The sequence below is a fragment of the Priestia iocasae genome (assembly GCF_016909075.1).
Lineage (GTDB): Bacteria > Bacillota > Bacilli > Bacillales > Bacillaceae_H > Priestia > Priestia iocasae.
Map to the genome: position 1 here is coordinate 230686 of NZ_JAFBFC010000001.1, position 115343 is coordinate 346028.

Consider the following 115343-nt stretch of genomic DNA (forward strand, 5'->3'; position numbering starts at 1 on the left):
GCTTGCACGCAGAGCGAGAGGAACTCCTCGTATCGCTAATCGCTTGCTTCGTCGTGTGCGTGACTTCGCTCAAGTGAAAGGCGATGGACGAATTACAGAAGCGTTAGCAAGCGAATCACTTGAAATGTTACAAGTTGACCGTTTAGGGCTTGATCATATTGACCATAAATTATTAAGAGGAATTATTGAAAAATTTAGAGGAGGGCCAGTTGGCTTAGATACCATTGCAGCGACCATTGGTGAAGAGTCACATACAATTGAAGATGTGTATGAGCCATATCTTCTACAAATTGGCTTTTTACAGCGAACACCAAGAGGACGAATTGTCACACATGCTGTGTACGAGCATTTTCAAATGGAGGTGCCTGAGCGGTGAGCGATCTTCCTAAAATGATGATGGTGATGGGAGCACTTCTTTTAATCGTTGGTTTCTTTTTGCAATTCATTGGAAAGCTCCCGGGAGATATTGTATTTAAAAAAGGAAATACAACGTTTTATTTTCCAATTGTCACATCCATTGTTATTAGTGTCATTCTCTCTCTGATTTTCTTGGTCATTGGACGATTTAAGTAGAATGGTAACCGTTTAAGATTGATTGAAGTACAAGGTTTAAGACTCTTGTAAAATCACTGCCCTGCGGAAGCGAGCAATTTAGAGAAGAAATCTTGTGAAAGAATAACGAAGTTTACAAAAACAGCTAATAGAAAAGATTATAGAAACAGGTGAAAGATATGAAAGTAGATTTATTTGATTTTCATTTGCCAGAGGAGCTTATTGCACAAACGCCTCTTGAACAGCGAGATGCTTCTAGGCTAATGGTGTTAAACAAAGAAACAGGAGACATTGACCACCGCTCTTTCCACGATGTGCTCTCTTATTTGAAAGCAGGAGATTGTCTCGTATTAAATAACACACGTGTGTTACCTGCTCGTCTATTTGGAGAGAAAGAAGATACAGGAGCAAACATTGAAGTTCTTCTTTTGAAACAAATGGAAGGTGATAATTGGGAAACACTTGTGAAGCCAGCTAAACGTGTTAAAGAAGGCACGGTTGTTTCATTTGGTGACGGACGCTTAAAAGCAACATGTGTAGGGACGAGTGATCAAGGTGGAAGATTGCTTGAATTCACTTATGATGGTATCTTTTATGAGGTGCTAGATTCATTGGGGGAAATGCCGTTACCTCCTTACATTAAAGAGCGTTTAGATGACCGTGAACGTTATCAAACAGTGTTTGCTCGTGAGCAAGGCTCGGCTGCTGCACCAACGGCAGGTCTACACTTTACAGAAGAGATTCTAGAAGAGTTAAAACAAAAGGGTGTTCATATTGCCTTTCTTACGTTACATGTTGGATTAGGAACATTCCGACCAGTTAGCGCAGAGACGGTAGATGAGCATGATATGCATGCTGAATTTTATCAGTTAAGCGAAGGCACGGCACAGCTTTTAAATGAAGTTCGTGCAAATGGAGGTCGAATTGTTTCAGTCGGCACAACATCTACACGAACATTAGAAACAATCGCTTCAGAAAACGATGGGAAATTTGTTGCAGCCTCTGGATGGACTAATATTTTTATTTTCCCAGGCTATGAGTTCAAAGCCATTGATGGAATGATCACAAACTTCCATCTTCCAAAATCTACACTGATCATGCTTGTCAGCGCTTTGGCAGGTAGAGAGCATGTACTCCATGCATATAACACCGCTGTTAAAGAAAAATATCGTTTCTTTAGCTTTGGTGATGCAATGTTAATTATTTAGGTTACGAGAAAGGACAAGAGTGAATGACTGCAATTCGTTATGAATTAATTAAAACTTGTAAACAAACAGGAGCGCGTCTTGGTATTGTACATACGCCTCATGGATCATTTGAAACACCAATTTTTATGCCAGTTGGAACGTTGGCAACAGTAAAAACAATGTCTCCAGAAGATTTAAAAGCAATGGGAGCAGGAATCATCTTAAGTAACACGTATCATTTATGGTTACGTCCAGGTCATGAAATTGTACAGAAAGCAGGAGGCCTTCATAAATTTATGAACTGGGACCGTCCAATTTTAACGGATTCAGGTGGTTTCCAAGTATTTAGTCTTAGTGATTTCCGTCGTATTGAAGAAGAGGGCGTTCATTTTCGCAATCATTTAAATGGAGATAAGCTGTTTTTATCACCTGAAAAAGCAATGGACATCCAAAATGCATTAGGTTCTGACATTATGATGGCTTTTGATGAATGTCCACCATATCCAGCTGAGTATGAGTATATGAAACGCTCAGTAGAACGAACAAGCCGCTGGGCTGAAAGATGCTTAAAAGCACATAACCGTCCAGAAGATCAAGGCCTATTTGGAATTGTACAAGGTGGAGAGTACGAAGATTTACGTCGTCAAAGTGCTTCTGACTTGATTTCAATGGACTTTCCAGGCTATGCTGTAGGTGGTCTGTCTGTTGGAGAGCCAAAAGATGTGATGAATCGCGTCTTGGATTTCACAACTCCACATTTACCAACAAACAAGCCACGTTATTTAATGGGTGTAGGCTCACCAGACTCCTTAATTGATGGAGCAATTCGTGGGATTGATATGTTTGATTGTGTATTACCAACGCGTATTGCCCGTAACGGAACATTAATGACAAGCGAAGGACGCTTAGTTGTTAAAAATGCAAAATATGCAGAGGACTTTGGACCATTAGATCCAAATTGTGACTGTTATACATGCCAAAATTATTCACGCGCATACATTCGTCACTTAATTCGCTGTAACGAAACGTTCGGTCTTCGTTTAACTTCTTATCATAACCTGTATTTTCTGTTAAACTTAATGGAGCAAGTGCGTGAAGCGATTCGAGAAGATCGCCTTGGTGATTTCCGTGATGAGTTCTTTGAAAAATACGGTTTTAATCAAGAAAACGCGAAAAACTTCTAGGTCAATACAGGATTTTTTCAACAAAAAGATGAAATAAGTACCTGTTGAGATAAATAAAAATGAGGAGGATACATTGTGGAAATTTTAAATGCTATATGGCCATTACTTTTAATGTTTGCCATCTTCTATTTCTTACTAATTCGTCCACAACAAAAACGTCAGAAAGCTGTGCAACAAATGCAATCTGATTTGAAAAAAGGCGACAAGGTTGTAACGATTGGTGGAATGCATGGAACAGTTGAAGCGTTAGATGAGAGCCAAGTAATCATTAAAAGTGCAGACGGTTCTAAATTAACATTTGATCGTGCAGCAATCCGTGAAGTAAAAGAATCATTATAATAAATAGGACAGTGTCAAACGGAGCCCAAAGTGCCTCGTTTAACACTGCCTGATACATCCCTTGTCTATTCTAGATGAGGGATTTTCATATTGGATTGTGAGAAAATCTTTTTATGCTTCTTTATGACCAGATAGATTTACGCCAATTATTCCGCCGAACATGGAAATCGCTAGAAAGCCTAAATGAAATAATAGTTGGCTTGATGAAAACATTTGGCTATATCCTAGAAATTGAAGCAAAAACACTGTAAAGATGTAGCACATTCCTGTAGCTCCTCCAACTAACCAACCTTTTGAACCACCTTTACCTCCTGACATAAAACCACCAATAAACAAAGCAATAAACGACAACATAATCATGACCCATTTCACAGAGCTTTCTTGTAAATCAGTGAATTTAAGGATAAGTGAGAACATTAGACTAACAATAAACGCAATAATGAACACGGTAGCAACACCGAAAAATATGGCACTACTTAATCTCTTTGCTTCCATGTTGCCCTCCCCCTTTTTGCATAGATAGGTGCTTAGTACGAGCATATTCAGCTTGTTTTGAAAATAGACGTACAAAAAAACGTCATGTTTTTCTTGAAGTTGAACAAACTAAACGTTGAGCATCTGGACGTGGAGGTTATTGGGAATGGATCTTTTAATCATGGTACTAAGAACCGTGTTTTTGTACATTGTGATCGTTCTTATTTTTCGAGTGATGGGGAAAAGAGAAATTGGTGAATTAAGCGTTTTAGACTTAGTTGTGTTTATTATGATTGCCGAGATGGCAGTCATGGCGATTGAAGATACAAATGATCCACTTATACATACCGTTATTCCGATGGTCACCCTCTTAATTATTCAAGTCAGTCTCGCTTTTTGGTCATTAAAAAGTAATCGAGTTCGTAATCTTATCGATGGTGAACCAAGTATTATTATTGAAAATGGAAAAATAAAAGAAAAAGAAATGAGAAAACAGCGCTATAATATTAATGACTTACTTGTACAATTGCGTGAGAAAAATGTAAAAAATATTGCTGATGTTGAATTTGCAATTTTAGAAACCTCTGGTAAGCTTTCTGTTTTTGAAAAGAGTGAGTATTCAACTCAAAGCCAAAATGAAAAAGAAAGTTTGAACTTACCTTTCGTTATTGATGGCATTGTACAAGAAGAGCACCTTAAGAAAGAGAACAAAACAAAAAGCTGGTTAAGTCATGAATTGCGAAAGTTAGGCTATAAAGAGATTGGTCAAATTTCGTATTGTAGCTACAGTGATGGTCAATTATATGTTGATTTATACGATAAAGAATAATGAAAAGAGTCTAAAAAAAGGCTGACAAATCTCATTTAAGCTTTGTCGGCCTTTTTTGTTACTTATTTAAATCTATTTTTTTCAAAGCCCTTCGTACCTATTCGTTTATCTTTTTAGAAAACGAATGATATTAAGGCGCTGTAATTCTTGCTTTGTTACAAGCTTAAATACAAGTAACAGTAGTAAATACATGATAGACGTCGTCATAATTGAAAAAATTGTTTTCCAGCCAAGGTCAACTGAAGAGAAAAGGTGCATATAAGCATAATGTCCAGCGAACCCAGACAAAATCATGACGATAAAGCTTTTTAGATAGTCCATCACGTAAATGGTATAGGAAATTCTTTTCATAACGGTTCCTAGATGAAGAAGGGTGACAAGCATAATTCCTACTACAATGGCTAACGCTGCTCCCATAATTCCAAAAGTGGGACGAGTAGCCAGTACGAAGATTAACGTTGTTTTAATAACGGCGCCAATTAAGCTATTTGTCATGGCTGCTTTTGCAAGATCAAGCGCTTGTAAAACGGCTTGAAGTGGACCTTGAAAATAATAAAATAAAAAGAATGGGGCCATCACTTTTACGAAAATGGCGGCGTTACTCGTTCCATACATTAGCTCCATTACAGGATCGGCAAATACATAAAGAACAACAACAGACAATCCACCTGTTACAAACGAAAGTCGTAATGCTTGATGTAAACGATATTCAATTTGGCGTATTTGATTTTGAGCAAGTGCTTCACTAATCGCAGGAACCAAAGAAGTAGAAAGAGACACCGTAATAAATGAAGGAAGCATCAGAAGAGGAAGGGCAAATCCAGTTAACTCCCCATACTGCTTTGTTGCTAGTGTAGTAGCAACACCTGCAATGGCCAAACTTTGAGCCACAACAATTGGCTCTAAAAACCAAGAGACAGACCCAATCATTCGACTTCCCGTTGTGGGAATCGCAATGCGCATTAACTCCTGTAACGTATCTTTACCAGATTGAAGGGATGTCCAAAATTTACGCCGAATGGTCACTTTCTTTTTTGCTTTAAAGATAATTAACATATAGATGAGAGAAGCAAGTTCACCAAGTACAGCTGATAACATGGCACCTGCAGCTGCATATTCGATGCCATAAGGAAGAAATGCTTTTGTACAAATGGCGACAAGCGTAATACGCACTACTTGTTCAATTACTTGTGAATAGGCAGATGGCTTCATTTGCTGGCGACCATGAAAGTAGCCCCGAATGACAGAAGAAATTGCGATAATCGGAATAACTGGAGTAATAGCGATTAATGGGTAGTAAGTTCGAGCGTCTGTAAAAAGAGTTTGTGAAATAAGTGGTGCGAGTGCAAGTAAGCCGATTGTAAAGATGACGCTTAAGATAGAGGTGATACTAAGAGAAACGACCAGTATTTTTTTTATTTTTCGTTTATCTCCTAATGCCTCTGCTTCCGCTACGAGCTTGGAAATAGCAACGGGTAATCCAATTTGAGTCATTGTAATGACGAGTACAAGAGTAGGAACAGCCATCATATAAAGGCCGACTCCTTCATCTCCGATAAGCCTTGCAACCACAATTCGATTAATGAAACCGAGAACGCGTGTAATTAAGCCTGCAAGGATTAAGATAAGCGTACCTTTTAAAAATTTAGACATTTATACTCACTGCCTTCTCAAACGAATTATAATTATATACAATGAAATATATGCGTATAAGAGGGGCAAGCATGACAAGTATTACATTTTATAGGGGATTAGTTATCTGAATATTCCTAAAAAGGAGGAGCATGATGAGTCAAGCAACGGTTGTTTTTCAGAAAGAAAAGGTTCAACCAGCCATTACTAGTAAGATTGAAGAATTCCATATGCTTGGATATAAAGAAATAAATGAAAATGAGCTATGGAACTACCTTCAGCAAAAAAAGTGGAAAAAGTTAAAAGAAGAACCACCTCTCTATCAAATCGTCAATGATATATTGAGCGTTAAAATTATGGATGTCATGAATTATGTCACAATCGAATCTTATCGAAGTAATGGATTAGCTGATTTAAACAACCAGGAAGATTTTTCTGATTTATTCCAATAAGTTTACAAAAACGTTATTTGACAGCGGTTATGTTATGAAAGATAATAGGAATGTTGCTGGAATTTTTACATTTATTACACATATTTTGGGTTATCATCACGTTTTTACATATAGAAGGAGGATTTCTCACAAATGGTTAAAAGAGGACGTATCGTTGCTTTTTTCCTTTTAGTACTACTTATTTTTAGTACAATGGGAACAACGATTACTGGTATTACAAAAGACATCAAGCTTGGTCTCGACTTACAAGGTGGCTTTGAGGTGCTATACGAAGTTAAGCCTAAAAATGGAGAGATCAATGAAGCTGTATTAAAGAGTACGGTTCGTGCCCTTGATCAGCGTGTGAACGTATTAGGGGTTAGTGAACCGAACATTCAGATTGAGGGCGAAGATCGTATTCGTGTTCAATTAGCGGGAGTTACTGATCAAAACAAAGCCCGTGAAATTTTATCAACAGAAGCTAATTTAACGTTTCGCGATGTGAATGATAATGTACTAATGGATGGGGCGGACTTGGCTGAAAATGGCGCAAGTCAATCATTTGATGAAAGCAATCGTCCAAGTGTAGCATTAAAGCTAAAAAGCGCAGAAAAATTTAAAAAAGTAACAGAGCAAGTTCTCAACATGGGACCTGGCCAAAACTTAATGGTCATCTGGCTTGATTTTGAAGAAGGTGTAGATTCTTATCAAAAAGAAGCTGGAAAAGAAAGCCCTAAATATTTGTCAGCAGCAACAGTTGGTCAAGTATTTAATCAAACAGATGTATCAATTACGGGTGGTAATTTCACAGTTCAAAGTGCTACCGAGCTAGCTGACTTATTAAATGCGGGGGCACTGCCTGTTGAATTAGAAGAGTTATATTCAACATCCGTTGGTGCCAAGTTTGGTGAGCAAGCAATGGACAAAACGGTTCTAGCAGGTATGGTTGGGGTGGCAATCGTTTTTGCATTTATGCTATTCTACTACCGCTTCTCTGGAATCATTGCCATTATTACTTTAAGCTTTTATATTTACTTAATTTTAGTTGTGTTTAACTGGATGAACGCTGTTTTAACACTTCCAGGAATTGCAGCACTGATCCTAGGTGTTGGGATGGCAGTAGATGCAAACATTATTACGTATGAGCGTATTAAAGATGAATTAAAAACTGGACGTTCAGTGATATCAGCATTTAGAGCTGGTAATCGAAACTCTCTTTCAACCATTTTAGATGCAAACATTACAACCATTTTAGCTGCGGGTGTACTATTTGCATACGGGACAAGCTCTGTAAAAGGGTTTGCGACAATGCTTATTATTAGTATTCTTGCAAGTTTCATCACAGCTGTATATGGAACGAGATTATTACTTGGATTATGGGTGAACAGTCGCATCTTTAATAAAAAACCTCACTTCTTTGGAGTAAAGCCTTCTGAGATTCAAGACTTAGGCAAAGACGATGGAAATGTCGTTCTTCCAACAACTTGGGATCGTATTGATTTTGTGAAGCACCGCAAGAAGTTCTTTATATTCTCAGGTGCGATGACGGTTATTGGCATTATTATGCTACTTGTGTTGAAGTTAAACTTAGGTATTGATTTCGCAAGTGGTACTCGTATTGAAATTCTATCAGACAAACCATTAACGCAACAGCAAGTGGAAGAAGAGTTTGAAGCTCTTGATTTAGAGCCAAAAGATGTTATTCTCTCAGGTAACAATAATGAGATTGGTGTTGCTCGATTATTAGGAGTATTATCAAAAGATGAAATTGCAACTGTAAAAAATCATTTCAATGAAAAGTATGGAACAGAAGCAAATGTGAGTACTGTATCTCCAACAGTAGGAAAAGAGCTAGCACAAAATGCGTTAATTGCTGTTCTTATTTCATCGATTGGAATCATCATTTACGTAACGATTCGGTTTGAGTTTTATATGGCACTAGCAGCTGTTATCGCATTGTTACATGACGCTTTCTTTATTATCGCTTTCTTTAGTATTACACGATTAGAGGTAGATTTAACATTTATTGCGGCAGTACTTACGATTGTTGGTTATTCGATCAATGACACCATTGTAACGTTTGACCGGATTCGTGAAAACATGAAGAAACTAAAAGCTAAAACATTTGATGATTTAGTAGTTGTTGTAAACCGAAGCTTACGAGAAACATTTACGCGTTCAATTAATACCATTTTAACGGTTGTTATTACAGTTGTTGCACTTCTTATCTTTGGTAGTGAGTCCATTCGAAATTTCTCCATTGCACTATTAATTGGTTTAATTGCAGGGACATACTCATCATTATTCATTGCATCGCAATTATGGCTTGTTTGGAAGAACAAACAATTAGCACGTAAGCGTTCAAAAGGATTAGAAGTTGAAGAAGATTTAGAGCCGTAAGATAAACAAATAGTAAAAGAAGTAGATCACTCTATTAAATAGCACGTCCTATAAATTCAGTCATACTATGAATTTATAGGACGTCTTTTTTTACTATAATGATCATTATAAAAATATAGATGGGGTTCGAATGAAGTTTGTTAAATCCGTTTCATGACATTAAACAAAGTCGGGTATTCTATAAATTGTCAAAAGGAATTCGTTGAAGAGGGTGTGATGTGTTGGAAGCTTTAACTAAAGAAGAGCGTTTTAAAAAAGCGAAGTTTGCAGCAATGATCGGGATTGTGGGGAATATTGTTTTAGCTATCATCAAATATGTGATAGGAATACAAGCGAATAGTAAAGCACTTATTGCAGATGCTGTTCACTCAGCTTCAGATGTGGCAGGTTCCATTGCCGTTTATGTTGGAGTAAAGGTGGCAAAGCAACCACCTGATGAGGACCATCCATATGGGCATGGAAAAGCAGAGTCTATTGCAGCCATTATTATTGCAGTTCTATTATTTATCGTTGGAGTTGAAATTTTCACATCTTCCGTTCAAGCATTCTTTGAACCCCTTGAGTCACCGAAGGTTATTGCCATTTACGCGACGCTTTTTTCAATAGTTGTAAAAGAGTGGATGTTTCGATATAAATTTAAGCTTGGAAAAGAAATTAAAAGTGATGCCGTTATTATTAATGCCTATGAGCATCGATCAGATGTGTTTTCCTCTATTGCTGCGTTAATTGGAATTGGTGCCTCTATTTTAGGGGGATATATTGGGGTTGATTGGCTTGTTTATGCAGATCCAGTTGCTGGGGTGTTTGTTGCTTTTCTTGTCTTAAAGATGGCGTGGCAATTAGGGGCGGAATCGATTCACAATACGTTAGATCATGTATTACATGAGGAAGATACTACCCATCTACGCGAACTAGCTATGTCCGTAGACGGTGTGAGGAAGCTAGGGTCTTTGCATGCTAGGGAGCATGGACACTACGTTATTATTGATTTGAAAATTTCAGTTGATCCGTTTATAACAGTCGAACAAGGACATGCAATTGCAAAGGAAGTAAAAAAACGATTAATGGAAGAGCCGAATATTCAAGATGTATTAATCCACATTAATCCGTATTCAGATAAAGAATAGACCAACGTTCTAATCAACGGAAAATGTGTAAGCTGTACCGTCAAGAAAGCTAACATATAAGAAGGATTTTGATTGACGGTGCAGCTTGTATGAAACAGAATATACGCACCTTTAAACTCATCAAATGTGACTTTGTTTTTAAGTAGGCAATAGCTATGTTACAGAACGACCAGTTATCGTCTAAAGGTAGATTCTTAACAATCACTCTAGTATAATAAGGTTGGTTAAGGGGTGAGAAGACATGTTACAATCGAAAAAACGTTGGAGGGTTCAACAGACAAACCATGAGCTTGTAAACGAGCTTGTGAATGAGCTTGAAGTTACACCTCTAATTGCTTCCTTATTAATAAACCGAGGAATCCAAACTGTCGAATCAGCAAAACAATTTTTACACGTCGAACAACAATCTTTTCATGACCCATTCTTGCTAGATGATATGGATAAGGCTGTACAGCGTATTCATCAAGCAATTGAGAATGGCGAAAGAATAATGATATATGGAGATTACGATGCGGATGGTGTAAGCAGTACATCTGTTATGTTGTCTGCTTTAAGGTCTGCAGGAGCGCATGTGGATTTTTATATTCCTAATCGTTTTACAGAAGGATATGGTCCGAATGAAGAGGCTTTTCGTTTCATTAGTGATGAAGGATATACGTTAGTTATCACCGTCGATACTGGTATTTCAGCTGTAGCCGAAGCGGAATTAGCGCAGTCACTAGGATTTGATCTTATTATTACAGATCATCATGAACCAGGTCCAGTACTACCACCAGCTTATGCCATTATTCATCCAAAAAAGCCAGGCAGTACATATCCATTTCAAGAGTTAGCAGGAGTAGGTGTAGCATTTAAGCTGGCGCATGCTCTTCTTGGAGAATTGCCGGAATACTTACTAGAGTTAGCTGTTATTGGAACCATTGCGGATTTAGTTCCTCTTGTTGATGAAAATCGTTTAATTGCAAGTAAGGGATTAAACTATTTAAAGCTTTCAAATCGTCCGGGAATTAAAGCATTATTAAAAGTATGCAGTGTAAAGCGAGACGATATTAACGAAGATACAATTGGCTTTGCGATTGGACCTAGAATCAATGCAGTAGGTCGTCTTCAAGATGCAGACCCAGCTGTTGACTTACTAATGACAACAAATCAAGAAGAAGCTGATATGCTAGCTAAAGAAATTGATAGTCTAAATAAAGAGCGTCAACAGCTTGTAAATGAGATGACAGAAGAAGCTATTAAAGCTGTAGAAGAGCAATATCCACCAGATCAGCATTCCGTTCTAGTTATTACGGGTGAGGGATGGAATGCTGGAGTTGTAGGAATTGTTGCTTCTCGTCTGGTCGATCGTTTCTATCGACCGACCATTGTATTGAGCATTGATCGCGAAAAAGGGATTGCAAAAGGATCAGCGCGTAGTATAGAAGGCTTTGATTTATTTGCTAATTTATCACATTGCCGTGATATTTTACCTCATTTTGGAGGTCATCCAATGGCTGCTGGTATGACGTTGAATATAGAAGATGTGGCAGATCTACGACAAAGATTAAATGAGTTAGCAAGTGAAGTGTTAACAGAGGAAGATTTCATACCAATTACTTCGATTGACACGGTGTGTGACATTGAAGATATTACTATTGATAACATAAAGCAGCTTAATGCACTTGCTCCATTTGGGATGAGTAATCCTAAGCCAAAAGTGTTAGTAGAGAATGTAGGATTATCATCAATTCGTAAAATTGGAGCAGAGCAAAACCATCTGAAAGTTGTGTTTGAAGATAAAGGGTTATCTGTTGATGCAGTAGGTTTTGGATTAGGTTATATTTATGAACAGGTTTCGCCTGTTTCGAAAGTGTCATTCGTTGGAGAGCTCAGCATTAATGAGTGGAATAATATGCGCAAGCCTCAACTTATGATCGAAGATGTGGCTGTTAGAGAATGGCAATTGTTTGATTACCGAAGCATGAGAGATGTAAAAAAGTTTTTAGCACAGCCTGAAACAGATACTATGAAGATTCTCATTTTTAACCGTGCTACCCTTGATGCTTATCAAGAAGCACTTGGTGAAAAGCAAACAATAGTCATTGAAAGTGATGAGCAAGCAGCGATGTTTGAGGGAAGAGGAGAAAATATTGTATTCCTTGATATGCCTCCATCATTTTCCGCTATTCAAAATGTGCTTCAAAACGGAATGCCAAGCCGAATTTATGCCCTGTTTTTAACAGCAGAAAACCACTATTTTGATACGATTCCAACTCGTGAGCACTTTAAATGGTATTATGCATTTTTGGCTAAAAAGAGCCCGTTTGATTTAGGTCGTTACAAAGAAGAGCTAGCCCTTCATCGAGGATGGTCAAAAGATGCAATAGATTTCATGTCACAGGTGTTTTTTGAGTTAGAATTTGTTACAATAGAAAATGGTCTCATTTCGCTAGTGAAAAATAGCGGAAAACGTGATTTAATAGAATCTGCGACTTATCGCAAAAAACAAGAACAAATTGAAATAGAGAAGAAGTTTATTTATACTTCATATGCGCAGCTTAAAGAACAATTTAATATGATGCAAGACTGTGCTTTATCGAACGAGGAGGCAACAAACTAATGGATTTTAAGCAGTATGTAACAATTGTACATGACTGGCCAAAACCAGGAATCAAGTTTAAAGACATTACAACGTTAATGGATAATGGTGAGGCATACAAAGCAGCAACAGATGAGATCGTAAAATATGCACAGGAAAAACAAATTGATGTTGTTGTTGGTCCGGAAGCACGTGGTTTTATCGTGGGTTGTCCAGTTGCTTATTCACTAGGAATTGGCTTTGCGCCTGTACGTAAAGAGGGTAAATTACCTCGTGAAGTCATTAAAGTTGATTATGGCTTGGAATATGGAAAAGATGTATTAACAATTCATAAAGATGCAATTAAGCCTGGTCAACGTGTTTTAATCACAGATGACCTTTTAGCAACGGGTGGAACAATTGAAGCCACTATTAAGTTGGTTGAACAACTTGGCGGTATTGTAGTAGGAACAGCATTTTTAATTGAGTTAACTTATTTAGATGGTCGCGATAAGTTAGAAGGTTATGATGTCTTTACATTAATGGAATATTAAGAAGCACGTTGCAAAAATGGAGAGAATGTTTCGTTCTCTCCATTTTTGCAACGTAAAACTAAGCAATCGTTTCATTTGTTTGATTTTCATAAGAGTACCCATTTGAAGGTGCTCTTTTTATCATCAATGAGCTTCTAAAGAAGAGTCATTATGAATTTTCTTGTGAAGTACTTTACATCCTTGAAGATTTTCATGATAATAGTTACAATATGGATTTATAAAATGCTAGTTAATAAAAGGTGATTTCATGGCTAATGAGCAAGTGTTAACAGCGGAACAAGTCGTTGATAATGCAAGAAGATATTTGGTAGGAGAAGATATTGAGTTTGTACAACGTGCTTATGATTTTGCAAAGGAAGCACATCGTGAACAATATCGCAAGTCAGGTGAACCGTATATTATTCATCCGATTCAAGTAGCTGGAATTCTAGTTGATTTAGATATGGATCCAGAGACAATTGCTGCTGGTTTTTTACATGATGTCGTAGAAGATACAGATGTCACACTTGAAGATATAAAAGCAGCATTTAATGATGAAGTTGCCATGTTAGTAGACGGTGTAACAAAGTTAGGGAAAATTAAGTATAAATCAAAAGAAGAGCAGCAAGCAGAGAATCATCGAAAGATGTTTGTCGCAATGGCACAAGATATGCGTGTTATTTTAATTAAACTTGCTGATCGTCTTCACAATATGAGAACGCTCAAGCATTTACCTCAAGAAAAACAGCGTCGTATTTCAAATGAAACCCTAGAAATCTTTGCTCCTTTAGCACATCGTTTAGGGATTTCAAAGATTAAATGGGAGCTTGAAGATACAGCGCTACGTTATTTAAATCCACAACAATACTATCGTATTGTTAATTTAATGAAGAAAAAAAGAGCAGAGCGTGAAGAGTACCTAGATGGGGTTATTAATGAGGTTCGTGACAAAGTAAATGAAGTGTCTATTAAAGCTGAAATTTCCGGACGTCCTAAGCATATTTATTCAATTTACCGAAAAATGGCTCTACAAAACAAACAGTTTAATGAAATATATGATTTATTAGCCGTTCGAATTATTGTTAGTAGTATTAAAGACTGTTATGCCGTGTTAGGAATTATTCATACATGTTGGAAACCGATGCCTGGTCGATTTAAAGATTACATTGCAATGCCTAAACCGAACATGTATCAATCTCTTCATACAACCGTAATAGGTCCAAAAGGAGATCCACTAGAAGTCCAGATTCGAACAGTCGAAATGCATCAAATTGCCGAGTATGGAATTGCTGCACATTGGGCTTATAAAGAAGGAAAAGTAGCAAATGAGCAAGCTTCTTTCGAAGAGAAGTTAACGTGGTTTAGAGAAATTTTAGAATTCCAGAATGAATCGACGAATGCAGAAGAGTTCATGGAATCTCTTAAATTTGATTTGTTTTCTGATATGGTGTACATCTTTACGCCAAAAGGAGATGTCATTGAGCTCCCGGCTGGTTCAGTGCCAATTGACTTTTCTTATCGAATTCATTCAGAGATTGGAAACAAAACAATTGGTGCAAAAGTGAATGGGAAGATGGTCACGCTTGATTATCGTCTGAAAACAGGTGATATTATTGAAATCTTGACTTCCAAGCATTCGTATGGTCCGAGTCAAGATTGGTTAAAGCTTGCTCAAACCTCACAAGCTCGAAATAAAATTCGTCAATTCTTTAAGAAGCAAAGAAGAGAAGAGAACATTGAAAAAGGTAGAGAATTAGTAGAAAAGGAAATTCGAAACCTAGAGTTTGATCTAAAAGAAGTATTAGTGTCTGATAATATTAAGCGTGTAGCGGAGAAATTTAATTTTTCTCATGAAGATGACATGTATGCGGCTGTTGGGTATAACGGGATTACTGCAGCGCAAGTCGCGAACCGTTTAACCGAAAAATGGCGTAAAAAACGTGATCAAGAACAACAAGAAGTCACTCTTCAAGAGATTACACGCGAACCAAAGCGTATGGGTCCAAGTAAGCGTCGAGATTCCGGTGTAGTGGTCCAAGGTGTTGACAACATGCTCATTCGCTTATCAAAGTGCTGTAACCCAGTTCCAGGTGATGAAATTGTTGGATTCATTACAAAAGGACGAGGTGTTTCTGTGCATCGTGCAGATTGTACGAATGTGCACACAGACGAAGCGGAGAATCGTTTAATCCCTGTAGAATGGGAAACGGATATTAATTCAGGCAAGGAATTTAATGTTGAAATTGAAATTTCTGGATTTGATCGTCGAGGTCTATTGAATGAAGTATTACAAGCAGTCAACGAAACAAAGACTAATATTTCTGCTGTCTCGGGACGTTCCGACCGTAATAAAATGGCGACAATTCATATGTCCATTTCAATTCATAATATTAATCATCTTCATAAAGTGGTAGAGCGTATTAAACAAATAAGAGATATTTATTCAGTTCGAAGAATTATGCAATAGAGAGGATTTTGTTATGCGAGTCGTAGTGCAGCGAGCAAAAAACGCAAAAGTAACGGTTGATGAGAAAGTAGTCGGTGAAATTGAAAAAGGCGTAATGCTTCTTGTTGGAGTAACACATAGTGATACAAAAGAAGATGCTGCATATGTTGCTGATAAAATTGCTAACTTGCGAATTTTTGAAGATGAATCGCAAAAAATGAATTTATCTTTACTCGACATCAATGGAGAAGTATTATCTGTTTCACAGTTTACGTTGTACGGAGACTGTCGAAAAGGAAGAAGACCAAACTTTATGGATGCAGCCAAGCCAGATTATGCAAATGACATCTATAACACTTTTAATGAAGCTTTAGCGCAAAAAGGCTTAAAGGTAGAAACAGGCTCATTTGGTGCCATGATGGATGTTTCATTTACAAATGATGGCCCAGTAACTTTAATTATAGAAAGTAAATAAGTGAGAGAATGGACAGCGATGACAATAATCGCTGTCCATTTTTGCAATACTAGCTCATTGAGCAGCGCGTTCAGAAAAGTAAGTAACAAGACCGTTTACGATAGATGTTGTGATGGTATGTTGATAATCTAAAGAGTTAATGTAGGTCTCCTCGTTAGCGTTACTTAAAAAGCCTAACTCAATTAATGCGCTTGGCCTAGGGTTTTCTCTTAGTACATAATAGTCGCCAAACCGAACTTTTTTGTTATGAAGAGACGTTGATGTTACAAGCTCTTTATGGATATGAGAAGCGAGTGATAGATCTTCATGTTCGTTATAATAATAAGTCATAATACCTTCAACTTGATCGTTTATCATGCTGTTGTAATGTATGCTTAAAAAGACATTGTTAGCAGAAAGGCGTGATGGCATGGTGCGAGACGAAAGAGAGAGGTAAGAATCGTCTTGTCGAGTTAAAATGACGCTTGCACCTGCAGCTTTTAATTTTTGTTTCAGTAACAATACAGTTCGAAGTGTTAAATCTTTTTCATATGTTCCTTGAGTGCCAATTGCTCCTTTATCTTCTCCACCGTGTCCAGCATCTAATACAATCGTTTTATTGTTCAAAATAGTTGATTCATGTGTGAACGCTGGAACAGAGAGAGCCTCTTTCTGTTGCGGAGAGAAAGGAGAGTTGCTCGTTTCAATAACATGATCACTTGAAATCCAGCCAACGCGTTTTTCAAGTTGAACAGCGTACCATTCTCCTTGTACATCTAGTACTGAAAAAATCCTGTCTTTCTCGACTTGATTTATAATAGGAAAAGAGAGGCCTGGTCCGTTACGGACATTTAATAAATTAGCTGTCACAGATACATGAAAAAGGCTGGGCGATTGTTTGTGGTTATAAGACGATGTGAATAAAGAAAGCGCACCAAACATAAAACAGACAGTTAGCTTCATTAACCGTTTTTTCACTGCTATGAAATCTCCTTGTCGGAAAAATGGATTACGTCCTAGTATTCTCTATCAAATAAAAAATTCCTTTTAAAGTGAAAAATTGAATGAAAAGTGGGCATGATATGTAGCATATGCACCAATGGGTTCGACACTTTAACATAAGAAAGAAGGAATTTTGAATGAAATTTAGTGAAAAAGGTGAGCATTCATATCGACAAGGAAATCAATTATTCGGTGTGAATTTTCACGATTTTGTTGAAAAAGAAACAGAAGCATCATCAGTTGAGTTAGCGTCAGAGTTCGGCCTTACCTTGCGAGATGTACAAAAATTACGAAAGCATTTAAATCGTTCCTAATAATGAAAGGTGCTTGACAACGACGCTTTTCATTCGTAATATAGTAGACAATTGATTGCTACAATTTTGTTTATAAAGACCTGTTAAACGGTCAAACTAATAGATACATATTTATATCAAGAGAGCCTTTGAAGGAGAAAAGTAGGTAAGAATACACATGCAAAGAGAAGAAGTGCCCTAGGCTGAAAGCATTTCTACATGATGACTTAGCGAAAGAACACTCTGGAGGTTTCACTCTGAAACGATTTTTCTTAGTAGGAGATGAACGTTTTCGTACGTTAACGAATTGAGTGGAAGCACGTGTTTTTGTGCTTCAATTAGGGTGGTACCACGAGAAAACTCTCGTCCCTACGTTTTGTAGGGGTGGGAGTTTTTTTGTTTGCTCAAAAACGTTTGTCTAATCTGCTCATTGATAAAATATAAACTCGTTACATTGGAGGAAGAGAAGGATTATGTCAGTTCAAATACCAAGAGGAACACAAGATATCTTACCGGGAACGGTAGAATATTGGCAGTTTGTTGAACAAAAAGCACGTGAAATTTGCCGTGCGTTTAATTATCAAGAAATTCGTACACCTATTTTTGAACATACAGAGTTATTTCAACGAGGTGTAGGTGAGACAACCGATGTGGTTCAAAAAGAAATGTATACATTTGAAGATCGTGGTGGCCGTAGCCTAACACTTCGACCAGAAGGAACAGCAGCCGTTACACGTTCATATGTGACTCATAAAATGCACGGAGAAGCGAATCAACCAACGAAGCTATTTTACATTGGACCTATGTTTCGTTATGAGCGCCCACAGGCTGGTCGCTTTCGCCAGTTTGTACAATTTGGTGTAGAAGCATTGGGAAGTAACGACCCAGCAATTGACGCAGAGGTTCTTGCTTTATTAATGCAGTACTATCAATCACTTGGATTGAAAAAGTTAAAGCTGGTTATTAACAGTTTAGGCGATACGGAAAGTCGTCAAGCTCATCGTCAAGCTTTAATCGATCACTTTTCTCCACGTATAAATGAATTTTGTTCAGATTGTCAAAGTCGCCTTGAAAAAAATCCACTTCGCATTTTAGATTGTAAAAAAGATCGTGACCATGAACTAATGGCGACAGCACCATCTATTCTTGAGTATTTAAATGATTATTCAAAAGAGTACTTTGAAAAAGTTCAACAATACTTAAAGGATTTAGACATTGAATTTGTAGTCGACCCTAACTTGGTACGTGGTCTTGATTATTATAATCACACAGCTTTTGAATTAATGAGTGAAGCAGAAGGATTTGGTGCGATTACAACACTTTGTGGTGGAGGTCGTTATAACGGACTTGTGCAAAGCATCGGCGGACCAGAAACACCTGGAATTGGATTTGCTCTAAGTATTGAACGTTTATTATCTGCATTAGCAGCAGAAGGAATTGAGCTTCCTGTTTCAAAAGGTGTGGATTGCTATGTTGTGACACTTGGAGATGCAGCAAAAGATAAATCAGTCTCAATTGTAAATACATTACGTGCAGCTGGATTCGTAGCTGAAAAAGACTATCAAGATAAAAAGGTAAAAGCTCAATTTAAAGCAGCGGACCGTCATGAAGCAAAATATGTCATTGTACTAGGTGATGACGAACTTCAAAAGAATATTGTAAACGTAAAAGATATGCAATCTGGTGAACAAGTAGAAGTATCCATTGATTCATTAGTGCAACATTTAAAAGAATTACAAGCTTAAGGGGGAGCAAACATGTTAGAAAGATCCTATTTTTGTGGTGAAGTAACAGAGAAGGCAATTGGTGAAACAGTTAACTTGAAAGGCTGGGTTCAAAAGCGTCGTGATTTAGGTGGACTTATTTTCATTGATTTACGTGACCGTAGTGGGCTTGTGCAAGTTGTTTTTAACCCTGAAACATCAGGAGATGCACTAAAAATTGCGGAAGATGTTCGAAACGAATATGTTCTTCATATTGCGGGAACGGTTGTAGCTCGTGAAGGCAGCACAGTAAACGAAAATTTAAAAACAGGTAAAATTGAAGTGCAAGCAGAAAGCATTACCGTTTTAAATAAAGCGAAAACACCTCCTTTTACGATTGCTGACAACACAGATGTATCAGAAGATGTTCGCTTAAAATACCGTTATTTAGACCTTCGTCGTCCAGAAATGTTTAATGCGTTTAAGATGCGCCATAACATTACAAAAACAATTCGTACTTTTTTAGATGATAATGGTTTCTTAGATGTAGAGACACCTATTTTAACCAAAAGTACACCAGAGGGAGCACGTGACTATTTAGTGCCGAGTCGTGTACACGAAGGTGAGTTTTATGCACTGCCACAATCACCGCAAATTTTTAAACAACTTTTAATGGTAAGTGGATTTGAGCGCTATTATCAAGTAGCACGTTGTTTCCGTGATGAAGATTTACGTGCAGATCGTCAGCCAGAATTTACACAAATTGATATTGAAACATCTTTCTTAACACAAGAAGAAATCATGGAATTAACAGAGCAAATGATGGCGAAAGTAATGAGAGACGTAAAAGGAGTCGAAGTCACACTTCCATTTCCACGCATGTCTTATGATGAAGCGATGGGCCGTTATGGATCAGACAAACCTGATACACGCTTTGACATGGAATTAGTTGATTTATCTGAACTTGTTCAAGAGTGTGGATTTAAAGTGTTTAGCGGTGCAGTACAAAGTGGTGGACAAGTAAAAGCCATTAATGTAAAAGGTTCAGCTGCGAACTATTCACGTAAAGATATTGATGCATTAACGGAATTTGTATCTGTGTACGGAGCAAAAGGATTGGCATGGTTAAAAGTAGAGGAAGACGGCTTAAAAGGTCCAATTGCGAAGTTCTTTAACGAAGAAGAGCAAAAACAGTTTGCGGACACGCTACAAGCAGAAGCTGGTGACCTTTTATTATTTGTTGCAGACAAAACGTCTGTTGTAGCAGATGCATTAGGAGCACTTCGCTTAAAGCTAGGAAAAGAACTAGGCCTGATTGATGAGTCAAAATTCAACTTCCTATGGGTAACAGACTGGCCATTGCTTGAGCATGATGAAGAAGAGGGTCGTTACTATGCAGCTCATCACCCGTTTACAATGCCAGTTCGCGAAGATCTACCATATTTAGATAGTGAGCCTAGCAAAGTACGCGCACAAGCATATGATTTAGTGTTAAACGGATATGAGCTTGGTGGGGGATCATTGCGTATTTATGAGCGCGACATTCAAGAAAAAATGTTCGAAACGTTAGGATTCTCAACAGAAGAAGCTTATGAGCAATTTGGATTCTTACTTGAAGCGTTTGAATATGGTACACCTCCACACGGTGGAATTGCATTAGGTCTTGACCGCCTTGTGATGTTATTAGCAGGTCGCACAAACTTACGTGATACAATTGCATTCCCTAAAACAGCAAGCGCAAGCTGCTTATTAACAGAAGCGCCAGGACAGGTAAGTGAAGCTCAATTACAAGAATTAAACCTTGCAATCACGAAGAAAAAAAGGGAATAAAGATAGGTATTTATATACAAAAATTTCCTTTTAAATTGTGACAATCGATCTGATTGCAAAGTGCAATTTTCTATGGTAAGATACATTCAAGAATTAAATAGTCCTGATGTGTTCGTCTTCATTCCTTTTATTTTGACCTAACATTTTTTGATTGGGAGCTTGGAGTTTTCGATCAGCGTACATGCCTTTATTTAAAGGACTTACAATGATTGAAGCAGAGCACCCACCTGCCGAGAGCGGGTTCAAAACATTGGTATGTAGGACGGCACGATTGGGACTATACATACCTTACAAACGATTACCCCTATGCAGCTAACATGCATAGGGGTTTATTTTGTAGTGTGAAGAGTAGTTAAGGATATTAAGTATTTTAAGTATTATTACGTAGCAGCCATGTTTGTGAAACGAGAACATAAGAAAACCTACAGATTTACTTGCTTTTCATCGGAAATGTGATATATTCTAAATCGTGTGCAATTGACAAAGGTTTCGTTGTTTGCTGTTTGTAGAAAAGGGAAAGCTATCACTATACAACAGTGAATGAATATAGATGAAAGGCGGAGTGTTACACAGCATGTTACATCAATTTTCGCGTAACGAATTAGCTATCGGTAAAGAGGGCTTAGATACATTAAAAGGAAGTACAGTTGCGATCTTAGGGATTGGCGGTGTTGGGTCTTTTTCAGCAGAAGCACTTGCACGTTCTGGTGTAGGTCGTCTTATTTTAGTGGATAAAGATGACGTGGATATTACGAACGTCAATCGTCAGATTCATGCATTATTATCGACGGTTGGACAACCTAAAGCAGACTTAATGAAAGCGCGTATTGCGGATATTAATCCAGATTGTGAAGTTATTTCATTGAAGATGTTTTACACAGAAGAAACGTATGAAGATTTCTTCAGCTATCAACCTGATTTTGTAGTAGATGCATCGGACACGATCTCATATAAGATTCACTTAATGAAAGAATGTTTAAAACGCAATATTCCCATCATCTCAAGTATGGGTGCTGCTAACAAAATGGACCCAACTCGTTTCCGTATTGCAGATATCTCAAAGACCCATACAGATCCAATTGCAAAGGTTGTTCGCACACGCTTGCGTAAAGAAGGTATTCGTAAAGGGATTAATGTAGTCTTTTCTGATGAGCGTCCAATCGTCATCCGTGAAGATATTCGCAAAGAAGTTGGAAACGATCAAGCGCAAATTCGTAAAGCGAAAATGCCACCTTCTTCAAATGCATTTGTTCCTTCAGTTGCAGGTTTGATTATGGCTGGGCACGTAATGAATGAATTATTATCAAACATTCAAATTCGTCGTGTTGGTGACGAATAAACCATAACAAAAAGAGTCTATGTTAAAGGGAAGAGCGTGTCCCGCTTCACATAGACTCTTTTTTATTAATTGGATTGTTCATTAAATAATACTTCTTTTCGAGCGTGCTCCATGATTTTAAGTAATGCTTCATAATCTTCATGGATGGTTGTCTGTTGTTTGGATAAACATGCTATTTTTTCTTTCAATTGTTTATTGGTTTTTAGTAATGCGTCTTTTTCTTCTTTTAATTCTTTATTTTTAAACTGTAAGTGATGAATTTGTTTGATATCGTCTTTTAGAGTATTTAAATAACCAATGACTTCATCAAAAGAAAAGTAACGGTCGTTAGTAGGAGAAGAGGTCGGATTTTTCTCTTTAATTGTCTTAGTGTTAGTGGTCATTGCAGCTCGTTTGCGTTCTTTACGCTCCTTTTTAGCTAGCGAAATAGCATGATTATAATTTTTTCGTACCTCTGCATTCCATCTAAATCCACAAGCTGCAGATGTTCGATTAAGTTTATCTCCAACTTCGTCGAAGGCTGCTAACTGTGTAAAACCATCCCTTATATAGCTCAATACAGTTTCGGCTAGGAGCACATCATCTTCGTGAGTCCAAGCATCTTGCCTCACTTTCATTCTCTCAACTCCTATTGTTTGAAGATTTGGCTTTGTACATATTCCTTTATATGCTTACCAACCAAATAGCTGTCTATACATCTAGTAAAATGAAAGATGATTCCATCAGAAGAGCGATATAAAAAGTGTTCAAATAAACTCCCCTTGCCTATCATTAAAATAAATAGACAAGAGGAGAGGGTTGCTGATTATCTAGTTAGATTATGATAAATGTGGGAAAGTGCTTGTTCAAATTTACCTGTTTGTTTCGGTGTGTAGTATTTTTTATTTTTGATGGAATTAGGCAAATATTGTTGCTTTACCCATCCAGATTCATAGTCATGAGGATATAAATAAGCTAGTCCTCGTCCTAACTGATTGGCCCCTTTATAATGAGCATCCTTGAGGTGAGGAGGGACCTCACCTGCTAGTCCTTTTTTTATGTCTGCAATAGCCTCGTCTAGGGCTTTGTATGCTGAATTTGACTTTGGTGACAAGCATAGTTCAATCACTGCATTAGCTAACGGAATTCTTGCTTCTGGGAAGCCTAGTCGCTCTGAAGCTTCAATAGCTGATAGGGTGCGAGCTCCTGCTTGAGGGTTTGCTAATCCGATATCTTCATATGCAATGACTAATAGTCGACGATTAATGCTAATTAAATCCCCAGCCTCAATCAATCGTCCTAAGTAGTGGAGGGCGGCATTTACATCGCTCCCTCGTATCGATTTTTGAAAAGCCGATAACACGTCGTAGTGCGCATCTCCGCCTTTATCGTGATCAAAATACTTTTTTTGTAAGCATTCTTCAGCTGTAGAGAGGGAGATAATTGTTTCATTTTCTTTGTTGGGTTCGGTTGATAATATGGCTAATTCTAATGCACCTAATGCAGCTCGGACATCTCCGTTGCATCCTGTTGCAAAATGGTTCATTGCTTCGTCCTCGATATGGATAGTTTGGTTTCCATATCCATGTGTTGTATCCTTAATCGCTCTTGTTAAAGCTGTTTTAATATCGCCTGGTTGCAGCGGCTTTAATTCAAAGATTTGACATCGACTTCGAATAGCTGGATTAATTGCATGATAAGGGTTGCTCGTGGTAGCTCCAATTAAAATAATCATTCCGTTTTCAAGGTACGGTAATAAAAAGTCTTGTTTTGCTTTATCAAGGCGGTGTACTTCATCAAGAAGTAAAATGACTTTTCCTGACATTTTTGCTTCTTCTGCTACAATTTCCATATCTTTTTTATTATTAACAACAGCATTTAATTGTCGAAACGCAGTTTTGGTGCTTTTAGCGATTGCGGTAGCGATTGTTGTTTTTCCTGTTCCCGGTGGTCCATATAAAATCATCGAGGTTAAGTGATTTGCCTTTACCATGCGATGAATAATTTTGCCTTCACTTACTAAATGTTGTTGACCAATTACGTCCTCTAAATGTGTGGGACGCATTCGAAATGCAAGTGGTTTTTTTGTCATCATTAACCTCTCCTACTGTTTTGTCCATAAATTCTATTATAGTGGAAGTAGAACCTAAAATGCATCCGATAGGAATAGTATGTTATAATGTCAACATCCTTATTTTTATTAAACGTAATAATGAGTAGACAAATGAAGCTTGTTGTTATAAATATGAATGAACAAAATAGATTTTTTTGAGATATAGAAGGGGTGCACAAGTATGAAAATATCGACAAAAGGTCGTTACGGTTTAACCATTATGATTGAATTGGCAAAGCGTTTTGGAGAAGGGCCAATATCACTAAAAACCATTGCACAAACACATGATTTATCAGAGCATTACCTAGAGCAACTGATTTCACCATTACGTAATGCAGGTTTGGTAAAAAGTGTACGAGGTGCTTATGGAGGATATATTTTAGCGAATGAACCCGCTACAATTACAGCAGGGGACATTATTTCCGTGTTAGAAGGACCAATCAGTCCTGTAGAAGGCTTAGAAGATGAAGAGCCAGCTAAAAGAGAGCTTTGGATTCGCATTCGTGATGCAGTAAAAGAAGTATTAAATAGCACTACATTAGAAGACTTAGCAAATTATTCAGATGGAGAACAAGAATCTTACATGTTTTATATTTAAGGTGTTCTCTATATATAGGGGCTGTGTCAAGAGGAGTGAAAAGCACCTCTTTCATCCAGCTCGCGACATCCCTTGCTACCTGAATCCAATCATCTCATTGGATAGGTGGGCAAGGGATGTTGCATGAAGTTATTCTTTTTCTCAATTTACTATCTATTGAACAGGTTTTAGTGCAGGTTTAACATATAAAAAAATAGAGTGATTATGAAAGAATCGGTGAGGATAAAAGTAGGAAAAGGAGTGATCGTAATGGATCGAATTTATGTAGATCATGCAGCAACGTCTCCTATGCATCCAGCAGTTATAGATAAGATGACAACGTTCATGCATGAATATTTTGGAAACCCATCAAGCATTCATCATTTTGGACGTGAAAGTCGACGTTTCTTAGATGAAGCGCGTCAAACAATGGCATCAAGTATTGGAGCTCGTGCAAACGACATTATTTTTACAAGTGGTGGAACAGAAGCTGATAATATGGCATTGATAGGAGTTGCATTAGCGAATCGTCATAAAGGAAATCATATTATTACAACTCAAGTTGAACACCATGCTATACTACACACATGTCAATATTTAGAGCAACAAGGATTTGACGTTACGTATTTACCTGTGAACGATAAAGGTGAAGTAACGGTTAAAGATGTTAAAAACGCTTTAACCGATCAAACGATTATTGTATCTGTTATGTATGGAAACAATGAAGTAGGAACCATTCAGCCAATTAAGGAAATTGGAGAGCTTTTAAAAGAGCATCAAGCATATTTTCATACTGATGCAGTGCAAGCTTATGGATTAATTCCGTTGAATGTGCAAGAATTAGATGTCGATCTTCTATCCGTATCTTCTCATAAGATTAATGGACCGAAGGGGATTGGCTTTTTATATGCATCACCTTCTGTTACGCTGTCACCGCTCCTTTTTGGTGGAGAACAAGAGCGTAAGCGACGAGCAGGTACAGAAAATGTTACAAACATTGTAGGTTTTGAAGAAGCTGTTAAGATCTCTCAACATACTCTGCAAAAGCGAGCAGATGAATATAAAGCATATAAACAAGTAATGGTGAACGTGTTTGAAGAAGAGGGAATTTCATTCTCCATGAATGGATACCTTGATCAATCGTTACCACATGTACTAAACGTTTCGTTTCCAGGCACAAATGTGGAATCGATGCTTGTAAACCTAGATTTAGCTGGTATTGCAGCATCAAGTGGTTCAGCATGCACTGCGGGGTCTATTGATCCTTCTCACGTCTTGGTTGCTATGTTTGGAAAAGGATCTGATCGTCTCGCATCCTCTATCCGATTCAGCTTTGGATTAGGCAATACAGCGGAACAAATTGAAAAAGCAGCACGCGAAACAGCTAAAATTGTCAAACGCCTAACGAAGTAAGAAAAGTGCAGCAAGCGCGATCAGCCTGATAGGGCATTGGAGTTCCTGAGAAGAAGTTGCTCTTTAACTTCGCAGGAAGGAGCGAACTGACCGTAGAGGCTAGCTTGCGAAACTAGACAATAAGAAAAGTGTAGCGAGCTGGGTCATCCTCATAGGAAAGTTCATTTGAAAATAAATAATTGGAGGTGGAGAAGTTGACAAAAGCACCTAAAGATACGCGCGTTGTTGTTGGGATGAGTGGAGGAGTGGATTCCTCTGTTGCAGCTCTTCTTTTAAAACAACAAGGATATGACGTAATTGGAATTTTTATGAAAAACTGGGACGACACAGATGAAAACGGTGTGTGTACGGCAACAGAAGATTATAACGATGTGATTCGTGTATGTAATCAAATTGGTATTCCTTATTATGCAGTCAACTTTGAAAAACAATATTGGGATAAAGTATTCACATACTTTTTAGATGAGTACAAAGCAGGGAGAACACCAAACCCTGATGTCATGTGTAACAAAGAAATTAAGTTTAAAGCATTTTTAGAACATGCGATGACATTGGGAGCAGACTATTTAGCGACAGGTCACTATGCGCGTGTAGCATATCGTGATGGCGAATATAAGATGCTTCGTGGTGTTGATGAAAATAAAGATCAAACCTATTTCTTAAATCAATTAACACAAGACCAATTATCAAAAGTCATGTTCCCTATTGGTGAAATTGATAAATCAAAGGTACGTGAAATTGCTAAAGAAGCAGGTTTAGCAACAGCTACGAAAAAAGACAGTACAGGTATTTGCTTTATCGGAGAACGTAACTTTAAAGAATTTTTAAGTCAATACTTACCTGCTCAACCAGGTGTGATGCAAACGCTTGATGGTGAAGTGAAAGGTAAGCACGATGGTTTAATGTATTACACAATCGGTCAACGCCATGGTTTGGGAATTGGCGGAAGCGGTGAGCCTTGGTTTGCAGTCGGAAAAGATTTAGAGAAGAACATCCTTTATGTAGATCAAGGGTTCCATAACGAGTTGCTTTACTCTGAATCCATTACTGCTACAAATATAAGTTGGGTAAATAAGAAGGATTTAACAGAGCCACTTACATGTACAGCAAAATTCCGCTATCGTCAAGCTGACAACAAAGTAACGGTTGAAAAGATTGATGAAAATCAAGTGAAAGTCACATTCCATGAACCAATTCGTGCCATCACACCTGGACAAGCCGTTGTATTCTATAATGGTGACGAGTGTTTAGGTGGAGGCACAATCGATAAAGTCTTTAAAAATAACGAACAAATCTGGTATGTATAAAGAAAAGTGTAGCTAAACAGTAAGAAAATGGTAGCAAGCTCATTCCGTCTCATAGGACGTTAGAGACACGGGAAAAAGCTGCTCTAAAGCAACGCAAGCAAAGAAGTTTTATTGGCTTTCTTAACAGAGATGTGTTTTGGTCTCTGTTAAGAAAGCCTTCTTTTTATGTTATAATTACAGTGGGTAAAATGAAAGACAAGTTTATTTTTTACATAAAAGAAGTGTAACGGAGTGATTAGATGACGGACAAAAACCAATTAGGTATTGAATATATGAGAGAAGGTAAATTTGAAGAAGCAGCAAAGGTATTTTCCGAGGCAATCGAGGAGAATCCGAAAGATCCAATTGTATATGTGAACTTTGGAAACTTGTTAGCAGCGGTAGATGAACTGGACCGAGCGCTAAAATTTTATGAACGTGCTATTGAAATCGATGATACAGTAGCTACTGCTTATTACGGAGCAGGGAGCGTGTATTTTAATTTAAATCAGCTAGAGCAAGCTAGACACTACTTCGAATTAGCGATGAAAAAGGGACTAGATTCATCAGATGTTTATTTCATGCTTGGGTTAACACTATTTCATAGTGACCAACTGCGTTTTGCCTTGCCATACTTACAACGAGCGGTGGAACTAAACGAACATGATGCTGAAGCACGTTTTCAATATGGACTATGCTTAGCTCAATTGGAAATGGTAGAAGAATCGATTGAACAAATGAATATGGTCGTAGAGCAAGATCCTGAGCATGCAGATGCATACTATAACTTAGGTGTTGCTTATGCAATGAAAGATGAAAAAGAAAAAGCGATTCAACTGTTTGATCGAGCACTAGAAGTACAGCCTGATCATATGCTGGCTAGTAATGGTAAGCGTGTCTTAACTACGTTAGAGCACTAAAAACGTGTAAGTGAGGAAAGGGGTGAATGACATGAGTGAAAATACGATGAGCCCTTTAGAAGACAATCGCAATTACATAAAAGGAACCGCTATTGTTACTGTTTTTCATAACGAAGAGAACTTGTATAATGTTACGCGCATTCGTGTAAAGGAAACGAATATCGCTCTTGATGAAAAAGAGGCAGTAGTCACCGGTTACTTTCCTCGGTTACATGAAGATGAAGTATATACGTTTTATGGCTATCTAAAAGATCACCCTAAATTCGGGCTGCAGTTTCAAGTTGAGCAATTTAAAAAGGAGCTTCCTCAATCAAAGCAAGGTGTTATTCAGTATTTATCTAGTGATCTTTTTGAGGGAATTGGAAAAAAGACAGCCGAGAATATTGTAGAGGCGCTAGGTGAAAATGCCATCTTGAAAATTATGCAAGATCCTTCTTCGTTAAAGAAAGTAAAACGTTTATCTGAAGAAAAAGCGACTTCTTTAGTGAATCAGCTTCGAGAACATCAAGGCTTAGAAGAGATTATGATAAAATTGACGGATTATGGATTTGGTCCTCAATTATCGATGAAAATTTTCCAAGCTTACAAACAAGATGCATTAGACATTGTTCAAAATCAACCGTATCAGCTTGTTGAAGATATTCAAGGAATTGGATTTGCTCGTGCAGATGAGCTTGGTAAAAAACTTGGAATGGCAAGTAATCACCCTGATCGATTGCGTGCCGGAGTTTTATATGTTATTGAACAAGAATGTAACCAAATGGGACATGTTTATGTAACAATAGATCAGCTATTGGCTCGTACAAAAGAGCTTCTTCAACATCATCGTACAGATCAGATTGATGAAATGGATATGACGCGAGAAATAGAAGGGTTAAAGCAAGATAAGAAAATCATTATTGACGAAGAGCGCATCTATTTTCCCCCTTTGTTTTATTCTGAAAAAGGGTTAGTAAAGTCAATTCAACAACTTCTTTCGCAAACTCAGTACGAAGACCAGTTTCCAGAGTCAGAATTTTTGCTTGCTTTAGGGGAATTAGAAGAACGTCTTGGGGTACAATATGCACCATCGCAAAAAGAGGCGATTCAAACTGCCTTGCAATCGCCTATGCTCCTTTTAACGGGTGGTCCAGGTACAGGGAAAACGACTGTTATTAAAGGAATTGTTGAGCTGTACTCAGAGCTTCACGGTTGTTCCTTAGAGCCAAAAGATTATAAAAAAGATGAGGTATTTCCTGTTTTGCTTGTTGCTCCAACAGGGCGTGCAGCAAAACGAATGAGTGAAGCGACAGGACTTCCGGCTGTTACCATTCATCGTCTATTAAAATGGAACGGTCAAGAAGGATTTGATCACAATGAAGACAATCCAATTAAAGGAAAGATGCTCATTGTTGATGAAGTCTCGATGGTTGATTTATGGTTGGCTCATCAGCTATTTAAATCCTTGCCTGATGATGTACAAGTCATTTTAGTAGGAGACGAGGATCAGTTACCTTCTGTAGGACCTGGCCAAGTGTTGAAAGATTTATTACAATCAAATTCCATTCCAACCGTTCGTTTAGTTGATGTATATCGCCAAGCTGAAGGTTCATCAATCATTGATCTTGCACACGATATAAAAAAAGGAATTGTTCCGAAAGATTTAGCCAACCCTCAAATAGATCGCTCTTTTATTAAATGTCATTCATCACAAATAGCAGATGTGGTGAAAAAAGTTTGTGCAAATGCAGTCAAAAAAGGCTACTCTCCGAAAGATATTCAAGTATTAGCACCGATGTATAGAGGACCAGCAGGAATTGATCGGTTAAACGTTGAGTTGCAAGAGTTGTTTAATCCAAAACAAGAAAAGAGACGGGAGATTAAGCATGGAGATGTAGTTTATCGTCCTGGTGATAAAGTACTTCAGCTTGTCAATCAACCGGAGAGTAATGTGTTTAATGGAGATATGGGTGAAATTGTATCCCTTTTTTATGCAAAAGAAAACACAGAAAAACAAGATATGCTTGTCATCTCTTTTGATGGAAACGAAGTGACGTATACAAAACAAGATTTCAATCAAATTACGCATGCTTATTGTTGTTCTATTCACAAATCACAAGGTAGTGAATTCCCAATTGTTGTTCTCCCAATTGTAAAAAGTTATTACCGAATGTTGCGAAGAAATTTAATTTACACGGCTGTGACAAGAAGTAAACAATTTCTTATTCTATGCGGAGAAGAAGAAGCATTTCAATTAAGTGTGAAACGCAATGATGACGGAATAAGGCAAACGAATTTGTTGAAGCTGTTAGGAGAACAAATCAACAACGAAATCGAAGACGATGAAGTACCGTTTATGAAAGATGCAAATATTGGCATGGAAAACGTTACGCCGTATGATTTTATGTAACTATCCATACGATAAGGTTAGTTAAATAATTGAACAATTATTTAACTGCCATCCTGTTTTCTTTAACAGCTGTTCGGCCCTTTCTATTGTATAAAAATAGTAAAAATGGACATAATGCGTTACTAATAGATAACGAAAAAGAGGTGTCCATTTTGTTTAGGTGTCCGAATTGTAAAAGCATTGATGTGGGCAAAATTGGTGTCAATCAATATTACTGTTGGAACTGCTTTATTGAAATGACCATTTCAAAAGGACAGGTAAATACACATCAAGTTGAAGAGGATGGAACGTTGAGTTCATTAGATGACTTATTTTCAGATGATGAGCGTTCAGTGAACTTTTAATCCTTTATAGGGAGGAAGTACAATGAATAAAATTATTCCTTCAATGGTTGCCTTTGGAATTGGAGCTTATGCATATAAAGTTGCAGAAGGTCGAGATTTATTAACGAAGCGTAACATGAAAAGAATGCGCAAGCGTATGATGAAAACGTTCCGTTAACAAAAATGAGAGGGTGGGACAAGGATAAACTCCTTGTCCCACCCTTTTAAGATTATTTAAAAATCCTTACCCATAAAATCCAGTAAAATGAATGGATAAATAGGTAAGGGTTTTTGTTGTGGAACTCGTTTTTGTTTTATCGTGTTGTGAACAATATTCTCTTATATATATATTCTCTCCTTTTTGTACACACTAATGTGGAGGAGGGATTTTGTTGCGAGAAGTATCATTTAGATGGTTTTACCGTTTAGGTATTGTGTTATTAGTGCTGCTTTGTATTTTTGTCTTTTTTAAAATTCAGTTTCTTTGGTTACCATTCGTTGGCATGGTTTTTAAAGCAATTTCTCCCTTTCTAATTGCAGCATTTATTACATACTTGCTCCACCCCATTATTGAAAAAATACATGAAAATGGCCTACCTAGACCTTTAGCTATTCTTATTATCTATTTGTTTTTCTTTGGAGGAATTGGTTATGGAATCTATAAAGGATTTCCACTCTTTCTTGCTCAATTAAAGGATTTAAACGAGCAGCTCCCTCAACTAACCACTTTATATAAAGAATGGATGACAGAGATTCATGAGCGTACCTCTACATTACCAAACGGAGTTCATGAGCGAATTGAAGAGGGGATTGATGATTTAGAAAGAGCTGTTGATTCTTTAGTCACACGCTTAATGGAAGGAGTTAAATCGCTTCTCAATGCATTTATTGTCATTGTTATCATCCCATTCATTGTTTTTTATATGCTAAAAGATGTCACGCTTATCAAGAAGGCGGCAGCTTTTTTAACTCCGCCAAAATGGCATGAGCCAGGCAAACGATTTTTACATGATGTCAATGAATCACTAGGAAATTATATTAGAGGACAGTTTTTTGTTTGTTTAATTATTGGTGGAATCGCTACACTAGTGCTGTGGCTATTTCACGTTCCATATGCGCTTTTATTAGGCACCATTATTGGTATTACGAATGTTATTCCTTATTTCGGTCCGATTATTGGTGCAATTCCTGGAGCTATCATTGCAGCTACCATCTCAACAAAACTTGTCATTATCGTATTGTGCGTTGTGTTTTCACTACAGTTTTTAGAAGGTAACGTTCTCTCTCCTTTAATTGTTGGAAAAAGTCTACACATTCATCCTTTGTTCATTATGTTTGCTCTTCTTTTAGGAGGAGAGCTTGGAGGAATCATTGGCCTTATTTTAGCCGTTCCTATTCTCTCGGTTTTAAAAGTTTCCATTCTTCATTTGCGTACTGATGTTTTCAAACATTGACAAAGGGTGTGTAATTTGTCATAATATCGCCATAAGAAACCGTTACATAACTGTAAATCGATGAAGGATCGAGTATGTTACAGCCCATCTTTTTCAGAGAGGAATTTCCATGGCTGAGAGAAATTCTAGATGAAGAGTAACAGAACGCTAATCTGGAGTGCAGATAAACTCTGCCGTAATGGCTACGTTAAAGCTATTGAGGTGATGAACCATTTACGAAAATGGTTCATAATCAGGGTGGTACCGCGAGCAAAACTCTCGTCCCTGTTATGGGATGAGGGTTTTTTTGTATGCAAAAAAGTAAGTTATTTTATTAGGAGGTTATTGAAATGAAAAAATTGACATCAGCTCAAGTTCGTCAAATGTATTTAGATTTTTTTCAAGAAAAAGGACACGATGTAGAGCCAAGCGCTTCCCTTGTTCCACATGAAGACCCTTCCCTTTTATGGATTAACAGTGGAGTAGCAACACTAAAAAAATACTTTGACGGTCGTGTTGTTCCTGAAAATCCACGTATTTGCAATGCGCAAAAATCAATTCGTACAAATGATATTGAAAATGTAGGGCAAACAGCTCGTCACCATACATTCTTTGAAATGTTAGGGAATTTCTCAATCGGTGATTACTTTAAAGTAGAAGCCATCGAGTGGGCTTGGGAGTTCCTAACAAGTGATAAATGGATTGGATTTGATCCTGAAAAATTATCCGTTACGATTCACCCTGAAGATGAAGAAGCATTTACAATTTGGAATGAAAAAATGGGCGTTCCAAAAGAGCGCATTATTCGTTTGGAAGGTAACTTCTGGGATATTGGTGAAGGCCCAAGTGGTCCAAATACAGAAATTTTCTATGATCGTGGTGAAGCGTATGGAAATGATGTAAATGACCCTGAGCTTTACCCAGGTGGAGAAAATGAGCGTTACTTAGAAATATGGAACTTAGTGTTTTCACAATTTAATCATAACCCAGATAACACATACACTCCGCTTCCAAAGAAGAATATTGATACAGGTATGGGGTTAGAGCGTATGGTATCTGTTATTCAAGATGTACCAACGAACTTTGATACAGATCTTTTTATGCCCATTATTGAAGCAACAGAAAGCATTTCTGGTGAGAAATATCGTACAGATGTAGAAAAAGATGTGGCATTTAAAGTTATCGCTGACCATGTTCGTACGGTGACATTTGCAGTAGGAGATGGTGCTCTTCCATCAAATGAAGGACGCGGTTATGTATTGCGTCGTCTATTACGTCGTGCTGTTCGTTATGCGAAAAAGCTAAACATTAATCGACCATTTATGTATGAACTCGTTCCTGTTGTGGCTGAAATTATGGTTGACTTCTATCCAGAAGTAAAAGGAAAAACAGACTTTATTCAACGCGTGATGAAAAACGAAGAAGAGCGTTTCCATGAAACGTTAAATGAAGGTCTTGCAATCTTAGCGACAGTTATTAAGAAAGAAAAAGATAAAGGTAGCAATACAATTGAAGGCACAGATGTGTTTCGCTTATACGATACGTACGGTTTTCCAGTAGAACTAACGGAAGAGTATGCAGAAGATGAGAACATGAAGGTTGATCACGAGGGCTTTGAACGTGAAATGGAAGCACAGCGTGAGCGTGCTCGTGCAGCTCGTCAAGATTCTAACTCCATGCAAGTTCAAGGTGGCATGCTAGGTGATCTAAAAGTAGAGAGTGCATTTGTAGGTTATGATAAGTACACGGTTGAAACATTTGTTGAGGCAATTGTTATAAATGGTGATTTAGTTGAAGAAGCCAAAGCTGGTGAAGAAGTACAAGTGATCTTAAAAGAAACACCTTTCTATGCAGAAAGTGGTGGACAAATAGCTGACCAAGGTACAATCCAAAATAGTACAACACAAGCGATTGTAAAAGACGTTCAAAAAGCACCAAATGGTCAACATTTACACACAGTTCAAATTGTAGAAGGTACACTTTCAAAAGGTGACACATATACAGCTCAGGTTCATCAAGAAAAGCGTGGTCACATTGTTAAAAATCACACTGCGACACACTTATTGCACCAAGCATTAAAAGATGTACTAGGAACGCATGTTAACCAAGCTGGTTCGTTAGTAACGTCGGATCGTTTACGTTTTGACTTCTCGCACTTTGGACAGGTGACACAAGAAGAGATTGAGCAAATTGAAACGATTGTGAACGAAAAGATTTGGAATAGCATTGACGTGCAAATTGAAAATAAATCATTAGATGAAGCAAAAGAAATGGGAGCAATGGCTTTATTTGGTGAAAAATATGGTGACATTGTACGCGTTGTTCAAGTTGGTGAGTACAGCTTAGAATTATGTGGTGGTTGCCACGTTCCGAATACATCAGTCATTGGCTTGTTTAAAATTATTTCGGAATCAGGAATTGGAGCAGGAACACGACGTATTGAAGCTGTAACAGGTGAAGCTGCTTACAAACTAATGAATGACCAAGTGTTATTATTAAAAGATGTTGCTACAAAAATTAAGGCAAACCCTCGTGATATCATGACACGTGTAGAAGGACTTCTTGATGAAATTCGTCAATTACAACGTGAAAATGAGTCATTAGCTACAAAATTAAGCAACATTGAAGCAGGGAGCCTTGTAGATCAAGTAAAAGAAATTGATGGTGTGAACGTGCTTGCTGCTAAGGTGAATGGTACAGATATGAATAATCTCCGTGCCATGATGGATGATTTAAAACAAAAATTAGGTTCGGCAGTTGTTGTTTTAGCATCGGCACAAGAAGGGAAAGTAAATATTATAGCGGGTGTTACCAAAGATTTAATTGACAAAGGTTATCATGCAGGAAAGCTTGTAAAAGAAGTTGCGTCTATTTGTGGCGGTGGCGGTGGTGGCCGTCCAGATATGGCTCAAGCAGGTGGTAAAGACCCAAATCAAATTGATAACGCACTAGCATTTGTAGAAGAATGGGTGAAATCCGTTTAATTCTCGCTTTTCTTGGTGTACAATATTAGATAAGAGTGAACAGAATTCATAGTGCGTCTATTAAAAAGAGAGTGAGGTGGAAAAAAATGAGTTCATTTGATCAAACAATGAAATTCAATTTTCCTGAGGATTCAGCCGACACTAGTGTACATGAGGTGTTATTTACTGTCTATGACGCTCTTCAAGAGAAAGGATATAATCCGATTAACCAAATTGTAGGCTACCTATTATCTGGAGATCCAGCTTATATTCCTCGTCATCAAGATGCACGTAACATCATCCGCAAATTAGAGCGCGATGAGTTAATTGAAGAACTTGTTAAATCATACTTAAAACATCATCGAGAGGATTCATAAATGCGCGTACTTGGTTTAGACGTTGGCACGAAAACAATTGGTGTAGCTGTCAGTGATGAAATGGGCTGGACTGCACAAGGAATTGAAACAATTAAAATGCCGGAAAATCAAATGAAGCAATCGCTTCCTAGATTAAAGGAGTTAATTGATGAATATTCCGTTGAGAAAATTGTTGTTGGATTGCCGAAAAACATGAATGGAACAATCGGTCCACGTGGAGAAGCATGCTTACAATTTGCAGAACTTCTTAAAAAAGGTTTTAATATAGAGACCATTATGTGGGACGAGCGTCTTTCAACAATGGCAGCAGAGCGAGTATTACTATCTGCTGACGTTAGTCGAAAAAAACGCAAAAAAGTAATCGACAAAATGGCTGCTGTCATGATTCTGCAAGGATACCTAGACAGTAAGCAGTAAGAAAAGTGTAGCAAGCTCCTCATAGTTACAGCTAGACTAAGACAAACGAAAAACCATTACCTTGTGCAGTTAGCAACTAAAGGGCTAGCGTAACAAGATAATAGAGAGAAATAACTTTACTACAAAGAAGAGGTGCAATAATATGTCAACACATGGCGAAAAACAAATTACAGTTGTAGATGAAAATGGAAATGAACAATTATGCGAGGTTCTTTTCACATTTCAATCAGAAGAATTCGGTAAATCTTATGTTCTTTACTATCCAATGAGTAGCGAACAAGATGACGATGAAGAAATTGAAATTCATGCTTCAGCTTTCGTTGAAAGTGATAATGGTGAAGACGGAGAGCTTCAACCAATCGAGACGGAAGAAGAGTGGGATATGATTGAAGAAATGTTGAATACGTTCCTTGATGAGGAAGAAGCGTAAAAACAATTAGAAGAAAAGCATAGCCGTAGCTAGACAAAAACACCCTGCTAGTCTTAGACTAGCAGGGTGTTTTTATGCTTGGAAAAAGTTTATCTACAGCAATATAGAGTAAACTTGTATGAATATGACGAAATATAAGATAATTTGTAGTATAATAGTGCGCATGAGAGGAGGTTGTTTACTTGTCTCACCAAATTTTTAATGAACGACCGAAACGAAAAATAATTAAATGGATGATAGGACTACTACTTGCTTTTGTGGTCATTGCTGGTGGAGGAGCTCTATATGTTCAATCCGCATTAAAGCCGGCAGAAAAGCATAGTGGAGAAGAAGTTGAAGTAGTTATTCCAAGAGGCTCTTCTGCAGCTTCAATTGGGCAAATTCTTGAACAGAAAAAGTTGATTAAGAACAAAGATATCTTTCGCTTTTACGTAAGAGTGAAAAATATATCAGGATTTCAAGCTGGCACGTATGTATTTTCACCTTCGATGAGTGCTCATCAAATGATTGACATGATGAAATCAGGAGATGTTACTCGGACGCCTAAGGTTCAGCTGACGATACCAGAAGGTAGACAACTAAGTGAAATTGCAGAGGTTTTTGAGAAACATACATCCTATACAAAAGAGCAAGTAATGGAGAAAGTGCAGTCTAAAGAATTTGTTGAAGAGATGAAAAAGAACTATCCAAAAACCATTACAAATGAAGTTGATAAAAAGGACATTAAGTATGCACTTGAAGGTTACTTATATCCCGCTACCTATTCATTTTATAATGAAGATGTTTCATTAGATGAAATGTTGGCTACAATGATAGGTAAAACAGATGAAGTTATCAAAAAATACGAAGAAGAAATGAAAGAAAAAGCCTATACCCCTCACCAGCTTTTAACGATGGCATCACTTATTGAAGAAGAAGCTACAGAAAAAGTTGATCGTGAAAAGATTGCGAGTGTGTTCTATAATCGAATAGATGAGAATATGCCCTTGCAAACAGATCCAACAGTGCTCTATGCGTTAGGTGCACATAAAGACCGTGTACTTTATCGAGATTTAGAAGTCGATTCTCCGTACAATACGTACAAGGTAAAAGGGATTACACCAGGCCCAATCTCCAATGCTGGTGAGATGTCGATTAAGGCAACCTTAAAACCAGCGGAAACAGACTATCTATACTTTCTAGCAACTCCAGAAGGAGAAGTTATCTTTACCCGTACGTTAAAAGAGCACAACAAACAAAAAAATATTCATATTACTGGAAAAAGAGATACAGATTAGAAAACCAGCGATGGTAATTAATGGGGAGGAGTGCCGATTTTTCGCATTCCTTCTCTTTTTATGTTAAAATATATCGGGTTTACGTTAAAAAGAAAAACTTATATAATGTATAAGTTGTTTAACGGTAAATACTAGATTTAGCTAACAAGTAAAGAAGACAATACTCTTTATTTATATATTGTTGAATTGATCGGGGGAAGCATTGTTGCTTTTACAAAATGTTGAGCATTATGTAGAACAGCTTATTCCAAAACGAAATGAGCTTATCGAAGAAATGGAGCACTATGCTCAAGAACATGGTGTACCTATTATGGAATTGATAGGAATTGAGACACTTTTGCAACTTCTTCGACTGTATAACCCAGAACGTATATTAGAAATTGGAACAGCTATTGGGTATTCTGCTATTCGCATGGTAACGGCTTTACCAGACACCAAAGTTGTAACAGTTGAAAGAGATGAAGAGCGATATGAAAAAGCTCTTCATTTTATTGAGCGAGCAAATAAAGCAAATCAAATTCATACGTTATTTGGTGACGCTTTTGATTTGCATGAACAAATTGTAGCAGAAGGTCCTTATGATACAGTATTTATTGATGCAGCTAAGGGACAATATCAGCGCTTTTTTGAGCTATACGTGCCATTATTAAAAGAAGGTGGCGTTATCATTTCAGATAATGTCTTGTTTAAAGGCTATGTAGCTCAAGATGTGGAAGAAATTAAAACAAGAGGCGCTCGTAGCTTAACACGCAAATTACAAGCTTATAATGAATGGTTGATGAATCATCCTGGTTTCTACACAACCATTTTACCAATTGGTGACGGAATTGCGATTAGTATTAAAAGAGGTGACAAATGATGAAAAAACCAGAATTATTAGTAACACCTACTGCTGTAGGAGACATAGAAGCGTTAATTGATGCTGGAGCAACAGCATTGATGATTGGCGAGCAACGATACGGATTACGTTTAGCAGGAGAGTTTAAGCGAGAAGACATCGTTGAAGCTGTAAATATTGCGCATCCAAAAGGTGTAAAAGTGTATGTAGCAATGAATGCCTTATTTCATAATGATAAAGTAGCTGAGCTAAATGAATATATTTTGTTCTTAAAAGAAGCAGGTGTAGATGCAATTGTGTTTGGAGATCCAGCTGTCTTAATGGCTGTACGTGAGACAGCTCCAGAAATGAAGTTGCACTGGAACACAGAAACAACAGCAACGAACTGGCATACTTGCAACTATTGGGGACGTAAAGGCTCAAAACGTGCTGTATTAGCAAGAGAGTTGAGCATGGATGCAATCGTTGAAACGAAAGAAAATGCAGAAGTGGAAATCGAAGTGCAAGTACACGGGATGACCTGTATGTTCCAATCGAAGCGTTCTTTATTAGGAAATTATTTTGAATACCAAGGTAAAGTCATGGAGATTGAAAACCGTAAGCTTGAAAAGGATATGTTCCTATTAGATAAAGAACGAAGCAATAAATATCCAATTTATGAAGACGAGAATGGTACACACATTATGAGTCCGAATGATATGTGTATTATCGATGAGTTATCTGACATGATTGATGCTGGCGTTGACTCATTTAAAATTGATGGTGTATTAAAATCACCTGAATATATCATTGAAGTTACAAAGAAATATCGTAAAGCGATTGATCTTTGTGTGGATAATCGTGACGAATACGAAGACATCAAAGATGACTTATTAGCTGACATTGAAGAAATCCAGCCAATGAACCGTCCACTAGACACAGGTTTCTTCTTCAAAGAAACGGTTTACTAAGAAAAGTGTAGTGAGCTTGATTATGTCCATAGGATGTTAGAGGTCCTGAGAAGAAGGCGCATTTTGCCTTCGTAGGAAGGAGTGAAACAGCCGTAGGACATAGCTCACGGAACTAGACAATAAGAAAAGTGTAGTGAGCTTGATTGCTTACTTAATAACGATTGAACATTTTAGAGGAGGTAGAAACAATGGCTGTTAAAATCGATACGGTAATTGACGGTAAGCGCGTCATTACAAAAAAGCCTGAGCTCTTAGCTCCAGCAGGTAACTTAGAAAAATTAAAAGTTGCTGTTCGTTACGGAGCAGATGCTGTTTTTATCGGGGGCAAAGAATTCGGCTTACGTTCAAATGCTGATAACTTCTCACAAGAAGAAATGGCAGAAGGCGTAGAATTTGCAAAACAATATGGTGCAAGAATTTACGTAACAACAAACATTTTTGCGCATAATGAAAACATGGATGGGTTAGAAGACTACTTAAAAGGTCTCCAAGATGCAGGCATCTGGGGAATTATTGTAGCCGACCCTCTTATTATTGAAACATGTCGTCGTGTAGCACCAAAGCTAGAAGTGCACTTAAGCACCCAGCAATCATTATCGAACTGGAAAGCCGTTCAGTTCTGGAAAGAAGAAGGACTAGAACGTGTTGTACTAGCGCGTGAAACAAGTGCAGAAGAAATTCGCGAAATGAAAGAAAAAGTAGACATTGAAATTGAAACCTTTATTCATGGAGCGATGTGTATTGCGTATTCAGGTAGATGTGTACTAAGTAACCATATGACAGCACGTGATTCAAACCGTGGTGGCTGTTGTCAATCATGTCGTTGGGACTATGATTTATTTAAAGTTGAAAACAACGATGAGGTAGCATTATTTAATGAAGAGGACAACTCATTTGCAATGAGTCCAAAAGACTTAAATCTAATTCAATCGATTCCGCAAATGATTGAATTAGGAATTGATAGCTTGAAAATTGAAGGACGCATGAAATCCATTCATTATGTTGCGACTGTAGTAAGTGTATATCGTAAAGTGATTGATGCCTATTGTGCAGATCCAGATAACTTTGTTATTCAAAAAGAGTGGTTAGAAGAGTTAGACAAATGTGCAAATCGTGATACCGCTCCAGCTTTCTTTGAAGGTGTACCAGGTTTTGAAGAGCAAATGTTTGGTGTTCATGGTAAGAAGACAACATATGACTTTGCAGGTCTAGTGTTAGATTACGATGAAGAAACCAATATGGTAACATTGCAACAACGTAATCACTTTAAGCCAGGAGATGAAGTTGAATTCTTTGGTCCTGAAATTAAAAACTTTACACAAATTATCGACAAAGTTTGGGATGAAGATGGTAACGAGTTAGACGCTGCACGCCATCCGTTACAAATTGTAAAATTTAAGGTGGACAAACCTCTATTCCCATACAACATGATGAGAAAGGGGCTTTAAACATACTATGGGGAAAAAACCGGTTGTGATTGGAATTGCTGGTGGCTCAGGGTCTGGTAAAACAACTGTTACAAAGGCCATTTATGAGTATTTCCAAGGACATTCTATTATGTTAATAGAGCAAGACTACTATTACAAAGATCAAAGTACAGTACCATTTGAGCAACGCTTACAAACAAACTACGATCATCCACTAGCATTCGACAATGACTTGTTAATTGAGCACTTGCAAAAGTTGTTAAATTATGAGAGCATTGAAAAACCGGTATACGACTATACCATTCATACACGTTCAGAAGAAGTAATTGTAGAAGAGCCAAAGGATGTTATTATCGTTGAAGGAATTTTAGTCTTAGAAGACGAGCGTTTACGTGAGTTAATGGATATTAAACTATACGTAGATACAGATGCAGACATACGCATTATTCGTCGTATGCTTCGTGATATTAAGGAAAGAGGACGTACATTAGAGTCTGTTGTTGATCAATATGTTTCAGTTGTTCGTCCGATGCATAATCAATTTATTGAACCAACGAAGCGCTATGCTGATATTATTATTCCTGAAGGTGGACAAAACCACGTTGCAGTTGATTTAATGGTTACTAAAATTCAAACAATTCTTGAACAAAAAGCCATTTTGTAATAACATAGCATAGATAAAGGAATTTTTATGTAATTGCAACAACGTTATATTTTGATGAATAATAACACAAATTATAAAGAATAGAGGAATGAGCAGCTTCATATTGAAGCTGTCATTTCTCTATCATTATATATTTTCCGCGATGTGGAAAATTTTTTCATACATAAAGACCTCTTTTTATGAGGCATTTCTTAGCTAAAAAGGAGTGAAGGGTTATGGCACAAGAAAAAGTGTTCCCAATGACAGAAGAAGGAAAACAAAAGTTAGAACAAGAATTAGAATATTTAAAAGCGGTTAAACGTAAAGAAGTTGTTGAACGAATCAAAATCGCTCGTAGCTTTGGAGACTTATCAGAGAACTCTGAGTATGATTCAGCTAAAGAGGAACAAGCGTTTGTGGAAGGTCGTATTACAACACTTGAAAACATGATTCGTAATGCTAGAATTATTGAAGAAGACTCTGAAAACTCATCGATTGTTTCATTAGGTAAATCTGTCACATTTGTAGAATTACCAGATGGTGAAGAAGAGACATATACGATTGTAGGTAGTGCAGAGGCAGATCCGTTTGAAGGAAAGATTTCAAATGATTCTCCAATCGCGAAAAGCTTAATGGGTAAACAAATTGGAGATGAAGTAGCTGTACAAACGCCAGGTGGCGAAATGTCAGTGAAAATTGTTTCTGTAAAATAAGGTCAGTGGTATTAAACCATGGTGAAGCATCGAAATAGATGTATGTATCTTACATAAAACACGAGTTTACGAAGGAGAGCTCTTTGTAAACTCGTGTTTTTTTATTTTTATGTATACTTTTGTGTTTTAAACAAAAACACCTCGTCGAGACTAAAGATGAGGTGTTTTTTATGACAAAAATCCGTAAACGGTTATTGATTGTGTCAACTCTTATCATGGTAGGGATGCTTCTTTTAAATAGTCGTTTAATGCAAATTCAGCTTATTAGCACAGAATCTTTTTCAGACAACAACATTAATTTAATTGAAGCAAGCGTGAAACAACGCACGCAGGAAATGATCATTGATGATGGGAGGGGGAAACTTGTTGATCGTAACGGTGAATCATTACTCTATACAAAAAGCAATCGACTAGTCTTGTTCCCGTTTTTAAAAGAGATGGACTGGCCGGTAGAAGAAATAGCAGCTTTGGCTGGATTATCTCCATATGTTTTAACAGAAGCAGTAAAAAAGATGAAAGAGCCAACAATGATTGGTGGAGAGTTATCCGGTAGCCAAATGGAAGAAATCAACAGATTACAAACACCTGGTGTTTTTGCTGTACCTATCCAAGAAGAACAACAAACAACTGTAGCTGATCATATAGTTGGTATAACAGCTGAAAGCAAAGAGATTATTGAGAAAAACTACAAAAATCAATTAAAAAAAGGAGAAATTTCGATTACGACTCCTGTAGGTATCTCAGGGTTACAGCGTTCGTTTGATGAATTTTTATTACCTGAACAAGAATCAAAGCTTTTGTATCATGTGGATCGACGTGGAGGTCCGCTGTTTGGGATTGATGTAAAATATACAGGAGCAGCTAATCCATTTTATCCTGTGAATATTCAAACGACGGTTGATGTAGCTATTCAGAAGAGACTAGAAGAAGTCATGAATCGGAGCGGCCTTAAAGAGGGAGGTTTTGTCCTTCTTGACGTAGAAACAAGTGAAGTAGTAGCCATGACAAGTAGACCAAGCATTAATAAAAAAAATCCATATAACAATGAAAAAAGCATCGTCAATCGTATGCTTACACCACAGATGCCAGGTTCTATTTTTAAAACGGTTATTGCCGCAGCAGCCATTGAGCAAAACCTAGTTCAAGCTAATGAGTTATATAACTGTGATTATAGCATTCATGATAAAATATTACCTGCGAAAAAAAAGCAAGGTTTGTTAAACTTTACAGATAGTTTTGCCGAAAGTTGTAATCGTACGTTTTCTGACTTAGCAAAAAAGATGAGTGAAAAAGACCCAGAGATGATGGATGAGTATGCTCATAAGCTAGGCTTAACAGAATTAGTAGGTTGGAATGGAGATGTGTTTCACTTTGAGCAATTTCGTCAATTTGACCAAGAAGCACGAAATACCATTTGGCATCCTGATGATGATAAAAAAGATGTAAACCTTGTTAAATTAGCAGCTATCGGGCAGCGTAATGTAAAGCTTACTCCGTTATCTGTTGCTAATATGATGGCTACAATCGCAAGAGGTGGAAAAAAACAAACAGTGAAAATTGTAGATGAAATTCAATATAAGAATGGTGGCTCTCTTTACACATTCCATAATCAAAAGATGTCAGGAAATCGAATTAGTCCATACACAGCTCTTCAGTTACAAAGGTTATTAAAGGAAGTTGTCATTCAAGAGAAAGGCACAGGGAGAAGATTTCAAACCTTGCCATATACGGTAGCTGGAAAATCAGGAACAGCGGATATTCGAGTAAACGCAGCGAATAAAGAAATCGTCAATAAATGGTTTGCAGGTTATTTTCCAGTGGAAAACCCTAAATATGCGTTAGTAGTTGTAGACTTAAATACGTTTAGCGATACCTCTCCTACAAACCAAATTTTTTACGAGATCGTTAAAGAATTGTACGAAATGAGCTAGTTTTCTACCTAGATAAAATTTGTCTTTAATATTACAAATTGGCTTCAAAAGAGACATTTCTCTTCATGTATGGTAGGCTAAATGATAGAATAAAGCATTATAATAGTTGGAGGAAGTCGTAGTAATGGACAACAAACGTTTTTCACAACGAAACAAAGAAAGAAAGATGAACCGTGTATACAATGTGCTTATTGTAGTTGTAGCAGTACTAATCGTTTTCATCGGTGGTCAAATGATGTTTGGTAAGTCGGATGGAGAAAAAGCAACAAAAGAGCCTGCATCAGAACAAAAGCAACAGGAAACCAATGAAGAGTCAGCGGAAAGTAATGAAGATAACAACAATGATAAAGATAAAAACGAAGAACAAGAAGAAAATGTTGAAGATGAATCAGATGAAGAAAATGAAATGACTGAAGAAGCTGGCGAAGCAGAGGTACAAGAAAACCCAGAAGCGGGTGTAAATCGCCGCATTGTAGATCCTTCATGGGAGCCGGTTGGGACTCAACAATCTGAACCTCATGCAGCAACCTATGAAAAAGGATCAGTTGATTGGAATGAAATGCTACAAGCTGTTAGTTATGGTTCTGGTGTACCGGTAGAAGATATGACAATCTGGCGAATTGGCAACAATGGTAGTCCACAAAAAGCAGTCGCAACCATCAGCTCAAAATCAGAAAACAAAAAATATCGTGTACAAATCGACTGGGTTGAAAGCGAAGGTTGGAAGCCAGTTGTTGTAGACGAGTTAGCGCAGTAAAAAGAGCTATTTTAAAAGTTTAAATCACGTGTTTGTTCTATGTAAACTGAATCACTAATGAAAAAATCGGAGTCTTACGGAGTTTTCATAACAGTTCAGTTTGTGTAAGAGTGTCTCTGAAAGGGTGTTTTTCCCTTTTGGAGACACTCTTTTTTATTTGCTTGCTTTAAAATGAACGACGGCTGAATAATAACGCTTTCCATGAGCGTAATCAACAGACATTTGATGAGATACACTTTGTACTTCTAATAGAATGGCTTTATTTTGTTCAATTTTTTCTGTGATTTGCTTTTCGAGATCTTGTACATTCGTTGATTCAAAAAATTCAACTTTATCTTTAATAAAATCAATTTGAAAGTTCATTTCTTAGTCCTCCAGTCGGAATTTAAAGAGCGTAGTTTTACTTACATTATACTATATCAGCATTAGATAATTCATAAAAAAACATTCTAAATGAAATTGGTTGAATTCAATAAGAAATAGCTTCTATACCAAAGATCATGAGATTCACCTAAAGAAATGAAAGCGCATCAAAAAGAAGAGGGATTTACTATACTTGGAAACACATTTTTCTTGCCTAAAATCATTTTATATGATAATTTTGAACCAATTAAAGTTTTAAAACATAGTATATCTATAGGAATTATATATTTAGGGGGAAGTTACATGGGCCGTGAATTTTTAAACATCTTTGAAGATTGGGCAAGTGAGTATGACGCATCTGTTCATGGGCATGATGAGGAATATAAAGAGGTATTTAACCGTTACGAGGATATTTTGCAATCTGTAGCAGATTTATCTAAAGGAAATGTAGTAGAGTTTGGGGTAGGAACAGGAAATTTAACAACAAAACTAGTAGCTAACGGTCGAGCTGTACATGGAGTTGAGCCATCTCAGCCGATGAGAGAGTTAGCCATTGAGAAGTTAGGAGACGTCATTACAATTGAAGACGGCGATTTCATTGAATTTAATTTGCCTAAAGAACGAGTAGATAGCATTGTAAGTACGTATGCTTTTCACCACTTAACAGATGATGAGAAACAAGAAGCTGTCGCAAAGTATGGAAACTTGTTAGAGCCAGGTGGTAAAATAGTGTTTGCTGATACAATGTTTGAAAGCGAAGAAGCTTTTGAAGACACGATTAAGCAAGCAAACGCACGTGGGTATTTTAACTTAGCAGAAGACTTGCAACGTGAGTATTACACAACAATTGATGTGTTGCGTGCTATTTTTGAGAAGAATGGATTTGAAACAACATTTACACGTTTTAACCATTTTGTCTGGGTGGTGAACGCAACCAAACAATAAACGAAAGAGGGTTTCAGATGAAAATCGCAATTATCGGAGCAATGGAAGAAGAAGTAACAATTTTACGTGACAAAGTAGAGGACCGACAAGAAGTAGTGATTGGTGGATCTGAATATTCATCAGGAACAATTGATGGTGTAGAAGTGGTGTTGTTAAAATCAGGAATTGGAAAAGTCAATGCTGCGATGTCAACGGCCATTTTATTAGAGAAATTCCAGCCAGATTACGTTATTAATACAGGTTCAGCTGGTGGTTTTCACCCTGACTTAAATGTTGGTGATGCGGTCATTTCAACAGCTGTTGTTCATCACGATGTAGATGTAACAGCATTTGGTTATAAATATGGTCAAGTGCCAGGTTCACCAGCAGCATTTGAAGCGGATGAAAAATTAATTAAAATCGCAGAGCAAAGTGCCAAAGAAGTAACAGATATGCAAGTAGCGAAAGGATTAATCGCAACAGGTGATTCGTTTATGAACGATCCAAAGCGTGTAGAATTTGTTCGTGAACAATTCCCAAATCTTTATGCAGCTGAAATGGAAGCAGCGGCGGTAGCGCAAGTTTGCCATCAATTTGATGTTCCGTTTGTTGTACTTCGCGCATTGTCTGATATTGCTGGGAAAGAATCAGATGTTTCATTTGAGCAATTTTTAGAAAAAGCGGCTGTTAATTCTACAAACCTTGTTCTGAAATTTGTCTCTAAACTTAAAGGGTAAAAAGACAACTATATTTACTTGTAGGATGAAGCGACATTGTTGTTTCATCCTCTCCTATGTTTAAAGTCAATTGTAACGAGGTGGAAGTATGCAAGTAGCAAAAAGTGTACATGAGCTTATAGGGAAGACACCTGTGGTTGAAATAACAAATTTTCCACTTCCAGAGGGTGTTCGTCTCTTCGCTAAATTGGAATATTTTAATCCTGGTGGTAGCGTAAAAGACCGATTAGGGCAAGAGTTATTAGAAGATGCGTTACAGTCAGGAAAATTAAAAGAAGGCGGTACAATTATCGAACCTACCGCTGGAAATACAGGAATTGGATTAGCGTTAGCGGCTATTAATCGTAACATTAATGTGATTGTATGTATGCCAGAGAAGTTTAGCGTGGAAAAACAAGAAATGATGAAAGCGTTAGGAGCTAAAATTATTCATACTCCGACAAGTGAAGGAATAAAAGGGGCAATTGCTAAAGCAGAAGAATTGCTAAAAGAAATTCCTGATTCGTTTTGTCCGCAGCAATTTGCTAATCCAGCTAATCCATTGACTTATTATAAAACACTTGGTCCTGAACTTTACGAGCAACTTGATGGGAAAATTGACGTTTTTGTTGCTGGTGCAGGTACGGGAGGAACTTTTATGGGAACCGCAAAATTCCTTAAGGAAAAAATCCCTCATATTAAAACAGCGATTGTAGAGCCAGAAGGATCCATTTTAAATGGTGGAGAATCAGGGCCCCATAAAACAGAAGGAATTGGAATGGAGTTTCTACCAGGTTATATGGAAACTTCATATTTTAATAGTATTCATACCGTCTATGATGTAGATGCATTTGAGTGTGTAAAACAACTTGCTCGAAAAGAAGGGCTGTTAGTCGGAAGCTCCTCAGGGGCTGCTCTTCATGCAGCTTTAATTGAAGCATCAAGCGCAAAGTCAGGAACGAATATTGTAACGATTTTCCCTGATAGTAGTGAGCGTTATTTAAGTAAAAAAATTTACGAAGGTGGGATTTAACAATGAAACGCAAAACACGCTTAATCCACGGAGGTATTGCAGGAGATCCACATACAGGAGCTGTTTCGGTTCCAATCTATCAAGTTAGTACGTACAAGCAAGAAGGAGTAGGCGGACATAAGGGATTTGAATATTCGCGTACAGGTAACCCAACAAGACATGCGTTAGAAGAGCTAATTGCTGATGTTGAAGGCGGAAAAGCTGGCTTTGCTTTTGGATCAGGAATGGCTGCGATTACAGCTGTTATGATGTTATTTAATAGTGGTGATCATGTTATTTTAACAGACGATGTATATGGTGGTACGTATCGAGTAATGACGAAAGTATTAAACCGAGTAGGAATTGATTCTACTTTTGTTGATACAAGCAACCTTGATAATATCGAAAAAGAGATTCGTTCAAACACAAAAGCTATTTACATTGAGACACCAACCAATCCACTATTAAAAATTACGGATATTGAGGGTGCTGCCAAAATTGCTAAACAGCATAATTTATTAACAATCGTTGATAATACATTTAGCACACCTTATTGGCAAAATCCAATTGAACAAGGTGCAGATATTGTTCTTCATAGTGCAACAAAATATCTAGGTGGACATAGTGATGTTGTAGCAGGCCTTGTTGTGGTGAACTCTGAGCAGTTGGCTGAGGATTTACACTTTGTTCAAAATTCAACAGGTGGGGTATTAGGGCCGCAAGATTCTTGGTTATTAATGCGAGGGATGAAAACATTAGGTATTCGTATGGAAGAGCACGAAGAAAATACAAGAAAGATTGTAGACTTTTTAACGAATCATCCTCAAGTAACGAAAGTATACTACCCTGGTTTAGCATCTCATCCAAATCATGAACTTGCGAAAAAGCAGGGGCGTGGATTTGGTGGAATGGTATCATTTGACGTAGGAAGCCAAGAAGCAGCTGATAAACTATTAAATTCTGTTAAGTATTTCACGCTTGCTGAAAGCTTAGGAGCGGTTGAAAGCTTGATCTCTGTTCCTGCAAGAATGACACATGCATCCATCCCAGCAGATCGTCGTCAACAGCTAGGCATTACAGATGGATTGGTGCGCATCTCAGTAGGTCTAGAGGATGTAGAAGATTTAATTGAAGATTTAACAACTGCAATGAAATAAAAGAGAAGCTCGAATTTTTTCGAGCTTCTCTTTTATTTTCTTAAGCTTTTAAATCTAATTTTTGACCTGCATAAGGGTGAGGTGCTTGTGGGAGTGTGTTGCTTTGAAGTAACTCAATCATGCTATTTCCATTCTGTTTAGACACATCCATGGTCATTTTCATCATGGAAAGACTAGATTGATTTTGTATGTTTGTTTGATTTAGTGCAATAGATAGTGCAGCGATGTCCATTTGAATCCTCCTCTATGTTTTAGATTTGATAAGGAAAAATCTTTCTGTTCGTTTAATCAATAAAATTGTTGTTACCTTTAAAAACCAATTTTTACACAAATTGATTGATTAGAAGGGTAGGCATCTATGTTAAAGTAATAGTATCACATTCAATTCAGAGGTGATACATGTGGATAATCAATTAATTAAACGAATTGAAACAAAGATTGAAGATTATCGTCGATTTATTTATGTACTATTGTCTGTAAGTACATTTTTATATATTGGTATCTTAATAGGGAACGGAGAGAAAGCACTCTTCCAACTCAACGTGATGATGGGTGCCATCGTCTTATTATTAGGATTATCTTTTTACTTTGCATTTAAAGTGAAAAAGTTAAAGAAAGAGTTATTAGAGCGAGAAGAGAACTAGATAATAAAAGGCAAAATGGATGACCAACAGTCGTTTATTTTGTCTTTTTTTGTTGAAAACATTTTCAACAAAAAAGGTTTACAAAGCAATAAGATGTGGATATAATTACCAATGTAAGTTATTTTAAATTACCGATGAGAAAAGGAGGTCGAAGGATATGTTATGGATTTTAGACATGGTAGCAATTGATACAACTGAATATTTTTATCCTATTCGACCGGTATGTGCATCGATGTAATTTAGAAATCATTCTAAATATGCCTATTAACCACAGGTTAGAATAGTCTTCCTGTGGTTTTATTATGTCTAAAAACCACAGGAAGGTGAATCCCTGTGGTTTTTATTATGAGGAGGTGAAAAATAATGACACTTAATATCTTTTTTCTGACGATTACGATTCAACCTCGTAAATTAACGAAGGATGAGCTTGAACATGCGAGACGTGTGAAGAAAATTGAAGAACAAATGAAAGATCGTAAATATGAATTTCATCGCTTTTTTTAATCTGACTATAAAATAAACGAAAGGTGTGATGAAGGATGATTAATCCGACTTTTTATATGATTACTTGGCTATTTGTGGAGAAAGACTCCACCTAACTTCATATTGATTGAATTAGGAGGGATCGAGATGATTTTGCTACGCGTAATTATCTGGCCTTTATTTAAATAATAAAAACGGTAAGTAAGGTAGCGGTTGCTACCTTACTTACCGTTTTTTCGCTTTTCTTTTTCAGCACGATAAAATTCATGAAACATTTTCATCAAAGCTCGCTTTTCGATACGAGAGACATAACTACGTGATATCCCAAGCTCTTTTGCAATTTCTCTTTGTGTTTTTTCTTTTTGGAGATCTAGACCAAAGCGACCGACAATGACTTCACGCTCCCGATCATCTAAAATATCAATGTACTCTTTAATTTTTTCAAGCTCCATATTTAATTGTATCGTATCAATGACATCATCAGATTCGGACTTTAGCACATCAATAAGACTAATCTCGTTTCCTTCTTTGTCTTGACCGATTGGGTCATGTAGAGAAACATCTTTCTTTGTTTTCTTTAAAGCTCTTAAATGCATCAAAATTTCATTCTCAATACAACGAGCCGCATAAGTGGCTAATTTTGTTCCTTTACCTTGAGAGTAGCTTTCAATCGCTTTAATAAGACCAATGGTTCCAATTGAAATTAAATCTTCTGCGTCTTCACCCGTGTTTTCAAACTTTTTAACAATGTGTGCCACAAGTCTTAAATTGTGTTCAATGAGTGTATTACGAGCGTGTGAATCACCTTCGGCCATAAGTGTTAAGTATTTTTGTTCCTCAGCAGCTGATAGCGGTTGGGGAAACGCATTGTTTTTTACATATGATACGAGAAACACTAATTCTTTCAATAAATAACCAACAGCAGCAAAAAAAGTAGACATCTCCTCACCTCCATATAGTAAAAAACAACCAAAAGCCTATTGTTCATTTATATGAGAAAAGAGGCGTTCTGTGTCTGTACAATAAAAAAACCATGCCAATGAATGTGCTGACATGGTCAAGATTATGATAAACATTAGACTTACAAACCATTTCTTTGTAAAATAAAAACGAATAACATAGGCAAGGTGAAAAAAATGATCAAAAAGTTTATTGTTCTACTAACTGGATTTGTTATTATACTGGCAACGATTGCAAATATAATTGAAGATGGTTTTACACTTAAGTGGCTACTTGTACTTGTATTAACAATTGCAACGGTAGGGGTTTTATGGATGAAAACAGAATGATAAGTAAAGAGCGAATGAACCATACCCCCTTTTCTTAAATGAAAAAAAGGAAGTTATGCGCATCAAAATAGAGTTCTGCTTAACACGTTTAACCTTCTAATTCTGCTGTTATTTCTGTTCCGATAACAATGGCAATAACGGAAGTTAGTACAATACTAATGACGCTTAAAAACATCTCTTTCACCCCTTTTTATTGTTTTTTTAAATGTAACATGCTGGAAGAATAACGTAGATACGTTGGTTTGGATAATTTGTTACGATCTCATGACTGATTTGTGAACATGTAGAACTTGTAAAAGGAAGATAAAAGCCTATACAAATTCCGCTATTGTACATATTTATAAGTAATGAGAGATAAAGGGGTGAAATATGATGCAATATGGATGCTATCCGTATGGATATCCTTGTTATCCTCCGTGTGGTGGAGGTGGATTTGGTTGGGGATGGGGCTTAGCAATCATTATTGTTCTGGTCGTGTTGCTACTAATTTTTGGTGGATTTTACTGGTATGGTGGCTATTATTGTAAATAAAAGGTCACAAAAAAAGCTCATGCATATGCATGAGCTCAGTTTATACTTTTTTAAGACGAAACGTTCCAATCATTAACAAAGCTAAAATTATCGTTAAAAACATGAAAAAGTGTGAAGGTAAATAAGGAACACCTAAATAACTTAATGTTAACAAGCAACCAGCTGCTGTAATGGGTAATCCTGTGAAATATCCATTGCTTTCGGTAATGTTAAAGCGGGCAAGTCTTAAAGCCCCACAAGCAATATAGAAAATGGTAAAAATAGCTCCTGGTGCACCATATTCAAACAAAATACTTTGATAAAGTAGTAGAGCTGGAGCAATTCCAAATGATATAATATCGCACATGGAATCCAACTGTTTTCCTAATTCAGATTCAACTTGAAGCTTTCTTGCTACCATCCCATCAAAACGATCGGCCAATGCCGCTAAAAAAATTAGTAATAAACTTAAGTTTAATTGGTCTTTTAGTATAAATAGAATAGCAAGGCCACCTAAGCTTAAATTAAGTAATGTTAATGCGTTTGCTGCCTGTGATTTTATTTTTTTTATTGTATGATCTAAATACTCTAATAAAAACATTTCTCCTCACTCCTTTACTGAGGATGGGACGTGTAAAAAAAAGGAAAACCCAAAAAGTAAATGGTAATCTTATTTTAGATGCAATTTTTAGTCTAGTAAAGAGGTATTTTTTATGGAGGTAAATTTTATTGCTTAAAAACATCTATCGTGCTCTAATCGAGCTGACAAATCATCGCGCTTCTTCACTGCTTGTTCAAAAATTTGCTACTTCTCGAATCAGTGCGCTGTTAATTCCATCATATGCACAAATATTTAAAATTAACCAAGATGAGATGGAAAAAAGTTTAAGGTCTTATCCTACGTTGCATGATTTATTTATTCGTACCTTAAAAGAAGAGGCACGTCCAATTGATGAGTCAACAAGTAGTTTAGTTAGTCCTGTAGACGCAAAAGTAGAAGAATGTGGGCGCATCTTACCATCAAAAGAAATCATTGTGAAAAACAAACGTTACTCAATTCAAGAAATGGTAGGTAACGACGAAGTATTACATAAATACATTGATGGAGAATTTGTGATTCTCTACTTAAGTCCAAAAGATTATCATCGAATTCATAGTCCCATTTCTGGATCAATCGTTCAGACTTGGACATTAGGGAATAAATCTTATCCTGTGAACCAAGCAGGATTGAAATATGGAAAAGACCCGCTTATCAAGAATTATCGACAATTAACAGAAGTTCAGCACTCCTCTGGTCATGTGCTAATGGTGAAAGTTGGTGCGATGTTTATTAATAGTATTGAGCGCATGCATGAGAGTAATCAATTAATCAAAGGACAAGAGATGGCTTATTTTACTTTTGGCTCAACTGTTATTTTGTTATTTGAGAAAGATACCATACAGCTTTCCTCTCATATTAAACAAGATCAACTTGTAAAGGTTGGAGAAAGAATAGGTACGTTAAGTTTGTAAAAAGAGAGCCTTCTATGGCTATATCTGTAGGCTTGATTAAAAAAGATATAGTCATAAAAGGCTCATTTATTTGTTAGGAAGATAATTTAACTTTAATTTTTAAAGAACGGCGCTTAATCTCTTGCTCGATTAATTGAATGAATTCAGGATTTAATTTAAGCTCTGTTGCCTTACAATATGACTCGATGAGCAGCTTGTCTGATAATTTTCTCATTTGTCCGCCAATGAGAGGCGGCCACCTCCTATAAAATAAGATAGGTGTTCTGGTTGACTGAGTGATAGCATATATTAGTAAATTCCTTACACATAATCTACCATGAAATAGGAGGTGGAACAACCGTTCTGTTATCCACAGGTATGGGTGGATAAATTGTGGGTATGTTGTTTATAATTACCAATAAATGTTGATTTTTGGGATGGGATAATGTTGATAAAATTATCCACACGTTTTGTCATTCAAATTTTGTCGAAAAATTTAGTGATAAAAAGGTGAATTTATAAAACGGTTCATTCTCTTATTTTTTAATTTCTATTAATTTTTGTTGGAAAATTGCTAGTTGCCATTGTTATAATGGTGTATTGTATTGTTTTGAGTGTCTTATTATAAATACGAGGTGTTGAATGCGTGTTAAACTTTTTTTTACCAAATGAGCATGTAAAAAGTATTTTTCATATCACCCCACAAATGCTAAAAGATAAAGGGGTTAAAGGGATTATTACAGACCTTGATAATACACTTGTTGAATGGGATCGCCCAGAAGCAACACCGGAGTTAATTGAATGGTTTAAAGTCATGCAAGAAAGTGGCATTAAAGTCACAATTGTATCAAATAACGTAGAAAAGCGAGTGCGTCTTTTCTCTGACCCAATTGGTATTCCATTTGTTTATGAAGCGAAAAAACCAATGAGAAGAGCATTTCGTCGAGCTATAAAGGATATGAGTTTGCAAAATGATGAAGTGGTTGTAATTGGAGATCAATTGTTAACAGATGTACTAGGCGGAAATCGATTAGGTTTATATACAATTTTAGTTGTGCCTGTTGCTCAAACGGACGGCTTTGTTACAAAGTTTAATCGTCGAATGGAACGACGCATATTAGGATGGATGAAACGAAAAGGTATGATTAACTGGGAGGATTAAATACGTGACTGAAAAAGATTTACACTGTATGGGGTGCGGAGTTGTACTGCAAACTGAGAACCCTAATGAAATTGGATATACTCCAAAGTCAGCGCTTGAAAAAGAAGTGGTGATTTGTCAACGTTGTTTTCGAGTGAAGCATTATAATGAGATTCAAGATGTTTCTCTAACAGATGATGACTTCTTAAAAATCTTAAATGGTATTGGACAAACAGACGGACTTATTGTCAAAGTGGTTGACATCTTTGACTTCAACGGCAGTTGGTTACCAGGCTTACATCGTTTTGTAGGGCATAATAATGTGCTACTAGTTGGAAATAAAGCAGACTTATTGCCTAAATCCGTTAAGCATAGCAAAGTAATTAATTGGATGAAAAAATCAGCAAAAGATCTTGGATTAAAACCGATGGATGTATTCTTAATGAGCGCACACAAAGGACAAGGTATCAAAGAAATCGCTGAGGCAATTGAACATTATCGTTTTGGAAAAGATGTGTATGTAGTAGGCTGTACAAATGTGGGGAAATCCACTTTTATTAATGCAATCATTAAAGAGGTTAGCGGCGAGAAAGATGTTATTACGACATCTCAATATCCAGGAACAACGTTAGATATGATTGACATCCCATTAGACAATGGTGCATCCTTATACGACACACCGGGAATTATTAATCACCATCAAATGGCTCATTACGTTGATAAGAGAGATTTAAAATTGATTTCGCCAAAGAAAGAAATTAAACCGAAGATTTATCAGCTAAATGAAGAGCAAACTCTTTATTTTGGCGGTTTAGCTCGTTTGGATTACATCAGTGGCGGAAGAAGATCATTCACTTGTTATATCTCAAATGAAATTAACATTCATCGTACAAAGCTTGAAAAAGCAGATGAATTGTATAGAAATCAAGTAGGAGAACTTTTGCAACCTCCTCGTAAAAATCAACTTGATGAATTTCCAGAATTGGTAGCTCATGAATTTGCAATTAAGCATGCAAAAACAGATATCGTCTTTTCAGGTTTAGGCTGGGTAACGTTAAATGAACCAGGAGCGAAAATTGTGGCTCATGCACCTAAAGGTGTAGGAGTATTTATTCGAGAGTCATTGATTTAAACGATGACTAAAAAAGTTTTAAAACAAGTGATAAAAGAGGGGAAACGTTTTGAGTAAACTATATGGCTTAGTTGGATATCCTGTTGGTCATTCGTTGTCACCTATCATGCACAATGATGCGTTTCAGCGATTGAAGATAAACAGTTATTACCATGCTTTTCATATTGAACCTAATCAATTTTCAAAAGCAGTAGAAGGGCTAAAAGCGTTAGGGGTTTCAGGTTTTAATGTGACAATTCCGTACAAGGTAGACATCATGCCCTTGCTAGACGAGGTGGATTCACTTGCACAAGCAATTGGGGCTGTTAACACCGTTGTTAACGATAATGGCCGCTATATTGGTTATAACACAGATGGTCAAGGATATGTTGCTTCACTCGTCCAAGCCTTAGAAAATGATTCGTTGGAAAACAAGCGAATATTGATCATCGGAGCTGGTGGAGCAGCTAAAGCCATCTTTTATACGCTTGCTGTCCATTCTCAAAAGCCTGTAGAGATTAGTATTTGTAATCGAACAGTTGAAAAAGCAGAACTGCTTATTAAGCATTGTCCAACTCATGTCCCCTCTTTCGCTTTATCAGTACAAGAAGCGGAGGAGCAGTTAGAAAGATTTGATGTTGTTATTAACACAACATCAGTCGGGATGTCGCCCAACATAGAGGAAACGCCTCTTAACCTTGACTTATTAAAGCCAGGGGCATTGGTTAGCGACATTATCTATAATCCTTTCGAAACAAAATTATTAGCTTCTGCAAAAGCAAAAGGAGCTCAAACACATAACGGAATTGGAATGTTTGTTCTTCAAGGAGCACTAGCTTTTGAGAAATGGACAGGCATGTTCCCAAATCAACAAGCGATGGAAGCCATCGTTAGAGATTCCTTGAAAAAAGGATAGCAAGCTAGCTTGCGAAATTAGACAACAAGAAAATGTAACAAATTAATGGAGGAATTCGATGTTAACTGGAAAACAAAAACGTTTTTTACGTTCAAAAGCACATCATTTAAACCCGATTTTTCAAGTGGGTAAAGGTAGCGTGAATGAAAATATGATCAAGCAAATTAGTGACGCTCTTGAAGCACGTGAATTAATGAAAGTGAGTGTATTACAAAACTGTGAGGATGATCGCGACACAGTAGCTGAGCAACTAAGCAAAGGTGCGCGAGCAGAACTTGTTCAAGTAATTGGTAATACAATTGTACTTTATAAAGAATCACGTGAAAATAAAACCATCGTATTACCTTAATTAAAGAAGGAGCGGAGGATCTTTGAAGAGAATAGCCATTCTAGGGGGTACATTTAATCCCCCTCACCTTGGTCATCTAATTATTGCAAATGAAGTGTTTTATACTCTTAATTTAGATGAATGCTGGTTTATGCCATCTTACACACCCCCTCATAAAGAAGTAAGTGATGAAGTGAATCCGGAACATCGTTTGCGTATGCTAGAGCTTGCCATTAAAGGACAAGAGCATTTCTCGGTACAAGACATCGAGTTTGACCGAAAAGGAACGTCATATACATTTGACACAATCCGTCTTTTAAAAGAATTATATCCGGATGTTCATTTTTACTTTGTTGTAGGTGGAGATATGGTGGAATATTTACCAAAATGGCACCGAATTGAAGAGTTAGTTCATTTAGTTACATTTGTAGGTGTAAAAAGACCAGGTTATGAGCTTAGATCCTCTTATCCTGTCGAATTTGTGGAGGTACCACAAGTAGACATATCATCCTCACTTATTCGCGAACGAGTCAATCAAGGACATTCCATTCAATACTTGGTTCCAAATGAGATTAAAGCGTACATTGAGGAGAATGGGTTATATGAATCGAGATAAAGCGCTTCAAATTGTGAAGCAACAACTCACTGATCATCGGTATACACATACAATTGGCGTAATGGAAACAGCGATTGAGTTAGCGAGTCGCTATGGGGGAGATCCTAAAAAAGCAGAGCTTGCAGCCATTTTTCATGATTACGCTAAGTTTCGACCAAAAGAAGAGATGAAACAAATCATTGTGACTCAAAAAATGGATCCAGCTTTACTGCTTTATAATACAGAGCTTTGGCATGCACCAGTAGGCACATATTTAGTTCGAGAAGAAGTTGGGATAACAGATGAAGAAGTGTTAAATGCTATTAAATACCATACATCTGGTAGGCCTAATATGACATTATTAGAAAAGATTATTTATGTAGCTGATTATATTGAGCCGGGTAGGCACTTTCCAGGTGTGGAAGACGTGAGAGAGTTAGCGAAAAATGATTTAGACTCTGCACTTATTCAGTCATTAAAGAATACCATTGTTTTCTTATTAAAGAAAAATCAAGCTGTGTATCCAGATACGATGATGACGTACAACAGTTTAGTTTTAGGAGGTAAATAGATGCAAGAACGTGAATTGTTATCATTAGTTGCAAAAGCCGCAGATGATAAAAAAGCGATTGATTTAGTAGCACTTAATATGCAAGGTGTTTCATTAGTAGCAGACTACTTTGTAATTTGCCATGGTAATTCAGATAAGCAAGCACAAGCGATTGCTCGCGAAATCAAAGAGAAAGCACAAGAGCATAATATTCATGTGAAACGTATGGAAGGTTTTGACGAAGCTCGTTGGATTTTAATCGATTTAGGTGATGTCGTTGCTCATGTCTTCCATAAAGATGAGAGAGGCTACTATAAATTAGAGCGTCTATGGGGAGATGCTCCAATTGTGGACTTGCAAGAAGAGTTGAGAGCATGAGTGCGAGTTACGGACATTTTGCATATGTTTACGATCGATTGATGTCTGATGTTCCTTACGAGCAATGGGTCCATTACTTTAAACAACAAATGTTTAAAGCGAATGTAGAAAGCCCATATGTATTAGACTTAGCTTGTGGAACTGGAGAAGTAGCTGTACGTTTAGCTAAAGAAGGGCTAGATGTTGTTGGTGTGGATTTATCGGATGATATGTTAATGGTCGCAAAAGAAAAAGCTGAAGCTGAAAACGTGTCACTCTCACTGTTTCAACAGAATATGGTGGAATTGGATTTAGGAACACAATTTGACTGTGTTGTGATTTTCTGCGATTCATTAAATTATTTACAATCAGCCGATGAAGTAAAACAAACTTTTCAAAAAGTGTATGAGCATCTAAAGCCAGGAGGAATGCTACTATTTGATGTGCATTCTATTTATAAAATGACGACAATTTTTGGTGACAATACCTTTTCCTATATTGACGAAGATGTTTCTTATATATGGAATTGTTTTGCAGCAGAAGAGTACGTAGTTGAGCATGAGCTAACATTTTTTGCATACGATGAGGAAATCGATGCTTATCAACGCTTTGATGAACTACATAAGCAACAAACCTTTGCCGTAGAAACGTATATAAAATGGCTAAAAGAAGCTGGTTTTCGTGATATGAGAATTACAGCTGACTTTGAAGCAACAGGTCCTGTTCACGATAGTGAGCGTATTTTCTTTTCCGTGTATAAATAATTTAAAGAGGCTGAACCAAACAGGGATATTTTTTTGTCCCTTTTGTCTCAGCCTTTTTTTATTAATGAATATCTTTTAAAATTCTAAAGAAAAAATGCATTCGATAAAGAAGGGAAAAAAGATAAAAAAAAGAATAAGTAAAGCAAGTGTCTTATCCCTCAATAAGCTAAGACATGTTTATTCAACATTCCTTGCTGTGCCTATTCAACGGTATGCCTAAATTTATGAGGAAAGGGATGACGTGACTCCTAGGGAATAGTGACGAGTTTTGCCACCTTTGACAAAGCCTCTAAAAGTTGAATTGATGAGTTACCTTTTCAATGTCTTCATCAAATTTCAAGTGTGTTTTTTGGAAAATATGAACAAATAAATCTCCTAATTCTTTCTCCAATACTTTAATTCCTTCACCTGTTACCCCGCCCTTTACACAAACCTTTTCTTGTAGAGTAGGTAAAGTGAAAATTTCTGACTCTAATAGTTTTCCCATGCCTATCACCATTTCACTAGTCAGCTTTGTTGCCACATCTTGAGAGATGTTGGTTTCTTGAACAGCAGCATCAATAAATCGCTGTAATAAAAAGCTAAAAAAGGCTGGACCACAGCTGACAATATCAGATGACACACGAGTAATATCCTGGTCTATTGAGATAGGTCTTGAAATTTTAGAAAATAAATGTTGAAGGTAACTTCGGTAATATCGATTACAGCTTTCCCCAAAAGTTGTTAATGACACGCCAGCAAGCGCTCGATTTGTAATACTTGGAATAATTCTGGCCACTTGACAATCGACAACCTCTTCCATTTGTTCAACAGAGATTGGACTTGTAATGGATACGATGCAATGATTTTGTGTAAGTTGTGGCTTTAATTTTATTAAAAGGGGGTGAATATCTAGCGGCTTTACACATAAAAAAATGATTTTTGATTTATTTACGACCTCTTCAGCAGTGTGTTCAACTGTAATAAGAGGATGATCTGCTTGGATGGCTAACGCTTTTGATAAAGTACGGTTAGTAATTGTAATGGTTGAAGGATGTGTTGCCTCTGACTCTAAAAGTGCATCAATCAATATTCTCCCCATGTTTCCGGTTCCGATAAACCCTATATTCACTGTTTGATCCCCTCCTTCAAAACCTTCTCTCCTAAATCTTATGATTCCTCAAATAAATTTATGATTCTGTTCTAATCGGGAAAGGATGTTCAGCATTGGAATACGTAAAAAAACATATTGTGTGGGTTCTAGTAATTGTTGCTGCCGCTAGTACCTATCTTTTTATTGTAAAAGCTGACTCGACCTCTACATCTACTTCATCTGCAGAAGAGATAAAAGGTATGATAAGTGAAGAAGACGAGCCTGAAGAACTTCCTCGAGAAAATCAAGTGTCTCAGCCTGTGATGATCGTAGTCGATGTGAAGGGAGCTGTAAAAGGTCCAGGCGTCTATGAGCTGTCTTCAGATAGTCGTGTAAAAGATGCCATTGATTCTGCTGGAGGAGTATTAGATGGAGCAGATGTAAAACAAGTGAATTTTGCAATGAAGCTTCAAGATGAAATGGTCATATATGTTCCAGTTGAAGGGGAAGACGCTCTCGTACCGTTTCCAGCATCGGCTACTTCAGAAACCTCAAAGGACCAAGGCGGAAATCAACTTAACATTAATACAGCAACAGAGCAAGAGCTTCAAACTCTTTCCGGAATAGGTCCTTCTAAAGCTGCAGCCATTGTTTCTTATAGAGAAGAAAACGGTCTGTTTCAATCGATTGAAGAGTTAACGAATGTATCTGGGATTGGTGAAAAGTCACTTGAAAAGATAAAAGATCAAGTCACGGTAAAATGAATGAAGCAAGTCGTTGACGATGAAAACATCTAAAAGCTACACTAGTAGTAATATGAATACAAAGGTAGGGGAGTTTTTTGAAGAGAATTGCATGGGATCAATATTTTATGGCTCAGAGTCACTTGCTCGCATTTCGAAGCACATGTACAAGGTTAGCGGTAGGTGCCACTATTGTAAGAGATAAACGGATTATTGCTGGAGGTTACAATGGCTCAATTAGTGGTGGTGTTCATTGTGCAGATGAAGGATGCTATGTGATTGATGGACATTGTGTGAGAACGATTCATGCGGAGATGAATGCATTGCTACAGTGTGCAAAATTTGGTGTGAAAACAGAGGGAGCAGAAATTTACGTCACGCATTTTCCTTGTTTACATTGCTGTAAAGCCATTATTCAAGCAGGGATTAAAACCGTTTACTACGCAAATAGTTATAAAAATCATCCATATGCTCTTGAACTATTTAGTCAAGCGAACGTAAAAGTAGAAGAAGTGATGTTGGATGAATCACTTATTGAGATAAACAGTAAAGAAAAAAGTGAGTTTGTTTCGCATTTGCTTTCCATGTTAGAAGAAAAAGAAGTAAGTAGGGAAGAGTTAGTTTCCTTACAAGAGCAAGCCTCCTCCCTGTTTTCCATTCGTAAATAAAAGAGACTATTTAAAAAATATTTAAAGTAGAAACTCACAGCACCCTTTGCTTACTTATACGTTGGCAGAAGTTAGGTCCAAAAGGCAGGGGGTGTTGTGATCTGTGTCAAACGAAGCGACGCTTACTCTACATAATAGAGTCTCTTTTTTGCTTCTTTTTTCTCCTCTTTCAATTGAATACGTCTCTTAGAAACAAGGTGATAGTGTGACAAAAAACTGGGTTTATATGGCTCTTAGCTTTATTCTGAGCATATATGCATACGAATATCGCAATGAAGTGACCGTCATTCTTTGTTTTGTTTATATTGCTTTTTTATACGTGCGTTGCTCTAAGAAGGTATTTATGTATTGTATAGGGGCTAGTGTACTCTTTACCTTCTATTACAGCGAACTTGACAAGCGAAATGTGACGGCTCTGTCTGACAATCAAACTGAATTTCATGGGATTATTGCCTCATCTCCATCTATTAATGGAGATCGCCTCAGCTTTCAATTCTCCACCTTAAATGAAAAAGTTATCGCAACCTATACACTTTCAACTGAACGTGAAAAGCAACGAATAGCGGATTTAGAAATGGGTATGAACTGTTTTGTAACAGGCAAACTTGTTGTTCCAGAACGCGCGAGAAATGAACGTGCTTTTGATTATCATCAATATTTGCACCATAAGAAAATTCATTGGATGTTACAAGTAAATCGTATAGATGACGCAGCTTGTCAGAAGAAATCAATAGGCTTTATGCACCGTCTTCTATCGTTTCGTCAACAAGGGATACAATATATTGATGCCACGTTTGATGAGACGGTCTCTCCTTTTATGCAGGCACTTATATATGGTGAAAGAAAAGAGATGGATAACAATGTGCTGAAAGCATATCAACAGTTAGGGGTTATTCATTTATTGGCCATTTCTGGATTACATGTTGGCTTGCTTATAGGTGTGTGTTTTTACTTGTTAATTAGGATTGGTTTAACACGAGAACGGACAATAACGATTATCATGTGTGTATTGCCCATTTATACACTTTTTGCAGGTGCAGCTCCTTCTGTTATACGTGCTTCCTTTATGACAATGCTCGTTTTACTTTCTTTGAAATTAAAGGACAGGTTGATACCGATTGATGCGTTAAGTATGGCCTGTATGCTGATGCTTTTAATAAATCCATACTATGTATTTCAGGTTGGCTTTCAGCTTTCGTTTACAGTTAGTTTTTCCTTAATCTTATGCAGCCACTCTATTATTCAAAAACAAAAAACATTTCTTAGGCAATTGTTTATCGTTTCAACCATTGCTCAGCTTGGTTCTCTTCCTCTTATTCTCTATCATTTTTATGAAATATCTTTAATCAGTTTACCTCTAAATATGCTTTTTGTTCCTCTATATTCAATCTTGATTTTGCCCCTTTGCTTTTTAACTCTTTTTTCCACATTGTTACTTCCTTTTGTTGGTGAAATTTTTGAGAGCATTCTTTCACTTTTAATCGCGATGAGTGTTGAATGTACTTCACTTCTTTCTTCGATTTCCGTTTTACAACTCACCCTAGGAGCGTTATCTGTTTATATGTTGCTTAGTTTATATGGAACTATTATTTATTTGTTTTATAAAATGGAACAAAGTTTGCAAATAAAGCCTTTAGTAGGAGCGATCGGGACGATTATGCTTTTAATTTGCATGCAATCTTTCATTGGTCATTTCAATCCTTATGGCAAAGTAACTATGATTGATGTTGGTCAAGGAGACAGCATTTTAATTGAACTACCGTTTAGGAAAGCGGTATATCTCATTGACACAGGTGGAATGGTTCCATTTGAAAAAGAAGCTTGGCAAGAGAAAAAGACACCTTTTGAAGTAGGGGAAGATGTCGTTGTGCCATATTTAAAATCTCGTGGTATTAGAAGGATTAATAAATTAATTATCACACATGGAGATTATGACCATGCAGGCGGAGCTTTAGCGTTACTCGATCACCTCTTCGTCGATGAAATAATGGTTGGGAAAAAAGAAAAGATAGAAGGCGTTGAAAAAGAAATCATCACAGAGGCTATTAAACATAACATTCATGTAAATGTTGTACAAACGGGTGATGAATGGACAGTTGAAGACAATGTGTTTTACGTCATAGCTCCACATGGTGAAGAGAGCTCAAAAAATGATGGTTCTGTTGTTCTTCTTACAAAGTTAGGAGGATATACTTGGCTTTTTACAGGTGATTTGGAAGAAGAAGGAGAGCGAAAGATGATGAAAATGTTTCCGAATATAGAGGTGGATATTCTGAAGGTAGGGCATCATGGAAGTAAAACATCTACAACAAAGGAGTTTGTTCAGTACTTAAACCCAAAAGTAGCCCTTATATCGGTTGGCAAAGCCAATCGATATAACCATCCCCATCCAGATGTTCTACACACATTAAATGAGTATCAAACAATGGTTTTTCGGACAGATGAAGATGGAATGGTGACTTATTTATTTTCAAAAAATGATGGAACCTTTACAACCACTATCCCATAGTCTATAACTAGGCAAATGTACAAAAAAAGACTGCGTAAAGCAGCCTTTAGGTGATACCTATGTAGATATCATTGAGCTAAAAAGTGAATAACGGTTGCAATTGCAAATAACGTAGTGAAAAAGCCAAAAGAAACAACAAAACCTACTGCAGAATCAACAGCGTCGTTACGTTTACTTTGCACACTCTTTTCAAATTCGTTCACTGCTACCCCTCCTATTTCATACTTAAGTATAAGCGAAGTATGTAAAAAAATCCATATGATGTTAAGCGTTTTCTTTGCTGACAGGAGTTGTCATAAATAGTTCAAACTTTAAAAAGAGATAATAAAAATAACGTTTCTTCCTAAATAGGATGAAACAAAAGTCTATTAAGAATAACCCTACTTATAACAGATTTATCACTAGCGAATAAGTATCCTGGGGCTTATCTTTCTAGTGTTTACCATAAATCAAGGATGTGACTCAATAAGAGGAAGTTTCTCTTATTGAGTCATCCTTCTCAAAATAGATCATCATATGCAACTGTTTTAAGAAAAAGGTTTGCTGATGGTCTATTTTATATGAGCTGTAAAAGATAACATTTTGTTGGTTGTCCCTTTTGTATTATGAACAAATGATGTAGGATTATGAGTATAAATGATAGATGTATAGGTCATCGTCTATTTATCCAGATTGGGGCGACAAAAGTTGGAAATGAAAAGTCTAAATGAGCTAAAAAAAGCAAAGATAGAACCTGTGTATTTAATGTATGGGGTTAATTCCTTTTTAATAAAAGAAGCAAGAAAAGAAATTGTCAATAAAACATTAAGTGAAGAAGAAAAAAGCTTTAATCTATCTACGTATGACTTAGAGGAAACGCCAATTGAGCAAGTCATTGAAGATGCAGAAACATTGCCTTTCTTTGGAGATAAAAGAGTGGTAGTCGCACATAACGCGTCCTTTTTAACAGCAGAAAAACAAAAGTCAAAAGGAAAAGTCGAACATCAGGTTGAGAAATTACTTCAATACATAGAACACCCTGCTTCGTTTACGGTTCTTCTCATAATTGCTCCTTATGAGAAATTAGACGAACGCAAAAAAATTACAAAAGTCTTGAAAAAGCAGACAACATGCATCGAAGCGAATAATTTTGGTGAAAAGGAGATGAAGGAGTGGATTGTAGATTATCTCTTTTCTCATGGAATCAAAATGGAAGAAGAAGCAATGACGCACTTAATTCAACTTGTTGGATTAAATTTAACACTTATCACAAATGAATTAGATAAATTAATTTTATACGTTGGAGAAGGCGGTAACCTTACGCAGGAATCTGTCTCTCTTCTTGTTGCAAAAACACTAGAGCAAAATGTGTTTACTCTAGTCGAGGCTGTTATTAAAGGGGATGTATCGAACGCTCTAAATATGTATCAAGACTTATTAAGAAACAATGAAGAACCCATTAAAATTCTCTCGATCTTAGCGAGTCAATTTCGGCTTATTTACCATGCGAAACAACTCTCAAGTCAAGGATATGGTCAACAACAAATTGCTCAGACGTTAAAAGTTCACCCGTTTCGAGTGAAGCTAGCAGCTCAACAAAGTCGTGCATTTTCAGAGCAGAGGTTGCGCTCTATTTTAAAAGAAATTGCACAAGCTGACTATGATATGAAAACGGGAAAAATGGATAAAGCTCTTATTTTACAGCTATTCTTCTTAAAACAAGCGCATTAAAAAAGCGATTCTACAAAAGTAGAATCGCTTTTTTTAACACATTATGCAGATAAACCGTTTAACTTTTTCGCTAAGCGAGATTTTTGACGGTTAGCAGCATTTTTGTGGATAAGACCTTTTTGAGCAGCTTTGTCTAATTTTTTAGACGCAACAGCGTATGCAGCTTTTGCGTTATCTAAATCATTGTTCGCTACTAATGCTTCGAAGTTTTTCACTGCAGTACGCATAGCAGATTTAACTTGAATATTTTGAGCGCGACGAGCTTCAGTTGTTTTAACACGTTTGATAGCTGATTTAATATTTGGCATTCGTTTCACCTCCCGAAATTAACAATCGAGATTATATAGAACTCGACATTTCATTACAATAAGAACACAAGATATTCTATCAAACCAAAAGACAGAATGCAATAGCATTTTATGTGAATGAGCAGGATGAGCAGTTCAACTCTTCATAAATTGAAACAACATCTATGAACGGTCTCGTCAGTAGTTAACAAGGTATGCGATTAGATAAAGGAAGAGGGTGAATGAAGACAGCTCTTTCAGGTCAAAATAAGTCTATTCTTTTTTGACTGGGAGGCAGATGTTATGAATCAGCAATTAGATTTGAGCATGTATAGTTTAAGAACGGATTTAGCAGTAGAAGCAAGGCAAATGGCTGTAGAAGAACGTGAGAAAGCGAAAAACACTTCTGAAATTGAAGGAGTTATTATAAAAGAAAAGCAAGTAGATGGTGTGAAAGTTTCAGCGGTTGAAATTACAGAGGAAGGCGCAAAAAGTGTTGGAAAGAAAAAAGGAAGATACCTAACGCTTGAGTCCGTTGGAATTCGTGAGCAAGATACAGAGCTTCAGAAAAAGATGGAAGAAGTATTTGCAACAGAGCTACATTATTTTATTAAAAGTTTAAATATACCGGATGACGCTAGTTGTTTAGTTGTTGGATTAGGAAACCGCCATGTAACTCCCGATGCGCTCGGCCCATTGGCAATTGAAAACTTATTGATTACAAGGCATCTCTTTGAATTAGAGCCAGAAAGCGTTCAGGATGGCTTTCGTCCTGTAAGTGGCCTTGTTCCTGGTGTAATGGGTGTGACAGGGATTGAAACGAGTGACATCATTTTTGGAGTTGTACAAAAAACAAAGCCAGATTTTCTTATCGCAATCGATGCCCTTGCTGCACGCAGTATTGAGCGTGTAAACGCGACAATTCAAATTTCTGATACAGGTATTCATCCGGGATCAGGTGTAGGGAATAAACGAAAAGAACTAAGTCAAGATACCCTTGGTATTCCTGTTATTGCTGTTGGTATACCAACAGTAGTAGACGCTGTATCAATTACGAGCGACACCATTGATTTTATTTTGAAACATTTTGGGCGAGAAATGAAAGAGGGAGATCGTCCCTCTCGATCACTTGTTCCATCCGGGATGACATTTGGAGAGAGAAAAGTATTAACCGATGAAGATTTACCAGAAGAACAGCATCGCCAAACTTACTTAGGGATGATTGGCACACTTCCTGACGAAGAGAAACGCCGTTTAATTCATGAAGTATTAGCTCCACTTGGACATAATTTAATGGTGACACCAAAGGAAGTAGATCTATTTATTGAAGATATGGCCAATGTAGTAGCAAGCGGTCTTAATGCTGCCTTGCATCATGAAGTGGATCAAGATAATTACGGGGCTTATACTCATTAATCTCCGTTCTACCGTTCTAAGCTTTTACATATAAATGATGTAGACAAGCTTTGAGTGGGTGAAAACATGAAGAGAAGTAGTGTTATGGTAATCGAACGATATGCTCCTTTACTTTAGTTTTGTTAAGTTTGAGGGATGTTGTTTATCATTACGGAGATGTTGCCTTCGCTGAAGCCACAAGATTGAATCACTTTTTCCTCTGTAGGAGGTGTGACAAATGAGCTGTAGCTTCAGCTTTTATTTATTAGAGAGTTAAGCTAACGATTGTACAAAATCTCTTTCACCAATCGTCAGCTTACCTAGGTATGTAGCTGTAGTGTTTGAATTAGGAGCGAAAATAAATTTTAAACAATAACTATCTTTACAGAAATATGTAGAAATGATTGTTGGGGAGTAGAAAAAGTGAATGCATCCGTAGAAAAAAAGCAATAATGATGAGTAGTAGAATAGCAGAAGGAGTTTAAAAACAATGAAATTCATGATGCAATGTTTCTTACTTACGACAATCTTATTGTTTGGGGTTTTACTTGGAATGCAAACTGCTCAACAAGGCTTAGTGAAAATGAAAGGGTATGAAGATCAAAGTTTATCGAGTGCATTCACTGTTTCTAAAACGAAGGAAGGCGAGATAGAGGCATCTGTCTTAGGTGCAAAGAGGATCGTTGATTTGCAAGAGAAACAAAAAGTACTAGAAGAGCGGAAAGTCTTTAATTTATTTTCTTCAATTGGCAAGCAACTAGCTACAACGGTTCAATCAACCATCGAAAAAGCAGTAGAAGCCCTACATAATGTATTATCAAAGTAAAACAAATAAAAAAGATAGAAGTTGAGATGGTGCATCTAAAAAGCCTTTTTTGCTCTTTAGATCACTCTCAACTTTTTCTGCTTATTGAATGTTGTGTATCGTATTGTTATAATTTAATCTAGTGAAGTTTGTCGAGTTTTAGTAGGAGTGAAAAAGACGATGGATAGAGAAGCGAAATTAAAGCGCCAATCGAGAATACGTAACTTTTCGATTATTGCACATATAGATCACGGAAAGTCTACATTAGCAGACCGTATCTTAGAAAAAACAAATGCGTTATCACAACGTGAAATGAAAGAGCAGCTTTTAGACTCTATGGATTTAGAGCGCGAGCGCGGTATTACAATTAAATTAAACGCGGTACAACTTACGTACAAAGCAAAAGATGGAGAGGAATACACGTTCCATCTTATTGATACACCAGGACACGTCGACTTTACATACGAGGTTTCACGTAGTTTAGCAGCGTGTGAAGGTGCGATTCTTGTTGTAGACGCAGCACAAGGAATTGAAGCACAAACATTAGCTAACGTTTATTTAGCGTTAGACAATGATCTTGAAATTTTACCTGTCATTAATAAAATTGACCTTCCGAGTGCAGAGCCTGAACGTGTTCGTCAAGAAGTGGAAGACGTTATTGGCTTAGATGCATCAGAAGCGGTATTAGCCTCTGCAAAAGCAGGTATTGGGATTGAAGACATTTTAGAACAAATTGTTGAAAAGGTACCAGCTCCACCAGGAGATCCTGATGCTCCTCTTAAAGCGCTTATTTTTGATTCTTTATACGATGCATACCGAGGTGTTATTGCATCCATTCGTATAGTGGAAGGAACTGTGAAAATCGGCGATAAAATTAAGATGATGGCAACTGGTAAAGAGTTTGAAGTAACTGAAATTGGAGTGTTAACTCCAAAGCCAGTTCCAAAACAAGAATTAACAGTTGGAGATGTAGGGTACTTAACGGCTGCAATTAAAAACGTTGGAGACACGCGTGTGGGGGATACCATTACTCATGCAAAAGGTGGAGCAACTGAGCCACTACCAGGTTATCGTCGCTTAAACCCAATGGTATATTGCGGATTATACCCAATTGACACAGCTAAGTACAACGATTTGCGTGATGCGCTTGAAAAACTAGAGTTAAATGACTCTGCTTTACAATTCGAGCCAGAGACATCTCAAGCACTTGGATTTGGTTTCCGTTGTGGGTTCTTAGGACTACTGCATATGGAGATTATCCAAGAGCGTATTGAGCGTGAGTTTAAAATTGATTTAATTACAACAGCACCAAGTGTTATTTACGAAGTGTTTTTAACAGATGAAAGCAAACTAACAGTAGATAATCCAGCAAACATGCCGGATCCACAAACAATTGAGCGTGTAGAAGAGCCATTCGTTAAAGCGACAATGATGCTTCCAAATGATTATGTGGGAGCTGTTATGGAGCTTTGTCAGAAAAAACGTGGTGTGTTTCTTGATATGCAATACCTCGATGAGAATCGAGTAAGTATTGTCTATGAAATTCCACTTTCTGAAATTGTTTATGACTTCTTTGATCAATTAAAATCAAATACGAAAGGGTATGCTTCTTTCGATTATGAATTAATTGGTTACCGTCCATCTAAACTTGTGAAAATGGACATTTTATTAAACAGTGAAAAAGTCGATGCATTGTCATTTATTGTTCACCGTGACTCGGCTTATGAACGTGGAAAAATAATTGTTGAGAAGCTAAAGGAATTAATTCCGCGTCAACAGTTTGAGGTACCTATTCAAGCTGCTGTTGGCCAAAAGATTGTGGCTCGTTCAACGATTAAAGCGATTCGAAAAAATGTATTAGCTAAGTGTTATGGTGGAGATATTTCACGTAAACGTAAACTTCTTGAGAAACAAAAAGAAGGTAAAAAGCGTATGAAACAAGTAGGATCGGTTGAGGTACCACAAGAAGCATTCATGGCTGTATTAAAAATGGACGATGACAAATAAAAGTTCATGTTTCTTTTAAAATAGATAAAAGCTTTGATATGATAAAAATACCGCAGATGGACTCTGCGGTATTTTTATCATTTAACTACTGATACGTAATTTGAGGTGAAAGTAAATGGTACAAGCAGCGTATTTGCATATACCATTTTGTCATCATATATGTCATTACTGTGACTTTAATAAAGTGTTTTTCGAAAATCAACCAGTCTTCCCTTATTTAGAAAAGATGAGAGAGGAAATGAAAAACACGGTTCAGGCATATCCGACAAATGGGTTACAAACAATTTTTGTAGGTGGTGGAACACCTACTGCATTAGACGAGCAACAATTAGACTATTTTTTACAATCTATTCATATGCATTTGCCTTTAGAAGAAAACGGGGAGTTTACATTTGAAGCAAACCCAAATGAGTTAACGGAACAAAAATTAAAAATACTAAAAGAGTATGGTGTGAACCGATTAAGCATTGGGGTGCAAACCTTTAACGATGACCTTTTAAAAAATATTGGGCGTGTTCATACAAAAAATCAAGCGTTTAAAGCGATTGATTCTGCAAGGAAAGTGGGCTTTGATAACATCAGTGTTGACTTAATGTATAGTTTGCCTCATCAAACAGTGGAAGACTTTAGAGAAACGCTAGAAACAGCATTCTCCCTTGATGTAGAGCATATGTCAGCATATTCGTTAATCATTGAGCCAAAGACTGTGTTTTATAACTTAATGAAAAAGGGCAAATTGCATGTACCTACACATGAAGCAGAAGCGACTATGTACGATGTGCTTATGTCAGAGATGTCAAAGCATGGGTTCAATCAATACGAAATTAGTAACTTTGCAAAAGCAGGATATGAGAGTAAGCATAACTTAACATATTGGGATAATTCTCAGTACTATGGAATCGGCGCAGGAGCTCATAGTTATGTAAATGGTGTTCGAAGAGCCAATAGTGGACCGTTAAAAAAATATATGTCCATGATTGAAGAAACAGGATTTCCTTATTTGGAAGAGAACAAAGTATCAAAAGAAGAGATGATGGAAGAAGAAATATTTTTAGGGCTGCGTAAAACAGAAGGGGTATCAAAAGAGATTTTTAAAGAAAAATACGGAGTGGACCTTTCAGTTGTTTTTGCTAAACCTATTCAACAATATAAAGAGAAAAAACTATTAGAAGAAACAGATTCCTCCCTTTATCTCACTCGAGAGGGCCGCTTTTTAGGTAACGAGGTGTTTCAGGCATTTATTGGTGGAATCTAAACGTTGACATCACAAAGCCGTTTTGGTAATTTATTATTAGATTTAGCACTCGTTATTCAAGAGTGCTAACAGAGGTGATGAAATGTGCTAACTGATCGACAACTGCTTATTTTGCAAGTGATAGTAGATGATTTCATTCGATCTGCACAGCCTGTAGGCTCTAGAACTCTGTCTAAAAAACCTGATATTAACTTTAGTTCAGCGACCATTCGTAATGAAATGTCTGATTTAGAAGAGTTAGGGTTTATAGAGAAGACACATAGTTCATCAGGTCGAGTCCCTTCAGAAAAAGGATATCGTTATTATGTTGATCATTTGCTAACACCATCGCTTTTAGAAAACAAAGATGCTTTGCAAATTAAGTCTCTATTTGCAGAAAAAATCGTTGAACTAGAACAAGTGGTACAAAAATCCGCACAAATTTTATCTGATTTAACAAGCTTAACGTCTATTGTGCTAGGCCCACAAGTAATCAACCATAAGTTAAAGCAATTGCAAATTTTACCTCTTTCTCCTGGTTCTGCTGTTGCAATTATTGTAACAGATACAGGTTATGTAGAAAGTAAAACGATGACATTGCCAACTTCCATGAATGCAGCTGATGTTGAGAAGATGGTTAATATCTTGAACGATAAGCTCGTTGGGGTATCAATTGTTGATTTACAAGATAAGATGTATAAAGAAGTTGCGAAATTGTTAAAAGTTAATATTCAAAACTACGAACAAGCAATGTCGATATTAAGCAGTACGCTAAAACTTAAAACAGATGAAAAGATTTTTATTGGTGGAAAAACCAATATGTTTAGCCAACCAGAATTTAATGATGTTGATAAAATGCGTGCTTTACTGACGATGATTGAACAAGAACAACAGGTCTATCAAATGCTAAGAGCAAATAAAGCTGGTATTGATATTAAAATTGGACGAGAAAACGAAGTCAGTGCAATGGAAAATTGTAGCTTAATTACAGCAACCTATTCATTAGGTGAAGAACAGTTAGGGACGATTGCAATCCTTGGACCAACTCGTATGGAATATTCTCGTGTTGTTAGCTTGTTACATGTTCTTTCGTCTGATATGTCAAAAGCATTGACGAACTTATACAATAAGTATTAATGTTGATAGGTCGGGTGAAGAGAACCTTATTTTCATCCGATTTACATATGTTAGGTATTCTTTAAGGGAGGTGAGTTCATTGTCGAACGAAAAGCAAGTAGAAGATGTGATTGAAAAAGTTGAAAATGTGGAACAGGAAAATGACACAGTAGAAGAAACTGTAGAAAATCCACTTCAACAGCAAGTTGATGAATTAAAGCAACAGCTTGAAGAACAAGAGAATCGCTACTTACGTCTCCAAGCTGATTTTGATAATTTCCGTCGTCGTGTACGCTTAGATGCAGAAGCTGCTGAAAAATATCGTGCACAAAGCTTAGTCACGGATATTTTACCAGCACTTGATAACTTTGAGCGTGCTTTGCAAGTTGAAGCAAACGATCAGACAAAAGCTGTGTTACAGGGGATGGAAATGGTGCATCGTCAATTAGTGGAAGCTCTTCAAAAAGAAGGAGTAGAAGCAATTGAAGCTGTAGGAAAGACATTCGACCCTTACGAACATCAAGCGGTTATGCAAGTAGAAGAGGATTCACATGAGCCGAACACAGTAATAGAAGAATTTCAAAAAGGCTATAGGTTAAAAGATAAAGTGATTCGTCCATCAATGGTAAAAGTTAATCAATAATCAATAAACTACATAAATTATTAGGAGGTAGTAGTCAATGAGTAAGATCATCGGTATCGACTTAGGTACAACTAACTCATGTGTTGCTGTTTTAGAAGGCGGCGAACCAAAAGTTATTCCAAATCCAGAAGGTAATCGTACGACTCCATCTGTTGTGGCATTTAAAAATGGAGAGCGTCAAGTAGGGGAAGTAGCAAAGCGTCAAGCCATTACAAACCCTAATACAATTATCTCTATTAAGCGTCATATGGGAACAGATTATAAAGTTGAAGTAGAAGGAAAAGAATATACTCCTCAAGAAATGTCAGCTATTATTCTTCAAAACCTAAAAGCATCTGCAGAAGCTTACTTAGGTGAAGAAGTAACTAAAGCAGTTATTACAGTACCTGCTTACTTCAACGATGCAGAGCGTCAAGCTACAAAAGATGCTGGGCGTATTGCGGGTCTTGAAGTAGAGCGTATCATTAACGAGCCTACAGCAGCAGCTCTTGCATATGGCTTAGATAAAACAGACGAAGACCAAACAATCCTTGTATATGACCTTGGTGGTGGTACGTTTGACGTATCAATCCTTGAGCTAGGGGACGGTGTCTTTGAAGTTCGCGCTACAGCTGGTGACAATCGTCTTGGTGGAGATGATTTTGACCAAGTAATCATTGATTATTTAGTTGCTGAGTTCAAAAAAGAAAACGGCATCGACTTATCAAAAGATAAAATGGCTCTTCAGCGTTTAAAAGATGCAGCTGAAAAAGCGAAGAAAGATTTATCTGGTGTTACATCAACACAAATTTCTTTACCATTCATCACAGCTGGTGAAGCAGGACCACTTCATTTAGAAGTAACGTTATCACGTGCTAAATTTGAAGAATTATCTGCTACTCTTGTTGAACGTACAATGGCGCCTGTTCGTCAAGCATTAAAAGATGCGGGTATGTCAGCAAGTGAACTTGATAAAGTTATTTTAGTTGGTGGATCAACTCGTATTCCGGCTGTACAAGAAGCAATCAAAAAAGAGACAAACAAAGAGCCTCATAAAGGTGTAAACCCTGATGAAGTGGTTGCACTAGGTGCTGCTATTCAAGGTGGAGTATTAACAGGTGATGTAAAAGATGTTGTTTTACTTGACGTTACACCACTTTCACTTGGTATCGAAACAATGGGTGGCGTATTTACGAAGTTAATCGAGCGTAATACTACAATCCCAACAAGTAAATCACAAGTATTCTCAACAGCAGCAGATAGTCAAACAGCGGTTGACATTCATGTGCTTCAAGGTGAGCGTCCAATGTCAGCTGATAACAAAACATTAGGTCGCTTCCAATTAACAGATATTCCACCAGCTCCACGCGGTGTGCCACAAATCGAAGTATCATTTGATATTGATAAAAACGGTATCGTAAATGTACGTGCAAAAGATCTTGGTACAAACAAAGAGCAAGCAATCACAATTAAATCTTCAACAGGTTTATCTGATGACGAAATCGACCGCATGGTAAAAGAAGCAGAAGAAAATGCTGATGCAGATAAACAACGTAAAGAAGAAGTTGAATTACGTAATGAAGCAGATCAATTAGTGTTTACAACTGAAAAAACATTAAAAGATCTAGAAGGCAAAGTGGATGAAGCGGAAGTAACAAAAGCAAACGAAGCAAAAGATGCATTAAAAGCTGCAATTGAAAAGAATGACCTTGAAGAGATGAGAACAACAAAAGATGCTCTTCAAGAAATCGTTCAACAATTATCTGTAAAGCTTTATGAGCAAGCACAACAAGCAGCTCAAGCAGCACAAGGCGGCGAAGAAGGTCAAGCAAAGCAAGATGATAATGTTGTCGATGCAGAGTTTGAAGAAGTAAACGACGATAAAAAATAATAATAGCGATAAAATGAGTCTTAAGAAAGTGAATGCACTTTCTAGCCAATTCTCATTTTGAAGCGAGCTAAGATGTATAAAAAGTCAAAGCCATTTAACCTTGGCTTTGGCTTTTTAGCATCATATTGATATAAATTATGACATCTCATAATAAGGTTGAAAAGTAGACGTAACTTTTATGTTGCGATGAAAATATCAATAGTGATACAATAACCTTTATGTGAAACGATTCGGGAGTGAGTATTGATGAGTAAGCGGGATTACTATGAAGTACTCGGTTTGGGCAATAATGCCGGGAAAGACGAAATAAAAAAAGCCTATCGCAAACTTTCAAAAAAATATCATCCAGATATTAATAAAGATGCGGATGCACCAGAAAAGTTTAAAGAAATTAAAGAAGCTTATGAAGTATTAAGTGATGATCAAAAGCGTGCCCACTATGATCAATTTGGTCATACAGATCCAAATCAAGGATTTGGAGGCTTCGGTGGAGGTTCTGACTTCGGCGGAGGCTTCGGCTTTGAAGACATCTTTAGTTCAATTTTTGGTGGTGGTGGTCGCCGCCGAGATCCTAATGCTCCACGACAAGGGGCAGATCTTCAATATACAATGTCGCTTTCATTTGAAGAAGCGGTATTTGGAAAAGACACAACAATTGAAATTCCACGTGAAGAAACATGTGATACATGTGACGGAAGTGGAGCCAAACCTGGTACAAAAGTCAACACATGTTCACACTGTCAAGGTTCTGGTCAGTTAAATGTTGAACAAAATACACCATTTGGACGTATTGTAAACCGTCGAGTGTGTCATTACTGTAATGGAACTGGTAAACAAATTACGGAAAAATGTCAAACGTGTCACGGTGCTGGAAAGGTTACAAAGACGAAAAAGATTAGCGTCAAAATTCCAGCCGGTGTTGATGATGGTCAACAGCTACGTGTATCTGGTCAAGGAGAGCCAGGTGTCAATGGAGGACCTGCAGGAGATCTTTACGTGGTATTCCACGTGCGAGGTCATGAGTTCTTCGAGCGTGATGGAGATGACATCTATTGCGAAATGCCATTAACGTTTGCGCAAGCAACATTAGGTGATGAAGTTGAAATTCCAACGTTACATGGAAAAGTAAAGTTGAAAATACCAGCTGCCACTCAAACAGGTACGAAATTCCGATTAAAAGGTAAAGGTGTTCCAAATGTTCGTGGATATGGTCAAGGCGACCAACATGTAATCGTAAAAATTGTGACACCGACAAAATTATCGGAAAAGCAGAAACAATTATTGCGTGAGTTTGCAGAGCTTAGCGGTCAAGGAACGCCAGATGAGCAACATGACTCTCTTTTTGCGAAAGTGAAGCGTGCTTTTAAAGGTGAATAAATAAAATCATAACGATGTACACAGAAAGGAATGGAGTTGGTAGATATGAAGTGGTCTGAAATTTGTATTCATACGACACAAGAAGCAATTGAACCAATCTCACATATTTTACATGAAGCAGGAGCTAGTGGTGTTGTGATTGAGGATCCGGAAGATTTAGTGAAGGACAGAGATACAAAGTTCGGCGAAATCTACCAACTCGATTCCAATGATTATCCTGAAGAGGGTGTCATCATTAAAGCGTATGTGCCTGTTAACAGTTTTTTAGGTGAAACCGTTGAAGGAATTAAAGAAGCAATTAATGGATTGCTTCTTTATGACTTTGATTTGGGTGCTAATAAAGTAACAATTAGTGAAGTAAATGAAGAAGAATGGGCAACAGCATGGAAAAAATATTATCATCCTGTTAAAATTTCTGAACGTTTCACAATTGTACCTACTTGGGAAACATATGAGCCAGTTAGTACAGATGAGTTAATCATTGAATTAGACCCAGGTATGGCGTTTGGTACAGGAACTCATCCAACGACTGTTATGTCTCTACAAGGCCTAGAACGCACAGTCAAGTCAGGCGATACAGTGATTGATGTTGGAACAGGATCAGGTGTATTGAGTATTGGTGCTGGTCTACTTGGAGCAAAGGATGTACAGGCTCTTGATTTAGATGAAGTGGCAGTAGCATCTGCACGCTTAAATATTAAATTAAACAAAGTACACGATGTGGTAACAGTATCTCAAAACAACTTATTAGATAACATTGAAGGTCCTGTTGATGTAGTAGTTGCAAACATTTTAGCAGAAGTGATTGTTCGCTTTGTTGATGATGCAGCACGTGTGTTAAAACCTAATGGTGTATTCATTACGTCTGGCATTATTAGTGCAAAAAAAGACGAAGTAAAAGAAGCGCTTGTAAAAGCCGGCTTTATTATCAAAGAAGTGACAGTTATGGAAGACTGGGTAGCCATTATTGCTCAAAAAGGTGAATAACCGTTCTCTTCACTTTAAGTATATCAATAGGCTTGTTTAAAAAAGAGCTGTCTTATAAGCAACATTCCTTTTCTGCTTATTTCGCTGATTTAGTAGGCTCTATAGAAAAGGACTGATGTGAGCTGTGACAAATGCGGTGTGTTTCCCTGCCTTTGTCGCAGTTTCTCTCATTGATAGCAAGTTTACTTTATGATAGAGAAGGTGCGAACATGCAACGGTATTTTCTAAAGAATAATCAATTTCAAGAGCAACATGTAACGATTTCTGGAGACGACGCGCATCATATCGTACGAGTGATGAGAATGTCTGAAGGTAATCAGGTTATTTGCTGCAATGAAAAAGGTGACTCCGCTCTTTGTGAAATTCAAAATATTTCCGGTAACGAAGTCAGATTGTCTATTGTAGAATGGTTAAGTGAACAAAAAGAATTACCTATTGCTGTAACGATTGTGAACGGTCTGCCTAAAGGGGATAAACTGGAGCTCATTATTCAAAAGGGAACCGAACTTGGTGCTACTATGTTTGTCCCTTTTATTGCGGCTCGTTCAATTGTAAAATGGGATGAGAAAAAAGGGAAGAAAAAGATAGAGCGTTGGAACAAGATTTCAAAAGAAGCGGCAGAACAGTCACATCGAACTGTTGTTCCACAAGTAGTTGATCCTGTTAATATGCAACAATTACTTCACTTAAGCAAGTCATACGATTATAAAATAGTAGCTTATGAAGAAGAGGCAAAAGCAGGAGAAACAACTAAGTTACATGCTACACTTTCTAACATGAACAAAGGAGAGTCTCTCCTAGTTGTCATTGGACCAGAAGGTGGGCTAACAGATAAAGAAGTATCCATTTTATCAGAAAATGACTTTATTTTATGCGGGTTTGGTCCACGCATTTTACGAGCAGAAACAGCGCCACTTTATGTTTTGGCGGCTGTTTCATATCAAACTGAAATGATGAGGTGATCTTATGCCAACAGTTGCTTTTCATACATTAGGCTGTAAAGTAAACCATTATGAAACAGAGGCGATTTGGCAGCTTTTCAAAGCGGAAGGCTATGATCGTGTAGAATTTGAAAAAACATCCGACGTATATGTGATTAATACATGTACAGTAACAAATACAGGCGATAAAAAAAGCCGACAAGTTATTCGTCGTGCAGTACGTAAAAATCCTGATGCAGTTATTTGTGTAACAGGGTGTTATGCGCAAACATCTCCAGCGGAAATTATGGCGATTCCTGGAGTAGACATTGTCGTTGGAACGCAAGATCGTGTGAAGATGCTTGAATATATTGAACAATATAAAGAAGAGCGTCAACCAATTAACGGAGTAGGCAATATCATGAAGTCACGTGTATATGAGGAACTAGATGTGCCTGCATTTACAGATCGTACGCGTGCTTCTCTTAAAATTCAAGAAGGCTGTAACAACTTTTGTACGTTCTGTATTATTCCGTGGGCACGTGGGTTAATGCGTTCACGTGATCCAAAAGAAGTTGTTGTACAAGCTCAAAAGTTAGTGGATGCTGGCTATAAAGAAATCGTTCTTACAGGTATTCATACAGGTGGATACGGTGAAGATATGAAAGATTATAACCTAGCTCAACTTTTACGTGACCTTGAGGAAAAAGTAGTAGGATTAAAACGTGTACGTATCTCTTCTATCGAAGCAAGCCAAATTACAGATGAAGTCATTGACGTGTTAGATAAATCGAACATTGTTGTTCGTCATTTACACATTCCGCTTCAATCAGGTTCAAATACAGTTTTAAAACGTATGCGCCGTAAATATACAATGGAATTCTTCGGAGAGCGATTAAATCGTCTTCGCGAAGCTTTACCAGGCTTAGCGATTACATCTGATGTGATTGTTGGATTTCCTGGTGAAACAGAAGAAGAATTTATGGAAACATACAATTTTATTAAAGAACATAAATTCTCGGAACTACATGTATTCCCCTATTCAAAGCGTACAGGAACGCCTGCTGCAAGAATGACAGACCAAGTTGATGAAGAAGTAAAAAATGAGCGTGTTCACCGACTCATTGCCTTATCTGATCAATTAGCAAAAGAGTATGCTTCACAGTTTGAAGGAGAAGTACTTGAAGTCATTCCAGAAGAAGTATACAAAGAAGATTCAACGAGCGGCTTATATGTTGGTTATACAGATAATTATTTAAAAGTGACGCTTCAAGCAACAGAAGAAATGGTAGGAAAGCTTGTTAAAGTTAAAATTAAAAAAGCAGGTTATCCATACAATGAAGGAGAATTTGTTCGAGTAATGGACGACGTACCTGTTCCTGAAAGAATGAGCTCTTAACAAAAATGCTCGGTATATTTTAATATACCGAGCATTTTTGTTAAGTAGAAATGGCAAACTAACAACGTAAAAATTTTTGCTCGTCAATTTTAAAGTTTAGTGATATGATGAGAGAGGTACGGACAACCTTGTACAAATTGAAAGGAGACATACAATGACACAACATATTGCAAAAATGATCGATCATACAGCTTTAAAAGCAGATACAACGAAAGACCAAATTGTGCAACTTTGTAAAGAAGCTAAAGAATATAATTTTGCTTCTGTATGTGTCAATCCGACTTGGATTGAATTAGCTGCAGAATTATTAAAAGGTACAGATGTAAAAGTATGTACAGTAATTGGTTTCCCTTTAGGTGCAAACACGCCTGAAGTAAAAGCATTTGAAACAAAAGATGCGATTGAAAAAGGGGCAACAGAAGTTGATATGGTTATCAACATCAGTGCTTTAAAAGACAAAAATGACGAATTGGTAGAGCGTGACATTCGTGCAGTTGTTGAAGCAGCAAAAGGGAAAGCGTTAACAAAAGTTATTTTTGAAACATGCTTATTAACAGAAGAAGAAAAAGTACGAGCTTGTGAACTATCAGTAAAAGCTGGTGCAGACTATGTAAAAACATCAACAGGTTTTTCAACAGGTGGAGCAACAGTAGAAGATATCGCGCTTATGCGTAAAACAGTAGGCCCTGATATCGGTGTGAAAGCGTCTGGTGGAGTGCGTAACGCTGAACAAGCTCAAGCGGTTATTGATGCTGGTGCGACAAGAATCGGTGCAAGTGCAGGTATTGCAATTGTGAACGGTTTAACAGCAGATTCAGATTATTAATATTTTGACAAAGAAGTTCTGTGTCATACGAAGTAACGATAGTGAATTGATACAGTTCCTCATATAGCAAACCCTTGCTTATTAATGTCCATTCAATGGGCTTAATACGCAAGGGTTTTTTGAGCTTTTCCTTTGTTCTGTAAAAGGAAGATCATTGAAAGATTTCACGACCATGTACTTTTATAATGAACTTTGCTAATACATTTGTAAGTGGAAGCGCTAAAATGGAACAAACAATGTTAAAAATGAGACTAACGTGAGCAAGTTGTGCATCAGGGAATTGTGTCAGCTTTGTCGCTAGCAGACTGAATGTTTGAATGAATGGAAAAAACACAATAACGCCAAACACGTTCAACCATGCGTGAGCAAATGCGGTCAATTTGCCTTCTCTATTTGAACCGATGCTTGCAAGGATAGCGGTAATACATGTACCGATATTTGCTCCAAAGAGAATAGCAATTCCGGCTTGCAAAGATAAAATATTTTCATTTAAAAAGCTCATAATAATACCGGTAGTTGCAGTACTTGATTGAATAATGGCTGTCATAAATGTGCCTAGCCATAATCCTAACAGTTCGCTTGTATTGGCTTGCTGAATGACTACTTCAATAGAAGGTAGTTTAGAAAGTGGTGCTGCTAGGTGTTCAAATCCATTCATCGATACGAAAATACACCCTAGACCAAACAGCATAGCTCCAATACACGAAAGAAAAAGGTTAGAAAAAAGAAGCAAAAGAGCACCTAAAACAAGCATTGGTACAACAAATTGGTCAATTTGGAAGGTAATTAGCTCAGTTGTAATCGTTGTGCCAATATTCGTTCCTAAAATAATGCCTATTGACTGTTTAAATGTTAAATAACCGGTTGCAACGAGTCCGACAGTCAATACCATAACAGCGGAGCTGCTTTGTAGGATGGCTGTTACAAATGCGCCGACTAACATGCCTTGAAAAGGATGTTTTGTCATTTGCATCAACCATTGTTTCATCTTATGCTGGGAAACATTGTATAGACCTGTCCTAAGAACCGTCATGCCAAATATGAAAATCGCGATATACACAGTAAAAAATGAAAGTACTTGAAGCATTTTTCTCACCTCTTCTTTCATTTTTATAGACAAGTTATGTGAGATATGACTCAATCATAAAATAAAGAGACATAAAGAAGATGCATGTATTTGTTTCGTGAAAGCAGTTGACCTTAAGAGAGCATTATATTATAATTGCAAAAGACATGTCTTTGACGTGTTATTTGATTATGATGTAGTTGTTTTGTTCGGAGGGAGGGAATTAGAATGTCAAAAACAGTTGTTCGTAAAAACGAATCGCTTGAAGATGCTCTTCGTCGCTTCAAACGTACAGTATCTAAGTCTGGTACTATTCAAGAAGCAAGAAAGCGCGAATTCTATGAAAAGCCTAGCGTAAAGCGTAAGAAAAAATCTGAAGCTGCTAGAAAACGCAAGTTCTAAAAGAGGGTGTATTTATGAGTCTTCTCGAGCGTTTAAACAACGATATGAAGCAAGCGATGAAAAACAAAGAAAAAGAGAAGCTTACTGTGATTCGCATGGTAAAAGCATCTCTTCAAAATGAAGCTATAAAATTAGGTACTGACCTAACTGAAGCAGACGAGTTGACGGTTATTTCTCGCGAATTAAAACAACGTAAAGACTCCCTCCATGAATTTGAGAAAGCAGGTCGTCAAGATCTTGTGGATAAAATTCATTCTGAACTAGCTATCTTAGAAGCTTATGCGCCTAAGCAGCTAACTGAAGAAGAGTTAACAAACATTATTAAAGAAACCATTGAAGAAGTGCAAGCTTCCTCTAAAGCAGATATGGGAAAAGTAATGGGAGCGCTTATGCCTAAAGTAAAAGGTAAAGCAGATGGTGCTCTTGTTAACAAGCTCGTTCTTCAACAATTAGCATAAAAAGACACCTTACATATGTAAGGTGTTTTTTTATTGAACTTAGTATGGAATAATATGTATATAACTAACTTGGCTTTCTTACGACTATTTACATAAACTTTTTAAAAAAACTTGAAACTATTTGATGTGATGGTCGTATATATAGTCACGATGATTTACCTGATGAAGGAAGGAGGGAGAGTGTGACGATTAAACGAAGTATATGGATGATTTCATTTGTAATGGCTTTTATTTTGCTTCTTCCTTTTCATGCAATACATGCAGAGAAACAAACAGTGTATGTTATACCAGTTGAAGAAACAGTTGAAAAAGGGTTACTTGCTTTTATTAATCGAAGTATTACTGAAGCAGAAGAGCAAGGCGCAGATTTAATTGTTTTAGATATTAACACGCCAGGTGGAGCCGTTGATGCTGCTTCCGAGATAGGTAAGAAGTTAACGTCGACAGAATTGCCAGTGATTGCGTTTGTTAATAAAAATGCGTTATCTGCAGGCGCGTATATTGCTTTGAATGCAGATGAAATTTATATGACACCTGGTTCAGCAATGGGATCTGCTGCTGTCATTGACCAAGAAGGAAATGCCGCTGATCAAAAAGCACAATCGTATTGGTTGTCTGCTATGAAAAGTGCTGCTGAACAAAATGGAAGAGATCCTCAATATGCACTAGCCATGGCTGATAAAGATATCAACCTACCAGACTTAGGGGCAGGAAAAGGGAAGTTATTAACATTAACTCCTGAGCAAGCCTTAGATGTTAAGTATTCAGAAGGTACAGTTTCTAACTTGAATGAATTGTTAGAGAAATTTGGATATGAAGATGCCAGTGTAAAAACAATGGAAGTGGCATTTGCTGAAAAGCTTGCTCGATTTTTAACACATCCAGTTGTTGTCCCCATCTTGCTTTCCATTGGAAGCTTAGGGCTCATCATTGAACTTTATACACCTACATTTGGATTAGCAGGATCGATGGGAATTGGAGCCTTGTTGCTGTTCTTTTATGGACATCTGGTCGCTGGATTGGCAGGGATGGAATCCATTATCTTATTTGGGGTAGGTATTCTTCTTGTTATTCTAGAGTTATTTGTCGCTGGAGGTATTATTGGCATCTTAGGATTAGGAGCCATTATAACAAGCTTTTTTATGGCCACAGATAACTACGTATTAATGGGAGTATCCTTGTTGATTGCAATTTCGATTGCCATTGGAGGTGCGTTTGTAATGATGAAGTTCTTTGGCAAACGACTATCAGCGTTTAAAAAGATTGTGTTAAATGATTCGATGAATACTGAATCAGGCTATGTATCCAATCAAAACCGTAAAGAGCTAGTAGGAAAAGAGGGGATAACCATTACCCCATTACGCCCTTCTGGAACGGTCTTAGTAGATGAAGAGTATATCGACGTCGTAACAGAAGGAAGCTATTTAGGGAAAGATGTTAAAGTGAAAATCATGAAAGTAGAAGGTTCTCGAATTGTTGTTCGACAAATACCCGAACGGATGATATAATTCGACGTTTATCCATGAACCTACTATAACGAATTAAAGGAGGAATAAGAATAATGGAACCAGGTACTTTATTATTCTTTTTAGCAATTGGCTTAGGTATTATTTTATTAGCTGTCTTTTTTACCTTTGTACCCGTTATGCTGTGGATTTCAGCATTGGCTGCAGGAGTACGAATTAGCATTTTTACACTTGTAGGGATGAGACTACGTCGTGTTATTCCATCTCGTGTTGTAAATCCACTAATTAAAGCAAGTAAAGCAGGACTTGATGTTAATATTAATCAACTAGAGAGCCACTATTTAGCAGGTGGTAATGTTGACCGTGTAGTAAATGCGTTAATTGCTGCTCATCGTGCAAATATTGATTTAAGCTTTGAACGTTGCGCTGCAATCGATCTAGCAGGACGTGACGTGTTAGAAGCGGTGCAAATGAGCGTTAATCCTAAAGTAATTGAAACACCTTTTATTGCTGGTGTTGCGATGGATGGAATTGAAGTAAAAGCAAAAGCTCGTATTACTGTTCGTGCAAACATTGATCGCTTAGTCGGTGGTGCAGGTGAAGATACAGTAGTAGCGCGTGTTGGTGAAGGGATTGTAAGTACGATTGGTTCATCTAAGGATCATAAGAAGGTATTAGAAAACCCAGATTTAATCTCTCAAACGGTCTTAGGAAAAGGATTAGACTCTGGTACAGCTTTTGAAATTTTATCAATTGATATTGCTGATATTGATATTGGAAAGAATATTGGAGCGGAATTACAAACTGATCAAGCAGAAGCTGATAAAAACATTGCACAAGCGAAAGCAGAAGAAAGAAGAGCAATGGCTGTTGCGAAAGAACAGGAAATGCGTGCAAAGGTTGAAGAAATGCGTGCAAAAGTTGTGGAAGCAGAAGCTCAAGTTCCACTTGCAATGGCAGAGGCTTTACGCTCTGGAAACATTGGCGTGATGGATTATATGAACATTAAAAACATTGATGCTGATACAGGAATGCGTGATTCAATTGGTAAATTAACAAACGATCAAGATGAAGAGAAGTAAGAAATGGATAGCTCAAAGGAGGAAGACTCCTAATGAATATCATTGAGTATGTAATTAACCTTTTATTAAGTAATATGTTCATTGTTGTGATTATTGGTGGACTTATTTTAAATGTGTTTCAGCGATTTGTTGAACAGTCTAAAGAACGCAATCAGTCACCAAATAAGCCAGATGAACCTGCTGAGGAACGAAAGGTTGGATATCCTTCTACACCTATCCCGAACTTTCCAGACTTTCAAGGCTTTCCGAAGCGAATGAAGGATGAGGTAAAGGAAAAGACAAAGCCTAAAACCGAGTCAAAACCTGAAATAAATCAAGACAAACAAAACGAGCAGTTACAAAACAAGTTGAGTACGTTGAAAGAAAAGGTTGCTCAAACACAATCTCGTAAAGAAGTCGTTAAAAGCATGGGTAGAAATCAAGCATCTAGTCGTACAGCATCTACTCGTCAGATAAAGAAATCTAGTCAAAAGAGAGTAGATAGCTTATCGATTGACGGTAAGAAAGCTGTGCAAGGTGTTATATGGTCTGAGATTCTTGGTCCACCAAAGTCGAAAAGACAAATTTATAAAAGATAAATAGATGTGATACAATAACCCCCTTTCTCATAAATATGAGATGAAAGGGGGTTCTTTTTTATGGGCAAAACGTGGAAAAACATGAAGCGATGGATTACAAATCATATGGAACTACCCGCTGATGTCTTAACCGATCTTCCTCGGATCACAATGGTTGGTCAAATTCATATATATATTGAAAACCACAAGGGGCTTCTTGCCTTTTCTGATAAAGAAATACGAGTATTGCTAAAGCAAGGTCAAATGCTCGTTAAAGGAGAGGAGTTAGTGATTAAAGTCATTCTTCCAGAGGAGCTGGTATTAGAAGGGAAAATCAATCAAGTTCTTTATTTAGAACAGTAAAATCGAGGAGGAAGCGAATGAAAAACGAATGGACAAACTTTGTGACAGGGACCGTTGGTATTTTAATAAGAGGAAAAGGAATCGAACGGTTCTTAAATAATTGTATCAGAGAGCAAATCCAGTTATTAAATATAAAAAGAACTGATGAGGAAAGTGTATCAGCGGAGATGTTGTTAAAAGATTTATCGAAAGTTCGCGTCCTTATTCGAGACGCGGACTGTAAGCTTTATTTTAGAAAACGACAAGGGATGCCTTTTTTAATAAAGCGAATGCTAAAAAACAGTGGCTTTGTATTAGGACTTGTAGCTTTTTTTGTGATTTTAACTCTGTTATCAAATATGGTGTGGAAAATTGAAATTACAGGTGCACAGCCTCATACAGAGTATGAAATCGTAAAAGAGCTTGAAGAAATGGGTGTGAAAAGAGGGAAATTACAGTTTTTACTTGATAGTCCTGAAATGATTCAGTACAAACTAACAAATAATATGAGTAATATTACGTGGGTAGGTGTAGAGTTAAAAGGAACATCATATCATTTCCAAGTCGTAGAAAAAAATGAGCCAAAGGCACAAGAACAACTGTCACCTCAAAACATTGTTGCTAGTAAAAAGGCAACGATTACACATATGTTCATCGAAAAAGGACAACCACTCGTAAAAGTGAATGATGTTGTCGAACGGGGGCAACCTCTTGTATCAGGATTAATCGGAAAAGAAGGAAACCAAAAAGTGATTGCTGCCAAAGGGAAAGTATATGGCGAAACTTGGTACAAATCTAATATTGAAATACCGTTACAAACTAATTTTCAAGTTGTCACCGGTCAATCTTACAATCATTATTATTTTTATGTAGGGCATTTAAAGATACCGATGTGGACCTTTACAAAAGAAGAGTTTGAAAAAAAGAAAGTAGAGAGTACGAAAAGACCAATTTACTTCTTAAGATGGAAACTTCCTTTGTCTTATGAGAAGATAATAGTGAGAGAACAAGAAGAAGTTGAGCGAAAATATTCAGTAGTAGAAGCAGTTCAACAAGGAATTAAAGATGGACGAGAAAAAGTAATGTCACAGTTAGATGAAGATGGAAAAATAAAAGATGAAAAAGTTTTGCACCAACGTGAGGACAATGGTAAAGTAAAATTATCAATACTTTACCAAGTTATAGAAAATGTTGCAGTCACTCAACCAATTATTCAAGGAGATTGAGGAATGTCAGAACAGTTAGTTACAACCAACTTACAACTTGAAGATTTAAATGAAGCTATTGCTTTATTTGGAGCCCAAGATGCTCATCTAAAGCGTATTGAGGAAGAAACAGGGGTATCAATTGTAACACGTGGAGAAGCTGTTAATTTGTCTGGAGAAGCAACCTCTGTAGAGAAAGTTGAAGAGATCTTAAAAAAATTGCTACATATTATCCGAAAGAATATTACAATTTCTGAACGAGATGTTGTTTATGCTATACAGATGGCAAAAGACGGATCGCTTGAATTCTTTGAGGATATATATGAAGAAGAAATTACGAAAAACGTAAAAGGTAAATCTATTCGAGTTAAAACGTTAGGACAACGTCAATATGTCTCTGCTATTAAAAAGCATGATTTGATTTTTGGAATCGGCCCTGCTGGAACAGGTAAAACGTACTTAGCAGTTGTCATGGCAGTAAATGCGTTAAAAAATGGATTGGTACAACGAATTATTTTAACACGCCCAGCTGTCGAAGCGGGTGAAAGTCTCGGCTTTTTACCAGGAGATTTAAAAGAAAAAGTTGATCCTTATTTACGTCCTTTATACGATGCACTTCATGACGTATTAGGCACAGAGCACACACAAAGACTGATTGAACGAGGTGTCATTGAAATTGCTCCGTTAGCTTACATGCGTGGTAGAACGTTAGATGATGCTTTTGTCATTTTGGATGAAGCTCAAAATACAACACCAGCGCAAATGAAAATGTTTTTAACGAGATTAGGATTTGGATCGAAAATGGTTATAACTGGTGATGTTTCGCAAGTGGATTTACCAAAGGGCGTACAATCAGGGCTAAGAGTGGCAAGTGATGTATTAAAAGAAGTGAATGGTGTTTCTTTTATTCACCTAGAGCAGTCAGATGTAGTTCGCCATCCTCTGGTGAGACGAATTGTGGAGGCTTACGAAAAAGCTTAGCAAAAAATAGACCCTTTGTACCTTAGGGTCTATTTTTGTGTAAAAGGAGGATCTAACGTGTCAAAGTTTGGAATGATGAAACAAACAATGGCACAAATCGAGCGATTTCGGCTTATTCAAATTGGATTATATACACTACTTGGAATAGTTCTGTACGCTTCTATGTACAGTAATGTCAAGCCTGAAGAGTTAGATTTGCGTCTATTATCAATTTCCCCTCAAACAGTCTATTCACCTATTACAATTGAAGACAAAGAAAGTACCGATGAAAAACGCAAGGAAGCGCAACAAGCTGTTAAAGATGTCTACACGCTGAAAACGGAATACGCACAAAACAGGGTTGACTTAGTTGCGTCTATTTTTAATGCCATTATGGAAGTAAATGAAGAGTTTGAACAAAGTGAAGTAACTGATCAAGATGTAGAGCAAGTTATCCAAGCAAAAAGAGAGTTATTATCTGATAAATTACCTGCAGATATTCAAAAAAGTCTTTCTTCAAAAACCATTAATCAACTATTACAATCTACACAGCAAGAGTTGTCAATTGCAAAAGATGCTGTTGTAACAGGTGTTCATCATGTGATGAAAGATCGAATTACAGTAAGTGAAGTTGAAAATAAAAAAGAGCAAATTAAGAATCAGTTAATCTATACGAATGTAAATAATGAATTGAAAGAATCAATGTATGAAATCGCTCACTTTTCTATCATACCAAATGTTATTTATGATCCAAAGAAGACAGCTGAAAACCGCCAAGAAGCCGTTGAACGCATTGATCCTGTTCGAATCAAACAAGGTCAAATCATCGTAGAAGAAAGTCAGCTTATTACAGCTGAAATTTATCGTCAATTACAATTAGTAGGATTGTTAAATGATGAAGCTTCTGTACAACCGTTTGTTGGTTTGCTTTTGCTTATTATGATTATGATTGGCTTCATTATGTATTATTTTAAAGATTTCAATACCAAGTCTTCTCAAACACTCTTGCTATATGTCATTGTTTTTACAATTACGATGATATTGATGAAGATTTTAAGTTTATTTCAAGAAATGGAGCTTTCAGAAATTGGATTTTTAATGCCGGTTGCAGCAGGTGGCTTACTTATTCGCATTTTAATTAATGAGCGAATTGCAATTATTTCCAGTGTCGTTTTTGCGATTTGTGGCAGCATTATTTTTAATGGGGAGATGACCACATCAATCAATGTACATGTGGGAACGTATTTTTTATTAGGAAGCATTGCAGGTATTTTATTTTTAAGTAAACAACATAGAAGGTCTCGTATTTTACAAGCAGGCTTATTTGTTTCCTTGGTCAATGTTGGTATTATATTAGCAATGCAGCTTATTAAAAATAGCCAATTAAGCACCGTTGAATTAAGTTATTATGGGATTATGGCTATTTCTTCAGGTATTATCGCTGCTATTTTAACAATTGGTCTATTGCCTTTTTTTGAAAGTGGCTTTGGTATTTTGTCAACAATGAAGTTAATCGAACTTTCTAGCCCCAATCATCCACTTTTGAGAAAGATTTTAACTGAAACACCAGGAACATATCATCATAGTGTGATGGTAGCAAATTTATCGGAATCTGCTTGTGAAACGATTGGAGCAAATGGGTTGCTAGCACGTGTCGCAGCTTATTATCATGATATTGGGAAAACAAAACGTCCTCAATATTTTATTGAGAATCAAATGAATATTAGTAATCCTCACGATAAGCTTTCTCCAGAAGTAAGCAAAAATATTATTATTGCACATGCTATAGATGGAGCAAATATTTTACGTAAGCATAAACTTCCAAAGGAAATTATCGATGTGGCTGAACAGCATCATGGAACGACACTGCTTAAATATTTCTACTACAAGGCTGTAGAAGGAACGGAAGAGAAAGTAGATGAAAAAGACTATCGCTATCCTGGACCAAAACCACAAACAAAAGAAGCTGCTGTAATTTGTATTGCAGACAGTGTAGAGGCGGCTGTCCGTTCAATGACCAATCCAACACCTGAGAAAATTGAAGGCCTTGTGCGAAGTATCATTAAAGATCGTTTACAAGATGAACAACTTAATGAGTGTGATTTAACATTAAAAGAACTTGAATTAATTGCAAAATCGCTATGTGAAACATTAAATGGAATTTTTCATTCTAGAATTGAATATCCAGAGATGAAAAAAGAGAAGGTGAAAGCATGAGTTTACTTATTGACTTTATTGATGAAACAAATGAAATTGCGCAAGAACAGCAACTAGAATTAGAGAAATTAATGCAAATGGCAGCTGCAATGGAAGGAATTAATGAGGAAGCAGAAGTATCTGTTACATTTGTGGATAATGAGCGTATACAAGAAATTAATAAAGAGTATCGTAAAAAGGACAAGGCTACAGATGTTATTTCCTTTGCTTTAGAGGAAATGGGTGAAGGAGAGCTTGCAATTATTGGACAAGAAATGCCTCGAGTACTAGGAGACATTATTATTTCTATACCTAAAACGCACGAGCAAGCAAAAGAGTATGGTCATTCCTTTTTAAGAGAGTTAGGCTTCTTAACGATACATGGTTTTCTTCACTTACTAGGCTATGATCATGAGACGGAAGAGCAAGAAAAAGAAATGTTTGGTAAACAAAGAGAAATCCTAGATGCATATGGCTTAAAGAGGTAAAGATGAAACTCGATGGCAAAAGGCTTTGGCGAAGTTTTGGCTATGCTTGGCAAGGAATTCAACAAGTTATAAAAACAGAACAAAACATGCAAGTACATGTATTTGCAGCGCTATTGGTAATTGGAGCAGGATTGTATTTTCGCATTACCGTTTTTGAATGGATGATACTCATCGTTCTTATTGCTGGAATGTGGAGTCTTGAATTGATTAATACAGCTATCGAGAAAACAATCGATTTAGTAACGGAAGAATACCATCCGTTAGCGAAGAAGGCGAAAGATGCTGCAGCAGGAGCAGTTTTAGTGTATGCAATTGCTTCAGTTATTGTTGGAGGCTTAGTCTTTTTTAAATATATTTTTTAACAATGTTGTTGTTTTAAAAGGTTTCTGATAAGATGTATTCACTCAACAAAAGATTTTGTCTTAGTCTTTAAAAGTAATGATTGCTTAATACATATGCGTTTTGAGAAAGGAAGCGAACAAATGGATAAACAAATGTTAATGGAAGAAGCAAAGAAAGCAAGAGAATTAGCTTATGTACCTTATTCGAAGTTCAAAGTAGGAGCAGCATTGCTCACAACAGACGGTAAAGTATATCATGGTTGTAACATTGAAAATGCTGCTTATAGCATGTGTAATTGTGCTGAAAGAACAGCGCTTTTTAAAGCGTATTCAGAAGGTGATACAAAGTATGAAGCAATCGCTGTTGTTGCAGATACAAAGCGTCCTGTACCACCTTGTGGAGCGTGTAGACAAGTAATTTCAGAGCTATGTTCAAAAGAAATGAAAGTGATATTAACAAATTTAAATGGAGATGTACAAGAGTTAACAGTAGGAGAATTGTTACCAGGAGCATTTTCACCGGAGGATTTAAATGAGTAATAAAGAATTCAAATCAGGTTTTGTTTCCATTATTGGAAGACCTAATGTAGGCAAATCAACATTTTTAAATCGTGTTATTGGCCAAAAAATTGCCATCATGAGTGATAAGCCTCAAACAACGAGAAATAAAATTCAAGGTGTATATACAGAAGATGAAGCACAAATCGTATTTATTGATACACCTGGTATTCATAAGCCAAAGCATAAGCTTGGCGACTTCATGATGAAGGTTGCACAAAACACGTTAAAAGAAGTAGATCTTGTCTTATTTATGGTAAATGCCGTTGAAGGATTTGGGCGTGGAGATGAATTTATTATTGAGCGCTTAAAGGAAACGAAAACACCTGTTTTTCTAGTTATTAATAAAATTGATGAAATTCACCCTGATGAATTATTAACTTTAATTGAAACATATAAAGATTTACACTCTTTTGCTGAGATTGTCCCTATATCAGCTTTACAAGGAAACAATGTAGATCGATTATTAGATCAAATAAAAAAAGTATTACCAGAAGGTCCACAATACTATCCAGCTGATCAAGTGACAGATCATCCTGAACGTTTCATTGTAGCAGAATTAATTCGTGAGAAAGTCTTACATTTAACACGAGAAGAAATTCCTCACTCTATTGCAGTTGTCATTGATTCAATGCAAACAAGAGAGAATGGTGCTGTATATGTTGGAGCAACCATTGTTGTAGAAAGAGACTCTCAAAAAGGAATTGTCATTGGAAAGCAAGGTAAAATGTTAAAAGAGGTAGGAAAACGAGCTCGTGTAGATGTAGAGGCTTTACTTGGATCACGTGTGTTCCTTGAACTATGGGTAAAAGTGCAAAAGGATTGGCGCAATCGTCTTACTCATTTAAGAGATTATGGCTTTAGAGAAGACGAATATTAAGATAGAAAACAAATTTTACAAAATTTGTGTTACATGATTTCTAATATGGAAGGTCATCCTAAACATAAGGAATTGGAGTATGTATCTGATCGTTATGATTAGAAAGGTGGGGTTTTTATGTTGGATTTTACCTGGAAAGTATTTTCCCATACAGGTAATGTAGATACCTATCTTCTATTTAAGGAGATTGAACAAGAAGGCTTTGAAACACCCGAGGCATATAATAATGAGGAGATTCAACATCTCGATTTACCAATTTCTTGACCTTCCATCTATCGGTAGGTGACCAAGTTTGTTTAAAAAATGTGAAGGAATAGTCATTCGTACGAATGATTATGGTGAGTCTAATAAAATCGTAACGATATACTCACGCGAGTTAGGAAAAGTAGGCATGATGGCAAGAGGGGCTAAAAAGCCAAGTAGTCGTTTGTCTGCAACTACTCAATTATTTACTTATGGTCATTTCTTTGTACAAGCAGGATCAGGCATGGGAACTCTTCATCAAGGAGAGGTCATTTCTTCTATGAGAAGCATACGTGAGGACATTTTTTGTACTGCGTATGCTTCTTATATTGTTGAGTTAACAGACAAAGTAACAGAAAACAATAAGCCGAATCCCTTTTTATTTGAGTTTTTATATCAAACGTTGTCTTACATGAACGAAGGTTATGATCTTGATGTGTTAACCTATATTTATGAAATGAAAATGTTAAATGTTTTAGGGTTATATCCTTCATTAAATGAATGTGTATTTTGTCAGTCTAAAGACGGTGTATTTGGTTTTTCAATTCGTGATAATGGCTTGATTTGTCATCGTTGTACAGAAAAAGACCCTTATCATTTAAGAGTAAGCCCTGGGACAATTAAGTTGCTTCGTTTGTTTTACTACATAGATTTACAGCGCTTAGGGTCTATTTCCGTAAAAGAAGAAACAAAACATCAGTTAAAATTAATCATTGATAGTTATTACGAAGAGTATTCAGGATTATTCCTTAAATCTAAACGCTTCTTAAATCAAATGGATAAACTAAAAACAACGTTTGATGTGAAGGACAAGGACTAATGAGAGTAAATGATGATGTTTTCAATAAATAAACGTAATGTGCAAGGTGAAATCATTACGTTTTTTAAAATAATGTGGTATGATTTCATTTCAGAAATCATTATAAAGAGCCGTCTCAAAAGGGGCGGTTTTTCCCTTTTGATTATTCTTTTGATTCCTGTCAGTATCTATATACTTTAAAATACATTTTTAGCAATTGTAATGTAGTTAAATGGATTGTTTAAAAATATTTCTTTATAATTTACATCATTATTCTTTTACTTTTCTGAAAAAAGTATATAATGTTTTTAGAAATAGTATAACACATTATTGCTTTTTACTTTGCAAGGTGGTGAGAACAATCGAACTGAATAAAAGACAAGAACAAATTTTACAAATTGTCAAAGATTTAGGACCGATTACAGGAGAGCATATCGCTGATAAGCTAAACTTAACCCGTGCTACATTAAGGCCAGATTTAGCCATCTTAACAATGGCTGGCTATCTAGAAGCAAGACCAAGAGTGGGTTATTTTTATACAGGAAAAACAGGTGCTCAATTATTAACAGACAAAATTAAGAAAATACAAGTACAAGAATATCAATCTATCCCAGTTGTGGTAAATGAGAACGTATCTGTCTATGATGCGATTTGTACAATGTTTTTAGAAGATGTAGGGACGTTATTTGTAGTAGATGAGCATTCAGTTATTGTAGGGGTATTGTCTAGAAAAGATTTATTACGAGCGAGCATAGGGAAGCAAGAGTTAACATCTATTCCTGTGCATATCATTATGACGCGAATGCCTAATATTACGTTTTGTAAAAAAGAAGATTTGCTCATTGATATTGCTCAAATTTTAATTGAAAAACAAATTGACGCCATTCCTGTTGTAAAAGAAGCCGAAAAGGGTTATGAGGTTATTGGTCGAATTACAAAAACAAATATTACAAAATTATTGGTCGCATTAGCCAATGATGAGGTATTATAGATTAAGTAATCATTGTGTATAAAAAGTTTTGAGATTTAAAAAAGGGGATGTGCAAATAGATGAACAACCCAATGATTTATGTTGTTTCGGATTCTGTAGGAGAGACGGCGGAGCTAGTCGTAAAAGCTGCATTAAGTCAGTTTAATATGGCAAATATAGTGATTAAACGTGTACCGTATGTAGAGGATACAGCAACTTTAGCTGAAGTGGTATCAATCGCAAAGCTAAATCATGCAATAGTTGGTTTTACCCTCGTTAAACCAGACATGCGTCAGTTTTTAATTTCAGAAGCTGAAAAGCATGGTGTCGTCGTTCTGGATATTATTGGTCCTCTGATTGATCGTATTCAGCACTCATATCAATTGCAACCGCGTTTTGAGCCTGGAATGGTACGTAAACTAGATGAGGACTATTTCAAAAAGGTTGAAGCAATTGAGTTTGCAGTTAAATATGATGATGGGCGCGATCCGCGTGGAATTTTACGTGCAGATATTGTTCTTTTAGGTGTATCCCGCACATCAAAAACGCCTCTATCTCAGTTTTTAGCGCATAAACGTTTAAAAGTAGCAAACGTACCAATTGTTCCAGAGGTAGAGCCTCCTGAAGAACTTTTTCAAGTTGCACCTGAAAAATGTATAGGCCTTATTATTAGCCCAGAAAAGTTAAACAACATTCGTCGTGAACGATTAAAATCGCTAGGATTGAACGACAAAGCGATTTATGCAAATATTCATCGAATTAAAGAAGAATTAGTATTTTTTGAAAGTGTTGTTGAGAAAATTGGTTGCCCAGTTATTGATGTTTCAAATAAAGCTGTTGAAGAAACAGCGGGTATTATCTTAAATTTAATTCAACATCCTTCTTCATAAAATCGTTTACAACTAACGTATTTTTAAAATAAATAGACCGCCCTCTACCAAAAACGCATGATTCATACATACGGTGAGAGGGCGGTTTTATCATTCTTTTTTCATCATATTCTATTTTATATAAAAAGATTTGTCTTACTTTTTGATAGAAGAACTAGTTAAAATTTGGCTCAATAGACTGTTGTATAAAAAGAGAGATTTTTTAGCTAGAAAATCACAAACATTTATATTATAATAAAAAATTGTGATAAAAAAGAATAGTTTTAGGTTTAGACTTTGTCTAGAACGAATAAACTATTTATATAAATGTCAAGTAAAGGGCGAAAAAAGTATTCGACAAACTCAATCTACACTAAATTACAAAATATTAGAAGGAATCTTCGGAGGGATGTAGAATACAGAGTTATAGTAAAAGAAACTTTAAAATTTTTGTCGATGCAGACGCGTGTCCTGTCAAAAAAGAGATTGTTGAACTTGCTCATACATATGGTGCGGACTTACTGTTTATAGCTTCGTACGCGCATGTTCAAAGCAACCCAATTGGCGGAGAATGGAAATATGTTGATTGTGACAAAGAAGCGGTTGATCTATACATTGTCAACCATGCTAAGAAGCACGATGTCGTAATCACACAAGACACAGGGTTAGCTAGTATTTTAGTTAAAAGTGGCGTTTATGCTATTTCTCCACGTGGAAAACAGTATAGTGAAGAAGATATGAATTCAGTGCTTTTTTTTCGATATGTTTCTGCAAAAGAGCGAAGGGCAGGACGGTATCCCAAAGGTCCAAAAGCGTTTACTGAAGCAGATAAACAGCATTTTGTAGAGACTTTTGATAAACTGTTGTCGAAACTTGCAGGAATTTAGCTTTTTGTGAAGAATACTAAGAAATACGGAGCTGTTATAATGACAAATCGAATCCCTGATGAAGTAATAGATCGTATTCGGCATTCGGTTGATATTGTCGATGTTATTAGTGATTATGTACAGCTGAAAAAGCAAGGTCGTAATTACTTCGGCCTATGTCCTTTTCATGGAGAAAGCACTCCATCTTTTTCTGTATCGCCAGAAAAACAAATCTATCATTGCTTTGGGTGTGGAGCTGGTGGTAATTCATTTTCATTTCTAATGGAGCTAGAAGGGTTATCGTTTGTAGAAGCAGCTCAGCAGCTAGCTGATAAAGCTGACATTCCTTTTGAGCATGATGTTCAACCTGAAACTTCCTTAAATGAAAACAAACCGACAACTCGAATGGTCGAAGCGCATGAGCTCTTAAAGAAATTTTATCATCATTTATTAGTAAATACAAAAGAAGGTCAACAAGCGTACGATTATTTAATTGAACGAGGATTTTCACGAGAAACAATAGATGAGTTTGAAATTGGTTTTTCTTTAGATTCATGGGAGTTTATGACGAAGTTTCTAACAAAAAGAGGCTTTCAATTGACGGAGATGGAGAAGGCAGGTCTTTTAGTAAAACGAGCAAAAGATGGTGCATTCTTTGATCGATTTCGTGGAAGAGTAATGTTTCCTATTGCAGATTTACAAGGCAAGACAGTTGCCTTTTCTGGACGATTAATCGAAAACATTGAAGGTCAACCAAAATATTTAAACAGCCCAGAAACTGCTATCTTCAATAAAGGTAAAACAATCTATAATTTTCATCGTGCTAAAAAGCATATTCGTAAAAACCAACAAGTTCTATTATTCGAAGGCTTTGCAGATGTAATCTCAGCTGTAAAAGCAGAATGTCCCAATGCTATTGCAACAATGGGAACGGCATTAACCGACGAACAAGCTAAAATTATTCGACGAAATGTTGAGTCAGTTGTTATTTGTTACGATTCAGATCATGCAGGAATAGAGGCTGCGTATAAAGCTGCAAATATACTTACCAGTGTGGGCTGTACTGTAAAGGTAGCTGTTATGCCTCAAGGATATGATCCAGATGATTATATAAAAGAGCAGGGGCCTGAGAGATTTAGAAATGAAGTAATTGATGGCAGCTTAACCTTTATGTCGTTTAAAATGCGTTATTTAAGAAGAGGTAAAAATCTTCAAAATGAAGCAGAACGAATGAAGTACATTGAAGACGTATTAAAAGAAATTAGTCAATTAACAAAAGCTGTCGAACAAGAACATTATTTAAGACAATTATCTCAAGAATTTTCAATTTCTTTAGACGCACTTCAGCAACAAAAAAATCAAATATCTAGCCTTTCAGGAAAGAAAAAGGATAATGATGCTTGGAATAGAAATAATATAGCTAGACAACCAAGTTTTCAAACCAGATTATTACCTGCATATCAAAATGCTGAACGATTGCTTATTGCTTATATGTTAAAAGATAAAGACGTGGCAATTCGGATTCAAGAATTGATTCAAGGTAACTTTAATATAGAAGAGCATCGAGCGCTAGTGATGTACATTTATGCATTTTATGAAGAAGGCTATGAACCTAATCTAAGTTTGTTTATGGAGAAGTTAGTTGATGGAAAGTTGGGGAGATTAGCTTCTGAGATTGCAATGCTTTCAATTAATGAAGAGCTGTCCGAACAAGCATTACATGATTATGTTCAACAAGTACTAATTCACCCAAAGCTGTTGAAAATAAAAGAAAAAGAAACTGAAAAGCAGGAAGCTGAGCGACAAAAGGATTATTTAAAAGCTGCTTCAATTGCAATGGAAATCATTCAATTGAAAAAGGCATTGAAATCATAATGTTAGATGAGTATTCCTTGAAATTTTGGAAGGAGGGGATCTGATGGCTGAAAAATCAGCGCATTCAAAAGAACTTGAATCTGAGTTAACACTCGAGCAAGTTAAAGATCAGTTGACCGAAATAGGAAAAAAACGTGGTGTGTTAACATACGAAGAAATTGCTGAGCGTATGGCAAACTTTGAAGTAGAATCAGATCAGATGGACGAATACTATGAATTTCTTGGAGAACAAGGCGTAGAAGTAATGGGCGAGTCTGAATCAAACGATAACGATCCTGATATCCAGGAGCTATCAAAAGAAGAAGAATTTGATTTGAATGATTTAAGCGTTCCACCTGGTGTGAAGATTAACGATCCTGTACGCATGTATTTAAAAGAAATCGGTCGTGTTGACTTGTTATCTGCTGAAGAAGAAATTTCATTAGCTAAACGTATTGAACAAGGTGACGAAGAAGCTAAACGACGTTTAGCAGAAGCGAATTTACGTCTCGTTGTAAGTATTGCAAAACGTTACGTAGGTCGTGGCATGCTGTTTCTTGATTTAATTCAAGAAGGAAACATGGGCCTTATCAAAGCTGTTGAAAAATTCGACTATCGCAAAGGTTACAAATTTAGTACGTATGCAACATGGTGGATTCGCCAAGCGATTACTCGTGCAATTGCAGACCAAGCTAGAACAATTCGTATCCCTGTTCATATGGTTGAGACAATCAATAAGCTAATTCGTGTTCAGCGTCAATTGCTTCAGGATTTAGGACGCGAGCCTTCTCCAGAAGAAATTGCTGAAGATATGGATTTAACTCCAGATAAGGTGCGTGAAATCTTAAAGATTGCTCAAGAACCTGTATCTTTAGAAACTCCAATTGGTGAGGAAGATGATTCCCATTTAGGAGATTTCATTGAAGATCAAGATGCAACATCTCCTTCAGAGCACGCAGCATATGAATTGCTAAAAGAACAGCTTGAAGATGTTTTAGATACATTAACAGACCGAGAAGAAAACGTTCTTCGCTTACGTTTTGGCTTAGATGACGGACGTACACGCACATTAGAAGAGGTTGGAAAAGTCTTTGGTGTTACACGTGAACGTATTCGTCAAATTGAAGCAAAAGCGTTACGAAAATTGCGTCACCCAAGTCGTAGTAAACGATTAAAAGACTTTTTAGAATAAAATGAATGCCTAATATTTACATGAAGTGGTTTACTCCTTATGATGGGAGTGAACTACTTTTTTTTTGGAGTGTGACAAATGCAAAACCTAAGTCAAAAAAACAAAGTGATTGTTGATGAAATCAACTTATGGAAAGAAAATAAAATTCTACCAGAACACTATTGTGATTATTTGCTCATGTTGTATACAAAAGGAGAAGGGAGCGAAAAAGCTCAAAATCCTCGTGCAAACGTCACATTTTTTAACAAAATACATTTGCTATTCATTTTGCTTTTTTTACCATTTGAACTACTTGTCATTTATTTTACTGAATTAAGGTTTGTTTTGCAAATGGTCTTAAGTAGTACTTTGGTCCTAATAAGCTTTTGTAGTGCAATTATTTATCGAAAAAAAATGGTGTTTTTACATATTGGGTTGACAGTAAGCGCTCTTTTACTATTCATACAATCTTATCAGATGATTTCTCATTATTTTGAGGCCTCACTTTTGCTGATAAAAGGATTGATTATTGTTCATTGTTTCATTTGGTTTGTAATCGGCAAAATATTTCGTTTAGCTTATTTTTGGATAGCGAGCATAATTGGAATCGTTATCATTTTACTTTCATTTTTATTATAACACGAAATATTAAAATTGTTTTAAAAGTTGAGAAAATTAATAATAATGCTATATAATATATTTGTAAGCGTATTCAGTTTGTTAGGGGGATGGATATGAATTTTGATTTGACGACCGAACAAAAGATGATTCAACGAACAATTCGAGAATTTGCTGAAGAAGTAGTAGCACCTGGGGCAGAACAACGTGATAAAAACAAAGCTTTTCCGCTTGAAGCATTTCAACAGTTAAGTGAGTTAGGGATAATGGGTCTTCCGTTTCCAGAGCAGTACGGTGGTGGTGGTGCTGATACTGTAAGTTTTGCGATTGTTGTTGAAGAATTAAGTAGAGCTTGCGGTTCAACAGGTATTACATATTCTGCACACGTTTCATTGGGGGGAGCTCCTATTCATTTGTTTGGAACAGAGGAGCAAAAGCAAAAATATTTAACACCTTTATGTACCGGTGAATCATTTGGGGCATTTGGTTTAACGGAGCCTAATGCTGGAAGTGATGCTGGTGGAACACAAACAGAAGCAGTTGAAGATGGCTCTGATTTTATTTTAAATGGCAGCAAGTGCTACATTACAAATGCAAGCTATGCGAAATTCTTAGCACTAACGGCTATTACAGGTCGAGATGGAGATAAAAAAGAAATCTCCGCTATTATCACCCCGACAGACGCACCAGGATTCACTGTAATTGATAATTATGAAAAAATGGGATTACATGCTTCAAACACGACAGAATTAATTCTTGAGGACGTGAGAGTGCCACAAGAGAACTTATTAGGCAAACGTGGTGAAGGCTTTAAGCAATTTCTTGTAACGCTTGATGGGGGACGAATTGGTATTGGAGCGATGGCGGTAGGGATTGCTCAAGCTGCATACGAAAGAGCACTTCAATACGCACAAGAGCGCAAGCAATTCGGTCGATCGTTATCAACATTCCAAGCAATCCAGTTTAAGCTAGCTGATATGGCAATGAAGATTGAACTAGCTAGAAACATGGTACATAAAGCGGCTTGGTTAAAAGATCAAGGTCGTCCTTTCACAAAAGAAGCTTCAATGTGTAAATTGTATGCATCCGAAATGTGTATGCAAGTAACTAGCGAAGCTGTTCAAATTCATGGTGGATATGGTTATATGAGAGAATACCAAGTTGAAAGATATATGCGCGATGCAAAATTATTAGAAATTGGAGAAGGAACATCTGAAGTACAGCGTATGGTTATTGCGCGTTTAGTAGGATGCTAATAAGTTAGTTAGTCAAATAGTAACCGCATACATTGTATGCGGTTACTATTTTATGTCTAATTGGTGAAATTGAAAGATAATGTTAATAAAAGGCTTTCACTAACACTTGTTTTGAAGTAAAATAGAGGGTGTTTATACTATGTGTTCATATTTATTAGTCACGGTCTATACATAAAAGGAGGTATAAAAAATGAACCGAAATCCACTCGTACCATTTTTTCTAATTATGGTTTTTGGTGTTGGACTTATGTTTCTTTTATCGTTCAATGGTCTGGATAACTCAAAGCAAATGGCTGAAGAGGCAGAAGGCGGAAAAGAGACGGAAACAGCCGATGCAACACCAGAAGAGATTTACCAACAAAGCTGTATCGGATGTCACGGTGATCAGTATCAAGGTGGTGTTGGTCCAGCACTTAAAGGTGTTGGTGACAAATTGTCTCAAGAAGAAATTGCTAACATTGTTGTTAACGGTCAAGGTTCAATGCCAGCTGGCTTAGTTCCTGCAGAAAAAGCTGAAGAAATGGCAGCGTGGTTAGCTGAAATTAAATAGTTTAACAGTGTAAAAGACGGACAAGCTCTTCTGTAAATAGAAGGGCTTGTTTTTATTCCTTGTTCAGCAACTTAATAGTGTAGTTTTATCCATCTTTTTTCGAAGAACTGTATGTTTTCTCAAGGTTGTTAGCATACTTTCCTTGAAAGTGATTTTTGGAGCGTTTATCATAAGAAAAGAAAATAAAAAATAGGTGAAGTTATGAATGAATTAAAATTATCAAAACGTCTTGAAGAAGTAGTGAAATCAATTATGCCAAACTCTGTAATTGCTGATATAGGGTCTGATCATGCTTATTTACCTTGTTATGCGTATTTAAATGGATATATCAAAGGAGCCATTGCTGGTGAAATTACAGATGGTCCTTTTCAATCTGCACGTGAACAGGTAAAGAAAACAGAGTTAGAACATGTAATTGAAGTAAGAAAAGGGAACGGTTTGGCAGTTATCTCTCCAAATGAAGTGGATTGTATTACCATTGCAGGAATGGGTGGAAGTCTTATTCGTACCATTTTAGAAGAAGGCAAGGAAAAGTTAGAAGGTGTAAAACGACTTGTGTTACAGCCGAACATTGGAGCTGCAAACATTCGTAAATGGTTAATGGAGCATCAATGGAGCATCATTGATGAGAAGATTTTAGAAGACGATGGACGTATTTACGAAATCATTGTTGCTGAAAAAGGAAATCCACTAGACAATTACAATGACCATATCGAAGCAGGATTATTACTTGGACCGGTCTTAATGAAGCGTAAAAGTGACATCTTTAAAAAGAAGTGGAACCATGAATTAAAGCACGCTGAACAGATTGTGGAGCAGTTAAACAAAGGCGCAACATCTTCAGAAGGACAAGTGAAAAAAGAACGGTTTGAAAAAGAAATTACATTAATCAAGGAGGTATTAAAGTGAGTAAAACTCCTAACGGTTATGAAGTGATTCAACTTTTTGAATCTTTTTCTCCTAAGCACCTAGCAATGGAAGGAGATAAAATTGGATTGCAAATCGGAACGTTAAATAAGCCGATAAAGAAGGTCATGGTAACACTAGACGTGCTTGAATCAGTAGTAGACGAAGCGATTGAGCGCCAAGTTGATCTCATTATCGCCCACCATCCACCAATCTTTCGTCCGATGAAAAATATCGTAACAGACCAACCAGCAGGTCGGATTGTAGAAAAATGCATAAAGCATGATATCGCTGTATATGCTGCGCATACCAATTTAGATATAGCAAAAGGTGGTGTAAATGACCTTTTAGCTGAAGCATTAAAGTTAAAAGAAACAAAAGTGCTCATACAAACTGGAGCTGCTACATTAAAAAAACTTGTTGTATTTGTTCCGAAAACACATGCTGATGAAGTAAGGCAAGCGATTTGTGCTGCAGGAGCGGGGCATATTGGTGAATATAGTGATTGTACATTTAACGTAGAAGGAACAGGAACGTTTTTACCTTTAGAAGGCACAAATCCTTACATCGGAGAACAAGGTAAGGTTGAACAGGTTGAAGAAGTACGTATTGAAACAATTATTCCCGGAGAAATCCAACGAAAAGTTATTCAAGCTATGCAACAAGCACACCCTTACGAAGAAGTAGCATACGATATTTATCCGCTTGAGAACGAAGGTGACTCATACGGTTTAGGTCGTATTGGATATTTAGAGAATGAAATGACTCTTCATGAATTTTCTCAGCACGTAAAAGCTCAACTGGATGTAGAAGGTGTACGGGTTGTGGGAGATTTAAATAGTAAGATAAGAAAGGTAGCTGTATTAGGGGGAGACGGGAATAAATATGTTACAAGTGCGAAATTTCAAGGTGCAGATGTATATGTAACAGGTGATCTATACTTCCATGTCGCTCATGATGCGATGATGATGGGACTGAATGTTGTAGATCCAGGACATCATGTGGAAAAGGTAATGAAGCAAGGTGTTGTCCAAGTCCTAAAAGAGTTATTTGAAAAGAAAAAGTTTGAATGTCATATATTTGTGTCAGAAGTAGACACAAATCCCTTTAAATTTATATAAAAAAGAGGCTAACATTAGCCTCTTTTTGTTATGACATTTTTTTTGCTTTTACTTTTGGTAGTATTTTTGAAAGTGGTACATTTCGTTCTAGCTTCCAAGTTGACTCATCTTCATGTTCAAACTGCTCTAAAAAGGTAATAACCTCTTTTGTGATAGGTGTAGGTGTAGATGCACCTGCTGTTACAGCGACAGTTGTAGCTCCTTTTAGCCACTCTATATCTAGCTCCGATAAATCACTAATGCGATACGCTTTTGTTCCTGCAATTTGTTCAGATACTTGAGCAAGACGATTAGAGTTATTACTTTTTGGATCTCCAACCACAATCGTCACGTCTGCCTCACCTGCTTGTTCAGCCACTGCTTCTTGTCGAACTTGAGTTGCAAGGCAAATTTCTTTGTGAACTTCTGCATGAGGGAAGTGCTCTTTTACTTTTTCCATTACGTCGGCAACGTCCCACTGACTCATGGTTGTCTGATTCGTTACAATAATTTTATCAGAGCGAATGCTTACTTGTTCTACATCTTCTTCTTTCTCAATAAGGTGAACGATATCTGGTGCAACACCAACAGCACCTTCAGGCTCTGGATGCCCTTTTTTACCGATGTAGATGACCTCATATCCTTCGGTTTGTTTTTGACGAATAAGATCATGTGTTTTTGTGACATCAGGGCACGTTGCATCTAAAGTGGTTAATCCTTTTTCTTTTGCGCGCTTTTTAACTTCTGGTGATACACCGTGCGCAGTGAAAATAACTGTTCCGCTGTTAATTTGGTCAAGAATATCAAGACGATTTGCTCCATCAAGCGTAATAATTCCTTCTTCTTCAAAGGCATCTGTTACATGCTTATTATGAACAATCATCCCAAGAATGTAGATGGGTCTAGGTAACGATTTATCTAAAGCAGCGTTTCGAGCAATAACCATTGCATCGACAACACCATAGCAATAACCTCGCGGTGCAATTTTCATTACTTTCATATAATAGCCTCCTCCTCATTTTACTTTGAAGAGCAACAGTAAACTCTTATCCATTATATAAAAGAGAATGTAAGAATACAAAGATTAAATTACGAGATTACTCTTATTTACAGCATCCATTAACATAAATAAATAGAGGCTTAAGTTATAGTAAATGAATTTTTCCCCTTCGTATGTTTGTACTTTGTGGAGCAGGTTCTTATATGTGTGAAGCATAAGCGGGAGACAAGAGCTCTTGCAAGTTCTTGTCTCCCGCTTATGTAAGTAGATTGAGCTGTATACGCATACTCAATCCATTACCTTAAATATAGAGCTTTGGCATAGAAGCACCTTTTGAAGGTTTTGTAGAAAACTCTTCTTCTAAAAATTCATCATTATCTTCACTGGGTAAAGTGGTTTCTGTGTTTAGTGTTGAATCGTCTTCTTCCATTTCGCTCGTTTCTTCGGTTGCCTCAACCGTTTCTGCTTCTAACACTGTTTCTTCTTCAGCTGCTTCGCTTGTTCTTAGTGCTTGATAAACTTTAATAAGAGAAGGAACATTGCGAACGAGTGGTCCGTACTGTTGAACCATTGGCCCAACAGACTCTGCTACTTTTAATGCTTTTTGAATATTACCCATCATCGAACTAAGCGAAGCTGGATTGGTTAAGTTCTGTAAATTACTTAGCAGTGAGGTAGATGTGCCGGGGTTTATCGCTTGTTGCACAGGTGGTATAGCTCTTCCACCACCGAATATTCTTGATAATAACCCCCCTGGTCCTCGACTCATTGATTGAGGGTTCATCATTTGTCTACTTGGGTAAAATGATTGTTGTGGTGGAAATCCCCGTTGCATATTTGGAGGAAATGGTGACTGTCGTCTCATCAAAGGTAAGCACCCCCTTATATTAATAAGATTCATTCATACTATGTTATGCGTGTAAAGGGTGAAAGGAAACTCGACTTTTTACAAGTTTCAATCGTGAATGGTTTACTGTATAATACGTGAGAATGAATAATAGGTAACTTTTTAATTAAAAATGAGATTATAAAATATGAAGCAACATCAATTAATATAAATGAGAAGTAGTCACAGAGATAAAAATCGATTATAATGATATATTGTGCTAAAAAAAATGAACGTGAGCTACAAAGATAAAGGAGAAGGTTATGAAGAAAACAAATTTTGAACGTTTTGAATTTCAACCATTCTTAATAGATGCGATTAAAGATTTAGGATTTTACAAACCAACTGAAATCCAAGAGCGTTTAATCCCAACGTTATTAAAAGGCGAAAGTGCGATTGGACAATCGCAAACAGGAACAGGTAAAACACATGCGTATTTGCTGCCTCTATTAGAAAAAGTGGATGCAAGTAAGCAGGAAGTACAAGTTGTGATTGCAGCTCCGACTAGAGAGTTAGCGTCTCAAATTTACAAAGAAGTATTAAAAATCACTCAATTTTGTGAGGAAGACAAACAAATTACAGCTCGTTGCTATATTGGCGGTACAGATAAACAACGTACAATTGAAAAATTAAAAACGCAGCCTCAAGTTGTAGTAGGTACGCCAGGTCGTATTAAAGATTTAGTACAAGAAAATGCACTATTTGTGCATACGACTTCAGCTCTTGTTGTTGATGAAGCAGACTTAATGCTTGATATGGGATTCATTGAAGATGTGGATATTATGGCATCTAGCATGCCTGAAAAGCTACAAATTCTAGTCTTCTCTGCAACAATTCCAGAAAAGTTAAAGCCGTTTTTGAAGAAGTACATGGCAAATCCGAAATATACACACGTTGCGCCTAAGCAAGCGACAGCTGCAAAAATTGAACATGTACTTGTACCAACTAGACATCGAAATAAATTAACGCTTTTACACAACATGCTTCTTTCTTATAACCCATATTTAGCTATCGTATTTACTAACACGAAAAAAATGGCTGAAGAAGTAGCGACTAGCTTAGCGCAAAAAGGGCTACGTGTCGGCCGTATTCATGGTGACTTATCTCCACGTGAACGTAAAAAAATGATGAAGCAAATCGGTGATTTAGAGTTTCAATATGTTGTTGCGACTGATCTAGCAGCACGTGGAATTGATATTGAAGGTGTCAGTCATGTCATTAACTATGAATTACCTTCAGATTTGGATTTCTACATTCACCGAGTAGGGCGTACAGCTCGTGCAGGGTACTCTGGAGTTGCTGCGACGCTTTATGATACAAGTGATGAAGATGCAATCATAAAGTTAGAAAAAATGGGAATTGAATTTGTAAACAAAGATTTACAAAAGGACGAATGGATTAATCTAGATGATCGTAATCGTCGTAAAAATCGTCAAAAGCAAGTGGATGAAGTAAATGTTCAAGCTCAACGATTCATTCAAAAGCCAAAGAAAGTAAAACCTGGTTACAAGCGTAAAAGACAAGAAGAAATTAATAAATATGTAAAAAGACAAAAGCGTACAAAACGTAAGTAATTGATTTCTTTTCAATTATAACGTGCTCTATGTAGATGATTTCAAAGTCCCTTGCCTTAATAGATAGAAGGCAAGGGACTTTGTTTGCAAATGCTTTGTTATAAAGGATTCTTTGTTTTTGAATCTCGTTATTTGCTTATGATAAGATAAAATATGTTTTTATGTTTTGGTTATTTATTATAGATAGAGGTGTCAATATGTTGAAAATAGGTTCTCATGTCTCGATGAGCGGAAAGAAAATGTTAGTAGGGGCAAGTGAAGAAGCAGCTTCATATGGAGCAAACACATTTATGGTATACACTGGTGCTCCTCAAAATACTCGTCGTAAAAAAATTGAAGACTTAAATATTGAAGCAGGGCTCAAACATATGATGGAGCATGGAATGAGTGACATCGTTGTTCACGCGCCTTATATTATTAACATTGGAAACACAACAAATCCTGCTACATTTGAATTAGGTGTAGAGTTTTTAACAACTGAAATTGCACGTACGGCTGCGATTGGTGCAAAGCAAATTGTGTTACATCCAGGAGCACATGTAGGAGCAGGAGCTGATGTAGGGATTAAGCGAATCATTGAAGGGTTAAATGAAGTGTTAACACCTGAGCAAGAGGTTCAGATTGCATTAGAAACAATGGCAGGTAAAGGTTCTGAGTGCGGCCGTAGCTTTGAAGAACTAGCAATGATTATTGACGGAGTTACACATAATGAGAAACTATCAGTTTGTTTTGATACATGTCACGTTCATGATGCAGGGTATGACCTTGTGAATGATTTTGACGGTGTGTTAAATGAATTTGATAAATTAGTTGGCATTGATCGAATTAAGGTTTTACATGTCAATGATAGCAAAAATGTTTGCGGCGCAAGAAAAGACCGTCATGAAAACATTGGCTTTGGTCACATTGGTTTTGACGCACTTAATTATATTGTGCATCACGATTCTTTAACCGACGTTCCTAAGATTTTGGAAACGCCTTATATAGGGGAAGACAAAAAGAACAAAAAGCCACCATATCAATTAGAAATTGCGATGTTAAAAGCAAAAACATTTGATTCAACATTACAAGAAAAAGTAATGAACGGATAAGGCTGAATCGAGCGGAGTAAAAAGCCTCCTCTGGATTTGGTATAAAAACATCCCTTGTCTCTAAAATCCAGTCAATGAATGGATAATTAGACAAGGGATGTTTTGTTAAAGAATCGTTTTTAGCACGTATAGTAGCTTTTTGCACTGTCTATTCTTACATCAGTTGCTGAAAAAGTTCATTTACTTTTTTAGCGGTTTCGGTATCCGTAACCTGAGCAATTTTCTTAATAAGTTCTCGGCGTTCTTTCACATTATAAAGATCAATTTGCTTTTCTCTCATAATTGATACTAATGCTTTTGCTTGTTGTTCTGTAAGAGCAATGTTATATTGTTTGCTAAATTTCAGTAACTCGTTTACCGTGATGTTATTAACCTTATGATTGACTACTTTCTGGATGATATTCATAATGCGCCTCCTTAAGATGTAGGTATCAATTGAAAAATCACGTATAAACATTATATGAAGCTGAAGTTGTTTACGTGCTAAAAAACAGTTGGTTTACAATCTAGCTTGATTGTTGTATACTACAGTATTGATTAAATCGTAACTATTCTGATGAATGTAAAGTGAAATGTATAAAGATAAAATGTAGGGGATGGGCAACGAGCTTCTTAGAAATCGTGGCCCATTCTCATTGTTGAGATGAAAATTTAATTAAAAAGAATGGTGAGGTAAATGAGTGAAAATGTCATTGAAATTGAAAACGTATCTTTTCGTTATGATCGACAAGTTGTGTTAGAAGACATTAACCTTTCAATCCCAAAAGGTTCTTTTCTCGGTCTAGTAGGACCGAATGGATCTGGTAAGTCAACCTTAATTAAGTGTATTTTAGGTTTACACAAACCATATAAAGGAACAGTGCGATTATTTGGAGAAGATATTCAAAAATTTCGAGACAAAAGTCAAATTGGGTATGTGTCGCAAAAAGCAAACAGTTTCAACACAGGGTTTCCTGCTACTGTTTTTGAAGTCGTATCGACAGGGTTAACCTCAAAAATCGGTCTTTTTCGCTTTATGAATAGCGAACATAAAAAGAAAGTGTTAAAAGCAATTGAAGCAGTTGGGATGAGTGAATTTGCAAATCGAAACATTGGTGAATTATCTGGTGGTCAGCAGCAGCGAATATTTATCGCAAGAGCACTTGTAAGTGAGCCAGAACTTCTGATTTTAGATGAGCCAACTGTTGGAGTGGATAGTCAAAATGTACACAATTTTTATTCGCTACTTGAGTCGTTAAATAAAGAACATGGTATTACATTATTGTTAGTAACTCATGATGTTGGCACAATTACTGAAAAAGTAACACATGTTGCTTGTTTAAATAAACATCTTCATTTTCATGGAAAAGCAAAAGAGTTCGAACATTTATGTGAGCATGAGCTTTCTACGTTTTATGGTCACCATGTTCATGTACTGACACATGATCATAATCATGGAGGACAGTTAGTATGATTAGCAGTTTATTACAGTTTGAATTTTTACGAAATGCATTTTTAACAGGTATCTTAATTGGGTTTTTAGCACCTTTATTAGGCGTATTTATTGTTGTTCGCAGACTTTCGTTAATTGCGGATGCATTAAGTCATGTAACACTTGCTGGTATTTCAGCAAGCTTATTGCTAAGCCAAAAAATCCCTGCTTTACAAACTCTAAATCCCCTATATTTAGGAATGGCTTTTTCTGTTGGGGGTTCTTTATTTATTGAGAAGTTACGAGGGGTTTATAAACATTATCAGGAACTTGCTATTCCGATTATTTTATCAGGAGGAATAGGATTAGGAGTTATTTTTATCTCGTTAGCTGATGGCTTTAATAATGATTTATTCAACTATTTGTTTGGAAGTGTGAGTGCCGTAAGTCGGTCAGATTTATATACAATTATGGGAATTTCAGTATTGATTCTTGGGTTGATCGTGGCGTTTTATAAAGAATTATTTATCTTATCCTTTGATGAGGAACACGCTTCGGCTTCAGGTGTTAAAGCAAAATGGATTCACTTTTTATTTGTGATAATGGTGGCGTTAGTGATTGCTGCTTCAATGCGGGTCGTAGGGATCTTATTGGTTTCTTCCTTAATGACACTACCCGTGGCAGCTAGTATTCGTTTGGCAACAGGGTTTAAACAAACAATCTTTTTATCCATCTTATTTGGGGAAATTTCAGTACTTGGAGGCTTGTTCCTTTCTTATTACTTAGATTTGGCTCCAGGTGGTACAATTGTCATGATTGCTGTTCTGATTTTAATTATATCAATCCTCTTAAATAAAGGATGGGGGGCAAAAAGAAAATGAACTTATCAGAAGCCATTCATTTGTTAAAAAACGAAGGGTACAAGCATACAGGAAAACGAGAAGAAATGTTAGCCTTATTTTCAAAAACAAATAAATATTTAACGGCAAAAGATGTATTAGAGCATATGAAGCGTGATTACCCTGGTCTTAGTTTTGATACGATTTATCGTAATTTGTCACTTTTTGTTGAGCTTGGTATTCTTGAGATGACTGAGTTATCGAGTGAAAAGCATTTTCGTTTTAAGTGTGCAATGTCTGAGCATCATCATCATTTTATTTGCTTAGATTGCGGTAAAACAAAAGAAATTATTACTTGTCCGATGGAAAGCTTAAGTGAGGATTTAAAAGGGTTTGACGTTACTGGTCATAAATTTGAAATCTATGGTAAATGTAATGAGTGTAATAAATGAGGGTGTATCAAAAAGGGAAAGCTGTCCCTTTTGATACACTCTTTTTATATAACAAAACGTAATCTGTTTTTAAGTTTTACAAGCAGCTTTACTTTTGTTCCATGAGCCACTTGTCAACCCATTCTTTTGCTTCCGTCCAGTTATAGACTCGTATTACATTTTTAGGAATAGGAGCGCGGTTATAAGGAGTGTCGAATAGGATAACCGGAATATCGCATTCTTCACTAATATCACATGCATTATCATGCTTATCTTCAAAGAAAAGATCAACTTGGAGGCGTTTTGCAGTTTCTACCTTATAATGCGACCCAATAAGTTCAATGTGATGAAAGGATAAGTCCTGGTTTGTAAACCATTGCTTCGTAATATCTAATAATTTATCATGACGAGCACTAATAAAAATAAGTTCATGCTGTTTGTACCAATTGCTAAGTACAGCTTTTGCATCTTGTGCAAGCGGAGCATTCGAATAAATGTGCGATTCATTTTCTGTAAACCATTGCCCAAGCTCTTTTTCGGTAACACCTACAAACGGTGTAAGATCATATTCAGTGATATCATCCAATGTTAAGTTTAACTGAAAAGATTTATTTAAGTATGGGATAAACGTAGTTGGACATGTTACTGTCCCATCAATATCAATTCCGAAACGTTTGTTCAAATGTAAGCACTCCTTCTGATTATCTCGTCTTTAGTTTATCATATCTTTTTCACTTTCATGGAGTAAGAAAACATTAACAACTATATTTCCCTGTAATTGATTCATACTATAAATGCTCCTTACAATGAAAGCGAGGGATAGGAATGGAGAATGAACGCCATAACAGAGAGTATGAAGAGAAATACGAGTCTGATTTTATGGAAGAAACAGCTGCAGAGGTAGCTGTACCTGTACATCCACGTCATGAACGTGTTGAGCGTGAACATGCACACGACGAACGTGAAGTTGTAGGAAGCGACGAAGGAAAAGGCTACGGCCGTCTAGCGTTAATCTTATCAATTCTTTCCTTATTCTTTTTGCCAATTATTTTAGGAGCGGCTGGAATTGTATTAGGATTTATCGCACGTCGAAAAGGAGCAAAAACACTTGGATCATGGTCAATTGGTATAGGGATTGTTTCAATCTTAATTGGAACATTTATCTTACCGTTCTTTTAAAGAATAAAAAAATCTTGGCAGTATGCCAAGATTTTTTTATGATTGTTGTTCAGCTGCTTGTTTTGCGAAGTATTCTTCAGCAATTTTATCAATTTCTTTTTTAAGCTCTTCAACCATCACTTCTTCAGGTACTTTACGAACAATTTCTCCTTTACGGAAAAGGAGACCTTCACCACGAGCACCAGCAATTCCGATATCTGCTTCACGAGCTTCACCAGGTCCGTTTACTGCACATCCTAATACGGCTACTTTAATTGGTGCTTTAATTTTGGAGATGTATTCTTCCACTTCATTGGCAATGCTAATTAAATCGATTTCGATACGGCCGCAAGTAGGGCAAGAAATTAATGTTGCGGCATTTGCAGCTAATCCAAATGATTTTAAGAGCTCACGTGCTACTTTTACCTCTTCTACAGGGTCAGCACTCAATGAAACACGAACGGTATTTCCGATACCTTTCGATAAAATAACCCCTAATCCAGCAGCACTCTTAACAGTTCCAGCAAACAATGTTCCAGACTCTGTAATTCCTAAATGTAAAGGATAATCAAATGCTTTTGCTGCTTTTTCATACGCCTCAATTGCTAAGTTTACATCTGAAGCTTTCATTGACACAATGATGTCATAGAAATCTAGGTCTTCTAAAATTTTAATATGATGAAGAGCACTTTCTACCATTCCATCAGCTGTAGGGTATCCGTATTTTTCTAAAATTCGCTTTTCTAATGAACCTGCATTTACGCCGATACGGATTGGAATACCTTTTTCTTTTGCTGCGTTTACAACAGCTTCTACTTTCTCACGACGTCCAATGTTACCTGGGTTAATTCGGATCTTATCAGCGCCACCCTCAATGGCTTTTAATGCAAGTCGATAATCAAAATGAATATCAACTACAAGAGGAATGTTAATGCGCTTTTTAATTTCAGCAATTGCATTTGCTGCTCGCTCATCAGGGCAAGCTACACGTACGACTTGACAACCGGCTTCTTCTAAACGATTAATTTCTGCAACCGTTGCTTCAATGTCGTGTGTTTTTGTTGTTGTCATACTTTGAATAACGACTTCATTGTTTCCGCCAATGGTTAAGTTACCAACCTTAACGGGACGTGTTTTTGTACGATGTATAATTTCACTCACGTGTTAATCTCTCCTTCAAAACGAAATCAAAAAATTGAATTCATTAATAGAATAACGTGTTATTGAGAAAATAACTAGTATTAAATCTTTACTGCTTTTTATTTTATCAATGATTGCATTTAACGTACAACTATTAAGGCTCTATTACTTGTAAGTAGGGAATTTGTATTCTTTTCCTACCTGAATTTCTTCAGGTTCAATTTCATTTAAGTGCTTGAAATCTTTAATTAGCTGATCAATAGGTACGGGAATGGGGCCTTTTATTAGTTGTTCCATAATTGAAAGAACAGTATCCCCCGCACGCACTTTTACAATATTATACGATTTTGAGTTTTCGTCAACAGCTTCTTTTGTCATGTTCATGACTTCTTGCGCTGGTTGTTCCGTATAACTAGAGGGAATCGTCCCGTTTTTAATATCGTAATGACAAATATATCCAATTAAGACTACCGCAGCTAAGACTGATAATCGTTTCATTCTCTTCCTCCTACATATGCACATTTACTACACCATATGCTTGTCCTACATAAACTATGAGTAAGAATAGAGGAGATGTCATGAAAGAAAAAACAATTGTGATAACGTTAGGGCTATTACCATTTCTTATGGTATTAGGTAATTCAATGTTAATTCCAATCTTGCCAACAATTCAATCGGCTTTGGTATTGAGTAACTTTCAAACAGGTCTTGTCCTAAGTGCTTTTTCAATTCCCGCTGCCATATTAATCCCGCTAATTGGAATAATTTCAGATCGATATGGGAGAAAACGAATCATCATCATTTCATTAGTTACGATGATACTAGGAAGCATATGTGCAGCCTTTAGTGGGTTTATTTCTTCCAATCAAACAGCGTTTCATGTGTTAATTACAGGGAGGGTTATTCAAGGAGTCGGTGCAGCTGGTACCACTACATTAGCAATGGCTTTAACTGGAGATTTGTTTCAAAATGAACAAAGGTCAAAGGTGTTAGGGATTTTAGAAGTATATAATGGAGTTGGAAAAGTAATTTCCCCTATCATTGGCGCTACGGCAGCTATCCTTAATTGGTATAGCGCGTTCTTTGTTTACCCAGTAGTAGCGGTCATTGCGCTAATAGGTCTTCTATTATATGTAAGAGAATCAATAGAAGGAAAAGATACTCTTTCTGTTCCTACGTATATTAAAAAAGTAACAGGTGTATGGAAAAGAGAACAAGAT

121 protein-coding genes, 1 other RNA gene and 2 other annotated features (2 of these 124 only partly in view) are annotated in these 115343 nt (G+C 36.7%); of the genes, 102 read left to right on the forward strand and 20 right to left on the reverse strand.

The window, feature by feature from the left end:
• The 5 genes from ruvB to yajC form a co-directional block, all read left to right on the forward strand.
• A protein-coding gene (ruvB, locus tag JOC83_RS01085; protein WP_205182679.1) for a Holliday junction branch migration DNA helicase RuvB crosses the window boundary here: on the forward strand, positions 1-376 show its end. It extends 626 nt beyond the left edge of the window; only the last 376 of its 1002 coding nucleotides appear in the window; the start codon falls outside the window, past its left edge; its stop codon occupies positions 374-376.
• Positions 373-573, forward strand: a complete 201-nt coding sequence (locus tag JOC83_RS01090) for a DUF2905 family protein (protein WP_205182681.1) — start codon at positions 373-375, stop codon at positions 571-573. Before ruvB ends, JOC83_RS01090 begins: the two co-directional genes overlap by 4 nt.
• Positions 574-731: 158 nt before the next feature.
• A complete protein-coding gene (gene queA, locus JOC83_RS01095) occupies positions 732-1760 on the forward strand; it encodes a tRNA preQ1(34) S-adenosylmethionine ribosyltransferase-isomerase QueA (protein WP_205182683.1) in 1029 nt (342 codons plus the stop codon).
• A 23-nt stretch (positions 1761-1783) separates the two neighbouring features.
• A complete protein-coding gene (gene tgt, locus JOC83_RS01100) occupies positions 1784-2923 on the forward strand; it encodes a tRNA guanosine(34) transglycosylase Tgt (protein ID WP_205182686.1) in 1140 nt (379 codons plus the stop codon).
• 75 nt (positions 2924-2998) lie between these two features.
• Positions 2999-3262, forward strand: coding sequence for a preprotein translocase subunit YajC (gene yajC / locus JOC83_RS01105; protein WP_205182688.1), 264 nt, complete (start codon positions 2999-3001; stop codon positions 3260-3262).
• A gap of 111 nt (positions 3263-3373) precedes the next feature.
• Here the strand turns inward: yajC and JOC83_RS01110 are convergent, their stop codons facing one another.
• Positions 3374-3757 (reverse strand): TIGR04086 family membrane protein, encoded by a 384-nt coding sequence (locus tag JOC83_RS01110; RefSeq protein WP_205182690.1) that lies wholly within the window; start codon positions 3755-3757, stop codon positions 3374-3376.
• A gap of 145 nt (positions 3758-3902) precedes the next feature.
• On the opposite strand from JOC83_RS01110, the gene JOC83_RS01115 reads away from it, so the two are divergent.
• Complete coding sequence (locus JOC83_RS01115) at positions 3903-4565, forward strand: DUF421 domain-containing protein (RefSeq protein WP_205182692.1); 663 nt, start codon at positions 3903-3905, stop codon at positions 4563-4565.
• A 105-nt stretch (positions 4566-4670) separates the two neighbouring features.
• Here the strand turns inward: JOC83_RS01115 and spoVB are convergent, their stop codons facing one another.
• On the reverse strand, positions 4671-6218 hold the full coding sequence (spoVB, locus tag JOC83_RS01120; RefSeq protein WP_205182694.1) for a stage V sporulation protein B: 1548 nt from the start codon (positions 6216-6218) through the stop codon (positions 4671-4673).
• Positions 6219-6352: 134 nt separating this feature from the next.
• Here spoVB and JOC83_RS01125 point away from each other — a divergent pair, with 134 nt between their 5' ends.
• The 7 genes from JOC83_RS01125 (at position 6353) to dtd (ending at position 16169) form a co-directional block, all read left to right on the forward strand.
• A complete protein-coding gene (locus tag JOC83_RS01125) occupies positions 6353-6649 on the forward strand; it encodes a post-transcriptional regulator (protein WP_239583259.1) in 297 nt (98 codons plus the stop codon).
• Between the two features lie 132 nt (positions 6650-6781).
• Positions 6782-9028 (forward strand): protein translocase subunit SecDF, encoded by a 2247-nt coding sequence (gene secDF / locus JOC83_RS01130; protein ID WP_205182697.1) that lies wholly within the window; start codon positions 6782-6784, stop codon positions 9026-9028.
• A 272-nt stretch (positions 9029-9300) separates the two neighbouring features.
• Positions 9301-10155, forward strand: a complete 855-nt coding sequence (locus JOC83_RS01135) for a cation diffusion facilitator family transporter (protein ID WP_205184712.1) — start codon at positions 9301-9303, stop codon at positions 10153-10155.
• Between the two features lie 241 nt (positions 10156-10396).
• Entirely contained in the window at positions 10397-12757 is a 2361-nt protein-coding gene (recJ, locus tag JOC83_RS01140; RefSeq protein ID WP_205182699.1) for a single-stranded-DNA-specific exonuclease RecJ, read from the forward strand.
• Positions 12757-13269 (forward strand): adenine phosphoribosyltransferase, encoded by a 513-nt coding sequence (locus JOC83_RS01145; protein WP_205182701.1) that lies wholly within the window; start codon positions 12757-12759, stop codon positions 13267-13269. Before recJ ends, JOC83_RS01145 begins: the two co-directional genes overlap by 1 nt.
• A gap of 247 nt (positions 13270-13516) precedes the next feature.
• Entirely contained in the window at positions 13517-15715 is a 2199-nt protein-coding gene (locus tag JOC83_RS01150; protein WP_205182703.1) for a RelA/SpoT family protein, read from the forward strand.
• Positions 15716-15728: 13 nt separating this feature from the next.
• Complete coding sequence (gene dtd, locus JOC83_RS01155; protein WP_205182705.1) at positions 15729-16169, forward strand: D-aminoacyl-tRNA deacylase; 441 nt, start codon at positions 15729-15731, stop codon at positions 16167-16169.
• A gap of 54 nt (positions 16170-16223) precedes the next feature.
• Here dtd and JOC83_RS01160 read toward each other — a convergent pair whose 3' ends face one another.
• Positions 16224-17126 carry an N-acetylmuramoyl-L-alanine amidase gene (locus JOC83_RS01160; RefSeq protein WP_205182708.1) on the reverse strand — a complete coding sequence of 301 codons (903 nt, stop codon included), beginning with the start codon at positions 17124-17126 and terminating at the stop codon, positions 16224-16226.
• A 161-nt stretch (positions 17127-17287) separates the two neighbouring features.
• Here JOC83_RS01160 and JOC83_RS01165 point away from each other — a divergent pair, with 161 nt between their 5' ends.
• The 5 genes from JOC83_RS01165 (at position 17288) to JOC83_RS01185 (ending at position 22315) form a co-directional block, all read left to right on the forward strand.
• On the forward strand, positions 17288-17464 hold the full coding sequence (locus JOC83_RS01165; protein WP_205182710.1) for an RNA polymerase subunit sigma-70: 177 nt from the start codon (positions 17288-17290) through the stop codon (positions 17462-17464).
• Between the two features lie 119 nt (positions 17465-17583).
• Positions 17584-17817: a binding site (T-box leader), on the forward strand.
• Between the two features lie 99 nt (positions 17818-17916).
• Entirely contained in the window at positions 17917-19188 is a 1272-nt protein-coding gene (gene hisS / locus JOC83_RS01170; RefSeq protein ID WP_205182712.1) for a histidine--tRNA ligase, read from the forward strand.
• A 12-nt stretch (positions 19189-19200) separates the two neighbouring features.
• A complete protein-coding gene (gene aspS, locus JOC83_RS01175) occupies positions 19201-20976 on the forward strand; it encodes an aspartate--tRNA ligase (RefSeq protein WP_205182714.1) in 1776 nt (591 codons plus the stop codon).
• A gap of 97 nt (positions 20977-21073) precedes the next feature.
• Positions 21074-21258, forward strand: a non-coding RNA gene (gene ssrS, locus JOC83_RS01180) — 6S RNA.
• A gap of 292 nt (positions 21259-21550) precedes the next feature.
• The gene (locus JOC83_RS01185; RefSeq protein ID WP_205182716.1) at positions 21551-22315 is read left to right on the forward strand and encodes a tRNA threonylcarbamoyladenosine dehydratase; all 765 of its coding nucleotides are present in this window, start codon (positions 21551-21553) and stop codon (positions 22313-22315) included.
• Positions 22316-22380: 65 nt separating this feature from the next.
• Here JOC83_RS01185 and JOC83_RS01190 read toward each other — a convergent pair whose 3' ends face one another.
• Positions 22381-22932: an RsfA family transcriptional regulator gene (locus tag JOC83_RS01190; protein ID WP_205182718.1), complete on the reverse strand. Its 552-nt coding sequence runs from the start codon at positions 22930-22932 to the stop codon at positions 22381-22383.
• Between the two features lie 188 nt (positions 22933-23120).
• Positions 23121-24386, reverse strand: a complete 1266-nt coding sequence (locus JOC83_RS01195) for a replication-associated recombination protein A (RefSeq protein WP_205182720.1) — start codon at positions 24384-24386, stop codon at positions 23121-23123.
• 202 nt (positions 24387-24588) lie between these two features.
• On the opposite strand from JOC83_RS01195, the gene cymR reads away from it, so the two are divergent.
• From cymR to JOC83_RS01295, 20 genes are all read left to right on the forward strand, one after another.
• On the forward strand, positions 24589-25005 hold the full coding sequence (gene cymR, locus JOC83_RS01200; RefSeq protein ID WP_205182722.1) for a cysteine metabolism transcriptional regulator CymR: 417 nt from the start codon (positions 24589-24591) through the stop codon (positions 25003-25005).
• A 249-nt stretch (positions 25006-25254) separates the two neighbouring features.
• Positions 25255-26397 carry a cysteine desulfurase family protein gene (locus JOC83_RS01205; protein WP_205182724.1) on the forward strand — a complete coding sequence of 381 codons (1143 nt, stop codon included), beginning with the start codon at positions 25255-25257 and terminating at the stop codon, positions 26395-26397.
• A 194-nt stretch (positions 26398-26591) separates the two neighbouring features.
• Complete coding sequence (gene mnmA, locus JOC83_RS01210) at positions 26592-27704, forward strand: tRNA 2-thiouridine(34) synthase MnmA (RefSeq protein WP_205182726.1); 1113 nt, start codon at positions 26592-26594, stop codon at positions 27702-27704.
• 239 nt (positions 27705-27943) lie between these two features.
• Positions 27944-28603, forward strand: coding sequence for a tetratricopeptide repeat protein (locus JOC83_RS01215; RefSeq protein ID WP_205182728.1), 660 nt, complete (start codon positions 27944-27946; stop codon positions 28601-28603).
• A 31-nt stretch (positions 28604-28634) separates the two neighbouring features.
• Positions 28635-30992 (forward strand): SF1B family DNA helicase RecD2, encoded by a 2358-nt coding sequence (gene recD2, locus JOC83_RS01220; protein ID WP_205182730.1) that lies wholly within the window; start codon positions 28635-28637, stop codon positions 30990-30992.
• Positions 30993-31144: 152 nt separating this feature from the next.
• Complete coding sequence (locus JOC83_RS01225) at positions 31145-31336, forward strand: hypothetical protein (protein ID WP_205184714.1); 192 nt, start codon at positions 31145-31147, stop codon at positions 31334-31336.
• A 22-nt stretch (positions 31337-31358) separates the two neighbouring features.
• Positions 31359-31493 carry a DUF3918 family protein gene (locus tag JOC83_RS01230; protein ID WP_205182732.1) on the forward strand — a complete coding sequence of 45 codons (135 nt, stop codon included), beginning with the start codon at positions 31359-31361 and terminating at the stop codon, positions 31491-31493.
• Between the two features lie 214 nt (positions 31494-31707).
• Positions 31708-32769: an AI-2E family transporter gene (locus tag JOC83_RS01235; protein ID WP_205182733.1), complete on the forward strand. Its 1062-nt coding sequence runs from the start codon at positions 31708-31710 to the stop codon at positions 32767-32769.
• 51 nt (positions 32770-32820) lie between these two features.
• Positions 32821-33038: a binding site (T-box leader), on the forward strand.
• 60 nt (positions 33039-33098) lie between these two features.
• Positions 33099-35732, forward strand: coding sequence for an alanine--tRNA ligase (alaS, locus tag JOC83_RS01240; RefSeq protein WP_205182734.1), 2634 nt, complete (start codon positions 33099-33101; stop codon positions 35730-35732).
• 86 nt (positions 35733-35818) lie between these two features.
• On the forward strand, positions 35819-36088 hold the full coding sequence (locus tag JOC83_RS01245) for an IreB family regulatory phosphoprotein (protein WP_110111436.1): 270 nt from the start codon (positions 35819-35821) through the stop codon (positions 36086-36088).
• A complete protein-coding gene (gene ruvX / locus JOC83_RS01250) occupies positions 36089-36505 on the forward strand; it encodes a Holliday junction resolvase RuvX (RefSeq protein ID WP_205182735.1) in 417 nt (138 codons plus the stop codon).
• Between the two features lie 142 nt (positions 36506-36647).
• Positions 36648-36935, forward strand: coding sequence for a DUF1292 domain-containing protein (locus tag JOC83_RS01255; RefSeq protein ID WP_205182736.1), 288 nt, complete (start codon positions 36648-36650; stop codon positions 36933-36935).
• 182 nt (positions 36936-37117) lie between these two features.
• The gene (gene mltG, locus JOC83_RS01260) at positions 37118-38212 is read left to right on the forward strand and encodes an endolytic transglycosylase MltG (RefSeq protein WP_239583260.1); all 1095 of its coding nucleotides are present in this window, start codon (positions 37118-37120) and stop codon (positions 38210-38212) included.
• Between the two features lie 205 nt (positions 38213-38417).
• Complete coding sequence (locus tag JOC83_RS01265) at positions 38418-39071, forward strand: O-methyltransferase (protein ID WP_205182737.1); 654 nt, start codon at positions 38418-38420, stop codon at positions 39069-39071.
• The gene (locus JOC83_RS01270) at positions 39071-40000 is read left to right on the forward strand and encodes a peptidase U32 family protein (protein WP_205182738.1); all 930 of its coding nucleotides are present in this window, start codon (positions 39071-39073) and stop codon (positions 39998-40000) included. Before JOC83_RS01265 ends, JOC83_RS01270 begins: the two co-directional genes overlap by 1 nt.
• Positions 40001-40188: 188 nt before the next feature.
• Entirely contained in the window at positions 40189-41448 is a 1260-nt protein-coding gene (locus JOC83_RS01275) for a peptidase U32 family protein (RefSeq protein WP_205182739.1), read from the forward strand.
• A gap of 7 nt (positions 41449-41455) precedes the next feature.
• Positions 41456-42091, forward strand: coding sequence for a uridine kinase (gene udk / locus JOC83_RS01280; protein ID WP_205182741.1), 636 nt, complete (start codon positions 41456-41458; stop codon positions 42089-42091).
• Positions 42092-42306: 215 nt separating this feature from the next.
• On the forward strand, positions 42307-42783 hold the full coding sequence (gene greA, locus JOC83_RS01285; RefSeq protein ID WP_205182743.1) for a transcription elongation factor GreA: 477 nt from the start codon (positions 42307-42309) through the stop codon (positions 42781-42783).
• 170 nt (positions 42784-42953) lie between these two features.
• A complete protein-coding gene (locus tag JOC83_RS01290) occupies positions 42954-44714 on the forward strand; it encodes a peptidoglycan D,D-transpeptidase FtsI family protein (RefSeq protein ID WP_205182745.1) in 1761 nt (586 codons plus the stop codon).
• A 124-nt stretch (positions 44715-44838) separates the two neighbouring features.
• Complete coding sequence (locus JOC83_RS01295; RefSeq protein WP_205182747.1) at positions 44839-45471, forward strand: YrrS family protein; 633 nt, start codon at positions 44839-44841, stop codon at positions 45469-45471.
• A 153-nt stretch (positions 45472-45624) separates the two neighbouring features.
• Here the strand turns inward: JOC83_RS01295 and JOC83_RS01300 are convergent, their stop codons facing one another.
• Entirely contained in the window at positions 45625-45834 is a 210-nt protein-coding gene (locus JOC83_RS01300) for a DUF2536 family protein (protein ID WP_205182749.1), read from the reverse strand.
• Positions 45835-46137: 303 nt separating this feature from the next.
• On the opposite strand from JOC83_RS01300, the gene JOC83_RS01305 reads away from it, so the two are divergent.
• The 4 genes from JOC83_RS01305 (at position 46138) to JOC83_RS01320 (ending at position 49643) form a co-directional block, all read left to right on the forward strand.
• Positions 46138-46779, forward strand: a complete 642-nt coding sequence (locus JOC83_RS01305; protein WP_205182751.1) for a class I SAM-dependent DNA methyltransferase — start codon at positions 46138-46140, stop codon at positions 46777-46779.
• A gap of 17 nt (positions 46780-46796) precedes the next feature.
• Positions 46797-47495 (forward strand): 5'-methylthioadenosine/S-adenosylhomocysteine nucleosidase, encoded by a 699-nt coding sequence (gene mtnN, locus JOC83_RS01310; protein WP_205182753.1) that lies wholly within the window; start codon positions 46797-46799, stop codon positions 47493-47495.
• Between the two features lie 88 nt (positions 47496-47583).
• On the forward strand, positions 47584-48507 hold the full coding sequence (locus JOC83_RS01315; RefSeq protein ID WP_205182755.1) for a PLP-dependent cysteine synthase family protein: 924 nt from the start codon (positions 47584-47586) through the stop codon (positions 48505-48507).
• 2 nt (positions 48508-48509) lie between these two features.
• A complete protein-coding gene (locus tag JOC83_RS01320) occupies positions 48510-49643 on the forward strand; it encodes a bifunctional cystathionine gamma-lyase/homocysteine desulfhydrase (RefSeq protein ID WP_205182756.1) in 1134 nt (377 codons plus the stop codon).
• A 40-nt stretch (positions 49644-49683) separates the two neighbouring features.
• Here the strand turns inward: JOC83_RS01320 and JOC83_RS01325 are convergent, their stop codons facing one another.
• Positions 49684-49875: a YjfB family protein gene (locus tag JOC83_RS01325; protein WP_205182758.1), complete on the reverse strand. Its 192-nt coding sequence runs from the start codon at positions 49873-49875 to the stop codon at positions 49684-49686.
• A 169-nt stretch (positions 49876-50044) separates the two neighbouring features.
• Here JOC83_RS01325 and JOC83_RS01330 point away from each other — a divergent pair, with 169 nt between their 5' ends.
• On the forward strand, positions 50045-50287 hold the full coding sequence (locus tag JOC83_RS01330; protein WP_338038861.1) for a YrhC family protein: 243 nt from the start codon (positions 50045-50047) through the stop codon (positions 50285-50287).
• Positions 50288-50650: 363 nt separating this feature from the next.
• The gene (locus JOC83_RS01335; RefSeq protein ID WP_205182760.1) at positions 50651-50791 is read left to right on the forward strand and encodes a YrzI family small protein; all 141 of its coding nucleotides are present in this window, start codon (positions 50651-50653) and stop codon (positions 50789-50791) included.
• 200 nt (positions 50792-50991) lie between these two features.
• On the opposite strand, the gene sigK is transcribed toward JOC83_RS01335, so the two are convergent.
• The gene (gene sigK, locus JOC83_RS01340; protein ID WP_205182762.1) at positions 50992-51711 is read right to left on the reverse strand and encodes an RNA polymerase sporulation sigma factor SigK; all 720 of its coding nucleotides are present in this window, start codon (positions 51709-51711) and stop codon (positions 50992-50994) included.
• Between the two features lie 195 nt (positions 51712-51906).
• Here sigK and JOC83_RS01345 point away from each other — a divergent pair, with 195 nt between their 5' ends.
• Positions 51907-52059, forward strand: coding sequence for a hypothetical protein (locus tag JOC83_RS01345; protein WP_205182764.1), 153 nt, complete (start codon positions 51907-51909; stop codon positions 52057-52059).
• A 369-nt stretch (positions 52060-52428) separates the two neighbouring features.
• The gene (locus tag JOC83_RS01350; protein ID WP_205182766.1) at positions 52429-52590 is read left to right on the forward strand and encodes a hypothetical protein; all 162 of its coding nucleotides are present in this window, start codon (positions 52429-52431) and stop codon (positions 52588-52590) included.
• 40 nt (positions 52591-52630) lie between these two features.
• On the opposite strand, the gene pssA is transcribed toward JOC83_RS01350, so the two are convergent.
• Complete coding sequence (gene pssA / locus JOC83_RS01355; RefSeq protein WP_205182768.1) at positions 52631-53170, reverse strand: CDP-diacylglycerol--serine O-phosphatidyltransferase; 540 nt, start codon at positions 53168-53170, stop codon at positions 52631-52633.
• 128 nt (positions 53171-53298) lie between these two features.
• Between pssA and JOC83_RS01360 the strand changes: the two genes are divergently transcribed.
• On the forward strand, positions 53299-54081 hold the full coding sequence (locus JOC83_RS01360; RefSeq protein ID WP_205182770.1) for a phosphatidylserine decarboxylase: 783 nt from the start codon (positions 53299-53301) through the stop codon (positions 54079-54081).
• Positions 54082-54154: 73 nt separating this feature from the next.
• Here the strand turns inward: JOC83_RS01360 and sda are convergent, their stop codons facing one another.
• On the reverse strand, positions 54155-54295 hold the full coding sequence (gene sda, locus JOC83_RS01365) for a sporulation histidine kinase inhibitor Sda (protein WP_205182772.1): 141 nt from the start codon (positions 54293-54295) through the stop codon (positions 54155-54157).
• A 411-nt stretch (positions 54296-54706) separates the two neighbouring features.
• On the opposite strand from sda, the gene JOC83_RS01370 reads away from it, so the two are divergent.
• Genes JOC83_RS01370 through JOC83_RS01405 form a run of 8 tightly spaced genes read left to right on the forward strand, consistent with a single transcriptional unit; the run spans position 54707 to position 59822 of the window.
• Positions 54707-55222 (forward strand): YqeG family HAD IIIA-type phosphatase, encoded by a 516-nt coding sequence (locus JOC83_RS01370; RefSeq protein WP_205182773.1) that lies wholly within the window; start codon positions 54707-54709, stop codon positions 55220-55222.
• 28 nt (positions 55223-55250) lie between these two features.
• On the forward strand, positions 55251-56333 hold the full coding sequence (yqeH, locus tag JOC83_RS01375) for a ribosome biogenesis GTPase YqeH (protein ID WP_239583328.1): 1083 nt from the start codon (positions 55251-55253) through the stop codon (positions 56331-56333).
• 49 nt (positions 56334-56382) lie between these two features.
• Positions 56383-57228, forward strand: a complete 846-nt coding sequence (gene aroE, locus JOC83_RS01380) for a shikimate dehydrogenase (protein WP_205182775.1) — start codon at positions 56383-56385, stop codon at positions 57226-57228.
• A gap of 58 nt (positions 57229-57286) precedes the next feature.
• Positions 57287-57577, forward strand: coding sequence for a ribosome assembly RNA-binding protein YhbY (gene yhbY / locus JOC83_RS01385; RefSeq protein WP_205182776.1), 291 nt, complete (start codon positions 57287-57289; stop codon positions 57575-57577).
• 22 nt (positions 57578-57599) lie between these two features.
• Positions 57600-58172 (forward strand): nicotinate-nucleotide adenylyltransferase, encoded by a 573-nt coding sequence (locus JOC83_RS01390; protein ID WP_205182777.1) that lies wholly within the window; start codon positions 57600-57602, stop codon positions 58170-58172.
• Entirely contained in the window at positions 58159-58722 is a 564-nt protein-coding gene (yqeK, locus tag JOC83_RS01395) for a bis(5'-nucleosyl)-tetraphosphatase (symmetrical) YqeK (RefSeq protein WP_205182778.1), read from the forward strand. Before JOC83_RS01390 ends, yqeK begins: the two co-directional genes overlap by 14 nt.
• Positions 58723-59079 carry a ribosome silencing factor gene (gene rsfS / locus JOC83_RS01400; protein ID WP_205182779.1) on the forward strand — a complete coding sequence of 119 codons (357 nt, stop codon included), beginning with the start codon at positions 58723-58725 and terminating at the stop codon, positions 59077-59079.
• Positions 59076-59822, forward strand: a complete 747-nt coding sequence (locus JOC83_RS01405) for a class I SAM-dependent DNA methyltransferase (RefSeq protein WP_205182780.1) — start codon at positions 59076-59078, stop codon at positions 59820-59822. Before rsfS ends, JOC83_RS01405 begins: the two co-directional genes overlap by 4 nt.
• 289 nt (positions 59823-60111) lie before the next feature.
• Here JOC83_RS01405 and comER read toward each other — a convergent pair whose 3' ends face one another.
• Complete coding sequence (gene comER / locus JOC83_RS01410; protein ID WP_205182782.1) at positions 60112-60933, reverse strand: late competence protein ComER; 822 nt, start codon at positions 60931-60933, stop codon at positions 60112-60114.
• A gap of 95 nt (positions 60934-61028) precedes the next feature.
• On the opposite strand from comER, the gene JOC83_RS01415 reads away from it, so the two are divergent.
• The 3 genes from JOC83_RS01415 to JOC83_RS01425 all read left to right on the forward strand — a co-directional run bounded on the left by JOC83_RS01415 (position 61029) and on the right by JOC83_RS01425 (position 64814).
• Entirely contained in the window at positions 61029-61658 is a 630-nt protein-coding gene (locus tag JOC83_RS01415; RefSeq protein ID WP_205182784.1) for a helix-hairpin-helix domain-containing protein, read from the forward strand.
• Between the two features lie 77 nt (positions 61659-61735).
• The gene (locus tag JOC83_RS01420) at positions 61736-62305 is read left to right on the forward strand and encodes a ComE operon protein 2 (protein WP_205182786.1); all 570 of its coding nucleotides are present in this window, start codon (positions 61736-61738) and stop codon (positions 62303-62305) included.
• Positions 62306-62510: 205 nt separating this feature from the next.
• Positions 62511-64814 (forward strand): DNA internalization-related competence protein ComEC/Rec2, encoded by a 2304-nt coding sequence (locus tag JOC83_RS01425; protein ID WP_205182788.1) that lies wholly within the window; start codon positions 62511-62513, stop codon positions 64812-64814.
• Between the two features lie 68 nt (positions 64815-64882).
• Here the strand turns inward: JOC83_RS01425 and JOC83_RS01430 are convergent, their stop codons facing one another.
• Complete coding sequence (locus JOC83_RS01430) at positions 64883-65017, reverse strand: YqzM family protein (RefSeq protein WP_205182790.1); 135 nt, start codon at positions 65015-65017, stop codon at positions 64883-64885.
• A 490-nt stretch (positions 65018-65507) separates the two neighbouring features.
• On the opposite strand from JOC83_RS01430, the gene holA reads away from it, so the two are divergent.
• Positions 65508-66524 carry a DNA polymerase III subunit delta gene (holA, locus tag JOC83_RS01435; RefSeq protein ID WP_205184722.1) on the forward strand — a complete coding sequence of 339 codons (1017 nt, stop codon included), beginning with the start codon at positions 65508-65510 and terminating at the stop codon, positions 66522-66524.
• A gap of 41 nt (positions 66525-66565) precedes the next feature.
• Here holA and rpsT read toward each other — a convergent pair whose 3' ends face one another.
• Positions 66566-66832 carry a 30S ribosomal protein S20 gene (rpsT, locus tag JOC83_RS01440; protein WP_110111402.1) on the reverse strand — a complete coding sequence of 89 codons (267 nt, stop codon included), beginning with the start codon at positions 66830-66832 and terminating at the stop codon, positions 66566-66568.
• A 282-nt stretch (positions 66833-67114) separates the two neighbouring features.
• On the opposite strand from rpsT, the gene gpr reads away from it, so the two are divergent.
• The 12 genes from gpr (at position 67115) to deoC (ending at position 81390) form a co-directional block, all read left to right on the forward strand.
• The gene (gene gpr / locus JOC83_RS01445; protein ID WP_205182792.1) at positions 67115-68227 is read left to right on the forward strand and encodes a GPR endopeptidase; all 1113 of its coding nucleotides are present in this window, start codon (positions 67115-67117) and stop codon (positions 68225-68227) included.
• A gap of 469 nt (positions 68228-68696) precedes the next feature.
• Positions 68697-69032: a YqxA family protein gene (locus JOC83_RS01450; RefSeq protein ID WP_205182794.1), complete on the forward strand. Its 336-nt coding sequence runs from the start codon at positions 68697-68699 to the stop codon at positions 69030-69032.
• A 159-nt stretch (positions 69033-69191) separates the two neighbouring features.
• Positions 69192-71018 (forward strand): translation elongation factor 4, encoded by a 1827-nt coding sequence (gene lepA / locus JOC83_RS01455; protein ID WP_205182796.1) that lies wholly within the window; start codon positions 69192-69194, stop codon positions 71016-71018.
• Between the two features lie 115 nt (positions 71019-71133).
• Complete coding sequence (gene hemW / locus JOC83_RS01460; protein ID WP_205182798.1) at positions 71134-72273, forward strand: radical SAM family heme chaperone HemW; 1140 nt, start codon at positions 71134-71136, stop codon at positions 72271-72273.
• A gap of 84 nt (positions 72274-72357) precedes the next feature.
• On the forward strand, positions 72358-73389 hold the full coding sequence (gene hrcA / locus JOC83_RS01465) for a heat-inducible transcriptional repressor HrcA (RefSeq protein WP_205182800.1): 1032 nt from the start codon (positions 72358-72360) through the stop codon (positions 73387-73389).
• A gap of 79 nt (positions 73390-73468) precedes the next feature.
• Complete coding sequence (grpE, locus tag JOC83_RS01470; RefSeq protein WP_205182802.1) at positions 73469-74011, forward strand: nucleotide exchange factor GrpE; 543 nt, start codon at positions 73469-73471, stop codon at positions 74009-74011.
• Positions 74012-74048: 37 nt separating this feature from the next.
• On the forward strand, positions 74049-75881 hold the full coding sequence (gene dnaK, locus JOC83_RS01475; protein WP_205182804.1) for a molecular chaperone DnaK: 1833 nt from the start codon (positions 74049-74051) through the stop codon (positions 75879-75881).
• Positions 75882-76127: 246 nt separating this feature from the next.
• Entirely contained in the window at positions 76128-77258 is a 1131-nt protein-coding gene (dnaJ, locus tag JOC83_RS01480; RefSeq protein ID WP_205182807.1) for a molecular chaperone DnaJ, read from the forward strand.
• Between the two features lie 45 nt (positions 77259-77303).
• The gene (prmA, locus tag JOC83_RS01485; RefSeq protein ID WP_205182809.1) at positions 77304-78245 is read left to right on the forward strand and encodes a 50S ribosomal protein L11 methyltransferase; all 942 of its coding nucleotides are present in this window, start codon (positions 77304-77306) and stop codon (positions 78243-78245) included.
• 209 nt (positions 78246-78454) lie between these two features.
• Positions 78455-79207, forward strand: a complete 753-nt coding sequence (locus JOC83_RS01490; RefSeq protein WP_205182811.1) for a 16S rRNA (uracil(1498)-N(3))-methyltransferase — start codon at positions 78455-78457, stop codon at positions 79205-79207.
• A 4-nt stretch (positions 79208-79211) separates the two neighbouring features.
• Entirely contained in the window at positions 79212-80564 is a 1353-nt protein-coding gene (gene mtaB, locus JOC83_RS01495) for a tRNA (N(6)-L-threonylcarbamoyladenosine(37)-C(2))-methylthiotransferase MtaB (RefSeq protein ID WP_205182812.1), read from the forward strand.
• Between the two features lie 154 nt (positions 80565-80718).
• Positions 80719-81390: a deoxyribose-phosphate aldolase gene (gene deoC, locus JOC83_RS01500; protein WP_205182814.1), complete on the forward strand. Its 672-nt coding sequence runs from the start codon at positions 80719-80721 to the stop codon at positions 81388-81390.
• A gap of 151 nt (positions 81391-81541) precedes the next feature.
• Here deoC and JOC83_RS01505 read toward each other — a convergent pair whose 3' ends face one another.
• Positions 81542-82477 carry a Na/Pi symporter gene (locus JOC83_RS01505; protein WP_205182816.1) on the reverse strand — a complete coding sequence of 312 codons (936 nt, stop codon included), beginning with the start codon at positions 82475-82477 and terminating at the stop codon, positions 81542-81544.
• A gap of 207 nt (positions 82478-82684) precedes the next feature.
• Between JOC83_RS01505 and rpsU the strand changes: the two genes are divergently transcribed.
• The 24 genes from rpsU (at position 82685) to JOC83_RS01625 (ending at position 104614) form a co-directional block, all read left to right on the forward strand.
• Positions 82685-82858 (forward strand): 30S ribosomal protein S21, encoded by a 174-nt coding sequence (gene rpsU, locus JOC83_RS01510; RefSeq protein WP_015595024.1) that lies wholly within the window; start codon positions 82685-82687, stop codon positions 82856-82858.
• Between the two features lie 14 nt (positions 82859-82872).
• A complete protein-coding gene (locus JOC83_RS01515) occupies positions 82873-83316 on the forward strand; it encodes a GatB/YqeY domain-containing protein (protein WP_205182817.1) in 444 nt (147 codons plus the stop codon).
• Between the two features lie 221 nt (positions 83317-83537).
• Positions 83538-84824 (forward strand): NfeD family protein, encoded by a 1287-nt coding sequence (locus JOC83_RS01520; protein ID WP_239583332.1) that lies wholly within the window; start codon positions 83538-83540, stop codon positions 84822-84824.
• Positions 84825-84877: 53 nt separating this feature from the next.
• Positions 84878-85864, forward strand: coding sequence for a flotillin-like protein FloA (floA, locus tag JOC83_RS01525; RefSeq protein ID WP_205182818.1), 987 nt, complete (start codon positions 84878-84880; stop codon positions 85862-85864).
• Between the two features lie 32 nt (positions 85865-85896).
• Entirely contained in the window at positions 85897-86442 is a 546-nt protein-coding gene (locus JOC83_RS01530; protein ID WP_205182819.1) for a hypothetical protein, read from the forward strand.
• Between the two features lie 60 nt (positions 86443-86502).
• Positions 86503-86784, forward strand: coding sequence for a sporulation protein YqfC (yqfC, locus tag JOC83_RS01535; protein WP_205182820.1), 282 nt, complete (start codon positions 86503-86505; stop codon positions 86782-86784).
• 17 nt (positions 86785-86801) lie between these two features.
• A complete protein-coding gene (yqfD, locus tag JOC83_RS01540; RefSeq protein ID WP_205182821.1) occupies positions 86802-87989 on the forward strand; it encodes a sporulation protein YqfD in 1188 nt (395 codons plus the stop codon).
• A gap of 3 nt (positions 87990-87992) precedes the next feature.
• Positions 87993-88949, forward strand: a complete 957-nt coding sequence (locus tag JOC83_RS01545) for a PhoH family protein (protein WP_205182822.1) — start codon at positions 87993-87995, stop codon at positions 88947-88949.
• Between the two features lie 72 nt (positions 88950-89021).
• Positions 89022-91145, forward strand: coding sequence for an HD family phosphohydrolase (locus tag JOC83_RS01550; protein ID WP_378912569.1), 2124 nt, complete (start codon positions 89022-89024; stop codon positions 91143-91145).
• Positions 91142-91612, forward strand: a complete 471-nt coding sequence (gene ybeY, locus JOC83_RS01555) for an rRNA maturation RNase YbeY (RefSeq protein WP_205182823.1) — start codon at positions 91142-91144, stop codon at positions 91610-91612. Before JOC83_RS01550 ends, ybeY begins: the two co-directional genes overlap by 4 nt.
• 2 nt (positions 91613-91614) lie before the next feature.
• Positions 91615-91974, forward strand: a complete 360-nt coding sequence (locus JOC83_RS01560; RefSeq protein WP_205182825.1) for a diacylglycerol kinase family protein — start codon at positions 91615-91617, stop codon at positions 91972-91974.
• A gap of 36 nt (positions 91975-92010) precedes the next feature.
• On the forward strand, positions 92011-92493 hold the full coding sequence (locus tag JOC83_RS01565; protein ID WP_205184732.1) for a cytidine deaminase: 483 nt from the start codon (positions 92011-92013) through the stop codon (positions 92491-92493).
• Positions 92486-93391 carry a GTPase Era gene (gene era, locus JOC83_RS01570; protein ID WP_205182827.1) on the forward strand — a complete coding sequence of 302 codons (906 nt, stop codon included), beginning with the start codon at positions 92486-92488 and terminating at the stop codon, positions 93389-93391. The genes JOC83_RS01565 and era overlap by 8 nt, the downstream gene beginning before the upstream one ends.
• A 117-nt stretch (positions 93392-93508) precedes the next feature.
• On the forward strand, positions 93509-93655 hold the full coding sequence (locus tag JOC83_RS01575; RefSeq protein WP_205182829.1) for a YqzL family protein: 147 nt from the start codon (positions 93509-93511) through the stop codon (positions 93653-93655).
• 28 nt (positions 93656-93683) lie between these two features.
• Positions 93684-94454 carry a DNA repair protein RecO gene (gene recO / locus JOC83_RS01580; protein ID WP_205182831.1) on the forward strand — a complete coding sequence of 257 codons (771 nt, stop codon included), beginning with the start codon at positions 93684-93686 and terminating at the stop codon, positions 94452-94454.
• Positions 94455-94785: 331 nt separating this feature from the next.
• Positions 94786-95424 carry a transcriptional regulator CcpN gene (locus JOC83_RS01585; RefSeq protein WP_205182833.1) on the forward strand — a complete coding sequence of 213 codons (639 nt, stop codon included), beginning with the start codon at positions 94786-94788 and terminating at the stop codon, positions 95422-95424.
• Between the two features lie 59 nt (positions 95425-95483).
• Positions 95484-96293 carry a pyruvate, water dikinase regulatory protein gene (locus JOC83_RS01590; RefSeq protein ID WP_205182835.1) on the forward strand — a complete coding sequence of 270 codons (810 nt, stop codon included), beginning with the start codon at positions 95484-95486 and terminating at the stop codon, positions 96291-96293.
• 464 nt (positions 96294-96757) lie between these two features.
• Complete coding sequence (locus JOC83_RS01595) at positions 96758-97159, forward strand: YaiI/YqxD family protein (protein ID WP_338038869.1); 402 nt, start codon at positions 96758-96760, stop codon at positions 97157-97159.
• Positions 97160-97198: 39 nt separating this feature from the next.
• Positions 97199-99013: a DNA primase gene (dnaG, locus tag JOC83_RS01600; RefSeq protein WP_205182837.1), complete on the forward strand. Its 1815-nt coding sequence runs from the start codon at positions 97199-97201 to the stop codon at positions 99011-99013.
• A gap of 43 nt (positions 99014-99056) precedes the next feature.
• On the forward strand, positions 99057-100184 hold the full coding sequence (gene rpoD / locus JOC83_RS01605) for an RNA polymerase sigma factor RpoD (RefSeq protein WP_205182838.1): 1128 nt from the start codon (positions 99057-99059) through the stop codon (positions 100182-100184).
• 713 nt (positions 100185-100897) lie between these two features.
• Positions 100898-102037 carry an acyl-CoA dehydrogenase gene (locus tag JOC83_RS01610; RefSeq protein WP_205182839.1) on the forward strand — a complete coding sequence of 380 codons (1140 nt, stop codon included), beginning with the start codon at positions 100898-100900 and terminating at the stop codon, positions 102035-102037.
• A 190-nt stretch (positions 102038-102227) separates the two neighbouring features.
• Positions 102228-102587, forward strand: coding sequence for a cytochrome c550 (gene cccA / locus JOC83_RS01615; RefSeq protein WP_205182840.1), 360 nt, complete (start codon positions 102228-102230; stop codon positions 102585-102587).
• 201 nt (positions 102588-102788) lie between these two features.
• Entirely contained in the window at positions 102789-103496 is a 708-nt protein-coding gene (locus JOC83_RS01620; protein WP_205182841.1) for a tRNA (adenine(22)-N(1))-methyltransferase, read from the forward strand.
• Complete coding sequence (locus JOC83_RS01625; protein ID WP_205182850.1) at positions 103493-104614, forward strand: Nif3-like dinuclear metal center hexameric protein; 1122 nt, start codon at positions 103493-103495, stop codon at positions 104612-104614. Before JOC83_RS01620 ends, JOC83_RS01625 begins: the two co-directional genes overlap by 4 nt.
• Before the next feature lie 28 nt (positions 104615-104642).
• Here JOC83_RS01625 and JOC83_RS01630 read toward each other — a convergent pair whose 3' ends face one another.
• Both JOC83_RS01630 and JOC83_RS01635 read right to left on the reverse strand, forming a co-directional pair.
• Positions 104643-105593: a 4-hydroxy-3-methylbut-2-enyl diphosphate reductase gene (locus JOC83_RS01630; protein WP_205182852.1), complete on the reverse strand. Its 951-nt coding sequence runs from the start codon at positions 105591-105593 to the stop codon at positions 104643-104645.
• A gap of 301 nt (positions 105594-105894) precedes the next feature.
• Positions 105895-106458 (reverse strand): VrrA/YqfQ family protein, encoded by a 564-nt coding sequence (locus JOC83_RS01635; RefSeq protein WP_239583335.1) that lies wholly within the window; start codon positions 106456-106458, stop codon positions 105895-105897.
• A 284-nt stretch (positions 106459-106742) separates the two neighbouring features.
• On the opposite strand from JOC83_RS01635, the gene JOC83_RS01640 reads away from it, so the two are divergent.
• Both JOC83_RS01640 and JOC83_RS01645 read left to right on the forward strand, forming a co-directional pair.
• The gene (locus tag JOC83_RS01640) at positions 106743-108053 is read left to right on the forward strand and encodes a DEAD/DEAH box helicase (RefSeq protein ID WP_205182856.1); all 1311 of its coding nucleotides are present in this window, start codon (positions 106743-106745) and stop codon (positions 108051-108053) included.
• Positions 108054-108250: 197 nt separating this feature from the next.
• Positions 108251-109144, forward strand: a complete 894-nt coding sequence (locus JOC83_RS01645; protein WP_205182858.1) for a deoxyribonuclease IV — start codon at positions 108251-108253, stop codon at positions 109142-109144.
• A gap of 154 nt (positions 109145-109298) precedes the next feature.
• Here the strand turns inward: JOC83_RS01645 and JOC83_RS01650 are convergent, their stop codons facing one another.
• Positions 109299-109550, reverse strand: a complete 252-nt coding sequence (locus tag JOC83_RS01650; protein WP_205182860.1) for a DUF2624 domain-containing protein — start codon at positions 109548-109550, stop codon at positions 109299-109301.
• 270 nt (positions 109551-109820) lie between these two features.
• Between JOC83_RS01650 and JOC83_RS01655 the strand changes: the two genes are divergently transcribed.
• Genes JOC83_RS01655 through JOC83_RS01665 form a run of 3 tightly spaced genes read left to right on the forward strand, consistent with a single transcriptional unit; the run spans position 109821 to position 111846 of the window.
• Complete coding sequence (locus tag JOC83_RS01655) at positions 109821-110597, forward strand: metal ABC transporter ATP-binding protein (protein ID WP_205182861.1); 777 nt, start codon at positions 109821-109823, stop codon at positions 110595-110597.
• Positions 110594-111436, forward strand: coding sequence for a metal ABC transporter permease (locus JOC83_RS01660; protein WP_205182862.1), 843 nt, complete (start codon positions 110594-110596; stop codon positions 111434-111436). Before JOC83_RS01655 ends, JOC83_RS01660 begins: the two co-directional genes overlap by 4 nt.
• Positions 111433-111846: a Fur family transcriptional regulator gene (locus tag JOC83_RS01665; RefSeq protein ID WP_205182863.1), complete on the forward strand. Its 414-nt coding sequence runs from the start codon at positions 111433-111435 to the stop codon at positions 111844-111846. The genes JOC83_RS01660 and JOC83_RS01665 overlap by 4 nt, the downstream gene beginning before the upstream one ends.
• An 88-nt stretch (positions 111847-111934) precedes the next feature.
• Here JOC83_RS01665 and JOC83_RS01670 read toward each other — a convergent pair whose 3' ends face one another.
• On the reverse strand, positions 111935-112507 hold the full coding sequence (locus tag JOC83_RS01670; RefSeq protein WP_205182864.1) for a hypothetical protein: 573 nt from the start codon (positions 112505-112507) through the stop codon (positions 111935-111937).
• A gap of 143 nt (positions 112508-112650) precedes the next feature.
• Here JOC83_RS01670 and JOC83_RS01675 point away from each other — a divergent pair, with 143 nt between their 5' ends.
• A complete protein-coding gene (locus tag JOC83_RS01675) occupies positions 112651-113004 on the forward strand; it encodes a DUF4190 domain-containing protein (protein ID WP_205182865.1) in 354 nt (117 codons plus the stop codon).
• Positions 113005-113040: 36 nt separating this feature from the next.
• Here the strand turns inward: JOC83_RS01675 and ispG are convergent, their stop codons facing one another.
• Positions 113041-114144 (reverse strand): flavodoxin-dependent (E)-4-hydroxy-3-methylbut-2-enyl-diphosphate synthase, encoded by a 1104-nt coding sequence (gene ispG, locus JOC83_RS01680; protein WP_205182867.1) that lies wholly within the window; start codon positions 114142-114144, stop codon positions 113041-113043.
• 144 nt (positions 114145-114288) lie between these two features.
• A complete protein-coding gene (locus JOC83_RS01685; protein WP_205182868.1) occupies positions 114289-114621 on the reverse strand; it encodes a hypothetical protein in 333 nt (110 codons plus the stop codon).
• 80 nt (positions 114622-114701) lie between these two features.
• Between JOC83_RS01685 and JOC83_RS01690 the strand changes: the two genes are divergently transcribed.
• Positions 114702-115343, forward strand: partial view of an MFS transporter gene (locus JOC83_RS01690; RefSeq protein ID WP_205182870.1) — the 5' portion only. 579 nt of this gene lie beyond the right edge of the window; only the first 642 of its 1221 coding nucleotides appear in the window; the start codon lies at positions 114702-114704; the stop codon falls past the right edge of the window.

Bases quoted from the DNA above. Each gene is read 5' to 3' on its own strand.
- queA (WP_205182683.1), top strand. From the start codon at position 732: ATGAAAGTAGATTTATTTGATTTTCATTTGCCAGAGGAGCTTATTGCA.
- tgt (WP_205182686.1), top strand. From the start codon at position 1,784: ATGACTGCAATTCGTTATGAATTAATTAAAACTTGTAAACAAACAGGA.
- JOC83_RS01110 (WP_205182690.1), bottom strand. From the start codon at position 3,757: ATGGAAGCAAAGAGATTAAGTAGTGCCATATTTTTCGGTGTTGCTACC.
- JOC83_RS01115 (WP_205182692.1), top strand. From the start codon at position 3,903: ATGGATCTTTTAATCATGGTACTAAGAACCGTGTTTTTGTACATTGTG.
- spoVB (WP_205182694.1), bottom strand. From the start codon at position 6,218: ATGTCTAAATTTTTAAAAGGTACGCTTATCTTAATCCTTGCAGGCTTA.
- JOC83_RS01125 (WP_239583259.1), top strand. From the start codon at position 6,353: ATGAGTCAAGCAACGGTTGTTTTTCAGAAAGAAAAGGTTCAACCAGCC.
- secDF (WP_205182697.1), top strand. From the start codon at position 6,782: ATGGTTAAAAGAGGACGTATCGTTGCTTTTTTCCTTTTAGTACTACTT.
- JOC83_RS01135 (WP_205184712.1), top strand. From the start codon at position 9,301: ATGATCGGGATTGTGGGGAATATTGTTTTAGCTATCATCAAATATGTG.
- recJ (WP_205182699.1), top strand. From the start codon at position 10,397: ATGTTACAATCGAAAAAACGTTGGAGGGTTCAACAGACAAACCATGAG.
- JOC83_RS01145 (WP_205182701.1), top strand. From the start codon at position 12,757: ATGGATTTTAAGCAGTATGTAACAATTGTACATGACTGGCCAAAACCA.
- JOC83_RS01150 (WP_205182703.1), top strand. From the start codon at position 13,517: ATGGCTAATGAGCAAGTGTTAACAGCGGAACAAGTCGTTGATAATGCA.
- dtd (WP_205182705.1), top strand. From the start codon at position 15,729: ATGCGAGTCGTAGTGCAGCGAGCAAAAAACGCAAAAGTAACGGTTGAT.
- JOC83_RS01165 (WP_205182710.1), top strand. From the start codon at position 17,288: ATGAAATTTAGTGAAAAAGGTGAGCATTCATATCGACAAGGAAATCAA.
- hisS (WP_205182712.1), top strand. From the start codon at position 17,917: ATGTCAGTTCAAATACCAAGAGGAACACAAGATATCTTACCGGGAACG.
- aspS (WP_205182714.1), top strand. From the start codon at position 19,201: ATGTTAGAAAGATCCTATTTTTGTGGTGAAGTAACAGAGAAGGCAATT.
- JOC83_RS01185 (WP_205182716.1), top strand. From the start codon at position 21,551: ATGTTACATCAATTTTCGCGTAACGAATTAGCTATCGGTAAAGAGGGC.
- JOC83_RS01190 (WP_205182718.1), bottom strand. From the start codon at position 22,932: ATGAAAGTGAGGCAAGATGCTTGGACTCACGAAGATGATGTGCTCCTA.
- JOC83_RS01195 (WP_205182720.1), bottom strand. From the start codon at position 24,386: ATGACAAAAAAACCACTTGCATTTCGAATGCGTCCCACACATTTAGAG.
- cymR (WP_205182722.1), top strand. From the start codon at position 24,589: ATGAAAATATCGACAAAAGGTCGTTACGGTTTAACCATTATGATTGAA.
- JOC83_RS01205 (WP_205182724.1), top strand. From the start codon at position 25,255: ATGGATCGAATTTATGTAGATCATGCAGCAACGTCTCCTATGCATCCA.
- JOC83_RS01215 (WP_205182728.1), top strand. From the start codon at position 27,944: ATGACGGACAAAAACCAATTAGGTATTGAATATATGAGAGAAGGTAAA.
- recD2 (WP_205182730.1), top strand. From the start codon at position 28,635: ATGAGTGAAAATACGATGAGCCCTTTAGAAGACAATCGCAATTACATA.
- JOC83_RS01230 (WP_205182732.1), top strand. From the start codon at position 31,359: ATGAATAAAATTATTCCTTCAATGGTTGCCTTTGGAATTGGAGCTTAT.
- alaS (WP_205182734.1), top strand. From the start codon at position 33,099: ATGAAAAAATTGACATCAGCTCAAGTTCGTCAAATGTATTTAGATTTT.
- JOC83_RS01245 (WP_110111436.1), top strand. From the start codon at position 35,819: ATGAGTTCATTTGATCAAACAATGAAATTCAATTTTCCTGAGGATTCA.
- ruvX (WP_205182735.1), top strand. From the start codon at position 36,089: ATGCGCGTACTTGGTTTAGACGTTGGCACGAAAACAATTGGTGTAGCT.
- JOC83_RS01255 (WP_205182736.1), top strand. From the start codon at position 36,648: ATGTCAACACATGGCGAAAAACAAATTACAGTTGTAGATGAAAATGGA.
- JOC83_RS01270 (WP_205182738.1), top strand. From the start codon at position 39,071: ATGAAAAAACCAGAATTATTAGTAACACCTACTGCTGTAGGAGACATA.
- JOC83_RS01275 (WP_205182739.1), top strand. From the start codon at position 40,189: ATGGCTGTTAAAATCGATACGGTAATTGACGGTAAGCGCGTCATTACA.
- udk (WP_205182741.1), top strand. From the start codon at position 41,456: ATGGGGAAAAAACCGGTTGTGATTGGAATTGCTGGTGGCTCAGGGTCT.
- greA (WP_205182743.1), top strand. From the start codon at position 42,307: ATGGCACAAGAAAAAGTGTTCCCAATGACAGAAGAAGGAAAACAAAAG.
- JOC83_RS01290 (WP_205182745.1), top strand. From the start codon at position 42,954: ATGACAAAAATCCGTAAACGGTTATTGATTGTGTCAACTCTTATCATG.
- JOC83_RS01295 (WP_205182747.1), top strand. From the start codon at position 44,839: ATGGACAACAAACGTTTTTCACAACGAAACAAAGAAAGAAAGATGAAC.
- JOC83_RS01300 (WP_205182749.1), bottom strand. From the start codon at position 45,834: ATGAACTTTCAAATTGATTTTATTAAAGATAAAGTTGAATTTTTTGAA.
- JOC83_RS01305 (WP_205182751.1), top strand. From the start codon at position 46,138: ATGGGCCGTGAATTTTTAAACATCTTTGAAGATTGGGCAAGTGAGTAT.
- mtnN (WP_205182753.1), top strand. From the start codon at position 46,797: ATGAAAATCGCAATTATCGGAGCAATGGAAGAAGAAGTAACAATTTTA.
- JOC83_RS01315 (WP_205182755.1), top strand. From the start codon at position 47,584: ATGCAAGTAGCAAAAAGTGTACATGAGCTTATAGGGAAGACACCTGTG.
- JOC83_RS01320 (WP_205182756.1), top strand. From the start codon at position 48,510: ATGAAACGCAAAACACGCTTAATCCACGGAGGTATTGCAGGAGATCCA.
- JOC83_RS01325 (WP_205182758.1), bottom strand. From the start codon at position 49,875: ATGGACATCGCTGCACTATCTATTGCACTAAATCAAACAAACATACAA.
- JOC83_RS01335 (WP_205182760.1), top strand. From the start codon at position 50,651: ATGACACTTAATATCTTTTTTCTGACGATTACGATTCAACCTCGTAAA.
- sigK (WP_205182762.1), bottom strand. From the start codon at position 51,711: ATGTCTACTTTTTTTGCTGCTGTTGGTTATTTATTGAAAGAATTAGTG.
- JOC83_RS01345 (WP_205182764.1), top strand. From the start codon at position 51,907: ATGATCAAAAAGTTTATTGTTCTACTAACTGGATTTGTTATTATACTG.
- JOC83_RS01350 (WP_205182766.1), top strand. From the start codon at position 52,429: ATGATGCAATATGGATGCTATCCGTATGGATATCCTTGTTATCCTCCG.
- pssA (WP_205182768.1), bottom strand. From the start codon at position 53,170: ATGTTTTTATTAGAGTATTTAGATCATACAATAAAAAAAATAAAATCA.
- sda (WP_205182772.1), bottom strand. From the start codon at position 54,295: ATGAGAAAATTATCAGACAAGCTGCTCATCGAGTCATATTGTAAGGCA.
- yqeH (WP_239583328.1), top strand. From the start codon at position 55,251: ATGGGGTGCGGAGTTGTACTGCAAACTGAGAACCCTAATGAAATTGGA.
- yhbY (WP_205182776.1), top strand. From the start codon at position 57,287: ATGTTAACTGGAAAACAAAAACGTTTTTTACGTTCAAAAGCACATCAT.
- yqeK (WP_205182778.1), top strand. From the start codon at position 58,159: ATGAATCGAGATAAAGCGCTTCAAATTGTGAAGCAACAACTCACTGAT.
- rsfS (WP_205182779.1), top strand. From the start codon at position 58,723: ATGCAAGAACGTGAATTGTTATCATTAGTTGCAAAAGCCGCAGATGAT.
- JOC83_RS01405 (WP_205182780.1), top strand. From the start codon at position 59,076: ATGAGTGCGAGTTACGGACATTTTGCATATGTTTACGATCGATTGATG.
- holA (WP_205184722.1), top strand. From the start codon at position 65,508: ATGAAAAGTCTAAATGAGCTAAAAAAAGCAAAGATAGAACCTGTGTAT.
- rpsT (WP_110111402.1), bottom strand. From the start codon at position 66,832: ATGCCAAATATTAAATCAGCTATCAAACGTGTTAAAACAACTGAAGCT.
- gpr (WP_205182792.1), top strand. From the start codon at position 67,115: ATGAATCAGCAATTAGATTTGAGCATGTATAGTTTAAGAACGGATTTA.
- JOC83_RS01450 (WP_205182794.1), top strand. From the start codon at position 68,697: ATGAAATTCATGATGCAATGTTTCTTACTTACGACAATCTTATTGTTT.
- lepA (WP_205182796.1), top strand. From the start codon at position 69,192: ATGGATAGAGAAGCGAAATTAAAGCGCCAATCGAGAATACGTAACTTT.
- hemW (WP_205182798.1), top strand. From the start codon at position 71,134: ATGGTACAAGCAGCGTATTTGCATATACCATTTTGTCATCATATATGT.
- dnaK (WP_205182804.1), top strand. From the start codon at position 74,049: ATGAGTAAGATCATCGGTATCGACTTAGGTACAACTAACTCATGTGTT.
- dnaJ (WP_205182807.1), top strand. From the start codon at position 76,128: ATGAGTAAGCGGGATTACTATGAAGTACTCGGTTTGGGCAATAATGCC.
- prmA (WP_205182809.1), top strand. From the start codon at position 77,304: ATGAAGTGGTCTGAAATTTGTATTCATACGACACAAGAAGCAATTGAA.
- JOC83_RS01490 (WP_205182811.1), top strand. From the start codon at position 78,455: ATGCAACGGTATTTTCTAAAGAATAATCAATTTCAAGAGCAACATGTA.
- mtaB (WP_205182812.1), top strand. From the start codon at position 79,212: ATGCCAACAGTTGCTTTTCATACATTAGGCTGTAAAGTAAACCATTAT.
- deoC (WP_205182814.1), top strand. From the start codon at position 80,719: ATGACACAACATATTGCAAAAATGATCGATCATACAGCTTTAAAAGCA.
- JOC83_RS01505 (WP_205182816.1), bottom strand. From the start codon at position 82,477: ATGCTTCAAGTACTTTCATTTTTTACTGTGTATATCGCGATTTTCATA.
- rpsU (WP_015595024.1), top strand. From the start codon at position 82,685: ATGTCAAAAACAGTTGTTCGTAAAAACGAATCGCTTGAAGATGCTCTT.
- JOC83_RS01515 (WP_205182817.1), top strand. From the start codon at position 82,873: ATGAGTCTTCTCGAGCGTTTAAACAACGATATGAAGCAAGCGATGAAA.
- JOC83_RS01520 (WP_239583332.1), top strand. From the start codon at position 83,538: ATGGCTTTTATTTTGCTTCTTCCTTTTCATGCAATACATGCAGAGAAA.
- floA (WP_205182818.1), top strand. From the start codon at position 84,878: ATGGAACCAGGTACTTTATTATTCTTTTTAGCAATTGGCTTAGGTATT.
- JOC83_RS01530 (WP_205182819.1), top strand. From the start codon at position 85,897: ATGAATATCATTGAGTATGTAATTAACCTTTTATTAAGTAATATGTTC.
- yqfC (WP_205182820.1), top strand. From the start codon at position 86,503: ATGGGCAAAACGTGGAAAAACATGAAGCGATGGATTACAAATCATATG.
- yqfD (WP_205182821.1), top strand. From the start codon at position 86,802: ATGAAAAACGAATGGACAAACTTTGTGACAGGGACCGTTGGTATTTTA.
- JOC83_RS01545 (WP_205182822.1), top strand. From the start codon at position 87,993: ATGTCAGAACAGTTAGTTACAACCAACTTACAACTTGAAGATTTAAAT.
- JOC83_RS01550 (WP_378912569.1), top strand. From the start codon at position 89,022: ATGATGAAACAAACAATGGCACAAATCGAGCGATTTCGGCTTATTCAA.
- ybeY (WP_205182823.1), top strand. From the start codon at position 91,142: ATGAGTTTACTTATTGACTTTATTGATGAAACAAATGAAATTGCGCAA.
- JOC83_RS01560 (WP_205182825.1), top strand. From the start codon at position 91,615: ATGAAACTCGATGGCAAAAGGCTTTGGCGAAGTTTTGGCTATGCTTGG.
- era (WP_205182827.1), top strand. From the start codon at position 92,486: ATGAGTAATAAAGAATTCAAATCAGGTTTTGTTTCCATTATTGGAAGA.
- JOC83_RS01575 (WP_205182829.1), top strand. From the start codon at position 93,509: ATGTTGGATTTTACCTGGAAAGTATTTTCCCATACAGGTAATGTAGAT.
- JOC83_RS01590 (WP_205182835.1), top strand. From the start codon at position 95,484: ATGAACAACCCAATGATTTATGTTGTTTCGGATTCTGTAGGAGAGACG.
- dnaG (WP_205182837.1), top strand. From the start codon at position 97,199: ATGACAAATCGAATCCCTGATGAAGTAATAGATCGTATTCGGCATTCG.
- rpoD (WP_205182838.1), top strand. From the start codon at position 99,057: ATGGCTGAAAAATCAGCGCATTCAAAAGAACTTGAATCTGAGTTAACA.
- JOC83_RS01610 (WP_205182839.1), top strand. From the start codon at position 100,898: ATGAATTTTGATTTGACGACCGAACAAAAGATGATTCAACGAACAATT.
- cccA (WP_205182840.1), top strand. From the start codon at position 102,228: ATGAACCGAAATCCACTCGTACCATTTTTTCTAATTATGGTTTTTGGT.
- JOC83_RS01620 (WP_205182841.1), top strand. From the start codon at position 102,789: ATGAATGAATTAAAATTATCAAAACGTCTTGAAGAAGTAGTGAAATCA.
- JOC83_RS01630 (WP_205182852.1), bottom strand. From the start codon at position 105,593: ATGAAAGTAATGAAAATTGCACCGCGAGGTTATTGCTATGGTGTTGTC.
- JOC83_RS01635 (WP_239583335.1), bottom strand. From the start codon at position 106,458: ATGAGACGACAGTCACCATTTCCTCCAAATATGCAACGGGGATTTCCA.
- JOC83_RS01640 (WP_205182856.1), top strand. From the start codon at position 106,743: ATGAAGAAAACAAATTTTGAACGTTTTGAATTTCAACCATTCTTAATA.
- JOC83_RS01645 (WP_205182858.1), top strand. From the start codon at position 108,251: ATGTTGAAAATAGGTTCTCATGTCTCGATGAGCGGAAAGAAAATGTTA.
- JOC83_RS01650 (WP_205182860.1), bottom strand. From the start codon at position 109,550: ATGAATATCATCCAGAAAGTAGTCAATCATAAGGTTAATAACATCACG.
- JOC83_RS01655 (WP_205182861.1), top strand. From the start codon at position 109,821: ATGAGTGAAAATGTCATTGAAATTGAAAACGTATCTTTTCGTTATGAT.
- JOC83_RS01660 (WP_205182862.1), top strand. From the start codon at position 110,594: ATGATTAGCAGTTTATTACAGTTTGAATTTTTACGAAATGCATTTTTA.
- JOC83_RS01665 (WP_205182863.1), top strand. From the start codon at position 111,433: ATGAACTTATCAGAAGCCATTCATTTGTTAAAAAACGAAGGGTACAAG.
- JOC83_RS01675 (WP_205182865.1), top strand. From the start codon at position 112,651: ATGGAGAATGAACGCCATAACAGAGAGTATGAAGAGAAATACGAGTCT.
- JOC83_RS01685 (WP_205182868.1), bottom strand. From the start codon at position 114,621: ATGAAACGATTATCAGTCTTAGCTGCGGTAGTCTTAATTGGATATATT.